Raw genomic sequence first — 111,307 nt, 5'->3', positions numbered from 1 at the left:
GGAATCTAACCCTGTGGCCCACGTAGGTATAGGGAGAAACTCCGCCAACCGGTTCTATCCTCAGGAAACCTTTATCGTCGATGTTTGTGACTACAAGTCCGATTTCGTCTATATGGGCATCGAGCAGCACCTTTTTGTCACTTTTGCCTTTTTTCCAAACCAGCAAATTGCCCAAGGGGTCAAATCTATGGCCATCTATGTGGCCTTCAAGGTGTTTTAAAACAACTTTTTGAACTTCCTCTTCCCTGCCGCTTGGACCGTAACTTTCGGTTAGCTCCTTTGATTAAATCTATCATCTTGCAAAACCCTCTCCTTCTTCTAAGATTTTGCTCACCAGCAAGACTGTATTTTCAAAATCACCCATGTCGATTACAGATAGGGGACTGTGAATGTAGCGAGCCGGAACGGAAATCACGCCGGCAGGCACTCCCCCGCCAGTTTTGGCGAGGCGCGCAGCGTCGGTACCCCCTGCGGTCCTTCTTTTCGGCTGGTGTTTGATGTCGTATTTTTGAGCAACACTGCAGGATGGATTCGTAAATTTTTTTATTTACCACGTATCCCCTGTGCATGAAGGTGATGGCCGGACCGTCTCCCAGGTGAGTCGCCCACTGATGTTCGGGAAGCCCGGGATCGTCTCCAGCGGTCGTTCCCTCGATCACCAAGGCCAGATCGGGTTGAAGTTGTTCAAATAACACCGCACTTCCCCTAAGGCCTGTTTCTTCCTGAACCAAAAAGGCGAATATAAAGGTCGTCCTCGAAGCGCTCATTTCTTATCTATTATCTCCATAAGCACTGCGCATCCTGCCCTATCGTCGAAGGCCTTGCTGGTTGCGCCTGGAGTTTTCACACCTGAAGTCCGTCGCAAAGGAGACGTAATCGCCGATCTCTACCTTTTGGGTGGCTTCGTCCTTTGAACTTGCGCCGATATATATGCGGAGATTTTCGTATTTGGGTGACGCCAGCCTCTCGTCTTCTCTTTTGAAGGTGTATGGCCTTGTAGCCGATGACGCCAGGCATCTCTCCCTTGATCCTGACGTGTTTTCCCACCACTGACGCTGCGGATCGACGCCTCCCTACGGGAGCAAAGGACAAAGTCCCGTCGTCTTCGACGTTTGTCACCATGAAGCCCACCTCGTCCATGTGTGCGGCCAAAAGGAATTTCCTCTTTGATTTCGTTCCCTTTTTGAAAGGCAATCAAGTTGCCCAGTACATCCACCTTTACGCTGTCGACCTTGCCTTCTATTTTTTCTTTTATGAAATCCCTGACGCGCCCCTCGTCTCCCGAGACGCCGTCAAGCTCGGTCAATTCCTTCAGGTACATCGCCTTCACCTCTTTCCTCGCACGCCTCATATGGTGCTTGCCAAGGCAAGAAGTCTTGCCGTTTCTTCTATGTCACGGGGGTCTGCTACTTCAACGGGCGTGTGCATGTACATTAGCGGTATGGAAACAAGAGCCGTTTTGATGCCAGACCTCGGTAATTTGTACTTCGTCCGTGTCCGTGCCGGACCTTCCCGGCGTGGGTTCAAGCTGTATTTTCACGCCGTTACGCTTCGCCACATCGGAAAGGGCCTTGTAAAACTCCCTGTTTATTACGGGCCCAACGGCTAAGGCGGGACCCTCAGAAATCTTTATTTGGGGAAGTTGAGGGCATCCTTTCGTTTCCGTGGGTCACGTCTACCACTATGGCTTCATCCAGTCCCAAGTTCGTAAGCCACGGAAACCGCCCCGGGACCTGCGATCTCCTCCTGGCTTGAAAATATGAAGTAAACGTCCGCCCTGTTTTTGATAGCCTGAAGCTCCTGAGCGGCCAAGATCAAGGCGGCACAGCTTGCCCTGTTGTCCAGGGCTTTGCCGGAGACTTTGCTTCCAAGCTCAGTACATTCTCCTTCGATTACGCAAATATCTCCCACGCTCACATGTTCTCCCAAGGATGAACATGAAACATCTACGAAAATATCATCGAAGCTGGGGACTTTCCCTCTTTGGTCCTCCTTTTGAAGGTGCGGGGGAAGAAAGCCAACGACGCCTGAAACAACGCCTTGCTTCGTAAATATCTTTATCCGCTGGGACAAAACGACTTTGGGATCGACACCGCCGATGGGCTCAAGCCTTATAAAACCTCTTTCTTCTACTTTGGCGACGACAAAACCTAACTCATCGACGTGTGCGAATATCCCGAGTTTTTTTGTGCCCTCGCCGCGTTTTAGAGCTATTAAGGTATTAAGCCTGCTTGTTTTTAAAACGTCCGCGTAAGGTTTTATTTTTTCTTCGATGAGCTTTAGCGCCTCATCTTCGTACCCTGAGGGCCCGTCCACGCCTGAAAGATCATTTAAGCAAAGAAACCGTCTCCAATGACATCACCCCTTTAAATGAGCTTAACAGATTCTGCTTTATTTTTGAACAGGCTCATATCAAGTATAATCAGTATCAGCTACAAAAGGGGGATGTGAGAGCAGATGATAAAAATTGCTGCCTCCTGTGGGATAAAAATCTATGCTCCGCGTCAAAGCAGGGTGTCTTTTTTCAACAGTCCTTACTTGGCGCATTTCGAGCATCGAGCTGTTGATATTTACCCTCTTTCTTCAAAAGCGCCTTCTCCAGTAGAGGGTAGGGTTAGATATATTTATGAATTTTCCGCTCCGAAGACGAAGCAATTTCAGATGCCTACGAAAGAATATCTGATCGCCATCGAAACACCGATCAGTTCCGAGTATCTCGTTCGCATACTTCACGTTAAACCCAGCGTTATGGTAGGCGATTACGTAAATGTGGGTGAGCCGCTAGGTGAAATGATAAGAAATGGCCACTTTGATACCTGGACGGATCGTCATTTGCACGTGGAAATAAGGCCGTGCGATAATCTGCTCAGGGCAAGAGGAGGCCTTCCAATTCACGTTGATATTTGAAGGAAAATCAAACGACACGGATTCAACGTCAAAAAAGACGCGGTGTAGCATGCTTACCCGCAACGAACGCACTAAAACTATCTGCATTTATGGGAAAGGTTGTGGCCTTAAAACCACGATCCGTCTTAGCGGAAGGCCCAAACACATGCATTGGTCCTTTTGTCGGAATGCCGGTCTTCGTCGGTAATGGAATGGGAATTTTAGACGGAGGCGTACCGCATTACGGCTTTGGCGGGGTATTATCGCTTGATGAAGTGAAAATCGGCGACCCCGTGTTTCTTGGCGACGTAAAGATAGGACGCGTAGTCGAAAGGTTCGCCGACGGCTTTTCAAGGTTTGAAGCCCTGTCATTTTCGGTCAGATTGGAAGAACTTTCCATGAAGGGCATTTCAAGCTATATAAGTTTGGACGGCGCCTACAGATGGAAGTTCATCCCCCAAGCCGGCAAGGAATATAAACCTTAGAAGGCGAAATAGTCAATTAATATCTGACCCGCAAGGCCGAGTTCACTCTTTGATCGATTTCGATCTCGTCCTTCCGTGGGCTTTCTCGGGATAGTTGTAGATGGGACCGCAGGGGCGATTCGTTATAAAAGGGCCTGTTACACCCGGGACATCCCGAAGTCATGAAGGGCGCGCCGCTGTTTACCACAAGTTCTAACGTATTTTCGTCCACGCCAAAGCTGATTGCCCTGCCATTTTCAAACTTCATCTTTTCTGCCCTGCCAAAGCCGTTTGCGATCAAGTAATGGGCAAGCTGAACCCGCCTGTAAGCGGATACATCGGGGCTAGAGTTTTTGGCCAAAGGCGTCCCCTTTATTGGCGTAAAGGCGAAAAGCCCCACAGTTATACCTTGGTCGTGCAGGAACTTGGATAGTCCTTATCATCTCCTCTTCGCTTTCGCCCAGGCCGGCTACCAGGTGGGTGGTTGCCTTGCCAACTATCTTTTTTACCTCCTGGAGGGCGCGCAAATGAGTCCGCCAGGAATAAAACGAATTCGCACCCTTGCCCTTTATGGCTTCAAAAAGTTCTGGCGTGCGCCGCGTCAAGGGCAACCCCGATGCGTTCTGCCCCGGCGTCTGCCAAGCGCTTTATATCTTGACTCGGAAGAGGATGACATGCAACGGATATGGGAAGGTCGCACGCTCCCTTTTATCCTTGAAACTATTTCTAGTGAGATCTTCTACGACCCCTGCGTAATTAACTGACTGAACGCATATCCTTTTAAAGCCGTGATCGCTCGTTCTTAGCGATTCGATGACGCCCTCAAGCTCGAGCTTTGGCCACTCCACCCTCGAGAGCATCTTTTGGTCCGAAAAACTTTCCCTCGCCTGGGGGCAAAACTTGCAATTGGCCAAACACTTTCCCTCAAAATAAGTGAGAAGATGAGCCGTAGTCGGAGCAACTTCAAGTTTGGCCTTGCAAAAACCCAAAAGGACACCCGTTCCGAGAGCTACTCTTATATACTTAACCATTTTTATCCTCCAAACCTGAGCGGAACCGCACAACATCCTTCAACGCTTTGCACGATCAGACCAAGGCTCTTTGCGCCTTTGAGCGTTTCCTGCCTTGGCATCACGATCCCGTCAACGCCGGCATTAAGGGCTGAAATTTCATACTCGAGGAGCCGCGGTCGCATGCAGCCAAGCATTATGGGAATATCGGGCCTTTTAAGCCGGGCGGCAGAAATGAGCTTTCCGGCTTCTTCTGCCACAGGAGGGCGGGCCTTTTCAAAGGCGGTACCGGCCGTCGGCACGAGCACTAAAAACACTAGTGCGCTTATCGTTCTTGAGCTTGCGATTTCAAGCGCCCTTTCTTCGCCCAATAATTTGCCCCCGTGCAAGCCTATCGTGATGTGGGGCACAACGGATGAAACAGATGTCGACCAAGGCATCCAGCGAGCGCTCATAATCCTCGACCCTTTTTTCGATTCCTATTACCTCTTTTATGGACTCGTCAGCTCCTATGAGATCAAAGGATATTACGTCTATGCCCGCCTTGCCGAGATCGCAGGCAAGCTCGTCCGGCACGAGGCCGCAATGGACGTTTATCGCTAAGGTTTGTTTCACGCTTGATGCGCGCCAAAGACATCGACGAAGCTTTCCAAAGGCACCCACCCGTTACTGTTATAACCACCGCTTACAAGGACGCCTTTAAAGCCTTTTTTGTCAAAGACCAAGACATTTTCGGTAAAGCTCCTCTGGGCTGGGACAGGAAACCATGTGTTTTAAATATTGCCGCCCGCAGTGCTTGCAGTTCATCGCGCAAGCTTTCCCGGTTATGGAAACCGAAGGAAACTTGGGGTAAGGATAGTAAGCGTAGAACTTTTTGCTGCGGTTGAATTTTTTTAAAAACGCGTCTTTCGTCTGCATGGTATCATTCATCGCTTCATTAACCACTCAGTAAGAGGCGTATTTTTCTATCAGCTCTTTGGCCAAACTAATTTCTTCGGAAGACAGCTCTCCTTCCTCGAAACTAACGCCAAAGGACTCCTCAAAGCCGAGCCTCATCGCTTCTTTTACCTCTTCAAAACTCGGTTTTTCGCCAAGTTCCCGTTTTATTGACGTCACCCGCTCGTAAGCGGAAGAGATGAACTTGTCCGTGATTTTTTCAGGGCTTACCCTTAAAAGCTCAAACATGAGCCTTATATCAGGATCTATGAGTATGGTGCCGTGTTGCAATACGCATCTCCATTTCCTGGTCTGCGCGCTTCCTGAGATCTTTTTGCTTCCTACCGAGATGTCGTTTAGGGGGCTAAAGCATGCGTCAAGGCCGAGACGTTTGAAGCCTCTTATGAGCCCTTCGCAAATTGCCTCAAAAGACTTTTCGATGTCCCTTGGGACGTCATTTTGCCCACAAACGACGCTATAGGTAAGCTCGCCGTCTTGGTCGTGAAACACGGCTCCTCCGCCAGTGATGCGCCTTACAACTGCCACCCCGCGTTTTTTAGCTACTTCAAGGTCAACTTCGCGATTAACGCTCTGAAAATACCCCAAGCGATACAGTTCGATGGTTGCCACCTCCAAAATCTCAAGGTATTAGGCGACTTCCCGCCGGCCTTTAACCTTAAAATCGCCTCGTCTATGGCCATGCTGTAAAAAGGTTCGTCCACTCTTAATGGCAGCAATCTCCAGCTTTTCATATCTTATCCCCTCAAAGATCTCATTATCGCTTCAACGAAGTGTTTTGGTTCGATCATGGGCGTTTCAACCTTCGTCTCAGAGTAAAATTTCTCCAACGCTTCCAGCAAGCTTTCCCTATCGGCACTTACGCCGACGAGTCTTCCTTCAAGCTCGTCAAGCGCCTCTTCAGGATACATAAAAAAATCCCCGCTTATCCGAATTTCCGATATGCTGTCTCCGTCTAACTTTAAAGAAACCTTTATGATCCCTTTTGGGGCTTTGAATTCGCCGTAATACATCTTTTTCTCCCGTTAGAGAAAGATCTGCCCTGTGAAATCTCTCAAGGCAGCAAATATTCTTTTCCTAAAGCTGTGCCCGCCCGTTATTTGCAAACAAAATTATTATAGCAGCTGTGCTATAAAGTGGAATGACCAAAAGAGACACATCAAAAGGTAATGGTTCTTTCTTTTGTTATATGGTCGTAGTAGCGACGACGTTGAGAATTGTGTTTGGTATGAAAATATGATATTTTACAACTGACAATATTTGACCTTTACGGGAGGCGTTACATTGAAAATACGGGAATCAGCGGAAAACTATCTGGAAACCATTTTGATCTTAACTAAACGGCAGGGTTCCGTCCGTTCTATAGACATTGCAAAGGAGCTTGGTTTCAGCAAGGCCAGCGTGAGCGTTGCCATGAAAAAGTTGCGCGAAAACGGATGCATAAAAATGGACAGCGATGGTTACATCACGCTAACTGATAAGGGGCGCTCAATTGCAGAAGCCATTTATGAACGACACACCTTACTCTCGAACTGGCTCATGCAATTAGGCGTTGACAGGGAAAGGGCTGTAGAAGATGCCTGCCAAATCGAGCATGTCATCAGTGATGAAAGTTTTGATGCGCTCAAAGGGCATGTTGCTAAGTGTAAAGATTCTAAGTGCAAATCATAAAAAGCTGAGTGCCTTGTTGTAAGAATTAATGCCCTTCAGAGTAAGATTTGCGTTTCTTTTCTTCATTGCAAAAGCCACTGCAAAAGGCACATCCTTCGCGATTGACACAATTTTCGCACTCATGCAACTTCTTGAACTTACGTACAAACAGGCATAATGCCAGCAAGCCACTGACCGCAGCAATTACGGTTCCCCACATATGTTTCGGACTCCTCTATTAGGCTAACGAACCGGTAAATAATTTACTGACTTCCTCGTCTCCTGCAATCAGGCGGACGGCAAGCCACCGTAAGTCATAAGCCGATGCTCTTTCGTCGTCGGCCAAAGCTTCTTGCAGTACGTTGAGTGAACGATTGAGTTGAGGCCCGTAGTCAAGTCGAAAGTCATTGATATCTCCCGCCAACTGATAGGTATCGAGCAAAGCATCGCAAAGTTCTGCCTTGCCCACGCCCCTTTTTGCCATGGTCGGAACGACCTTTACCCCTAACTCTTCGCTCAGGCCATTGACATCTATCTTTATCCTTGCGCTTTCTGCCGCATCCATCATGTTGAGCACCACTACCATCGGTATCTTCATCTCTAGAAGCTGAAAGGTGAGCACGAGATTGCGCTCAAGATTTGACGCATCCACGACATCCAAGACAATATCAGGCCTTTCTTTGAGCAAAAAGTTTCTCGCAATCCTTTCTTCCAGGCTGTAAGAAGTCATGCTGTAAGTACCGGGAAGATCCACCAGCATAAATTTATATCCTTTGTAGTTCATCCGTCCTACCCGTTTTTCTACAGTCACCCCCGGGTAATTTGCCACAAATTGACGCATGCCTGTCAACATGTTGAAAAGCGTTGACTTGCCCGAGTTTGGCTGACCTGCCACTGCTACGACTATTTCTGTCATAAGAGAATCACCCCAATTTCTCTTGCCTCTGAATGGCGGATGCTAATGTGGTTATCCCTGACAAGCAATTGAACAGGGTCGACTAAAGGTGCATTTCGCACAACTTCTATTACAACTCCAGGGATAAGGCCCAAATCCATCAATCGTTGCCCGGTGATGCCTGTAGCCTTGATTTCCATGATGAGGCACTTGTCGCCGGGCTTCAGAGTATTCAATCGTACTGTATCAGTCATGTGATATCAATCCTCTCTGGCTACAAGTATTTTGTTCGCAATGCCCCTGCCCAGGGCAATAGTGCAGTCTTTTACCTGCAGTAGCACGGGGCCTGCCCGTGATGAATTTAACACTTTGACTTCTATGCCATCGTAAAGCCCCATGTTTGACACGCGCATTGCAAGGCCTTTGCCGTAGCTTCCGATATTGACTACACGTCCCTTGACGCCAGGTGGAAGCATTGTAAGCGGCACAACGGTTCTATCCTTGTTTTCCACGTAAAATTCCTCCTTGCAAAACTCTCTAATCATCCAAGTAGCTTCCAGGTCCTCTAATCATCGCGAGAACAAACATTAAAATGACAAAAATTGCATAAAAGCCGCCCATGGCTTGCACTCCCGTCAGACCTAGCGCATTTCCGCCCGTGAATATGGTGGTGGCCAACAAAAGGCCCAGCAAAACAGGATATAAGGCCGATACCAACATCCACAGCGTGCTTCCTGTCTCCATCTTTACAGCCAACAATGTTGGAATACAGGGCGGAAAAACTACCATGAAGACCATTAATGCTAGGGCATGCAAATCAGTCCAGCCAAGGGCGCCTTTGCCTACGCTTTCTTCCAATCTGTCACCAGTACCGAGACCAAAAATGCCTCCTAAAGTCGCAACGCTGCTTTCTTTGGCTGCGAAAGAACTGATGAGCGCTATATTAACTCTCCAATCAAACCCTGCATATTTGGTGACGGGCTCGACGACCTTCCCAACCATGCCCAATGCGCTGTGAACTATGACATCATCCCGCAATTGCGACCTTAGGATTTTTCTTTCCCTTTCAAAGGAACGGTATGCCTTGGAAACTCTCGCGGCTTCTTTGTCAATTTCCATCGCTCCTTTTGACTTAAATCGCCCTCTGTTAACCAGCTTGTAAAATTCAGAATTCTTGGCCTCAAAATTCCGGTGAACTCTTTCCAGTCCGGCTTCACTCCTTGCAGCTTTCTTCGCGGAATCGAACTTATTGCTGAAATTGATCAGCTCCACCAAACCTTCACCTGCCAGGATATGGGCGTAAGGTGAGTCCTCACCCACTGATGCGAGCAAATTTTCAACCATTTGGGCTGATTCCCGGGAATACGCATCTCTCTTGGCGGCATTCAGGCCTGGCAAATTGGTAAGAGCAAATACTATGATCATAACTAAAAGGACGACAGAAACGATCTTTCGAAAGAATAACCACAATCGTTCCCAACAGCGCTGAACTACTCCCGAAACAGTAGGAATCCGGTAGGGAGGCATTTCCATTACAAATGGAGCCACTTCCTTGGTTTTTAGCACTGTGAGGGACAGCACCTTGCTCACTGTTAAAGCTATTACTAAACTAATAGTAGATATAAAAGTGATCGCAAATCTTTTGTGCGCGCTATAAAACACCTCTATCAGGAGTATATGAAGAGGTGTCTTCGCCAGGCAATTCAGAAGTGGAATTATCAGAATTGTGGCATGTCGCGCTCGCTGATCCTTAATCCCTCGTGTGGCCATGATACCAGGAACAGCGCATCCACCAACTACGACTCCGCCCAATACCATGGGAAATACGGACTGCCCGTGCAGACCAAATTGGCGGAGCACCCTGTCCATGATGAAGGCCATTCTTGGCACGTATCCAATATCCTCTAGTATTGCAACGATACTGAAGAGCATTGCAAATATCGGGACATAGTTTATGACGGCTAAAAGCCCGTCAAGAACGCTTAAAATAATGGTTCTCAGCGTCGGGTCAAAAAGAATTCCCTCACCCGGCAATAGTTGAGCCACAAAATTCCGAAAAGCGGCAAGCAAAGGCCATGTGTAGTTAGTCAGCTGATAGCCTTTACCGATGCTCAAATAGTATAAAAGGTACAACACGCCGGCCAGGACGAGTGGTCCGAGAAAACGGTTGAGCACCACGCGATCTATTTTGACACTTAAACTTTCTTTCCAGCGACTTTCTCTAACTGCGCACTTATCGAACACCTCTACAGCCTTGCGATAGTAGGCTATAGTCACCAACTTGGCCGGTTCCGTTTGCGTCTCCTCTAAAAGTCTCTCCCGTTCATTATCGACAAGTCGCATTATATCCATATTGAGCCTCCTTCATATATGACCACCTCTAAATGGCAGGGGGCATCCTACAAAGAGAAGGATGCCCCGGCAAAAAAGGCTTTAGCAATTACTCCATGTCATAAGCCCTTACCCAAATGACGGCACCAACCTCATGGTCTTTGCCATCTATCTTTTCGCCCTCCATGAGAGCGGCAAATCCCCACCATCCGGCCTTTGGAATCCCGTAAGTAAAAATTCCATTTTCATCTGCTTTAATAACTTGAGTCACATGCGCGGATGACGGATATCTTTGACCTGGGCATACAAGGTCACTGAAGGCTCCTGCGTTAAGTCTTTCCACTTCAATTTCAGCAAAGGGAACAGCTTTGCCTTTGTGCTTTACCATGCCCTGAAAGGCGTTGCCCGTCCAAAGGCCGTAGGGCTTGCAAAGCGGTACAATTTCAGCATCCAGGCCAAGCTCTGCGTCCCAGTCAGTGGGAAATCCTGCGTTATTCACAACAAGCTTGGTGTATTGGGTTATGTAAGTCTGTTCCATGTCTTCGTAATAGGGGCGCGGCACAAGATAAAACACGAAGTCGCCCCCACCCTTTGCCACAAATTTACTCTTCCAAGACTTTGCTCCATGAAACTCGAAATCCTTAAGCCCATCGGTGAGATCTTGTGTTTTCTTCTTGTGAAAAACCCCAAATTTAAGCGGTTTTTCCATGTTCATAGTGTAATGAGCCTCTGCAGGGTGAGTGAATATTATCTGGAGATCGATTTCGTTGCTTTCGCCCTCTTCTATGATGTCATCCGAAGGCAAGATCATTTGAAAATGTGCCATGGAAGAGGCGGAATACGCCAAAACAATCGCAAGACTCAACGATACAGCAAACAGAACTTTTTCAAAAAACCTGCATATTTTAGCCATTCACGTTCGTCTCCTTTGCCGCTTTATTTAAGATACTCTTTTTTTCCGCGCCTGTAAGCTCGGGGCCTTGTTTGACGACCACATGACCCGGGCCCGCATCGAAAACTACCAGATACTTGCCCTCGGGTTTGCTCAGAACCAGTTCGCCGTGTTCATCGAGCTGAGATTGGAATATAATGAGTTTTTTCTCAAATAATTCAGGTTTCAAATCTGAATAGCTGAAATCCTTGCCGTGGCCATCAATTTTGCATCCAAGTTTTTCTAAGTAAGCTGCCCTTTCCGAAAGCTCACTCGCAAACAGGGCCTCCAAATACTCATCTCGAACTGAGGTGTTTCCCTCAAAGACAAAATCCTCCACCAGATAGATCCTTATGCCAGCAGCAGAGGATCCATCGGAAAACCCTCCTTCCACATAGATTGTTCCATCTTTCAGGTCTTCTACGTATAGTATCGGGGTATGTGCATACGCTGTTGCTGCAGAAAATAGAAAGACCGCCAAAATTGCCAATATCGCCTTCAATCGAATTTTCATCCACTTCCATCCTCCTTTACTACTATTTTTTCATCGACTCTTCTTCATGCTCGCCCAGAGGCTGTACAGGTACATTGTGAGTTAGCCATGACTAACCTCAAGGTTAGTCATTTCCTTTCCCGTAGGTGCTGAGTGTGTAGTTTAATCAAGGAAAGGGACCACATAGAATTTATAGTTAGTGATGACTAACTCTTTGTGGTTGAATCTTATACAATTTTACTTTGGATGTCAAGGACTATTTCAACAAAAAGATTACCAATACCTATGCCGAAGGATGGAGCACGAATGCTAAAATGCTAAAACGAATCTCCTTTGGCTTAAAAAACACGGAGGTCTATGTCAGAAAGATGATGTGTGAGTTCTCACCGCTTGAAGCTTTCCACACTATTTGAAATAAAGGTGCTTTCTAGTTGACAATGGAAACTATTGTTGGTAAAATTTTCTAAATAATGTAAACAATATTGCCGTGCAGGAGGAAAAATGTGAATAGAATAATGTTTGATATTTATAATTTAATCCAGGAGTTATCGTGGTGTTTCGGAAGTCAAGGCCTTGGCGGTAAATATTGCGGAGATTTATCATTTATTGAATTTATAGCATTGAAAAAATTATGTGAATACGATGATATCACAGTACTAGAAATGGCGAAAAAATTGAACATCACGAAAAGTGGAACAAGTAAAATCATAGATCGGTTGGAAAACAAAAGCTATGTTTTTAGAGAACCTTCACCGGTAGACGGTCGGGTTTGCTACATAAGAATTACCGATAAAGGTGTAAATGAGGTTTCAAAAATCATCAAACGTTACACCGATTATGTTAGTGAAATGCTCAAAGACTTAGACCCTATTGTCCTAGATCACATCAAGAAAGTTTTGGAACTTTTAGTAATCCTAGAAGCTAGGAGGGTCAGATCTTGAATCTTGAATTTCGGGGGATCAGATACTATATTGCCTAAAATGATCTATGAGCTTGCGCGATATGCTGATGCCTGATGGGATATCGGGCAATTCATCAGGGGCGAACCACCGGGCATCCAGGATCTCCCTACCGTCCGGCTTTATTTCTCCCGAAGCCCACTGAGCAGTAAAACCAACCATGATCGTGTGAGGAAATGGCCACGGTTGGCTTCCAAAATAACGGATGTTTTTTACTTCTACGGAAACTTCTTCTTTTACTTCTCGCCTGACCGCATCCTCAAAGCTTTCCCCAGGCTCGACAAACCCCGCGATTACGCTATATCGGCCGGGGGGAAAGTTGGCGTTTCTTGCAAGAAGTATTTTTCCTTCCCTTTCAACTGCCACTATAATGGCAGGCGTCACGGGAGGATAAAAGATTGCCCCACAGGAGGGACAAATTTTTCCGTTGTCAAATGGCGAAGGCTTTAGCCTACCGCCACAGGACATGCAAAATAAATGATGCCCGTACCACTTCATCAACTGAAATGCCCTTGCAGCTTTATAAAAGACTTCTTCGCCCAAAAGCCGATCCCACTTCGCGCAATCCCATGGTAATCATGTTTCCCGGGACTGCAGCGTTATGGGCCATTTCTCCCCAAAATTCGTTGATGACCTTGCCTTTATCACGATCGCCTATTACGACAGTTCCTTTATTTATCAACAACCCAGAAAGTGCCCCAACATCGCAAGAGGTCAAAAGCCTTGGTTCGAAAGAACGACACAAAAGGAATTTATTGTCCTTAAAAACATACCAAATTTCTTGCACTACATTTCCTCCTCGCAGGAACTACCTCCCTTAATCATTACATTATATTCTATAACAAAATTTTGGAAATTCTGATTAAACTCTTTTAGGATGCCTAAAATTAGCTTGGTTGTTATGATATGGTCAGTGAGGCTGCCTATGTCTAAGTAATTTTCGCTATTGCATGATAAAAGGGATAAAGTGAGGCCGATGGTCAATGAAGCAAAAATTTATATATTGGCAAGATGGCAGTATGTGTGTCGGTTATTTCGAAGAGTTCCCCGATTACTGGGCTCAAGGAGAAGCGCTGGAAGAACTTAAAGAAAATTTGAAGGACCTTTGGGGGGATTTGATAAGCGGAAATATCCCCAACGTTCAATGCTCAAAAATTAGCCCATCTGCTCTCTAAGAAATCAACTATGTGCAACCAAATGGCCTCATGAAAGTTTACCAGAACTCCTCCACTGGTTAGCCTTGAGACGCCTTGAAACAAAGCAACCTCGCTATTAGCGGAAACAAAGCAACTATCTTCATCTCGTTCTATTACCAATCTACCATTACAGCGAAACTATAACTTCTCGTAATGCTAGTTTCTTATGCTCGCTTAGGAAATCCCGAATCGTTAATAATGTAATTTGCTATACATTCCGCTCCAAAACAATAACACTCGAAGGCCTATATAGCAAAGAAGCCCGATGTTAAGCCGCTTATTCTAAGTAGCCTACAGGCTTTCCAGCACTTTCTCGTGAACCTTGAGGTCAAAGTCACTGTGAAGCACAAATCGAATGAGCTTTACATGTTTGAGTGTTGGTGATTACCTCTTTGACCGTTTTTAGGGCAACTTCTGCCGCCTCTTCGACCGGATAGCCAAATATGCCCGTGGAAATGGCCGGGAAGGCGATGGAATCTATTTCGATGTTCATCTGCCAATTTTAATGCATTTCTGTAGCAATCTGCCAAAAGCTTGTCTTCAGGTTTGTCTATCCCGTAACGTGGGCCGAGACAGTGAATGACGTATTTATTTGGAAGGTTGTGTCCTCCCGTAATTACCGCCTGTCCGGGTTTTATGGGCGCAAGTGGGCGGCATTCTTCTTCAAGACCGGGCCCGGCAGCCCTGTGAATGGCGCCTGCAACTCCTCCACCCATCCTTAACCAGGCATTGGCAGCATTGACGATAGCGGTTACGTCGGGTTGTTTCACTATATCTCCTTTTACGCATTCGATCGTCACGCCGGATATTTCCTTTTTCATGAATATAACCTCCTTTGCAATGTGCATTTGACAACTACCAAGATCAATTATAAAGTTAGCCGACATGAAGGACAACCTCCAAGCCGGCTACAGGTGAAACGTTACTTTCTTAAAACAATCTTAAATCCGCCCTCGGGCAATTCCTCATAATTGACCGTCCAACCTTGGTTTTTGGCAAACCTGCTGACGTTCATTACCGAGGTCATCGTGTCAACCAACACGTGAATTTCACCGCTGCTCATCTTTTCGATGGCTTTTTTCGTCTCGATGACAGGCTGCGGGCAGGAAAGACCTCTGGCATCGAGCTCTATTGTTTCAGCCATTTCATTCACCTCTTCTGCGTTTTAAATTTTCTCTTTCATCGAAAAGCCCACAAAAAGGCAAAACACGATGCCGACGATCGTTGCTGCCGGTCCGTAAGCACCGGGGCCCGCGGGCGAGCTGGCCAAGCTAAAGTTATGGGCCGTGGCGGCACCAAAAAGCATCCCAAGGATGAACACAGCCGCATCACCGTCGCCCTCACCGCTCATGATGAACTGCCTTCCGGGGCAGCCCCCTGCAAGGGTGAATGCAAGGCCCGAAAGCACCATCCCCATGGCGTTCCACAAAGTGTTCGTGTGGGATACGGGCTGTCCTTCAAAGCTGAGCTTGAACTGGCCAAGAAGCACGTTAGTAATGAAAGCAGCGACGATAAAGGATAAAATCCCATTGAAGAGGTGAAAATCCTTAAACATGATGAGGTCGCGCAAGGCCCCGACGGTACAGAATCGGCTCCGCTGGGCCAAAAACCCGACAAGAAGGCCTACAAAAAGCGAGAGTGCAACAGGTGCTGCCATAGAACCGGGGCCTTCCCTCGAAAAGAAGATGGCGGACGTCTCTTTGGGGCCAAAGTTTGGCCGAAGCAGCACAAAGACGATAAGCGTCACAGCAACGGCCGGCATTATGTAGCCTAATGCCCTTTTAGCCGGGTAATTGCGACCTAAGCTAAAACCGTGCCACAGAAACGCTATGCCAATGATGATCCCTATGGACAGCCCCACGATGCCCGGTATGGCATTTAAGTCTCCAGCGCTCAAGCGAATGTATGCCCTCCAGGGACATCCCAAGAACACCAATGCCCCAATCATGGCAAAAAATCCCAAGAAGAAGCGAACTATCGGGGAAGACCCTGTCCTTGGCTTATATTCTCCGTATATCAAGGAAGAAACGAAGGAGCCCAATACGAACCCGGCAAGTTCGGGTCGTATGTACTGCACCGTTGCTGCCCGATGAAGTCCTAGGGCCCCTGCAATATCGCGGGCAAAGCAGGCGACGCAGATTCCCATATTCCAGGATTGCCCAGAAGGTCAAAAGCGGCGCAAGTATGCCAACTGCAATGCCCGTCAAGATCGGACCGGTACGCGAAGTCAGCGCTCGACTCAAAGTTTTAAGCACTTCAATCCCACCTTTCTAAAAGTTTAAAAGGAAACAAAATTCCAAGCATCGACGCACCCGCTTAGATGGAGCGTTTAAGCATCTCGTCGCTTCAGAAATAGAGTGGGATTTTATAGGTGAACGGCTAAACACGCAGGAGGTAAGTAGGAGGTCCCACTCCGTCCCTATGACCCGAAGGACGAGCGCATGCATCATACATAGGTACACGAATGCGTGACCCGCATTCCCATCGGCCTCATCGGCGACCAGATGCAGCTGTCATGAGCGAGACCTCCCTTCTTGCATGAGTTGTCAGGAGAATAATACCACGAAATCTTGAGGTTTCGTTGATATAAGTTGGGGTTAATATGACCTTTGTCTTCATAAATTAATCTTCAATAAATAGTTAAGGAGGGTTTATCTTGAAAAGAAGTTTTATTGTGTCACTTGCTTGGTATGACTGGATACTTGCCGTAGCTTCTACGGCACCTGGAATATACATCATAATGAACTACGACCAAATAATGATGCGTATCCAGGGCGTAATCGATAATTAGTTTTTAAACACCAACGCGTCACCTGCTTCAGGTAAAAAGCAACTTCAATCCGAATCAAATATCGTCTGTTCGAATATCTCGGTCTGTAAGGCCTTCAAGGCCCTAAGCACCAGCTTTCTCCTGACCTTTTTGTCTTCCTCAGGACCTGCCTCGGGGTCACCCACAGGGGTGAGGTATTGCAACGCCCGGGATGATCCTATTTGCCCCCACGGTGAGCATGATAGGCACGATCGTCGCGATCTGCGCCACCGGAATTTGTGCCACCCTTTCGATTTCCCTAGTCATCGATGCGCCGCATCGGGTGCAGGTTCCTCAGGTGGAGGTTAAAATTACGCCATCCACGCCTGCCTCTTTTAATTCGTGACCTATCTCTCGACCGAAGCGCTCGGCGTTTACGACGGACGTTCCCGTTCCCGTGGTCGTATATAAATAAGGATGAAGTTTGTTAAATGCCCCTTCTCTTTCAAGCTCCCGCATAACGTCTAGGGGTACGAACAACGTCGGGGTCAACGTTTGCCCACATTCGATCGTATCCCCCGTGGATGGACTCGAAGTTTTCTGGGGTCAAGTCGTCGAGGCCTGAGATATCGTATTTGGCGTAGCTTTCTGCCGAAGAAACGCGAAGCCTGTCGGGGTTGCCCCTGGGAACGATCCCGCCCGATGTGACCAAAGCGATGGTGGCGTGCTTTAGATCTTTTATTGGAGGCGCCGGAGGGATCTTTTTAAATACGGGCATCTCGTATTCCGTGCGAAACTCTTGTCCTGCTATCTTTTGTAGCAACATATCAATGGCCCGAAGCGACCTTCTTTTTTCCTTGAAGAAGTTTTTGCGTATGCCGCGGTGGATATAGCCTTCCTCGAAGGCCGAACCAAGCGGCTCACGCTTCAATAGTTTAAGGCCGAGGCGCGCCATGTTTGTCAACGCTTCTCTCATGCCCCTGGCGCTGTCTGCGGTTTTAACGATGAAGATTTGCTTTGAGTAAAGCTCTACGCCTGGGTTTTCGGGAAACATCCCCGTCACGGAAGGTATGCCTAAACGTTCTACTACGGCCGCGCAGATGTAGCCGCAAGCCACTCCGTATCGGCCGGCGTTAAAAGCTGGACCTGCTATGAAAAGGTCTGGTTTTAGCTCTTCAACGATCTTTAAACACTCGGCACGGGCTTTTTCGATGTGTTCGGCATAGTAGCCGTCGCCGCAGATGATGGTGCCTATGGCCCTTGCTTCGTCGCCGAACAACTTTTGAAGCTCCAAGAACCCCGGCCCGACGGGACCTTGCTCGAGAGGGCTTGAAATCGGCAACTTCTTCTCCTCCCTTTCCTCCGTAAAATTGGTTTATATAGTGAACCACACGGTAAGCCATAGACCCCCTTATACCCATTCGCAGCCTACGTTGCCGTAGCCTATTTCTACGGTCGAACCGATGACAGATTGAAGCTCAACGTACATGGAGCCGTCTTCACGCAAGCTTTCGGCGGAACCGCCCGACCAGCAATGCTATGGCCTCGGCTTCGCCGATTATCTTTTTCCATCGGTGGGACGACACGATCATCTCATTGACGTTTCCCGTAGACACGAATGCATTCATCTCGGGCGTGGCGTCGGCCAAGCTTTGGCTTTTGCCGTCCCCGTGCCCGCAGCTTTCGTCGGAAATTACGGACCGCCTTGATGCCGGCTTCCTCGAAATATTTGGCCGTCAGACAAAGGTCCGTGTCGGGGTTGCCGTAGCCTTCTTCGGTTATGACCACTCCGTCGGCACCAAGCTCAACTCCTATGGCGGCACTCATAAGTGCGTTTCTCACCTTCCCCCGCTAAAACGGTGCTTTCGGGCGATATGACAGACGCCAAGAAAGTTCAAGTCTTTGCCGTGACGTTCGTAGAGGTCACAGACGACAGGGTTATTTACGTGATGGTAGGTCGTGTTTTTGTCGCAGGCGAAACGCAGTTTCCCGATACGACAGGCACCGTCGAGCACCTCGTTTGGGTGAAGTAAAAAAGGAAAGCTCAATTTGATGTCTTCGCCGTAAACGTATGTGTCGTGAAGCAACCCCTGGGCTATGGACATGCATACGTACAGTATCTTTGGAAGGTCGGGGTATTTCGCGCTTTCTTCTGCGGTGGAACCTTTTTCGAAAGTTGCCACTTCATCGGCCTTTGAATCCTTGCAGGCTCGAGCTAAATAAGTTGCAAGTTTTAACCCTGCGATGCGCAGGGCGGCTTCAGTACTTTATGTTTATCAAGGCCTTCGACGGGCTCTACGACGAGCACTACGTTGTTGGTCTTAGAAAAGTGAGTGTAGCGCGCTCCCTCCCGCTCATGTCGATGAACCCTTCCTGGAAGGCCACAATGGACCCGCGCGTCACAACCGCCGCTCCGTCAAGCACGAGCGTCGCACCACTGCCCGCCCTTTGCATGGGCGAACAAAAGCCGGGGAAGTATTCCTTTCCATTTCCACCAGATAGCTTTACCCTTGGTTCGATGCAGTCCTTCACGGGGATGATTCTAGTGCTTTCGCCGGGCCTTGCCAGTTGCAAGATCGAGCCTTGGCGAAAGCGTCGTCTTTTACCTCCTCTAAGGCGGATGTCTTGTCCACGTACAAGACTCCTCCTTCAACCTTGGTGGCGTCGCCCCACCGGACGTCGCGCACCTTCACTTTATGCAACTCCAGCCGCATGAGAAGCCCCTCCTTTTTGGGGTAAAGGATATTTTGCCCCTCACAAAGATGTATCGCATGAAATGGACTCAAGAATAAAGAACTTTCTTAGAGCTTTAAAGAAGGAACATGATCCACTCCGCAAGGCTCTGAGGATAGTTGCCGTGCTAACGGAAGCTCTTGAACCCAAATGTGTACGGCCGATTCTAGCAACCTAACGAGCTATTGATGACACTTGCCTGTGGCGTAGCTTTGTTTATAATTCCCTTTGCCTTGACCTTGCATCCAATTGCCTCAAGATGACGGGAAAGTAGGTCCAAAGCTTTTTCTACGTCCCGTGCGTCGGATTCCTGGGCTGCATCGACGAAAAAGTACGCCTCTTTTGTATCGGTCGTAACGGCGCACAACCTGCTGTCGCGGTGATTCCACAGCCAACAGCAAATCTTTTCTTCATCGGCATAGACAATGTGGCTTTCTTTGACGGGAATTTCCTCGCCAGATCCGAGGGGAAGGAATACTTCTCCTTCTCTTCCGTACCTCAGGGTGAGGTCTCCTTTAAGTTTATAGGCATCATAAGCTCCCATGGGAAGCAGCGTCATGACAGAAACACAGTTATAGCAATCGACCACGCTTGAAACGTTCCAAATGTTTTCACCCTTAATCACGCGCCTTAAAAGCGCCTCCAAAGAGCAACGGTAGCTGCTGGGCTTGACGCCCATGGCGCTGTAGATTTTCCGCCAATTGGCGATCCTCGGATGTTTTGACAGCTCCTCTGTTTTAGACAGCCCATATTCATGAAGGATCCGCGGCAGCTCTGATTTTAAGGCTTCAACGTAGTCATTTTTTGCCTCTACGATCACATGAGCATAAAGCCAGCCTATGTGAGTGCCGGGATAATTTTCCAAGATCTCCGGTGCGATCGTGATCTTCATGATTTCCTCCTATTAGGAGTCCGCAGATAAAAGCGGGATCCCGCTTTTAATGGATCCGTGATTCTATATGTCAAGGTATCCTAAATAATCCACTCCACTTACGAGAGATAATGACCTGACCAAGTTATAACTATCATAAACAATACATTAGCAAATCATAAATATACTCAATTTAACAAATACCTATGTTTTAGAGTATTTTTTAAGCCTCTTTATTACACCATACTTCTATCGGATTATACAGTATAAAGGATTCTATCAATAATCCTAACCCGACTTACAACTACTTTACAAGACCAACAACAGTCGGTATGTACATGGACAACACTGGAACGAAAGTTATTAAAAGAAGTATTGCAATTTCTACTATAAAATACGGTAGGAGATGTTTAAACACGTTTTCTATTTTCAGGTCGGCTATTTTACAACCCGTAAAAAGTATCGGTCCAACTGGAGGTGTAATAGTGCCAACACAGAGATTAAAAACCATTATTACACCAAAGTGAATAGGATTAATACCAAGTTTTACTGCGATTGGCAAAAATATAGGAGTGAAAATTAATACTGCTGGCGTAGGATCCATTATACAACCCATAATAAGGAGAACTATATTCATCATAAGAAGGATAAGGACTCCACTGTCTGTAAGACTCAAAAAACCTTCTGCAATAAATGTCGGTATTCCCGTGAAAGACATTATCCAGCTAAGAATAGATGAAACACCGATCATAAAAATTATCATCCCACTAGTTTTAACCGAGCTCAAAAATGCATCATATAAAATTCTCCAAGTCAATTGCTTGTAACAGAGAGAAAGAAGTAAAGAATATACGACAGCAATACAACTTGCTTCAGTTGCTGTAAATACTCCACCAAGAATACCGCCTACTATAATTACTATTAAAAATAAAGACGGAATAGCATCTACAAATGTTTTAAGTTTCGCACGAGCTCCCAAAATAGGACTCGGTTTATAACCGCGCTTCTTTGCATAATAATAAGCAACGATCATGCAACCAACACCCCACAATATTCCTGGAATATATCCAGCCATAAATAAAGCAGCTATAGAAGCACCACTCGACGCTAGAGAATAAACAATGAAAATATTACTCGGTGGTATAAGCATTCCGCAAGGTGCAGAAGCTATGTTAACTGCCGCAGAATAACGTTTGTCATATCCTTCCTTACTCTCTACGGGATCAAGGATGCCTCCGATTGCTGCTGCTGCTGCAACCCCAGAGCCACTAACCGATCCAAAAAACATATTTGCAACAATATTCGCTTGCGCTAACGCTCCAGGAATAGAACCTATAAGGGATTTTGCAAAGTTAACTAATCGTTGCGCTATGCCACCGTTGTTCATTATATTGCCTGCTAAGACAAAAAATGGAATTGCGAGGAGAGAAAAGGAGTTTATACCAGAGTATATACGCTGAGCCGCTGTCACTGCAACCTTTGGGCTTGGAAAAACGACAAAGCATGCTGCTACTGCTCCAATTCCCATACTTATGCTTATAGGAGTCCCTATCAAAAGTAGGACAGAAATTAATATAACAAGAATTATCCCGACTTCAAAAGCATATTCTATCATATGAATTTCTCCTTCCTCAATGATTATGACTATTAATAAAACATGCAAATATATCTTTTAATATGAAAAAAACACTAAAATATGCTGTAACATATCCACAAATTGGTAATGCGATATATATTTGGCCTATTGTTATAGACGGAATGGCTGAATTTACTTGCTTCATACAGTTAATAACGGCCACACTACCGCCTCTAATAAGCACAAAAACAGCAAACCAAAGTATTGCAATTTGACTTAAGATATCAAGCACCAACTTCTTTTTTCCCTTCGCTTTATCCGAAATAACTCCCATATTCATATGTCCACCTATTTCTCCGAAAAGGTATGCTGCCGAGAGAAGTACCATCCACACAAACAATATGGTCGACAACTCTTCAGTAATACTGCTTGGATTGCTTAAGACATATCTTGAAAAAACCTGCCATGTAACAGCACAAACTAGCGCAACCATTACCACCACGCAAACTCCTGCTAGAATTTTTCTTAACAAAACATGTATTTGTTGCATCATATTAAGAATTCGCAACATGGAACCAACTCCCTTTTCAAGGACAACTCAAACTCCAAAAACAATTAAATAGCCATGGAGTTTGAGTTGTCAGTTAAAAATTAATCACGATTACATTTTTTACACAATATCGCTAGTGAGTTTCTTAATTGCGAGAACTTCTATATTCCAAAATTTGCTTATATATTTGCTTCGCAGCTGGAGTGGTAAGTTTGGACTCTGTTAGAGGTGCCACAGCTTCCTGAAAAGGTGTTATGTCTGGATAAGTAATAACTAAATTTTCGCATTTCGATTTAACATTCGCAAGCGCAGTTTTCACAGCGTCATCAAAAGAACTGTACTCAAGATCAATAGCTTTTGGTATTTCTGCCTCAAAAATTGCCTTCACATTATCTGGAAGCAAATTCCAAACCTCAGTGCTAATCGTAAGTACGTCTGGCTGCATTAAATGCTTGGTGTAACTATAACAAGGCGCTACCTCGTAATGCAAAAGAGAGTTGTATATCAGTTCATTGTTTTCAGCCCCATCGATTACTCCCGTCTGAATTGCTGTATAAACATCACCTTGCCCCATTGAGATACCTGTACCACCCATCATATTCATCATAGAAATCATTGTATCCGATTGCATTACTCGAATCTTCAGTCCATTAAGGTCACTAGGTGAATTTATTGGCTTTTTACAATAAACATTCCGTACACCACCATGAAACGCAGCTAAGACTTTAATTCCATGTGGCTCTAGAGAACGATACAAATCCCCAACAATCTCAGGATTGTTTACAATCGCTTTTTGCTCATCAACGCTTTCAAACATATATGGAAGATTAAAAACGGCAAAATCGGAATTCCAGTTTTCAAGTAGTGCATTAGCTACAATAGCCATAGCGATTGTCCCAGATTGAACCATTTCAAGTGTTTCTTTTTGCGCTCCAAGAAGCTCATTTGGAAATATCTGAACCTCGTACTCTCCTTTCGTCTTATCCTTCAAAATTTTTCCGAACTGCTCCATTGCAATATACTGAGGGTGACTTTTATCTTGGTTAAATGCAATTTTAAGAGTAGTTGCCGCTGAGGCCGTATTAATGAACACTATCGAAATAACTAACCCAATAATTACGCCCACCAAACGCCTTTTCATAAAAAACCCTCCTTAAAATGTTAAAATGATCTTTGAAACCAAACATATCGTATTTATCACTGTTAATTAATCACCTCTATCTCCTTTTGCTTTCAATGATACAGAAGCTATCTTATAACATCCATTGGAATATTATCCATATCATCATAATCTTTATTTTCACCACACATAGACCATATGAATTTATAATTCTTAGTGCCAACGCCTGCGTGTATGGACCAGCATGGAGAAATGACAACTTCTTCGTTTTTTACCACAATATGCCTGGTTTCGTGAGGCAACCCCATAAAATGAAAAACCCTTGCATCTTCTTCCATATCGAAATACATATAGACTTCCATTCGCATCTCATGGATGTGACATGGCATGGTATTCCATGCACTTCCTTCTTCAATTGCTGTCATTCCCATTGCAAGTTGACAAGTATCGAGAATATCATCGTGAATATATTTATTTATCTGTCTCTTATTTACATCAGCTGCGCTTCCAGCTTTTGTATGAATTGCTTCATCATAAGAAATTTTTCTGGTTGGACAAGATCTGTGTGCGGGACAGCTTGCAATATAGAATTTTGCAGGATCCTCTAATGATTCGGAGGAAAAGCTTAACTTTTTTGACCCTTTACCAACATATATAGCTTCATATTTATCGATGAGATATTCCGTATTATCAACGGTAACTACTCCTTTGCCGCCAATATTTATAGCTCCTAGTTCTCTTCTTTCTAAAAAATATTCTGCACGAAGTTCTTCCGCAGCTTCAAGATTAAGCACTTTATGCGACAGGCATGATTCCTCCAAATATGATCCTATCTTGATGGCTATAGTAGAGATTGATAAATCCGGACTAAAAATTCTTCCTACGTGAAACTTTTCTCGCAATTCCTCAGTGTCGTATTTCTTAACATCATCCGGGTGATTAGAATAAAACACTTTCATAAATAGGACACCTCCCAATTATAGTAAAAACAGGTTATTATTTTAATTCTTGCTAGTAAGAAATTTTCTTACTAATATCCCATTTGCTCCATAACAAATGTATTTATCTGGGTGCTCTGGGAGCATTCACGGGATCACGTAACTTTTCTCCTTTGCTGAAAGCGTACGGCTTCTTCGGCCACCTTCCTTTTTAGCTCCCTATAGGCTTCCTCGGAGTACCAAGACATATGAGGCGTAGGTAAAAAATTATCATGCTTGTATAGAGGATGACCACCTATTACTGGTTCATTTTCCATGCAGTCCAAAGCTGCTCCTCCTATTTCCCCTATAGCAAGAGCTTCATCCAGGTCTTTTTCATTAACAATACCTCCACGTGCAGTATTTATTAAATATGCACTTTTTTTCATTTTTCTAAAAGCGTTCATATCAAACATGCCCTTTGTATCTTCATTTAATGGAGTATGAATAGAGATGATATCCGACTCCCTCAACAATGTGTCGAAATCCACGCTTTTAACAAACTCCAAGCCATTTGCCTCGCATGGATGAACAAAAGGATCATAACAAATAATATTAGAAGTCAAAGGGCGCACCTTATGGGCAAAGTTACGCCCTATCCTACCCATTCCGCATATACCTATAGTGAGACAATTAAAACGATGAATTGGAACTGCTTTTGTGTAATCCCAATTGCCAGCTTTTGTATCGTTTACCATAATCACAGTTTTACGAACTAAAGCAAACATAAGGGCCATGGCTTGTTCAGCGACTTCGTTCATGCCATAATCGGGGACATTACATACTATAACTCCATACTTAGTTGCGGCATCCAAATCAACATTGTCGACACCTACGCCATAGCGAATAACTATTTTTAAATTTGGGAGTTCTCTAATCACTCTTTCCGTAATAGGTGCATATTGATTAATAAATATCTCCGCTTCTCCGCATTTTTGAATAACGTCATCTTCAGTTCGACATTGTAAAAGCTTAAATTCTAGACCTGCTGCATTTAATATATCCTCTTCGATTTTGATGCTATCATGATCACAATCCGTTATTATAACCTTCACTTAAAATCAACCTCCTAACATGCGAGGTATCCGCCGTCTACAGGAATTATGGCCCCATTGAGGTAGTCCGATGCCGATGATGCTAAAAAAATCACGGGCCCTTTCATATCCTCAGGTGTACCCCATCTATGAGCGGGAATTCTATCTGTTATTGTTTTGTATCTTGGATTTGATGGATCCATAAGTGCTGTATTCATTTCAGTGGCCATATACCCGGGAGCTAGCGCATTGACGTTGATGCCAGAGCCGGCCCATTCATTACAAAGTGCTTTTGTAAGCTGAGCTACACCGCCTTTGCTGGCAGCATAAGCTGGAACAGTTAAACCGCCAAAAAAGGAAAGCATAGATGCAACATTGATTATTTTTCCCTTTCCCTGTTTAAGCATTACCTTGCCAGCCATTTGACACATGCGAAAAACTGCTGTGAGATTCACTTCAATAACATAGTTCCAATCATCCAAGGGAAACTCCTCTGATTTGTGGCGTCTTTGTACGCCAGCGCAATTAACTAAAATATCTAGTCGATTATCAAGCAAATTCAGACCTTTTTCAAAGGCAATCTTTCTTTCCTCTTCCAAGCTCAAGTCTACTACCAAGCCATAACATGTATAACCTTTTTTGGTATATTCATCTGCTATTGTCAGTATTTTATTTGAAGTAGCAAAAAGGACAGCCTTTACTCCAGACTCCATAAGAGCTTCAGCCATTGCAGCACCCAATCCACGGCTGGCTCCTGTTACCATTGCTGTTTTACCCCTAAGATCAAACATATTTGGCATTTGTTTCTCTCCTTAATTATTCTATGTGCTTTTTTTCTATTTACTGCAGTCTATAAGGACTTTGACAGTGTTATTTTTAGGATCAGCTATCATGTCAAAAACACTCTCGCTTTCCGAGAGTGGTATGACGTGAGAAACTATCTTCTCGAGATCTTGATTAACCTTCTCGGTGTATTCCACGGCTTGTTTAAACTCTTCTTTCGTATATACGCGAGTCCCGACTAGATTTTGCTCTTTAAAATTGAGTTGCTGCAAGTTAACTGGATGGGGTTGCTTATGCACGGATGTCATGCATATTGATCCACTGACCCTTGTAATCGCGGTCATTTGAAGTGCTGCTGCCGCAGAACCGCTGCATTCAAAAAGTACATCACAACCTTCATTATCCGTGCCCTTTTTTACAATTCTTTCTAAGTCGTCTCTCTGTGGATTAATGGGGACCATTTCAAAGGATTCTGCAAGATTAAGGCGTGTATCAATTAAATCCGAGATATATACTTTGGATGCACCAAACTTCTTAAGCATTATACCAGTAAGCATCCCTATTGGACCTGCACCAATAACAACAGCCGTATCAAGGGCTTGAAAGCCACTCTGATGAATTGATCTTACAATAACTGCCAAAGGCTCAGTAACCGCGGCTGCCTTGTCAGACGTTCTGTCTGGAACTTTAAATAGCATATCTTCATCAACGTAAATGTACTCGCAAATACCGCCATCAGTGTCAATACCAATAAGTCCTAAATGGTTGCAAACGTGAGCATTGCCAGTACGACATGCACGACATTGGCCACAAGAAATAAGAGGGTATGCTACAACCCTGTCACCTTTTTTGAATTTTTTCCCATCTTCTTCGACGATACCAACAAACTCATGCCCCAATACCAGAGGTGGTTTCGCCCTCGGGTGGGTTCCAAGAAAAATGCCTATGTCAGAGCCGCAGATTCCACAAAATTTAATTCTAAGCTTTACTGCACCGGGCTTTTGTAGAGAGTCATGTATATTTCTTACTTCTACCTTCTTGGGAGCTGCATATATAAGCGCTTTCATTATATTGCCTCCTTACACAATTACATTCCAACACATGCCACTGGCAAGGATAACTTTAGACTGTTAGTATTTCACTATGCAAATTAACTGCGCACAATCCCTCCCTTTTTAATAAACTGCATTTCTCCATCCTATTTTTTGCTAAGATGTAAAGAAAAGCCCATAACCTCCTTATCGAGATAAGCGAGAGTAATCTTGCCTTTTTCCTGCTTTATGGTTTCCTTTATCGGGTGGATGCCGAATGTTGAAAGCCACGCGAGTGCCCTCTCCACCGAAAGAGTGGATAAAGCGATATGACCATTAGTGCCACGCCCTTTTGATTTTATGATCTCAAATATCGTGCCGACGAAAATGGAGCTGTCGCCTTCCTTAGCGGGCATGCCAAACATTTCGGAGAGAAGTTTTGCATTGGCTAAGCTTTCTTCGGCATTGCTCCCGTTGATGCCGACGTGAAGAAGATCGAACCCCAAAGAAAGCAACCTGGCCTCATGGCAAAGCCTTTCAACCGTTTTAAAATCACATGCTTCGACTGCTTCGCTTGGGACCATCCAACTTCCTCCGACCGCAAAGACATTTGAACATGCAAGATATTCCGCCAGGTTTTTTGTATTCACACCACCTGTTGGGATAAAAGATGCTTTACCTTCGTAAGGACCGTCAAGGGCTTTGAGCGTCTTAACTCCACCTGATGCTTCTGCGGGAAGAACTTAAGGACTTCAAGGCCCATCTCCAATGCCTCTTCGACAAGGCTTGGCGTATTGACACCAGGAATTATCGGTATGCCTACTTCTTGGCAAAAAGCTACAACCTTAGGGTTTAGACCAGGCGTAACAATAAAACTAGCACCAGCAGCCTTTGCCTTTTTTACTTGTTCTGTAGTTGTGACAGTACCAGCGCCAACCAAAAGATCGGAAAATTCCTTTGACAAAATCCTTATAGATTCTTCAGCTGCGTCGGTGCGAAAGGTGATCTCAGCAACAGGAATGCTTCCCTTTAATAGCGCCTTGCCAAGATCATAAGCCAGCTCTGCCGAACTAAGTTTTACAACCGGAATAATACCTATTGATCCAATTTTACAAAAAATATCATTCATATTTATCAGCATATTTGTCAGATCCTCCTCAATGATACAATAATTTAAATTACTGCAACATATGTTTTAACACTTTATTGAAAATAAATATTTTGACGCTAACAACCTTACCGTACTGTGTTTCATAATTTCACATTTCGTATTATCGTTTCCCTAGGTGGTTTTTTTATGATAAACCTTTAAATATATTTGTCAAGGTCATATAATGATCGAGTAAATATTCTTTCTTGGTACGGGTCAAATAATTTAACAAATGGAGATAAGTACCAGCAAGTCTAGCCAATATCGAAGTAGCTTAAGTCCCTGCTTTGAAACTCCTCGAAATCCTTGTGTAAAGCACCGCTATAGTTGCTTACTGCAGATTTGCTTAAAATCGCATCTCGTATGACTTCAATGAGGGTGTCTTTTATATCCCTTGTAGAAAGGACACTTGCGTAAGCTGTTAGCCAGCCTTTCGAGTGTTTGGGTATTTCTCTTGAAAAATGTCCCGAGTTTTGAACTGAAGGGCTTTTCGCGCCCTCTAACTTTAAGCTTTAATACGCAGATGTTTCCTTCAGTGGCCTTTAGGACGTAACCCCGATGACTCACTCTTTTACTAAATACATCTACTAGCCCTTGCCTTAAAGATAAAGCATGACCTGCACCATCTCTTAAAAAAGGACACTTCCCTCCTTCTATTTCCGCTCCCTCGCAATTGTGACATAAGTTTAACTAATTTTAAATAAATCGGTAACCTTTCCCAGATAGAATTAATGTCAGTGGAAATTTTGTTTGGAAAGGAGGGAGTTGTATATTTTCGCTGAAGATAAAGCCACAAGTACGGTAATTATGCATTACCACCCGCAAAGGCAAGAAAAATCTTTAAAAGGAGGAGGCTATTAATAATGAAGATGCGTATTTTTTCAATATGGGCAACTGTCTTCCTGCTTCTTGTTACCATACTTGCCGGAGGAGCTGTAGCCCAAGAGGCAATGCCGAAAAATATAATACTGATGATTGGCGACGGAATGGGCTTCCCGCAACTTACATTGGGAAGACTGGCCAAAGGAAGTCTCGGTATAAGAAGAGTGCCCTGTTGGAGGTGCAATGACAACGCATCCTTTGCCGTCAAGCGGTGTTATCACAGACTCAGCTGCAGCAGGTACAGCTTTGGCTACTGGATACAAAACCGATAACGGGATTATATCTCAAACACCGGAGGGCAAAGCTCTCTACACCGTTTTAGAAAATGCCCGCGACAAAGGAAAAGCGACTGGGCTTGTAACCACAACTCGAATAACCCATGCAACGCCTGCGGTATTCGCCGCCCACATAGACGACAGGGATAACGAAAACGCCATAGCAGAACAGTTGGTTAACGCCGACGTAAACGTTTTTTTAGAAGGAAGCCATATGAGCTACGAGCTCGACAGAGACGTAAAAAAAGAGCCAAGCATCGCGGAAATGACAAAAGCCGCACTGGAGATATTGAGCAAAGATCAAGAAGGGTTCTTCCTCATGGTTGAGGGAGGAAGGATCGATCACGCATCTCATGCTAATGACACTCCAACGACAATGACTGATATGATGGCATTTGACGAGGCCGTCAAAGCGGCGCTTGATTTCGCTAAAATGGATGGCAACACACTCGTCATCGTTACTGCAGACCATGCCACCGGAGGGTTATCTATAGGCATGGGCGAGGAGCAGTGGGCAAAGCCTGAAGTTCTTTTTGACGTAAAGGGTTCTGTTGAAGAAAAAATCGCACCTATGTTAAAGGAAGATTCATCTGCCGAGGCAATCAAAAAGATCGCAGCCGAGTATATGGGCATAACAGACCTCACGGATGAGGAAATAGCTGCCATTCAAGTCAATGCCACTGCAGGAGTCATGGTTCGTATAGGTGCTAACATAAAAGAAGGTGACCACCTGGCCGCCCTCCTCGTATCCTCAGATGTTGTGTTGGTATAGGTGCTAACATAAAAGAAGATTACCCAGTAGGGATGAAGCCAAGTTCGCGAGAAATAGTTCACTCACCCGTCTCTGGTGTTGTAGAGTTTATCACCTTCGATTCCGATACTCACACGCTCATCATAACTATATCGTAACTATGTATGAAGGAAAATTAAAAAGAGACGGCGACATAGCAGAAAAGTCCGTTCGCCATGTCGCCGCTTCCAATTCCACTTCAGCCCTTTGATAAATATAGAAGCCCTTGAAATTTGGGCATTGGCTTTAAGGTTTGTTTAACTTCTTTCTTCATAATATTATAATATTGAAACTCTAATATTTAGAATATTTCAACTTCGCTTTGAGTTATAATACAGGCAAAGAGTTATAATGCAGGCAAAATGTGATATACTCCAGCTTTTATGGTATTTAACTCACGACCAAAAGTAGGTGTCTTGCTTACTAGCGTATTGACGCTATATATTTACAAATTGCATTAATAAATAGGAAGCCTACAGCTTCAGGAAGGCGTTAAAAATAAGAAAAATAAATTACGACGAACATGTGGAGAAAATTCAAGGAAAGATCTATGCGCCTGCGCATTGCAAGGGCTGCGCAGGCCGAGAGACCGTCGCTCAGGCGCCTCTTGACGGCCACTCAATATTTGATAACAGCCTGCAGGTCAAAACTTCGTGCTCTAGACTTTGAAAAATACCCAAGCGAAACGGTCGAAGGCTGCCATTTCCAAAACCTCAAGGTATTTGGTGATTTCCCCTGCGTATTCAACCTTAATGCGGCCTCGTCTATGGCCATGCTGTAGAAGAGATCGTCTGTCCTTAAAGAATAGCCCTCCAGCAATTCGCGATTTACCCCATAACGACCTTCATTATGTACTCGACGAAATTACTATAGAGCCGCGAAGTTATTGACTGGGAAAGGCCAATGTGTCATTATTAATATCGATTAAAAATGATTAAAAAATCAGAATTATCATTAACGTTTCAATCTAGAAAATCGAAGCGACATTGGTTTAACTTTAAGTTATATCAGGTTAGGGGGCAATTGAATGAAATCCATACGGACTAAGATATTGGTAAGCGTTCTTGCAATTGTAATAGCGTCTTTTGTCGTTATAGCTGTAACGTCCTACTTTCAAGTGTCAAAGCATGTAAATCACGTAACTGTTGATCTGTCGAAACAGATTACAAAGACTGTAGCAGGTCAAATTGACGAAACTATTCACGGGCTAATGAACAGAACGGAATCAGTAGCTTCTACCATTCGAGTGAGAAGCATGGATTGGGAACAGGCACGACAAGCGCTGATCGATCTTTCTAAGGCAGAGCCAGCCTTTGAATCGGGAATTTTAGCTTGGACCGACGGAAGGGCAGAGACCACTGACGGTCTATCTTTAGACATTTCCGATAGAAGCTATTTTAAGGCTATTTTTGAACAAAATACCAGATATGCAGTAAGCGAGGCTTTGATCTCGCAAGCCACACAAAGACCTGCTTTCGTTATAGCTTTCCCCGTCATAGATCAGGGGCAGAAGGTTGGCTTAGCCGGCTTTACCGTTTCCCTTGATAAATTGATCGAAATTACAAAAGACTTCACTCCCCTTGGCTTAGGTTACGTCGTCTTAACAGACAGTACTGGAACTATAGTCACTCACCCAAATGCCGATTACATCATGAAGCTTAAATTATCCGAGGCCGATTCCCAGGGCTTTAAAGGGTTATCTGCACTGGAAGCAAACATTCTCTCCGGAAAAGAGGGCATGGGCGACATATCCGATCCAAATGGCAAGCAGCTGAAGGTATTTTACAGTCCGCTAAATTACGCCAGCGGCTGGAGTGCTATGGTTATAATACCTTCGAGTGTCATCTCAAGTATTGCTTCCGAAAGCGTAATTCCCGTTATCATAACCATAATTGCAGCTTTAGTGCTTGTCAGTTTAATTATGTTTTTTGTCACCTCAAAGATAACAAAACCCTTGGCTGCAATAACGGGTTCCGTCGAAAAATTTGGTCAGGGATATCTGGACGTTAATTTCGAAGTAAAATCGCAAGACGAAATCGGCAGGATAGCATCAGCATGCAAAGATACAGTCGAAAAACTGAGACAAGTCGTTGCAGATGCCCTCAGCATAAGCAAAAAGCACAAAGATGCCTCTGCTGCCATGGCTTCAGCAACGCAGGAAATCACGGCGTCGCTTGATAGTATCAACAACTCTATGGAGGAGATCTACTCGCTGGCCGAAAGCAACTCCGCTGCAACCGAGGAGACGAGCGCAGGCATTGAAGAAGTGGCAAGCGGAGCACAACATGCGGCAAAAGGTGCAGTAGAAGCATCTGAGGCTGTAAGCAATGCCCAAAAAGCCGTAGAAGTAGCAAACAGGCAGATGATCGGCTGCACTAGGTCTTTAGAAATTGTTAGAAATATGGCGAGCGACAGCGTCGAAAAGACGAACCACCTCGTTTCCTCCCTACATTCAATTACTGAATTTGTCAACGTGATAACTGGCATCGCTGACCAGACCAACCTGCTTGCCTTGAATGCAGCCATAGAGGCTGCACGTGCAGGAGAACACGGCAGGGGTTTTGCCGTCGTCGCCGAGGAGGTTCGAAAATTGGCAGAAGAATCTTCAAAAGCTGCACAGGAGATCAACGATCTCATATCCGATCTAGATACTAATACAGATGCAACTGCCTCCACAATTAAAGAAACTATCGATATGACTATGAAGGTCATCAGAGCAGTCGGAAAAACGCAAAAGACATTGGAAAATGCTACAACGGAAGTCGCCAAGATTAGCGAATCAATACAGTCCCTGGCTTCCATAGCCGAGGAACAGTCCGCCTCCACGCAAGAGATGGCATCCGCAACAAACCAAATCACTAAGGACGCAATCAGGATGGTCGAACTGGTGGATAATATGAGAACGGCCTTGGAAGAGATCGGCAAGACTGCTGAAACGATCGCAGGTGACGCAGCAGGACTGGACGAAGGAGCGAGGAAACTTGAAGAAGTATTGTCCTACTTCAAGGCTGCCAGTGCGAAGGGTGCGCAGAGAGCAGCCCTGAAGCCTCTGGAGTAAATCAGGTTAGTTGCAGCGGAGAGGATGCATCTATTCGGCATGGATCCTGAAAAAGAGGCGGGGCCTTGTATGCCCGGGCCTGCTGCGGAACTGGCCAGGCTGAAGTTATGCGCAACGGCAGCACCAAACAACATCCTTAGGACAAATACAGCAGCATCGCCGTCTCCTCCCCCTCTCGTCCGCAAAAATTACACACAGAGAGCCTGCTCCTACGCCGATTGTAGGTATAGAGAGTTTTTCATCAATAAGAGTACCTAGAGCGGAAGGGAGACATTCTAAGACAATCGCAAACACTCCAGCCTCCTCAAAAGCAATCGCATTCTCAATCATCTTTTTTGCCGACTCAATACTCTTCCCCTGCACTTTAAATCCTCCAAAAGATGCAGCGGTCTGTGGAGTAAGACCAATATGTCCCATGACGGGAATTCCCGCTTTAACGACAGCTGCTGCCTTTTCTGCTGCATATAAATCTCCTTCCATTTTTACGCAGTCTGCGCCGTTCTTCATAAGGATACCCGCATTGTGAATGGCTTCTGTTTCGCAAGCCTGAAAGGTCTTTGTATTCGAGTTCTTTGTACACAAACTTACTTACAACAAAGGCATAAACACATGCCACAGCTGCCGCTTCTGTGGGAGTAAAGATTCCCCGGTATATCCCGCCAAGAATTATTAAAGGCATTATAAGCGCCCATAATGGCTTCCACAAAGGCAGACAATACGCTTTTCCACGTAATCTCAGGCCCCGAGGGCCCCGAGGGTCAGATCTTTACTTTTGAATATTTACCTAGCATGTTGCCTTAAAATGTTAATTTAAAGATCAAAGACATACTTTTCAATGCTACTTCTAACGTTAGGTATCATAGCAATAAATCGAAATGATTTAATTCTTACATTTAAAGCAGGAAGGATATATTTTATAGCGGGATTGAAGTTAAATGGACCTTACATCCTATTGCTTCAAGATGTCCTGCAAACAGGTCCAAAGCTTTTTCCACGTCGGGCGCGCCAGATTCATCGGCTGCATCGACGAAAAATAACGCGTCTTTCGTTTCTTGGGTAACGGCGCACAATTTGCTGTCTTGGTGATTTCAGAGCCAACAGCAAATCTTTTCTTCATCGGCATAGACGATGTGGCTTTCTTTGACGGGAATCTTCTCGCCTGAACCGAGGAGAACAAATACCTCTGGCCATGTGAGCATAAAGCCAGCCAACTAGTGTCCAAGTTGTGTTTTTAGATCTCCAGTGTGATCTCAATTTTCATAATATTCATTTGTTTTATTGCACAAACCCCCAATAGTGTAAAAGTGCCAAGTAAAACTCCTCAATGTCTTTCAAGTTATTTGCGAGTATGGACTTTAAAATGCCTAGGTCGAGGATCTGGTAATTGTGAACAGCTATATTTCTAAAGCCTGTCATTTTTACCATTTTTGAGGCAAGTTCTACGTCTATTATCCCTTTTTCTTTCAAAATAATGAAGTTATCTCTTATCCTTTCTGGAAGGCCTAAATTTTCGCAAGATATCGCATGGGCGGCAAGGTCTATGCAAGCCTGAATAGCACGCTGTAGGTTAAGTACAAAGATATCCTGCTTATCTATATCTTCTAGGCTTTCAGGGTAAAGACCCGTAACGTCACGAATTCTATCGAGACATTTTTGTATCTTTGCTACCTTCGCTAAAACTATGTCTTTGTCAGGCATAAAGACGCCTCCTCAAGATGTTTTCTTCAATTTCCCTGCGGCAATACTTCAAGTCGTCATACTCGTTTATCGTTGACACAAAAAACTGCTCGTAAGCTCCCCTTTCTGCATAAAGCAGGATACCTGTCTTTAACGCCTGCATTTTCATCACCGGACCGGCACTATCGAGGACTACCAGATCTACATCTTTTCCAAGCAGTTGAGTAAGCCGTTCTTTCAATTCTAAAACCTGCTTTATATCGAAAGATCTGCCAAAAAGCACGGCGACATCCACGTCGCTCTCTGGCCTTGCCGCCCTTTTGGCGTAAGAGCCGATTAGAAAGGCTAGTTTTGTTTTGTCTTCTCTGGCAAAAAAGTTGCGTAGCTTTGTTTCAATTTCTTTTTCGTTATTCAGATTCACAATACAGCATGACCGCCTTCTTTTGCTGACTTTAAAGCATTTTTTCAAGTTAACATCTTGCCCCCTGTTCCAATGGCCCAAATATAATTATAGCAGTTCAAGAACAGCTATAGCCGAACCGAAAGTTGAGGATTGGTCATGCAAAGTTGGGGCATTAGATGCTTAGCGTTTGGTATGCTGTCCATGTCAGGTTTTATATTGTTTGGGTAACCTAACAAGGATGTGTTGTAAGTGAAAGTTGTTGCCATTAACGGAAGTCCGAGAAAGAAGTGGAATACTGCTACTCTATTCAAGCATGCCCTAAAAGGGGCTGAGTTGGCGGGAGCCGAGACCAAGTTGATAGATCTTTATGACCTCGACTACAAAGGCTGCATGAGCTGCTTTGCCTGCAAATTAAAGGGCGGCGAAAGCTGTGGGAGGTGTGCCGTAAATGACGATTTGGATCCCCTTCTAGAGGAGACACGAACCGTTGATGCCCTGATCTTGGGATCTCCCATTTACTATGGAGACGTCACGGGAGAGATGAGGTCCTTCATGGAAAGGCTCTTTTTCCAATTTCCCATCTACGAGCCCGATGCCGCTGTCCGGCAGCCTAAAAAGGCCCGTACTGCATGGATCTACACGATGAACGTAACGGAAGAGCTCGCAAGACAGATGGGCTACGATCGGATATTTCGTGGCAACGTAGCGCTTCTTGAAAGGTTTTTCGGCCCCTGCGAGTCGCTTATGTGTTACGACACGCTGCAGTTCGACGATTACTCCAAGTACGCTGCCAGGCGCTTTGATCCCGTTGCCAAAAAGAGGCGCCACTAAGAGGTATTCCCCAAAGACTGCGAGCGTGCTTACAAGCTGGGTGTGAGGAACAAAATGTCCTTTATCTCTTGACAGGCAATACAGTATCTCACCCCAAAGCTTGACTGCAGCTTATCTGTTATTCATTAATATGAACTATCATATAAATGACTCTCTGTATTGACAATATGATTTCACAACATTATAATTTGTGACACGCATAATATTTTCAGAAGTCGCCGCCCCCAAATACTAAAGAGGGGGTAAATTAAAATGAAAAAAATACTGTTAATACTTTTCGCTTTATGCATAACAGGCGTTCCGTTCATCGCTTTTGCCGCATTGACACAGAAGGATTTTATTGGTTGTTCCTCATACGGTTGCACCTATAATATAGTTTGGGATGGATGGAAGGGATATCTGACGTTAGGGCCTGACGGAAAGACAGGGGAGCTAACTCAATCGTTGCCAAGCGGTGGACCTAAGTACTTTGCCGTCCGTTATAAGATAACCCTTAACCCACAGGATTCCGTCGAAGGCATGCAAGGCCCCGGCAATCAAAAACCAAGCTCGCTTGGGCACAGGATAGTATTTTGGGTTGACTTCAATAATACTCCCAAGAACCCAAAGGATGACCAGCGATTTGATGGGTATATGATGACACAGACAAAGGATGCCATCGCTGGGGTAACCTGGTGGAATGGCATTCCCTTTGGATTCTACGCCTATAATAAAACTGCTCCTTTAATATAAAAACAACCAATATGCAAGCTGCTCCAAAGTGTGATAAGTAATAAATAATGGGGGCGGCTATATTTTTTTACTTAGAATATTATGGGAATTTGAAAAATGATTTAGTAAAAGCTTTGGGGTCAGGTATTGTATTGACTGTCAAGGGCTAAAGGAAAAGGATATATAACCCTTTACAGCTTTGTTTGTTGAAGCCCATCTCGAGCGTGAACTGTTCACGCTCGATGTGTTTTTACCTACCTCAACATGTTCGCTTGTCCCTGTCGCTTCTTTCTGGCACGTCAAGTCACTACGTCTTTCCTCGGTTTCACCCTTTCTGACACGTCCCTCTGTTGCGGGGTAATCTGCAACAAAGGGCTTACCCGACTTATAGATGGCAAAAGCTATGAGCAGCAGTTTCCTGGCTGCAGCTATACGGGCCACTTTGTCCGGTTTTCCTGCAGCTTTGAGGCGCACATAAAGGGCCTTTACTTTAGGGTTGTATCTTGCAGCGGATAAGGTAGCTTGAAAGAGCGTCTTTCTTAGGCGTTTATTGCCTCGCTTGCTGATATGTGGCTTTGAGTACACCGATGTACCTGACTTTTTATCTATCGCATCCATCCCGACTAAAGCCACTATCTCTTTTCTGTTGGCGTTCGGAAAGGTGACGAAGAAGGCATAAAGGTGCAATGCCAGGACAACTCCTATTCCGGGGACACTCCTCAACAGTTCAAGCGTCTCTTTTTGTCCTCCTTCGACGATTATCTCCTCTGCCCGTTTTAAGATCTCCTTCTCCAGGGATAAAAGATGGCCTATCTCGTCTTCCAATAACTTCAAGAAATCTTCGGGCAGCAAGGGCTCATGCCTCAAGGCATCTAAGGCCCCCTGAAGGGCTATCCTGTTGCGCTGGACGATCCCGTAAAGCGCGAGGGCGCAGGAGACCTTTCTCGCTAATGCATCCTTGGGAGCGCTTTTTCCCGCATGATCCATCTTTCCGTAAATGTACAGAAGCTGTGAATCGCTTTTGTCGCTTTTGGACCTGATCTGCTCTAGGTTACGAAGGTGATGTATGGCCCGAGGGTTGACGGCCACGAAGGGTATGCCCAAATCTATGCATAGCTCCTCTAGGTTCCTTGAGTATGTGCTGGTAGGTTCGAAGACCACCTTAAAAGACGACTCCCTGGAGATCAAGAATTGACGCAAAGCTTGTAACCCTTCCTCGTTTGAGAAGGTATAATGCCTGTTTCCGTCAAATGCGACCAGCTCTTGCTTTCCTTCGTCGATTCCTATACACTCATTCATAGGTGAGCCTCCTTCGCTTTTCAAGTGATGGGGGTATAGGGGCTGCCCTCCGCTCCCTGTCTCGTGAATACGGACTGTGGGCATACCACGTCCCAGATACTGTCCGGGCTGTCGGGGGGCGGTCCGTCTGACCCTCGGTCTGACAAGATTGTCGACCTCGTCTTGATCGACCTGCCCATATTTCCTCCATCCCGAAGTAAGTATATAAGAGTAAGCATAGAAGCCCAAAGTCTATGTAGGATATGCTTATTGCCAAAAACCTTCGATGTTTCTATCGCTTACCACTTGCATATAAGCAGACACGAGACGCTCACTACTCCGCATTCACTCTCTCTTATTTGCAGGTCTGTCAGTTTTAATATACGAGGTCTTTAGTTTTGAATTTCAATATAGCAGTTTAATTAAATAGAACGATCACCTTACATTCTATGTGCGTTATTCTATTTAAATACCAAAACGAAATGCGCATAGAAAGTTTATTGAACGCGTACTGAGGGCATAGGCCACAAGGTCATTAAACCCCACTAATTTAGTTCTCTTGGAAAACGCATTTTAAGATATATAGCATATTTAGTTTTGCAAAAGAACGAATATATGATAAAATCGTTCTACGACAGAACGAAAAAAGGAGAATATCATGACCTTGCAAGAGTTGCTATCAAAGCTGCAAGAAATACAGGCCCGCCTCATTTTAAACTTGCCGAAGCGTTTGCGACCGTATTTCGACGCCCTTGACCTGTCGGCCAGGGGGTTGCTTGTGCTGGGCCCCAGGGGCGTGGGAAAGACGACGTTAACGCTGTCAAGGTCGAAGGAAATGCTTTACATCCCCGCAGACAATCCCTTGGTGGCGCCCTTTAAGCTGTGGGATATATGCGAGGCGGCCTTCAGAGCCGGCTACGACGGCGTTATCATAGACGAGTTGCATTACGCCCGCGAATGGGCCGTACACCTAAAGGCGCTTTACGACGCCTTCCCAGGTAAAAGGATCTGGGCCACCGACAGCAGCAGTGCATTGCTTGAAAGTGGCGTTTCCGACCTATCGCGCAGGTTCGTTCAAATCAAGGTTCCCCTTCTTTCGTTCAGGGAATTCATCGCCATAAAACACGATCACCTCTTTCCCGTGATTGACCCCTTCAACCCGGACATGCCCTCGGTCCAGGGCGTAATAAATGCCATAAACCCGCTGGCGGCCTTTGGGGAATATTTGCGCCAAGGGCTTCGACCATTTTTCCTCGAGGGACATTACGCGGAGAGGTTGAAAAACGTGCTGGACAAAATGTTGTTCTCGGATGTGCCCTTTTGGACGCCACAAATCGCAGAAAACCACCTTCGGCTCATGCAGGCAATAGTTGGCCATCTTGCCATGTCGCCAATTCCTGTAATTAGCGTGGAGTCGCTAACGCGCGAGTGGGGTGTCGGTAAGGTAAAGCTATACGATCTCATTGAAGTAATGACGCGTATATGCCTTATTCGCGTCATCAAAAGAAAAGGCGCGGCTTCCAAGCGTCACCTACGAGGAGCGAAGCTCTTTTTCTACGACCCGTCGACCTACTATGTCTTAAACGGAAACCCGGCAAACGTGCGAGAGGCATTCGTCGTCTGCTCCTTTGAAGAAGCAGGAAGGAAAGTTTTTGCAGCAGATGATGAAAGGATCTGCGACTTTGTCGTCGACGACGCAACCCTGGAAGTCGGCGGCAAGAGCAAATCGGGCAAAGCCGCAGACTTCGTAGTAAGAGACGGCCTTGACGTCCCCCTGCCTGCCGTGATTCCCATGTGGCTGCTTGGGATGATGTATTAAGCGAAACTCTGAAGACAGGGCCTTAAGCTTGCAAACCAAAACAGGATTTTGTTTAAAACTTACTGCCTAAGCACCCTCAAGACTTCGCCCTTTGAAACAAGATTAACCTGTTATAGATTAAAATTCAAGATTAAAGACCTGACCCTAATACTTGTGTGCGCATTGCGTTAAGGATGGCGATTAACGTGACGCCAACGTCGGCAAAGACTGCTGCCCACATGGTGGCCATCCCCAGGGCACCTAAGGCTAAGACGGCGCCTTTGACGCCCAACGCGATGGCGATGTTCTGCTTGGCGATTGCTAAGGGTTCGCTTGGCAATTTTAATGGCTGCCGGGACTTTCGAGGGCTCGTCAGTCATTATGACCACGTCGGCTGCCTCGATGGCGGCGTCCGACCCAAGCCCTCCCATGGCGATGCCCACGTCTGCCCGCGCAAGCACAGGGGCGTCGTTTATGCCGTCTCCGACGAAGATGAGCTTTCCCTTCGCGGATTTGCCCGCCATGAGTTCCTCCACCTTTTGCACCTTATCCGCGGGAAGCAGCCCGCCGTAGGCCTCGTCGATGCCAAGGCTCATAGCCACGCTTTCTGCTACGGACTCTGCGTCGCCCGTAAGCATTACGACTTTTTTTACCTTTTGAGCCTTCATCTCGCTTATGGCTTTGGCTGCGTCTTCCTTGATAACGTCTGCTATTACGATATAGCCTTTGTATTCGCTGTCGACTGCGACGTGAACGACCGTTGCAGCTTCACCAGGGTCTTCGACAGTTATGCCAAGCATATCCATGAGCCTGGCGTTTCCCGCTGCGACGAAGCGGCCGTTGACGGTGGCGGTGATGCCCTGCCCAGGTATTTCTTTGACGTTTGAAATGAGTGCGGCGTCGATTTCTTTGCCATATGCACGCCTGATCGAAAGGGAGACAGGATGATTTGAAAAGCTTTCGGCACAAGCGGCAAATTTTAAAATTTCTTCATTATTATATATGCCTTTTGAGACGACTTCTTGTACCTCGAAAGTGCCCTTGGTGAGCGTGCCAGTCTTGTCAAAGACGGCAACTTCCGCGTCGGCCAGCGCTTCCAGGTAGTTGCTACCCTTCACGAGGATGCCCTTCCTTGCAGCGGCGCCAAGCCCGCCAAAGAAGCTCAAGGGTATGGAGATCACCAGCGCGCAGGGACATGAAATTACGAGAAAGACGAGCGCCCTGTAGACCCAATCGCCAAGGGCCGCGCCCTCAAGAGCCAGAGGCGGGACGACGGCTATGAACGCCGCTCCGCCCACCACGGCAGGCGTATAAAAGCGGGCAAACTTGGTGATGAAGTTCTCGGACCTCGACTTTTTGGCGGCGGCGTTTTCAACTAAGTCCAGGATTTTGGATGCCGTCGATTCGCTGGCATTTTTTGTTACACGAGCGACGAGCAGGCCATTTAAATTGATGGCCCCGCTTAGCAGTTCGTCTCCTTCGCGGACAGCTTTGGGCATCGATTCGCCCGTCAACGGCGAACTATCAAGGGTTGAGCTGCCCTCCATGACCACGCAGTCTAAGGGGACCTTCTCGCCCGGTTTTATGACGATGACGTCGCCAATGTTTACTTCGTCGGGATCGACGCGATCTATAGCGTCGCCTCGTTTAAGGTTTGCGTAATCGGGGCGTATGTTCATCAGCTCGGCGATGGACTTTCTGGACTTCTCCACTGCCCTGTCCTGAAATAGCATGCCGATCTTGTAAAAAAGCATCACGGCGACGGCCTCGCTGTACTGTCCGATGCAGAAGGCCCCTCCGGTTGCAACGCTCATCAGGAAGTTTTCGTCGAATATCTGCCTGCGCGAGACGTTTCTTATTGCCCTCAAAATCACGTCGCCGCCGGTTACCGCGTAGGCAGCCAAAAAAAGCAACAGCCGGACTGCGTTTTCGGCCTCTAATAATATGGCAAAAAGAAAAAGCCCCGAACCTATGGCTATCTCGGCGATCCTTTTTTGATGCGGCTCAATAGACATCGCTAAGCCTTCTTTACCACCACGTCCGGCTCGTATCTTGTAACGATCCTTTGCGCTGCCTTGACGATGTCGTCAAATCTGGCATCGTCGCCTTCGATGACCATCTTGGAGGTCATGAAATTAACGGATGCGAAGTTGACGCCCTCCAAGGCCTTGATCTCCCTTTCTATCTTCTCCGCGCAGTTTGCGCAGTTTAGTCCCTCCAACTTAAATGCCCTTTTCATACCAGCGCCTCCTTTGTGCTTGGCTTTACGATTGAGCGTACCTTCAACTGTCAAGACAATTATAGTTGAGTATATGTTCAACTGTCAAGATCGCCTGAACCTTTAAAATATATGCACCAATGCGCAAGAACGACGCAACCTCGCGAAATAATACGCTTTTTCAGTGCCCTTGTTAATGATAGAATACAATTGGTGGATACTTATAGGGGCATTACATTTTTGGTGGCGTTATCGCGCCAACTTCTGTTGAAATGGAGGCCATAGCATGAAAAAGGACGAAATGGTCTGCGACTGCGACGTAATTCACGAAGATGTTGTCGACGCAGTCAGAAAAATACTGCCCGACGAAAGGGAGCTTTACGATTTGTCGGATTTCTTCAAGGTCCTGGGCGACAGCACGAGGGTAAAGATTATGTGGGCCCTCGATGAAAGCGAGATGTGCGTCTGCGACCTGGCAGTGCTTTTGGGCATGACGAAGTCCGCCGTCTCCCATCAGCTCCGCTCGCTTCGGGAGGCAAACCTCGTAAAAAACAGGCGCGAGGGAAAAAACGTGTTCTACTCCCTCGCCGACGACCACGTCAAACAAATATTCGAGAAGGGCCTCGAACACATCCGCGAGAAGAAAGACTAAATTTCCAGTTCCCGGGCATTCCCGGTCAGATCTTTAATCTTGAATTTTTTCAGGGGGGGCGTTCCCGAGGTCGAATATGACCCCGGTGCTTATACGTCCAGTGCCTGTGGCGTAGCTTTGTTTATAATTCCCTTTGCCTTGACCTTGCATCCAATTGCCTCAAGATGACGGGAAAGTAGGTCCAAAGCTTTTTCTACGTCCCGTGCGTCGGATTCCTGGGCTGCATCGACGAAAAAGTACGCCTCTTTTGTATCGGTCGTAACGGCGCACAACCTGCTGTCGCGGTGATTCCACAGCCAACAGCAAATCTTTTCTTCATCGGCATAGACAATGTGGCTTTCTTTGACGGGAATTTCCTCGCCAGATCCGAGGGGAAGGAACACCTCACCTTCTCTTCCGTACCTCAGGGTGAGGTCTCCTTTAAGTTTGTAGGCATCATAAGCTCCCATGGGAAGCAGCGTCATGACAGAAACACAGTTATAGCAATCGACCACGCTTGAGACATTCCAAATGTTCTCACCCTTAATCACGCGCCTTAAAAGCGCCTCCAAAGAGCAACGGTAGCTGCTGGGCTTGACGCCCATGGCGCTGTAGATTTTCCGCCAATTGGCGATCCTCGGATGTTTTGACAGCTCCTCTGTTTTAGACAGCCCATATTCTTGAAGGATCCGCGGCAGCTCTGATTTTAAGGCTTCAACGTAGTCATTTTTTGCCTCTACGATCACATGAGCATAAAGCCAGCCTATGTGAGTACCAGGGTATGCTTTTAAGATTTCAGGTGCGATCGTGATCTTCATGATATTCGCTTGTTTTATCTAACAAACCCCCAATGGCGTAAAAGTGCCGAATAAAAATCCTCGATGTCTTTTAAGTTGTTTACGAGTATGGATTTTAATATATTTAAATCAAGCGCTTGGTAATTATGAACCGCTATATTACGAAACCCTGTCATTTTGAGCATTCTTGAGGCAAGCTCTGGGCCTATTACTCCTTTTTCCTTTAAGATGACGAAGTTATCTCTGACGCTTTCGGGAAGGCCTAAATGCTCTGATGCCACAGCGTGGGCGGCAAGGTCTATGCAAGCCTGAATAGCACGCTGTAGGTTAAATACAAAGATATCCTGTTTGTCTATATCTTCAAGGCTTTTGGGATCAAGACCCGTAACGTCACGAATTCTATCGAGACATTTTTGTATCATTGCTACCTTCGCTAAAACTATGTCTTTGTCAGGCATAAAGACGCCTCCTCAAGATGTTTTCTTCAATTTCCCTGCGGCAATGCTTCAAGTCGTCATACTCGTTTATCGTTGCTACAAAAAACTGCTCGTAAGCTCCCCTTTCTGCATAAAGCAGGATGCCTGTCTTTAACGCCTGCATTTTCATCACCGGACCGGCACTATCGAGGACTACCAGATCTACATCTTTTCCAAGCAGTTGAGTAAGCCGTTCTTTCAATTCAAAAACCTGCTTTATGTCGAAAGATCTGCCAAAAAGCACGGCGACATCCACGTCGCTATCTGGCCTTGCCGCCCTTTTGGCGTAAGAGCCGATTAGAAAGACCAGTTTTGTTTTGTCTTCTCTGGCAAAAAAGTTGCGTAGCTTTGTTTCAATTTCTTTTTCGTTATTCAGATTCACAATACAGCATTACCGCCTTCTTTTGCTGACTTTAAAGCATTTTTTCAAGTTAACATCTTGTCCCTTGTTCCAATGGCCCAAATATAATTATAGCAGTTCAAGAACAGCTATAGCCGAACCGAAAGTTGAGGATTCGTCATGCAAAGTTGGGGCTTTAAATGCTTAGCGTTTGGTATGCTGTCCATGTCAGGTTTTATATTGTTTGGGTAACCTAACAAGGATGTGTTGTAAGTGAAAGTTGTTGCTATTAACGGAAGTCCGAGAAAGAAGTGGAATACTGCTACTCTATTCAAGTATGCCCTAAAAGGGGCTGAGTTGGTTGGAGTCGAGACCAAGTTGATACATCTTTATGACCTCGACTACAAAGGCTGCATGAGCTGCTTTGCCTGCAAATTAAAGGGCGGCGAAAGCTGTGGGAGGTGTGCCGTAAATGACGATTTGGCTCCCCTTCTAGAGGAGACACGAACCGTTGATGCCCTGATCTTGGGATCTCCCATTTACTATGGAGACGTCACGGGAGAGATGAGGTCATTCTTGAAAAGGCTCCTTTTCCCTAACCCAATTTACGTCAATGATTTAAAAGAAATTCCCACTTTTTAAATCATGGTTTGGTATTTTATGATCAATAATGTGAGCCAAATTATATAACAGGCTTTTAAAATCAATCATTATTATTCATCAACTAAAGAATTTAATAAATCTGAAAATGTTAATGCCAAGAATGTGATTCTTTGCACCTCATGATCATAGAATACAACAGTTGGATTTTTATCTTTCTTATTCTTGTACATGAAACAAAAATAATTGCCACACCCGTCACTGCCAAATGGGAATAGAAGACCGTTGCTTTCTTTTTCAAATAATCGATAATAAATTAAAACGAAATCTTCATCCTCTTTATTTAGACTATGTAAATGATCAATTTCAGTTTCGATATCAGGCAGTCCAGAGGGGATAGGTGTTCCTCCATTATGTTGTAATACACAGACAACATAGTCTTCTGGCAACATCAAACCAGTTTCTTTCTCTACAAATAGCACATCATCCTTCGTTATTGGACTACTAAAATTTATCCACTTCAACTGTAAGCACCATCCCTTTCTTAGTTAATCACTGTTAATTCCATTAAATATTGGCTATTTCTTTCTACCTCTTGTTGCAGTTTAGACCACCTTGCTTTATCCTCTGCAAGCATACACGCCGCCTCTACTTTCAGCAGTTGCTCCTTTTGATAATCATCCAAAATTTTGTAGACGAGAGTACGGGTAATAACATATGTAATAGTTGCAATCGTAGTCGCAGGTTCAAACATAAGGATAGGCAGAGATGTTGACGCTACTCTTGTCGGCAGATAATCCAGTAAAAACTCAGTAACATTTGCTGCTCCCCAAGCGCTAAATACACTTCCAGAAATCTTTTTAACCTCTGTCATATTAGCCTGATTAGTTGCAAAAGAATATCCAACTGAAAAAACAAAATCTGCAAGTGCGATCTTTATCCACCTGTTCATAGTGGCTTTCATAATATTGCTCGCGCTTAAGTTTCTTGTCCTCTCAAACCCGCCTACATGATGAACCTCCCTGTGAGTTGATTCGCTTACCACTTGTATTACTCCTGGTCGTTCAGAATGATGCACTACGAACCCTAAACCTTTTGGATTTTTCCCAGTTCTTGCCGCTTCTTCAATAGCCTCTATTTGTTTTTTGGTGAAATTATATTTTTCCGGATTATTTTTAAGATCCTCGTAAAACTTCTGCCAAACATATCTTTTATGAACTGATCTCGAAGCAGTAATCATATTTCCCGGCATTCTTACTGAAAAAACAGGTTTAAATTGTGGCCAACCAGATCTAGTAAATCGAACCGCCTCATTTGCAGTAACTATTAACCTGCCTGCTCTTCTATTTAGAAAATCGTGGATTGCAGGAGAAAGAAAATCACTTGGGAATAAAAACGGTCTGGATCCACCTATTATTAAAGGAGGAAACATGATATCGTACTTAGATCCGTAGTCATCATAATTATAATTGGCGATGTGAGAAAAGGCCAATCCTTCGTCTCCTGTTAATATAACAAAAATAATGACTATACATAAAGCAAAGTATCTTTTTTTAGAAATCATTTAACCCCTTCCTTTCATCAAGGAGAAAAATTGACTCGTAACGTACTCTTGCTTTTTGCTGTTCTGTTTTTATCTGATCATAGAGGATATACATCCTCTCTGTTATTGCTCTAGCTAACGAAGGCTCAAATATTAAATTTAAATCAATCAACCCTAGTTTTTTATATAAGTATGATGCTTCATCCGCATCATACTTTTTATTAATATCAACAGATCTTACGATTTTCTCAGCCCAAAGATTATACTTTAAACTTTGCCTATTTTTAATGATTTGTATGGTCTTCTGTGCTTTAATAATTGCATCATCTAAATCCACTAAATCTATCGACTTATTTAAAGCATCATTCAAATTATCATGCAATTTTTGACATTTAACTAAGATCCCATACAAAAAACCGTTTGGTTCAATACTATTAATATCTTGAAGTGATTCGCTCAAAGCTTTCTTAACTAACGCATCCAATTCTAACTCTGCTTCTTGTATAATATCACTGTCATGGTGAGCATTATCTTTACTTTCTTCCTCAGACACTAATCCCAAATTTCTGGAAATATTTGACATTTCAAGGCGAGCTTCCAAATACCAATCCAGGAATTCTTCCCTGGTTTCTTCTGGAAGACATTCAACCATCACTCGAGAAGCAATCGAAAGTGAATCATATATACCTACATATTTGGCAAATGATGTTTTATCTACAGCATTTTCATATCTTTCTTTTGCTAGGGCAACCAAGTCTATTGATGCGAGACATTTTTTTAAAAAATATATCTCATCATCGACCTCGATCTTCTTCAAGTAATCTACACCTTTCCTTGACATCTGTTCTTTTGTTTTTTCTAGCTTTTCAATCTCTTGTTCGATTAGTACCTTAGAGGATGGGATTTCCCCGGCCCAAACGTTTACATCTTCCATCAAAAAACTAACCAATGAAATTAAGATTATGAAGATAAGCTTTCGGATAATTATAAAAACTTGTCGTCCCATTATTTATAGTTCCCCCGTTTCTCTTTCCTAGTCGATCAGTTAATCGGTCCATAAGTTTCACAAACGACTTTACTTGACCGATCCTGGGGGTCAGACGAATAACTCGCCCCTTGGAAAACCCAGTTTTTCCCATCCAACTTGGCCACTTTAGATGAAAAAATTAAAGCATCTTTCAGAAGCCTCACTTTGCTGTAAATTGAAATTTCAGTTTCTTCGCCCGTATTAACGAACACGACCAAAACCTCTGGACTAATTGGCATATTAGGATCATATGAAAAGTATTCCTTTTCATTGACTGGCCATCGAACTAAAGTATTCCCAATTCTTAAAATCATATAGTAACGATTTTCCTCAACAACCTTCCCGCCCTTTTGGCATGCATATTCAGACAAATAAATATCCTTTACCCGAACGAGGTATTTCTTTTGTAATTCAAGTTGGTTTGCCCCCAATGGCTCATTCTTTTGTTGTGTGACAAAAGAAATTCTATTTTCTACTAACTCACCGAGAGGACTTGTTTTTGATACCACGATATTTTCAGAAATAGGAAATTCTTCAACTCCATCAAAATGCTTTTCAAATGCTAATGTGTCTTTAGCAGCAATAGCTCCCACCGTTACCCCTCCTGTGCCGCCAATTGCCCCACCAATTGCGGCACCTATAATTGCACCTGCAGGAGCTCCTAGACCTCCCGATAAAAGGCCTGCTAAAGTACCACCGATTAATGCCCCAGCCCCGGCACCTCCAGCAACTCCGACAGCACCAGCCGAAAGGGCTGCTTCGATAGGATCATCGCTTAAAAAAACTTTTATTGTAATAGTACTATCAGGAGACCAAAACATGCTACAATACGCAGAAGGATCATTTGGCCAATCAAAGTGAGTTTCACCTGAAATAATTTTTCTCTTTGTAGAATACCAAATGGGCTTTCCATCTTTCAGAAGTGTGACGTATACGTATGTATTTGAACCTTTTGCCGGAAGCGATTTTTCTATGTTCTGGATGATTGATCTATCAAGATCAAGTGATTTAAGACGAATAGTGTATATGCCCGAATTCGTTTCCTCGCCAAAACAATGTGAACTATTAAATGAAACTAATAATAAGATGATAATTAATATTAGAACAACTTTCGGCCTTTTGAAGCTTTCTTTTTGCACCTTTCTCCCTCCCTTTTTAAATACAATGAATATTAGCAATATTATAACTAAAAATATTGCGTCGAGCAGCTATAAAACTGTTGACCGCGTCAAGTTTTTGTAGGATTTTTGGGAACCACTCCCCGATGTATCCTAAAGGGCAACGTATTTAGTTTAGCTAAAATCAAACCCACTATGACATATGCCCTTTAAGGTCGTGTATAAAGGTTTATTGCTATTTGTAGTAAGATATCCTTGTTCAAGTTGGGACCCTCCTTTATGAATTTTTGGTCACATAAAGATTCTACCAAAAGGAGCGGTCCCTTTCTTTTTTCCCTTAAAAAACTCCTACAAATATTTTACGCGATTTATACTCTCTCAAACCAAGCTTTGTGTATGTATATAAACAAAAGATTAGGTGGGTCCCCGAATTTTCCTCATTCTCAGCCTTTGAATGCAACAAATTCGAATAATGCAGTTTATTATACGATCCCTCGGGTTCGTTATAGTTGCGGTCAGCACATTCCTTGGAACTATAAGCAAATCTTATAAAAACATAAGATTAATAAATTTGACAAATGCATATTTACAAAAATATAATTTTAATGCGGATACTTTCATTATTTTATCATATTGAAAGGAGGTTCTAGAAAAATGCAGAAGGATAAGACGAAGGGAAAAGAAGGCAATTTGACCAAAATAATCGGAGTGACCGCCGCTATTGTACTCTTTGCGCTCGTTTATGCCCTCGTGCCTGTTTCGGAAAGTGGCCTGAAACCCGAAGGCAAAGCTGCTTTAGCTGTATTTCTTGGCGCTTTCGCATTATGGATTTCTGAACCATTTCCCACGTATGTAGTTGCTTTTGTTACTATGATTGCCTTGATATTAACTAATGCATGGGATCAAAAAAGCGTTCTTGGCGTTTTTGGATACGATGTAATTTGGTTAATGGTGTGTGCTTTCATATTAAATTCCGCAATGCAAGTTACAAAACTAGGTAAGAGAATAGCTTTGGCTATTGTCACGAGGTTTGGACAAACTGCGAAAAGCGCTATTCTGGCAATGATCGTAGTGAACTTCGCCATTTCATTTTTAATCCCCTCAACGACAGCCAGGGCAGCTTTAATGCTTCCCATTGCCATCACGCTTGCTAACATTTATAACGCCATACCCGGAGAGAGCAACTTCGGAAAATTGCTGATGCTGGTTAATATGCAAAGCAATGAAATTTCAACGAGTGGTATACTTACCGCAACATCGGCAAACGTCATGGCAGTTAACTTCATCAAAGAAGCAACAGGCGCACAAATATACTACTCAACCTGGCTCATCGCTGCAATGCCAATAGCCATTGTGACTACCATAATTGGTTATTTCGTTGGGCTAAAACTATTTCCACCAGAAATTGAAAAAGTAAGCAGCGAAGCTCTCGCTAACATGGAAAAGGAAATGAAAGACTTAGGTCCAATGGATGCCAATGAGAAAAAAGCTCTCATCATATTTCTCATCACTTTGTTTTTGTGGTGCACTGACAGGTGGCATATGGCAATGTTCCATAGACAGATTGATCCCACTCTAGCTGCAATGATAGGTGCGACTTTATGTTTGCTTCCTGGGATCGGCGTTATAAAGAAATGGGGCGACGTAAAAATACCGTGGGACCTTATGCTTTTCAGTTGCGGAGCTTACGCCGTGGGCATGGCATTGGATAAGACTGGGGCTGCATCTTTTATTATCAATAGTATTTTATCGAGAATTAATTTAGTCAATGTTACCTTCTTTAAGATTTACGCAGTTGTAATGTTTATTGCTCTCTTTTCACACATAATATTCACGAGCAAAATTGTTAGAATTACCATACTTGCTCCCACGGTTATAGCCTTTGCTAAAGAATTAGCACCAGTGCTAAATGCCGATCCTACCAAATTAGTCATCGCCCTTACGCTCCCTGTCGCTTTTACTATCTGTTGGTGCATTACGCTTCCTCCACAGAGTAAACCTAACCTCATATACTACTCCAGCGGATTCTATAAGGTAAGGGATCAACTTTTGCATGGCCTGATCATCGACGGGATAGGTTACTTGATGTTCCTTGTGGCCGGGTTAACCTGGTTCAAAATAGTTGGCATTGGAATATAATCACGCCCAAGGGGTGACACCATGGGAAAGTTCATAGAAACCTCCGAAATTTTGGCTAAGGCTATTGAAGAAGCTTATATGCGGGGTGAAAGCGACTATTACATGAAGCCTCTTGTTTTAAAGAATGCAGATGGCAAATCAATTGGGTTAATAAATGATGGTGACTCGGTTGTTTTTTGCTGTAAAAGAGGCGAACGGGAAATTCAGCTTACAGATTGCTTTGTTGAGCCCGAGTTCACCTATTTTGAGAGGAAAAATTTCTCGAACCTTTTTTTCGTTCTCTTTACCCTGTATCACTCTAAATACGTATCTTTAAATCTTCCAATTGCATTCAAATTCGAAACTGTTTCAAACACCCTCGGGGAGGTTATTTCAAGATCCAAACTAAAACAATTAAGAATAGCCGAGTCTGAAAAATTTGCCCATGTAACCTTCTTTTTCAACGGCGGGGAAAACATAGTTTTTCCCTTGGAGGATGACGTAAAAATACCATCCCACAGGGGCATCCCTTACGAGAAAATACCATTACTAAAACTTTCCGAAGTATCTACAAGACTTATTGAGGAAATAAATAAAGACAAATACAATTTCATACTAGCAAATTTTGCCAACGGGGACATCATAGGTCATACTGCTGATTTCGATGCCAAAGTAACATGTGTTAAGGGAATAGACAAAACGCTTGAAGATGTAGTAACAGCCGCGATTAAACAAAAGTATACAGTAATGATCACAGCAGACCACGGTGTTCTTGAAGTCGGTTACAAAGACGATGGGAGACCTAACGTCAGCCATACTACAAACCCTGTTCCCTTCTTGCTTGTTGGCCCTTCGGTTCAAGAGATTTCCCTCAAGGAGGGAAGACTTGCTAACGTAGCTTCAACCGTCCTTGTCTCTATGGGTATAGAGCCACCTGAAATTTTTGAAAAGAGCCTTTTTCGAGCGCGTACAGCAATTAACCAGCGCAAGGTACTTTTAATAGTGTTAGATGGTTGGGGCATTGGTAAGGAAGACTCAAAAAACCCAATATACGTCGCCGGTGCCCCTTTTTACAACAGACTTTTGCGAGAATATCCGCATACAATCCTCAAGGCCTCGGGCGAGGACGTTGGGTTGAAAAAAGATCAACCCGGCAATTCCGAGGCAGGTCATATAAATCTAGGCGCAGGCCGTGTCGTGCTACAAGATGATGTGATAATCGAAAAAAGCATCGCTGATGGTAGCTTTTTCAAAAATCCTGTTTTACTGGAAGCTGTAAATAGACTCCATGATTCCAAAGGGTGTCTTCATCTCATAGGCTTACTTTCTCACAAAAGTTCTCACGGCGTCATAGACTATGTGTCGAATGTTCTCATGTTGGCAAGATCTCAGAATCTTGAAAACGCCTATCTTCATATCATTCTCGACGGAAGAAGCACTGAACCGGGAAGCGCGCCTCATCTTTTAAGGCAATTCGGAGTTACACTCCGTGAAATAGGAATTGGGACAATAGTTACAGTTTTTGGAAGAGGGATCGCCCTTGATCGCAGTGGTGATTACCTGGGTAAAACCAAGCTTGCCTATGATGCCATGGTTTTCGGCAAGGGAGAACCAGTCTATTGGCGCAATTGCGAGCATGAGGAAAAGGAGGTAAGAAAGTGAGACTGAAATGTCTTGGCGGATTTGGCGAGCAGGGTCGCAGTGCTCTGCTGGTTGAGGGTAAATCATGTTTTCTAGTAGATTATGGCGTTAAAAAGACAGTTGGAGAAGGCATCCTTGGCGAGTTGCCTTTGGAGGACTTCCCTGAGCTTGACTTTATCGTGGTAACGCATGCTCACCAGGATCATACCGCAATGCTTCCTTTATTGGTCGAGAAAGGTATAAATGTGCCCATTTATGCCACTCTACCTACAAAGGAATTTACTATTACTTATTGCGAGAGTTGGCATAAGAGCTATGAAAGTCATGGGCTTGTCCCCCCTTACGACAAACAAAGCATCTATGAATTGGAGAAATTATTTGTCACAAAACCATACTTTCAGGAATTTGAGGCAGGGAAAGGTACGTTGATAACATTCTTTCCCAGCGGTCACCTTGTAGGATCTGCCATTGTACATATAAAGGACGAAAAGACAATCGCACATTTCGGCGACATAAATTTCAATGATGCAATCAATCCGGAACCCTACCTTGATTTTGATGCTGAAATAGGCATAATCAATGGATCTTACGGAGATAAAATAATGCCTAAGGAATTACTAGAAAAAAAATTTATTGAAAATGTCACTTCTGGCAGATTCAACGTCCTCATACCTTCGGCAGCGTTAGGAAGAGGGCAAGTGGTTTGTTTGCTTTTGTTGGAAAATTTATCAAAAATAGATAAAGAAATATACATTTCAAAATCAATCATAGAAAATACAAAACGAGTTCTAAAATATCCGCATTATATCAAACCCGAGGCCATTGGAATGCTCAACAAGCTAGTCGATTCTCCCTATTTTAAAATTATCGATGAATCCAAATTATACGACCTTGTTGAAAAGGGAGCTATCTTTATAGCGCCGGATGCTATGCTGTCTTCCGGTCCAGCACTTAAAATTTTCAATCTCCTCAAAGATAAACCACAAAACAAGATTATTCTTTCGGGGTTTCTTGCACCAGGCACCCTTGGCAGAAAACTTGCTGAAGGGGAAGTATCCATTAACGCAGTGTTATCGCTATCAGAGCTAAAAGTGCATACTGACCTAGCAGACAATAAATTCATAATAAACAAGACGCTTTCTAACGCAAAGTTAATCCTAATCCATCACGGAGAAGAACCCAAATCGACAAACCTTGCCAACAAATTGCGTGAAAAGTTTAATCTCGACATAAGATCTCCTCATTTTGGTGATGCGATCATTATTTAATGTGACGCTTTTTTATAGATATTCGTGACATGATAAATGAACCCTTGTAGGAACACGCTCCCTCAAGGGTTCATTTATCAGAAATCTGCAAATCACTGTCTCTCCGACTTTTATTTTATACAATCACAAAGATGTCTTCTCAATATGATAAAAATTACTCATAACCAAAAGTTTCCGTAATTGATCCCGTCTCCGACTTTAAAAAGCTTAAAAAAAGATTTGTGGCAGGCAAGAATTTTTTCCCCTTCCTCTTAACTAGAAAAACCCTTCTAACGAGGTTCATTTCTTCTATTTTTGATGCATGGAGATTACCCTCTGCTACTTCCCTTTTTACTGAAATCCACGATAGAATACTAGAGCCAAAATCTTCAGCAACCAATTTTTTTACTACCTCTATGTTTCCCAGTTCAAGATAAGGTTCGATACATACTCCATATCTATTAAACTCAGAATCAATGTAATTACGTGTAGCAGAATATTTTTCTGTTAATATAAGATCTTGATTTAACACCTCGTAAGCGGAAACTGTCTTTTTGCTAGCAAGTTTATGCATCGGAGAAGTGACGAAAACTAACTCATCTTCCAACAAAGAGGTAAAAGAAAGACCTTGTTTTCTTTGGCTTTTATCGCCTTCTCCCATAATAGCGAAATCGATTTTATTGTCTTCTATGCTCTCAATGAGGTCTCTCGCAAACCTTATTTTTACGGAGAACGTGACATGTGGATGTTCCCTTTTAAATTTACCAAGAATTGGAGGAATGACGTAAATTCCAGAAAGTATGCTTGCTCCAAATTTTATTTCCCCACTTAACGGATCCTGAGCTTCTTTAAGCGCTCTTTTAGCCTCTTCCATTGTATGTAAGATTTTCTCCACGTATAACAGCAATGTTTTGCCTGCATCCGTTAGTAGAATGTTCTTACCAACCCTTTCAAATAGCTCCATTCCACATTCATCTTCAAGTGATTTAATTTGGAGGCTGACTGCTGGTTGGGTTAACCCGAGAGATTCTGCTGCCCTTGTAAAACTCTTACATTTTGCAACCATGTGAAATGTTATAATTTTGTTCATAGATTTTTCCCTCGCGCGACAACTTATTTAACACTTCTTTAACTTTATTGTAGCTTAAAACACTCAAAAAAATAATCTATAGATTTGTCTTTTAGCTTGAGAAATGCTTCGCTCTACACCCATGTCCGTGTAATGCTTCTATGGTCTCTTACATACAAGATGCGAGGCCAATTTAAAGGTCTCTTAAAGACCTCAGGGGAGGTAGCGTCAACTTCCATGAGCTTGTTTTGAAGCTTGAGCCAGTAAATCACTGCTTCCACTCAAGCCTGAGCCAACCGCCGTGAGAGTCGGTATTGTCTCCAAATCTTCCGTTGTAGCTTAAGGAGACGTTGAAGTTATCTGCGGAATAAAGGGTCATGCCAAGGTCTGCGACGAAGTAGTCGTCATCGAGCTCTTCGGTGAACCATCTTTTTGTTCCATAACGTGTCTCGTCTATGGTAACGTCGTCTCCCGAAAGGACGTTTACATAGGAAAGCCTCAAGTAAGGAGAAAACCTCGAGCCGTCCTTGGAGATAAACTCTCCCTTAAACCTCACGCCTATTACACCTTCTGTAACGGTCGTATCGTAGTCGCCGTAGGTGTAGCCGTTGGTCTCGGTATAACCGCCTCGGCATTTGTACCCGTTACGGTTATGATGCCGCTGTTAGTGACTTTAGCTCCATTTCCGTACATTCCAAGGGCATTAACTCCGTACGTGATTATTTCGCCCTTATTATCGATATTAGCGGCATAACTGGCATACATTCCGTGGGCACCTTCGCCATAGTTAGAGTCGCCTTTCATACCCGTGGATATACTACCGCTGTTCGTGGCAATTGCTCGGTTACGGACGTACATGCCCAGGGCAGAAAATCCTTGCGTAATTACAGTGCCGAAGTTTGATGCGTAATTGCCTTCATCTTTTGCATGCATGCCATATCCGTAATTCGTCCACGTATAGATCGTACCGTCGTTAACACAATTTGGATCTCCTTTAAGAGTAGTGTTTCTGGTTGTATCCTTTGGATTTTCTACTGCAAAAACTACCTCTGAAGGAAACAAGGTGACCATAATAACAATAAGACATGACAAATAAGCGAAAACCATTCGGACATTAAACATCTTCGGCATTGCTCCAAGCATTTTCATCGGGTTTAAAGGATAAAGAAGATAAAGATAATATCTCGATAAATATTAGCAATTTTCGATCACCTATATTCTTTTTTTAGTTTTAACGATAAGATAACATTTTCTACAACTGAACTAAACGTTATTTAGATGAATCAAAAAGCTCCAATGCACTGGCGGCATATACAGACAATAAACGTATCTTTTGATTAAGGGTAAGAACAGTGTATCCAAAAAAGTATTTTCTTTTCCTCCTGAGGCAAAATCATTATAGCAGTTTTGCCCAAAATGTCCTTTATCCCTTGACAGGCAATACAGTATCTAACCACAATGTCCGCCGGCTTGAGAGCGCCATCAAGCCGGCGATTAAAAGCAATGTTACTTTCTTAGTATGATTGTAAAGCTGCCTTCCGGCAGTTCCTCGTATTCGGCCATCCAACCGTTGCTTTTGGCGAACCTGCTCACGTTCATCACCGACGTCATCGTATCCACCAGCACGTGTATTTCACCGTAAGGCGTTTTTTTAATGGCTTTTTTCGTCTCGACGACCGGCTGCGGACATGAAAGCCCTCTGGCATCAACAATTACCGCTTCCGCCATTTTTGTTCACCTCTTCCTCCGCACTCTAGATTTTCTCCCTCATAAGGAAACCCACGAAAAGACAAAACACGATGCCAACCACTGTCGCCGCGGGGCCATATGTGCCCGGGCCTGCCGGCGAGCTGGCCAGGTTGAAGTTGTGCGCAATGGCAGCGCCAAACAACATCCCGAGAACAAACACGGCGGCATCGCCGTCCCCTTCTCCGCTCATTATGAACTGCCTTCCCGGACATCCACCAGCAAGGGTGAAGGCAAGGCCTGACAACACCATTCCCATGGCATTCCACAAGGCCTTTGTGTGGGCGATCGGTTGTCCTTCAAATCCGAGCTTAAACTGTCCGAGAAACAGGTTCGTGATGAAAGCCGCAACTATGAAGGCCAAAATCCCGTTAAAGAGGTGAAAGTCCTTGAACATTATCAGATCGCGCAATGCTCCAACAGTGCAAAAGCGGCTCCGCTGGGCTAACCACCCGACAAGCAAACCTACCGCAAGCGACAACGCCACGGGCGCTGCCATGGAACCAGGGCCTTCCTTGGAAAAAAAGATTGCCGACGATCCCTCGGGGCCAAAGCTCGGACGCAGCAACACGAAAACGATGAGCATCACAGCAATGGCGGGCATCACGTAGCCCAACGCCCTTTTAGCGGGAAAGTTGCGCCCCAAGTTGAACCCACGCCAGAGGAACCCTATACCGATGACGATGCCAATGGCCAGCCCTTCAATGCCTGGTATGGCGTTTAAGTCCCCGGCGCTCAAGCGGATGTACGCCCTCCATGGGCATCCCAAAAACACCAAAGCCCCAATCATGGCAAAAAAACCAAGGAAAAAACGGATAATCGGAGAAGACCCCGTCCTTGGCTTGTATTCCCCATACATTAAGGAAGAAACAAAAGAACCCAACATGAATCCGGCAAGTTCGGGCCGAACGTACTGCACCGTAGCTGCCCTGTGAAGCCCTAAGGCTCCAGCAATATCTCTGGTAAAGCAAGCTACGCAAATTCCCATGTTGCCCGGATTGCCCCAGAAGGTCAAAAGCGGTGCAAGTATGCCGACGGCAACACCCGTCAGGATCGGGCCTGTACGCGACATGAGTAAGCGATTTAAAGCACGAAACATCTTCAAATCCCACCTTTCTCGAAGTTAAAAGCAAAGGACATCTCCACCATCGATGCACCCGTTTTGGAGAAAGAATGGGACTTTAGGAATCAGATGACCGGCGAGCAGATAATTACAGAAAATAAGGAGTTCTCGCCATGCATATTTGATCGGCCAGGCAAGTTATCACCAAAACGCCGGGTGCACGAATGCGGAACCCGCATTCCAGTCGAAACTCACCGTCGGCCAAATGCGAACATCATGAGCGAGACCTCCTTTCTTGCATGAAGTGCCAGAAACATACTAACACAAATTCGAGGTGTTGCGTCAATTTCAGGAATTGTCTGACAAATGCAGGAGGGCTGTAAGAGTTATATTCTTTCATGCGAGGATGCGATCAAACCGTTTAGTTTCCATTCCTTATGAGAAATATAAAAAGGGCTGTCAACCATCTCTTAATTCGTGGGCTAATTTGAGGCGTTCCCTTGGCAGGGGAATTTCCCCTCTCGTACACAAAAATTACACACAGATGGCCTGCCCCTACGCAAACCCGAAGGCAGGCCTCTTCTTTACCCTCTATATTTATTGCAGCATGAAGCCTAAATAAGCGATTCGTACCTTACAACGAATCTCTTAGGCTGTTTACCTCATCCTCGCTGACGTTGAAGCCATGCTCTCGTGCAGGATATGCTCGCGACTCTATTTCACCGCGCCATGCGTTAAATCCCTCTAAAATTTCCTTTCCCAGAAGCTTATATTGTTTTACAAACTTAGGCACAAACTTATCAAATATGCCCAAAATATCATAAGCGTTCAGGTTATATCCTGTACAATTAGGGCCTGCTCCTACGCCAATTGTAGGTATAGAGAGCTTTTCATCAATAAGAGTACCTAGAGCGGAAGGGAGACATTCTAAGACAATCGCAAACACTCCAGCCTCCTCAAAAGCAATCGCATTCTCAATCATCTTTTTTGCCGACTCAATACTCTTCCCCTGCACTTTAAATCCTCCAAAAGATGCAGCGGTCTGTGGAGTAAGACCAATATGTCCCATGACGGGAATTCCCGCTTTAACGACAGCTGCTGCCTTTTCTGCTGCATATAAATCTCCTTCCATTTTTACGCAGTCTGCGCCGTTCTTCATAAGGATACCCGCATTGTGAATGGCTTCTGTTTCGCAAGCCTGATAGGACATAAACGGCATGTCGCCAACTATAAACGTGTTTGGCGCACCGCGACGAACCAGCTTTAAATGATAGAGCATATCCTCCAAGGTTACATGGACCGTACCATCGCAGCCATGTATTACCATGCCTAATGAATCTCCTACTAAAATCAACTCGATATCGGATTGGTCTACCAAAGCTGCCATGGGATAGTCATATACAGTTATCATGGCAAATTTGTCTTTGGTGCGTTTCCTTTCCATAATCTCAGGAATGGTTACTTTCTTTTTTTCCACTGTGTTTCCTCTCCTTATCTTTGTGTATTTTGTATTTTTTTGTAAAGATCAGCATCTTGGAAAAACAGCACCTGACATTGCAGATGATACAAGCCTGGCGTATCTGCTCAGGTAGCTTCGTTTATCAATTTTGCTCTCAGGTCTGACCCAGCGTTTTTTTCTTTCAGCAATCTCCTCGTCGCTTACCTCAAGGGTTATAATTCCTTCGGGTATATTGATGGAAATTATATCCCCCTCCTCAATAAGCGCTATGGGGCCACCCTCAGCCGCTTCAGGGGAAATATGTCCAACAGCAGCTCCGGCGGTTGCTCCGGAAAATCTACCATCGGTGATAAGCGCAACGTCCAAGGACAATCCCATCCCAACAATTGCCGAAGTAGCCGTAAGCATTTCGCGCATGCCGGGGCCGCCCTTGGGACCTTCATAGCGTATAACCACAACGTCCCCAGGTTTGATATTTCCTCCGTATATTGCTTCTACGGCGTCTTCTTCTTTGTTGAAAACACGACACGGCCCTCGATGCTCATACATTTTGGGGTTGACGGCTGCAATCTTACATACAGAGCCTTCAGGTGCAACGTTACCAAAAAGAAGTTGAAGGCCTCCCTTGCTGGAATAAGGGTTATCGATTGGACGAATCACGGAAGGATCGATAACCACAGCAGCTCCGGCGACATTTACAGATACCGACCTCCCTGTAACGGTAAGCGCTTCTCCGTGAATTAATCCGGCTTCATTGAGCTCGGCCATAAGCGCTGTGATGCCTCCTGCGTAGTATAAATCTTCAGGATAGTGGCCTTTTTCTGCAGGGCTAAGTTTTACCAGGTGTGGGACTTTTTTCGACATCTCGGTAAAAAGCCTGACGTCAAAATCGATTTCGGCTTCATGTGCCAGTGCCGTAAGATGAAGTATGGTGTTCGTGGATCCACCTATAGCAAGATCCACAGTTATGGCGTTTTCCAGTGCCTCCATGTTAATTATTTGTGACGGCGTAATGCCCTTTTCGAGAAGCTCCATTATTTTTAGGCCCGTCTTTTTGGCAAGAGCGATTCGTCGCGCCGACACGGCTGGGATTGAGCTCCCCGGAAGACACATTCCGAGAGCCTCCGTAAGGTAATTCATGGAGTTGGCGGTCCCCAGCAAATTACAGGCACCGCAACCCGGCAGCGCATCGAGCTCCATTTCTGACAGATCTTCATCAGTGATAACCTTTTTGGCAACGAGCCCCTGAGAGGACATGAGATCGGCGTACCCCATTTTTTTGCCCTTGTAACAACCTGTCAGCATCGGACCGCCGCTCACGATAATAGCCGGCACATCGAGGCGTACACATGCCATGAGCATGCCAGGTGTAATTTTATCGCAATTAGTAATCAATACCATGGCATCGTAAGCATGTGCATTCATCATGACCTCGATACTATCTGCTATTAGCTCTCTGCTGGCCAATGGATAGTGCATGCCGCCATGTCCCTGAGCAATTCCGTCACAAATACCGATGGTGGGAAATTCGACAGGCATACCGCCTGCTTCGATGATTCCCTCGCGTACCGCCTTGGCTATAAGGTCAAGGTGAAAGTGACCGGGCATGCACTCGTTTTGAGAGTTCACGATGCCGATAACGGGTTTCCTTAAATCTTCGGGAAGATGGCCCATCGAGTAATATAACGCCCTGTGGGTCGCTCTTGTGATTCCTTTTTTTGTAATGTCACTTTTCAAAAAATGTCGCCTCCTTATTTTTCATTTAGCAGATTTAACAATTTCCAGCAATCTTAATGCATAATAGATTTACTGCAACATATTAGGAAGAAACATTAGTATCCCCGGGCAATAGGTGAAAAGGAAAAGCATAAAGGTCAATACCAAAAACAGAGGGACTATATTTCTCGAAATTGATTCGATCGAAACTCCTGATATACTGCTTGCCACGTACAAATTTACAGCCATCGGAGGCGTTATCATTCCAATGGATGTATTTATGATCATTATTAGCCCTAGAGCAATAGGATCCATTCCCAAATGCACGCAAATGGGAAGGACGATAGGCGTCATCAGCAGAATAATTGACTGAGTTTCCAGGAAGCAACCCAGAAATAAGAGACTGGCATTTACCATGAGGAAAATTACATATTTGCTGGAAAAAGACCCCAGCAAAAATTTGGTAATTTGAGCAGGCACCCCGGAGCTGGTCATCAGCCAGGAAAAAGAAGATGAAACGGCAACAATAAACAAAACCAGGGCGGTGCTTGTTGCCGATTTTGCAAAGATCGCGGGAAGGTCCTTGTATTCGAGTTCTTTGTACACAAACTTACTTACAACAAAGGCATAAACACATGCGACAGCTGCCGCTTCTGTGGGAGTAAAGACTCCCCCGTATATCCCGCCAAGAATTATTAAAGGCATTATAAGCGCCCATGTGGCTTCGATAAAGGCAGACAATACGCTTTTCCACGTAATTTCATAATTTTGATCAAACTCATATTTTCTGCAGGATATTCCAACAAGGATCGACATTGCAATCATGAGCAGTATTCCAGGCACAATCCCTCCTACAAACATGGTTCCCACAGATACGGAAGCCACAAGAGCGTAAGTAATCATTGAAATGCTTGGAGGAATAATAACCCCAAGAGTCCCTCCCGCAGCAGCTATAGCGGAAGCTTTTGCCGCCGGATATCCTGCCTTTTGCATCTCGGGTATCATAATGCCACCAATCGCTGCTACAGTGGCAGGGTTTGACCCTGATATTGCTCCAAAAAAGCCGGATGCCACAACAGTGATAACTCCAAGGTGAGCTGGGATCCAGAAACAAACCTGACGAATGAATTGAATTAACTTTTCTGAAACACCGCCACGTTGCATAAGATCTCCGGCCAAAATAAAAAACGGGACAGCCATGAAAGGAAAACTATCTATTGCCGTAAACATTCGCTGGGCAACTACCATTGCCGGAATGCGTACCCCACCTAAGAAAAGAGCTGTTAATACACTCATCCCCATCGATATTCCTATAGGAACACCAAGAAACAATAAAATAAATAGCACGCCAAACAAAAGAAACGCCATCATATAACATCCCCTTCAGCGCTTTGCTTTAAGGAAGCGATATAATATTGAAGACTTCTCACAGCCATGAGGCAACAACCTATGGGAATGGCTGAATAAACGCTCCACATTGGAAGACCAAGAGAAGGCGATACTTGTTGCATTCCATACAATCCCTTAACTAAGCGAAGCGAAAGAATCATAACCGTAACATTAAAAAAGAGCACAATAGAAAGGACTATGAAATGAATATATTTGTGCAATTTTGCCGGCATGATCATGTAAATAAGTTCCACGACAAAATGGGCATTTTTCTTGGCACCTGCCCCTATACCTATAAAGACCATCCAGATCATAATATAGCGAGCAGCTTCTTCATACCATGCCATGGAAAAAAGACCCGAATACCTTCCAAAGGTCCCTAAAAATACTATAATTACCATGATAGGCAATAGCACTGCTAAAATGTATTCCTCTAATGTGTTGAACTTTTTCAAAATGATCTCCCCCAGTATTACACAACTTATCAAGCCACTAAAATTAATCAGTGGAGTGTTCTTTAAACGTGACAAGAACACTCCACTGAACAAAAGAATTTATTTGCCTAGCAAAGCTTCTAAGTATTTAGGGTTTATTTGAGACTTAAATTGGTCATAAACAGGAGCGCAGGCATTTTTCCATTCATCTTTATCTACATCGGCAAAAGCAACTCCTTCATTTTTTAGAGATTCAACGAGTTGCTCGTCAAGCTGGGCACTAAATTGTCTCTCATAATCACGAGCTTCTTTTTCAGCTTTTACGATAGCATCCTGAATTTCTACTGGAAGGCCATCAAAGACTTGTTTGCTTATCATGCATACAGCTGGAGAATAAAAGTGGCCTGTTAGGGAAATATGTTTCTGTATTTCATATAATTTTGTAGTGTATACTATAACTAAAGGATTTTCCTGTCCATCGATGACCCCTTGTTGAAGGGCGACAAAGACTTCGCCCCATGCCATAGGTGTTGGTGTTGCGCCAAGAGTTTTGAAGGTAGCCTGGTGTATGGGGTTTTCCATGGTCCTGATTTTCATGCCTTTAACATCACCAGGGTGAATAATGCTTTTTTTATTGTTGGAGATGTGCCGAAAACCATTCTCCCAAAAACCAAGAGCTTTTATTCCCTTGGGCTCTAAACTTTTTAATATATCGGCTCCTATTTCGCCATCCATGGCTTTAAACGCTTCATCCCTGTTTTTAAAAATATATGGCAAATCAAAAATCATGAAGTCGGGAGAAAAGTTTGGCAGTGGCCCGGTGGAAACAATACACATCTCTATAAACCCCATCCCCACGCCCTCGACCAAATCTCTCTCGTTTCCTAGTTGACTGCTCGGAAATATATCAACACGAACCTTTCCATTTGTGTACCCTTCGACCTTTTCTTTAAAACGAACGGCTCCGCTGTGATAATGCCCTCCAATTTCAGTCGTCATACCTATTTTTAATACGATAGGATCTTCCGCAAAAGAAGCTGATGCCACAAAAACCAGTAAAACGGCCATCATAATAACTTGCAAAGTCTTTTTCATAGAGCACAATCCTCCCAACATTGAGATATTTTTAAATCTTAACAGCTACTGGTACTATGCTATTTGCCATAGCGCACCCCCCTCTTTTATAGCAGTTAAGCACTTACCTGGATTCTTCGAACATCACATTGCCTTGCCAGCCTAACGAACAGGAAAAACGTCTGGCTGTATCGCGCACGAGAGAATAGAGTTCTTCTCTTTTTGGATTTTCATCGAATCTAAACTTGGGAAGTGCTATGCTCAGAGCAGCAATTACGCTACCGCTCGCATCAAATACCGGGGCACCTATGCAATAAATATTTTTGATATGTTCCTCGTCATCTATGCTATATCCTCGTTTCCTAACCACTTCCAGATCCTTTAGAAGGGCCTCCATATCTGTCATAGTGTTTGGGGTATACTGAACAAATGTTTCATTGCTTAAAAGTTCACGAATACTATTTTCCGGGAGAAAGGCAATAAGAGATTTACCGAGGGCCGTGCAGTAAAGGGGAATAGTCTGTCCCAAATTCATGCAAACCTTAATGGTATCTGTAGATTCGATTTTACTGATGTACAATGCCTTTGAGCCATCACGGACAGCCAAATTTACAGCCTCTCCGGTAATTCTCGACATATCAAGCATAAATGGGTAGGCCATTTTAGGGAGCCCTGTCTTTCTTGCAACATTACTTCCAATTTCAAAGAGTTTGTAGCTGTTCGAATATTTAGAATTTGATGGATTTTGAACTACATATCCTAGTGATTTTAAAGTAGAAATGGTGCGAAATACTGTGCTTTTTTCTAAAGAAAGCTTTTCGCTAATTTCAGTAATCCCCAGTTCGCCACACTCATCAAGGAGTTCCAAGATAGAAAATGCCCGCACTACGGACTGAAGGATTTTCTTATCAGACATGCAGTAACCTCCAATTCGCCAGCATATTGTCAATAAAAACACGCTTTTTTAAGACATCAAATTTCTTACTTTTATTCACGTCTTGTGCCGCTATGCGATACATTGTTTTTCTAAGCAGCACAATCCAAAGATACCAAGTAAGTTTTATTTTGTCAATAGCAAAATGCAACAATGCGTCTTTATAATGAAGAAAATCCTGGGGACCCATTGGAATGCCCCAGGATTGACATATACTAAAATTCTTGAGAGAAGAAAGCCTCAAAAAATAAAGAATTATGTTTAAATGTTAACTTCATCGTAGGTTTTTTCTCTAACTCTTACTAAGTTATAGAGTACTTTATTTACAGGTGTACTTATTCCAAGTTGAACTCCTTCTTTTACAATTGCTCCGTTGATAACTTCAATTTCTGTTTTGCGTTTCTTCGTTACGTCCTGGAGCATGGAGGAACGATTTTTTCCGGTCATTCTAGCCACATCCCGCACATGCTCAACAGGATCTGCCAGCTCGAGATCGATTCCCTTAGCATTCGCTATAGAAACAGCCTCACGAACTGCCATCTTGAGCAATTCGTCTGTTTCTTCAAGTTCGATCAGTCTTCCGTTTCTAAGCCCGGTTATTGCCGTAAGGGCATTTATACCAACATTTACAAGTAATTTACGCCACAAAGCACCCATTACATTATTTGAATAACATACCCTTAGACCAGCTTTTTCAAACACAGAACCTATTTTCCTAAGACTGTTGCTCAGTTTCCCATCAAGTTCTCCTATGATTGTATCCCCTGTCCCGGCATGTTGAACTCGGCCAGGGGCAAGCATATTTGCCCCATGTTCGGTAACACCAGCCAATACTTTTTCCTTTCCAACTACCTTAATGAGTTTTTCGATATTGCCCAGCCCATTCTGAAGGGTGAGGACTCTGGTGTTTTCTCCGATAAGGCTTTTTGCCCCTTCCATTGCCTGTTCCGTAACTGTAGCCTTGACAAGTACAATTACCAAATCTACTTCGCCCACTTCTCGTGGATCGGTTACGGCCTTAATATTCTTAATAATTATGTCGCTTCCATTTTCATTTATTATCAGGCCATTTTCCTGTATAGCCTTAACATGTTCTGCCCAAACATCAATTAAAGTTACATCATAGCATAGCCAGCCTTTGCGAGGATACCACCATATACACATCCCATAGATCTGGCTCCTAAAACTGCGATTTTCAATCAAGCTTCTCCTCTCTTGTAATTAATAAAATGTAAGTTTCATTTACATATATTCCTCTAACATACGCTTGTATTCCTCTGCCCTGTCGGCAAGAATATGGTAGCAATGGTCATCGGTAGGAAATTTGCCGGTCTTTACATCGTTGACATACTCTTTAAAGGCATTAATCTCCACTTCTGCAACGTTGGCATATTTTTTTACAAATTTGGGAGTAAAAGCCTGAAACAGTCCAAGCATGTCTCCACATATGAGAAGCTGACCGTCGCATGGACCCCCTGCGCCTATCGAATATACGGGTATCTCTAACTTTTTAGTTAAAAATTGAGAGAGTTCCGGCGGAACCGCCTCAAGGAGAAGCGCCCAAGCCCCGGCGTCCTGAATTGCGATGGCATCCTCTATGAGATCTCTGGCGCTTTCAGGATCCCTTCCTTGAGCCTTGAAGCCACCCAACACGCCTGAGCTTTGTGGAGTAAGGCCTATATGACCCATTACGAGTATCCCGGCATCGGCTATGGCCTTTATCCTCGTTAGGACCCTTCTTCCTCCTTCGAGCTTGACGGCATCCATATCGGCTTCCTTCAGGAATCTTCCGGCGTTATATACGGCGTCTTCGTCAGATATCTGATAAGACATGAAGGGCATATCTCCTATGCAGAACGTGTTGGGGGCGCCGCGGCGCACAGCCTGGCAGTGTCTTATGCAATCATCCATGGTGACCGGAATCGTGCCGTGATAACCTAAAACCACCATGCCAAGCGAATCTCCGACCAACAGCATATCCATTCCGGCCTGCTCAGCAAAGGAAGCGGTCGGAAAGTCGTAAGCTGTCACCCAGGCAACCTGCTCTCCTTCTTTTTTCATCCTTATGAAATCGAGCCTGCTCTTTTTCTTAGCCATCAAAACATCTCTCCTTATGTTATATATTATGTGCCGCATAGAAGAACATTGTTTATCATAGCAGAATACGACAGATTTTCATACATCATAGTATTTTGATTTAAAGATGTCAAGCTAAATAAATTAGACACGAACTATAGCCTCTTGCCACTAGCCGCCCTACGACAGCCTGGACATTATCTGACCCCCAGGCCCTGATACCATACCCGGTAAGGTTGACAAATATACCTCCCATGCTATATAATTCATGGTAGATTGTGCATATTTTAACATAGTGTACTTTAAAAAGTGTACTTTAAAAAGATAGAGATAATGAACTCGTTCTTTTACTAACGGCACAACATGACCTTTAAGGACATATAAAAGAAGGCCGTTCATAAACGCGCATGGAGGGAAGCTTTGCATGAAAAAGGTTGAGTATGCCGCCGGTTTTCTTGTAATCTTATGTGTAGTGATCGGAGGCAAGATATTTTTAGGCAGTAGTGACCTTTATTTCAGATTGCTAATAGGTGCAGGGTTAGGGTATACATTATCGAGGGCTTATACAGGCTTTGCCGGTAGCGTCTACAGGGCGTATAAAACCGGATCCACCAGGCTTATGAGAACAATGACGCTTATGTTTTTAATTACCGCTTTTTTGACGGCAGCCTTTTTGTTCGGATCAGATCCTGCCTCCTATAATCTTTGGATCAATCCTATAAATCTGGGATTAATCATTGGCGCCTTTCTTTTCGGCTTTGGAATGTCCCTTTCTGAATGCTGTGCAACCGGAGTACTTACAATATTTCCCTCTGCCCTTCCAAAAGCATTCATCACGCTCTTTTTCTTTGGCCTCGGAGTTTTCCTCGGTTTTCCCATACAAAGAACGGCAAGTTGGGTCAACGACTCCTGGTTTTCGACGGAGGTTGGCCTCAAGCTCGCCGGAGGAGTATTTCTCCCCGATCTTTTCAAGGGCGACGGCTTTGGAGGATATTTAGGAGCTATTTTGATCACAACCTTGTTTAGCGGGATAGTTGTATATGCGTGTTATTTATACGAAAAACACAGGATTAAAACCAATACATACACAGGCCATCCCCTTGAAATCATGCAGGAACAACTTAAACCGATGAACGCAAAAACATTCAAGCTTTTTAGCGCCCAGACATACGAGCACGTCTTTGTAAAACCATGGACACTAAGGGAGGGTGCTGTTGGGCTTGCTTTGCTTTTCATGTTCCTGATGGGTGTCACTAAAGCCGGTTGGGGGGCATCCACTCCTTTCGGAATATGGGTAGGTAAACTGTTTATGCTATTTGGTATGTCGCCCGAATCTATCGCCAATTTTACACATATGTCCGCCGATACATTCACACTACCCTTCTTTCGGCATGGCGCTTCGGTACAAAACTTCGGCATTCTCGTGGGCGCTTTCATATATTTGCTAACAGCCGGGCAATTCATACAAGCGTTTAAGTCAGGGCTGCGCATGAGAAAGAAAGAGGCGGCAGTATTCGCATTAGGCGGCATTTGCATGGGATTGGGCACTCGTCTTGCAAATGGATGCAATGTCGGGGCATTATATAGCCCTATAGCTAATCTTTCGCTATCGGGGTGGATATTTTTAGTTTTTATGGTTGCAGGTGGCATCCTTAGCTGCAAAATCAGGGGCAAAATCACCGAGTAAGTAATGCCAACAAAGTGCAAACTATTAATAAATCTGCACAGGCAAATTTGTTAATATTTTAAATTACCAGGAGGTAAGTATCGATGGGAAAAAAGATTTTAATAATAGGCGGAGTGGCTGGAGGAGCTTCCGCGGCGGCAAGAATCAGAAGATTAGATGAGACTGCCAAGATCATTATTTTTGAGAAAGGCCCACATGTTTCTTTCTCAAATTGTAGTCTACCCTACCGTCTTAGCGATACCGTCAATAAAACAGAAGATCTCATTTTAATGTCACCGGAAAAGTTTTTAAAACAATATAACATTGAAGCCAGAGTTAACAGCGAAGTGGTAAAAATCCAAAGAAACGAGAAAAAAATATTGGTAAGAGATCACGCAAGCGGCAGAGAATATGAAGAAAGCTACGATAAATTGATCTTGTCTCCCGGAGCACGCCCCATTTTGCCAAGAAGCATCGAAGGAATTGATAAAGAACATGTATTCACAGCAAGAAGCGTGACAGATATTGACAGGCTATACACATATCTTAAAAAGAACAACATTGAAGACGTCGCGGTAGTCGGCGGCGGTTATATAGGGCTGGAAATAGCGGACAACTTACATTTGGCGGGTAAAAAGGTTTCCATAATAGAAGCCTCGGAACAAGTAATGGCACCTTTTGATAACGATATGGCCCAAATACTTCATAAAGAGATATACGACAAAGGCGTCAACCTCATCTTAAACGATGCCGTAGTGAAGATTGACAGCGACCACTTGGTCCTGGAATCCGGAAGAAAGGTCAACGCTAAGGCCGTAGTCGTGGCTGTCGGCGTTGCACCGGATACGGCTCTAGCCAAAGACGCAGGGCTTGAAATCGGGGCTACAGGTGCAATCAAGGTCGACCATAACTACTTGACAAGCGATAAAGACATATATGCTATAGGCGACGCTATCGAAGTATACTCCCGCTTAGAACACAGGTACTTCACATGCGGTCTGGCCGGGCCGGCGCAAAGGCAGGCAAGAGCCGCAGCCGATCATATTTACGGCATCCCCTACAGAAATAACGGACATATATGTACTTCTATAGTCAAGCTTTTCGATCTGAACGCCGCATCGACCGGATTGAACGAAAAGCGGGCAAAGGCCACCGGGATTCCCTACGATTTCGTTTACATAATACCCCATGATAAGGTCAGCCTGATGCCAGACAGCAATATAATGCATTTTAAATTAATATACGAGTATCCAACAGGAAGAATACTGGGTGCCCAGGCTATAGGAAAGGGAAACGTCGACAAAAGGATTGATGTCATAGCTACGCTAATATTGATGGGCGGCACTTTAGAAGACGCAAAAGAGCTTGAGTTGTGTTATGCTCCTCCCTTTAGCACGCCTAAAGACGTGATCAACCACGCCGCGCTAGTTGGTTTAAACCTCTTGGACGGCAGATACGAACAAGTTCCCGTCACGAAGGTGAGGGAATTGGTGGAAAATAATGCCTTCATCGTCGATGTTCGCGAGAAAGATGAATACGATAAGGGACACCTCATAAATGCCATCAACATTCCTTTAAGCGAGCTCAGATCCAGGGCAAATGAAATACCCAAGGATAGACCCGTTTATTTGCACTGTCGTACAGGCCAAAGAAGCTATTACGCCGTGATGGCCCTACAGGGTATGGGATATAGAAATGTCTACAACGTCTCCGGTTCGTTCCTCGGTATTTGTTACTACGAGTATTACCAAGACCAAATCACAGGAAGAAAGAAAATCGTTACAGAATATATTTTCGAGTAGATAACGAAAAGGTAATTGATAAAAATCTAGTCAGCTTTTGCAGGGCTGGACCAGGAAATACGAGAAAGCCGGGAGCTTTAACTTGCTCCCGGCCTTTTTCAGTTACCTGATGCTTTTTGCCTTATATATTATGATATACCCCTAGTTGGCCTACTGTCCTTATGCTGTCCTTGAAATAGCACCTTCAATCAAATCACCTGTAAGATCAAGGCAATTTTATTGTATTCGCTTGCTGAAATAAAATTCAAGATTCAAGATCCGACCCCATTTCATAAAAGGAAGTGATATCATGTTCACGAATGAAAATAATATTGAAGATAGTTTCAAATTTGACTGGGAAGGCGGATTATCTGATGCAAACATAAAAATAAGTTCTGTTGACCTTCAGCATAAAGCTTTAGATTGGAGATAGGATCGATGTTTTTAATAGATACTAATATATTTTTGGAAATTCTTTTAGCTCAAGACAAAAATGAATTGTGCAAAAGCTTCTTAACGGACAACATTAGAGATTAAACCTCTAATCTAACAGGGTCAAAAGCTTCGACATTACTTCGCTGATAAGATCTTCATCGGCCTGTTCAATGAATCTGGCATTTCGAGCCCGCCAATCTATGTTTCGAATGGCATCTGCAAGAACAACTCCGCTTGTTTTCATGGAGTATTTCTCACAGTCTACCTCAAAAGGATAACCCTTTTTTTGACTTGTGAATGGGACAACGAGGCACAGCCCTGAACGAATATTATATTCGTAAGGAGAAAGAACAAGGACAGGATGAGGGTTTCCTCCCTGCTCGTGACCCCTTACAGGCTTTAAATCTATGATTACAATATCGCCCCGGTCCGGAAAACGGCTCTTACCACCACTCTTTTCCCTCATCGTTGCCCCAATCCGTTTCTCCGTGCCTGTTCTCCTCGGTTATTTTGGATACCAAATCGTTTAAGCAATATTTATGAGCGGGATAAAGCACGATGCGATCGTTCTCAAGCGAAACATCGACGGTAAGCCCAGGTTTCAGCCCCAATGCATCTACCACATATTTTGGCAGTCGTACTCCAACGCTGTTGCCCCACTTTGAGAGTCGAACTGAAGAAGTCATCTTAAACACCTCTTATATATGATACACATAGTATATCACATATATGTTGGATTTATATGCAAGCTAAGTTAAAGTCCTGAACATTCTACACCAAAAATTCAAGATTAAAGATCCGACCCCCATTCACTAGCCTACCAACCTGCCAGATTAAAATTCAAGATTAAAGATGCGACCCTTGTGCTTTTATTCTACCTTTTTTCCCTTTTTGGCTTGGGAAGGTTAGAAATACCGGCTTTGTTTAGATTTTCATGAATCCGGCGCTTTAACATCAATGAATAACCTCTGGAATGATATATCTTATCATAAATTTCTCGAAGCTTTTGATCAGATATTTTACCTTTAATTTGGATTTTTTGAGACTCCAGGTTCTCTAAAAAGATATCTTGAGGAATTACTAAGCCTCTATGAGCTAAATCTAAGATACATTCTTCGGTAAAACCAAATCCCTCATTTGGGCTAAACCGAACGAAGGGAATTCCCGCTCGCATTTCGCCAGGCTCATAATATTGCGTCTGAGTAGTTGTGGTTGGAGCAATTATCATAATAGAAGAGGTATTATCAAATGGATCCGGGGTATCTTTATACTCCCCTAAATAGACAAACCACCGTCGCTTCGTCTCTTCATTTGAATAAGGATACTGATCCCACGTAAAGACATCGCCCACATCCATGACAAATCACTGGCAGGAAACTAAGAAATAGTTTTTGCTTCTTCCCTGTCTTTCATGCCCTTGTAAACCAAAAAATGCTCTTCTTCAGGCGTTAATTCATTCTCGCTCTTTTTAGAAAGATCATCAAATTCGTCTTCATATCTCATTGGCATTCTACCCCTTCCATACTTTACGGCAATATCCCAGGCCTTATTCCAAGCTTTGATCTCCTTGTGAGCATTTGCTATTAAATCATAAAGATTTGCGTCATCCCTTGTATACTCGTCCAAAATCTCTTCCATTAAATCTATTTCATCGTCAGCAAAATAATCAAGGTTTGGCTTACCTACCGGTTCAACTCTATATCCCCCGTCAGCCGTTTCGATAAATTTAAACTTTTCAAATCTTAAACCAGAGCGAATATCGTATAAAGGGTATGGAACGGGCCCAAATTTCATAGCATCATATTCCAATCCAATACATGGAACACCTGTCTTTTTAAGCGAACGAAAATCGAGAAGTGCAAGAAACTTATATATCCAAGTTTGGCGTGGATAATATCCTTTTCTCCTATTAAATTCGAAAGCAAAATAAGCTACAGCATTCTGAAACTTCTGCTTCCTAAAAGGGATCATTTTGTTATATCCCCCTTTCCTACATATATACAATTATGATTATATTTAAGAGGCAAGTCAATAAAAAGCCGAATAGCCAGCGCTAACTTTAATTCATCATCATTATCGAGGTTTATCTCCGGAAGCTTTAGCACTCTCATAGTATCTCCTCCAGCGACATATATAACCCAAATAAAAATCGACTAAACCAGCCCTCGCTGGTTAACCTTGCTGCGATCTATGCCAAGTTCATTTCGTCTATTTACAGCCCAAGCACCTTCAACACTTCGTCCTTCGATTTGGCGTCAAGGACGGCTTCGGCCGCGGCGTCAAGTTTAGATTCATCGGTGACGGAGCGGATTATCTTTTCCTCAGATGATGACAAGCCGAATTTGCGGCGCAGTTGTTTTATAAGCACATCTTGTTTGCCTTTGATTTCGCCTTCTTGTTTGCCTTGTTGTTTACCTTGTTTTATCAGCTTTTCTGCCAAAGACGGCATAAGCTCTTCACCTCCAAGTTCTTTTACTATCCGTTGCATGGTGTCTTGGTCTACATCCACAGTGTAAAGCAGGTATAAAAACAGTATCAGTTTTTCTTCTTCAGGCAAGTTAATTATAACAGTTATCTTCGCGATATCCTCTATGTCACGTAAGGCTACAAGCTTCATGATCATTAAGCTTGCCATCAAAAAGGGTGTATCTTTGCCCTTTGTTCTATCTCTTTGTTAGAAATTTGGGTTAGGTCCACTAACACGTAGTTGAACTCAGGAACGTAAGGTTTTATGGATTCGTTTAAGCTGTTGAACTGCCCTTGAAAATGAGTCGTTACGTTCCAGCTTGAAAAGCCGTGATAGATGACTACGGGAATTATAGGTATCAGTGGTATATTTTTCTTTTTCTGCTCGTCCCACGTTACGGTCATATAGCTTAGTATTTGAAGTAAAACTCCGGGGTCAGGGTATGATTTATGCTCGAATACAAAGTAAAGCTGTCCTTTAGTATTTGATATATAGCATTCCACGGCTATGTCCATGTAGTACTTGTTGTAGCCTTTGATCTTTTCGGTGGGAATGAGCTTCATTTCCTTTAAATCTATCTGGTTTGAAATGTCTTTTGGTAGAAATTCCTTTATAAATTTTCTTACGTTTGCTTCGTCTGACATTACCCTTTTAAAAAGCCTGTCGTGGGGGTCTTTGGGTGTAAGGTCGTCTTTTGGCACAGGTGAGGCCTCCTTTGCGTTGAAAGTAAATGACGTAGTTTATTGTACATGAAAAAGCATAACCTTAGAACTGTTGGCAGGCCTTTAAAATACCCGGCAGGCTTTAAGGCTATAGGACGAGCATTCTATGTATCTGTCAGGCATAAGGATGCTTGTCGACTAATATAATTGGGGTCACATCTTTAGTTTTGAATTTTGGCATTCTCGGACACCTCCGTTAACCTTTAAAGGTATTCAGCCGGAAAATTCAAGATTAAAGATCCGACCCCTATTCCTCTTACCCTGCTCCAAAAATTCAAGATTAAAGACTTGACCCCAGGGTTATACCAACAATTCAATATTAAAGACCCGACCCCAGTGCCGACCGAACATTCTACACCAAAAATTCAAGATTAAAGACCTGACCCCGGGGTTACTGGCCCATGCCGAAGTACTTGAAGCCGCGGGATTCCATGTCCTTTTTCTTGTAGATGTTGCGCAGGTCGAAAAAGTAGGGCTGGCGCAGCAGTTCCTTTACCTTGTTTAAATCAAGGCTTCTGAACTGGTTCCATTCCGTGATGATTACCAGGGCGTCGCTGCCTTCCATGGTCTCGTATTCGTTTTGACAGTAAATGATCCTGTCTTCGATGTTTTTCAGCCTCCATTTGGCTTCCCTATGGGCTGCGGGGTCGTAGACCTTAAAGGTGGCGCCTTTTTGGGCGAGCTCGTTTAGTATGGTTATGGAGGGTGCCTCGCGCATGTCGTCGGTGTTCGGCTTAAAGGCAAGCCCAAGCACTGCCAATTGCTTTCCAGATAAGTCGCCTAAGACGCGCTCTATCTTCTGTGCGGCCAAAAGCTTTTGGCGTTCGTTTGCCTCGACGGTCTGTTCAACCAAGCTTAAAGTCACGCCGAATTTGCGCGCCATCTCGGCAAAGGCCCTGGTGTCTTTGGGAAAGCAGCTTCCGCCGTAGCCCGGCCCGGGGTGCAGGAACTTGGGCCCGATGCGGCCGTCCATGCCCATAGCCTTAGCGACGTCCTGCACGTTTGCCCCCACGTGCTCGCAAAGGTTTGCCACCTCGTTTATGAAGGTCACCTTCATCGCCAAAAAGGCGTTTGAGGCGTACTTTATCATCTCGGCCGTCTCTATGTTCGTCTCGACGAAGGGCGTCTCGTTTAAGTACAAGACCCTGTAAACCTGCTTCATCACCTCAAGGGCACGCTTTGAATCCGTACCGATGACCACCCTGTCGGGGTGGGTGAAGTCGTGCACGGCCGAGCCTTCCCGCAGGAATTCAGGGTTTGAGACGACGTCAAACTCAAAGCTTGCCCCTCTTTTTGCCATCTCCTCGTTTATCCATTCTTTGACCTTCTTGCCCGTCCCGATGGGCACGGTGCTTTTGTTCACGATGACCTTGTAGCCGTTCATGTAGCGGGCGATGTCGCGGGCGACCTGCTCGACATACGTAAGGTCTGCGCTTCCGTCGTCTGCGGGAGGCGTTCCTACGGCGATAAATATCACGTCGCAGCTTTCGACGGCCTGCCTTAAGTCGGTGGTAAATTCAAGCCTCTTATAGTAGACGTTTCTTTCGACTATCGGCTGTAAACCCGGCTCAAAGATGGGGATCACGCCGCGCTTCAGGCTTTCGATCTTTTCTTCGTCTTTGTCCACGCATATCACGTTTAATCCGAAATCGGACAAACAGCTTCCCGAAACAAGCCCAACGTAACCCGTCCCAACGACGGCTATCCTGTTCATGAACGTCCACTCCTTGCCTTTAAACTTTATAATATTTCCTGTACCACTCCACGAACTTTGCCAAGCCCTCCTCTATTGGCGTCTCGGGCTTGAAACCGATGGCTTTTTCAAGGTCCGCCACGTCGGCGTAAGTCATTATAACGTCGCCAGGCTGCATGTCCAAGTATACTTTTTGGGCCTTTTTGCCAAGACAATTTTCGAGTACGGCAATGAACCTCGAAAGCTCAACGGGGCTGTTGTTTCCCAGGTTATAGATCTTGTAGGGCGCAAAGCTTTCGCTTATCGGGCCTGCCTTTTCGTTCCAGTCGGGGTTTGGTTTTGGCGTGAGGTCAATAAGGCGGTAAAGGGCTTTTACCACGTCGTCTATGTAGGTAAAGTCGCGGCTCATCCTGCCGTGGTTGAAGACCTTTATAGGCACCCCTGCCAAGATGTCGCGCGTGAAGGAAAAGTAAGCCATATCTGGCCTTCCCCAGGGGCCGTAGACGGTAAAAAGGCGCACCCCCGTCGAGGGGATGCCGTAAAGGTGGGCGTAGGTGTGAGCCATCAATTCGTTTGCCTTTTTCGTGGCGGCATACAAGCTCACGGGGTGGTCCGTGTTGTGCTCCGTCGAAAAGGGGACGGTCTTATTGCCGCCGTAAACGGAGCTTGACGAGGCAAAAAGCAGGTGTTTAACGGGATAACTTCGGCAAGCCTCAAGGATGTTTACGAACCCCACCAGGTTTGAATCCACGTAGGCGTAGGGGTTTTCTAGGGAATAGCGCACCCCCGCCTGGGCTGCCAGGTTCACCACGTATTCGGGTTTGCAAGCGGCAAAAACTTCGTCCACGACAGGTTTTTTCTTTAAATCCGCGCGGTAAAAGACGAAATTGTCATAGGCGCGCAGTATATCCAGGCGGTCTTCCTTGAGCTTGGGGTCGTAGTAGCTGTTTAGGTTGTCTAACCCAACGACGAAATACCTTCGCTCAAGCATGAACTTGGCGAGGTGAAAGCCGATAAACCCGGCAGCGCCGGTAATCAAGATTTTTGACTGTGTAGGTAAGGTATCGGTCATTTGGTGGTCTCCCTTGGTTAAATCTAAATTAGGCCTTTGTTGGGCACAAAGATTGCAAAATGGGTATTGCTATAATGCTTAAGGCAAAGTGCAGCCGCAAAGAAAAATTAGGCATCTTTGCAGGCTCCATTAGCCTGCTAAATTAAAATTCAAGATTCAAGATGCGACCCCGTATAGCAACCCTCTTTAATTGCTTCAAGAAAAAGTTGACGATTTGCTTCCACTGCATTGTTAGATTCTACGACGTTTAGCGCATACTTATATGCACCGGTGTTGTAAGGTGAGTAATCTTCCGTTGTTAAGGAGCAACATAAATCAATTGTTTTTGTAAACTGTTCTTTTTGATCTAGTGGAAAATCCCAACCTGCTTGATATGCCTCAAGATTTCTCCAAGGTGTTTGATCGCTAATAAGTACTGGAGTACCGACAGAAAGGGCTTCGAAAATTACATGGCCAAAATTTTCGCCGTGGGTAGGCAAAAAAAACAAATCATGATCGGCCATTGTGTTTGGAACTTTTTCAGGCGGGATGCTACCCATGTAAGAAACTTTTACATTACTAGGCATTTGTTTAATTATATCTTGGCATTTTGCCCAATAGGCTTGATCTGTAATTGGCCCGTAGATGTTAAACTCAATACAACTTTTTGTGTTTTTAAGAATGTATAAGGCACCATCAAGGTTCTTCTTAGGGGATATTCTGGAAAGGAAAATGATCTTCAAGAAATCTTTTTCTTTCTTTCTGTGTTTATTTACCAACTGATAGTTCATGCTTTTAGAGTTCATATCGGTAAGATCAGGCGCAATATAGACTCGTGTGTTCTTTCTAAACCATTTTCTGATATCTTTCTCTTCGACTTTGCTTGAGGCTTGCCATATAACTCCTTCATATAATTTCAGTGCTTTTGCAAATGTTATAAATGCTCGTTTCTTGCATCTCTTGAGTCTTAATGCCCCTTCTGAAAACTCACCTCTTGGAGCAACGATAACGGGCTTATCAGGCAATTTGCCAAAGCGCCTTAAAATAAGCGGCCTTATCGTAAAGTTAGGATTAAAGAAGCTGTTGAGATAAAGTACATGGTAGGGAATGCTTCTAATGAGGTCGCATAATTTTCGATAAGACAACATATCATTAGTGGCATAATAAACCATAGCTTTTCCTACCTTATTAAATGAGTTAAGTTGGACTCCAGGATAAGGTTCTGATTCGCCAAGATCTTTATCTGTAGTAATGATTCTAAACTCAAACTCTTCACCTAACGTTTCTACCATATTCACGATTGTACGTATTGGTCCTCCGTATTTAAAACCCGGAAGATAACCACTGACAAGAGTTAAGATTATGGGCTTCATATGAACACCTCATTGATAAAGTTTATTAATAAATATTCTTTATTTTAAGATTTTAAAAATCAATCACTATTTTCCCGGTGCTTCCATATCCGCATACAGAGTTTATCTGCAGGACCTTCAATTATATACCCCCCAAACTACCCTTTTTACGTAATCGGTATATGAAATTATTATTCTCAACACTTTATCCGACACATTCGGTACATCGTAGTCTCTGACCAATCTTAGGCTATCCTTTTTTTGGGTCTCAAGCACTTTGAGGCCCTGTATAATTCTTTCTTTTTTCAATCCTACCATCATGACAACCGCTTCTTCCATCGCCTCAGGCCTTTCGTGAGCCTCCCTGATGTTCAAAGCTCTTAAACCAAGTATAGAGGCTTCTTCACTGATGGTTCCGCTGTCGCTTAAAACCGCCTTGGCATGGATTTCTAGTTTAACGTAGTCAATAAAACCAAGAGGTTTTAAAGTTTGTACCAAGGGATTAAGTTTTACGCCCTTTTCTTTGATCATATTTCTCGTCCTTGGATGTGTGCTCATGATGATAGGCAAATGATATACCTCAGCAATTGCATTAATGCTGTCAATAAGGTCCAAAAAGTGTTCCTCGTTATTTATATTTTCCTCTCTGTGAGAAGATACTACAAAGTATTCCTGTTTATTCAGGCCCAGTCTCTGGAGGATGTCTGAATTTTCAATGTCCGGCATTTTCCCGTGAATGACCTCATACATGGGACTGCCTGTCTTAATCACCCTATCTGAAGGGAATCCTTCTCTTATCAGATGCTCCCTTGCCAAGTCGCTGTATACTAGATTTATATCGGCTATTTGGTCGACGATCCTTCTATTTACTTCTTCTGGAACTCTTTGGTCAAAACAGCGATTTCCTGCTTCCATGTGAAATACAGGTATATGCCTTCTTTTTGCAGCGTAGGCGGACAGGCAGCTGTTGGTATCGCCTAACACAAGGAAGGCATCTGGTTTTTCCCTTTCCAAGATAGGGTCTATCCTTATTAAGGTATTTCCTATGGTTTCCATAGAAGTTTCCCCAGCGGCACCTAAAAAATAATCTGGTTTTTTTAATTCGAGATCTTTAAAAAATACCTCATTTAACTCATAGTCATAGTTCTGTCCTGTGTGCACTAAGATGTTATCTACAGCTTCTGAAGCCTCAAACTTTTTTATCACCGCAGATAGCCTTATTATTTCAGGCCTAGTACCAACGACTGTCATGACCTTTAATCTTCCCATACCTAAACCTCCAGGTGATATGTATCGGGCCTTTCGGGATCAAAGGGTTCGTTGGCCCACATTATCGTAACCATATCTGTATCGCCAACATTTTCGATATTGTGAGTATAGCCAGGAGGTATATCAACAACCTCAAGCTTATCCCCGTTAACATGATATTCAACGATTTCATTGGAATTAACATTTCGAAACCGAATTATACCTCTTCCGCTCACTACTAAGAATTTTTCATTTTTCGTGTGGTGCCAATGATTGCCCTTAACTATTCCTGGCTTAGATATATTCACCGACACCTGACCCCTCTCCTGGGTCTTTATAAATTCTGTAAATGAGCCTCTGTTGTCTTTGTGCATTACCAATTCATAGGAAAATTTATCTTCAGGCAAATAACTCAAATATGTGCTGTAAAGTTTTCTTGTAAATGGGTCTGCCATATTGGGGATAAATAAGTCATGTCGGCTTTCCCTGAATTCATAAATCAGTCTCGCTATTTCGCCAAGTTTTATCTTATGCGTTACGGGAATTATGCAAAATTTGCCATCTTGTAAAGGATTCCCCTCTATGGCATTAGTGAACTCGTCTATGACGTCATCTATATAACACAAGCTTAATTCCTTTTCCGGTTCATCGATTTGTATTTCTAATCCATGTGCAACATTATGACAAAATGTTGCTACTACAGAATTATAATTTGGTTTAGACCACTTACCAAAGACGTTTGGTAATCTATAAACGTATACTCTGGCACCCGTTTGTTTGCCGTATGCAAACAACAAATCTTCAGCTGCCTTTTTGCTTTTACCGTAATAATTATCTCTTTCTGCCTGAATGGACGATGTAAATAATACTGGTGCTTTATTATTATGTTCTTTAAGAAGATTCAACAATTCTGACGTAAATCCGAAGTTGCCCTCCATAAACTCTTCGATGTTTTTGGGGCGGTTCACTCCAGCTAAATGATATACAAATTCACACTGCCTTACATATTCATCCAATAGCTTCTTTTCCGAATCTTTGTTGCATTCATAAATTTCCCCATAACCTCTGTTTTTAAGCTCAGCGATTAAGTTTTTGCCGATAAATCCCCTTGCTCCGGTAACAAGAATTTTCATCGCTTCCATGTCCTTTCATCGGTAATGGTTATTTAGCTCTTCCTGAATATAGTCAATTTGTAGCAATTTTTCCTTAATCTGCTCAACGTTAAGTATAGTAGTGTTGCTCGAATTATATTCTTGTTGTGCTTCCAATTCCATTCTTCCCTCGATGAAATACTTATCGTAGTTTAAATCTCTTTTATCTGCCGGCACCCTAAAAAATCCCCCCATATCCTCGGCCACTAAATACTCCTCTTTTGTGAGCAAGGTTTCATGTTGTTTTTCTCCGTGGCGGGTGCCTATTATTTTAATTTCATTGTCCGCGTTGAATATTTCTTTAATCGCTAGCGCTAAATCGCCTATCGTTGACGACGGTGCTTTTTTGACCATTATGTCGCCTGCCTGGGCATGTTGAAAAGCATAGATAACCAGCTCGATAGCTTCGTCCATGCTCATCAGAAAACGAGTCATCTTAGGATTAGTTACGGTCAAAGGTAGGCCATTTTTAATTTGCTCCACAAAAAGTGGAATGACAGAACCCCTGGATGCCATTACGTTTCCGTAGCGTGTTCCGCAAATTATCGTTTTCTCAGGAGAGACCGTCCTCGATTTCGCTATGAAGACCTTTTCCATCATGGCTTTAGAGATTCCCATAGCGTTAATCGGATAAGCCGCCTTATCTGTCGAAAGACAAATCACTTTTTTGACTCCGTATTCTATGGCTGCTGTGAGCACGTTATCCGTGCCTATTACATTGGTCTTTACTGCTTCGAGTGGAAAGAACTCGCATGACGGCACCTGCTTTAAGGCTGCTGCGTGAAAAATCAGATCTACGCCGTGCATGGCATTTCTGACGCTGTTTATATCTCTTACGTCTCCCAAGTAGTACTTTATTTTATCATTCTTGTAAATCCGTCTCATATCATCTTGCTTTTTTTCATCCCGCGAAAATATGCGAATTTCTTTTATATCTGTATCTAGAAATTTTTTTAGTACTGCATTGCCGAAGCTTCCCGTACCACCTGTAATTAAAAGTGTCTTATCTTCGAACATTGCTTTCATCTCCATATAAGTGCTTTAATAATATATCAATGGTTTTCGTAATATCGTAATTTTCTTCTAGATAGATTCTTCCGTTTAGCCCCATTTCACTTCTTAACCCTTCATTTTTCGCTAACTCTTGAGCGTAATTTATGAATGAATTTATGTCGCCACTCTCGCACCAAAATCCACATTTAGATTCGGCAATCACATCTTTTAGATCGGTGTTCCTATCGGTCGCAGCGAGGATTGGCAATGAACTTTCCATGTATGACGTTAGCCTTGACGGAAAATTTGGTATAGTAAATCTTTTATCTAAAAATATCAAACCTACATCTGCATGAATTACTAATTTATCATATTCTTCTTTCGGAAGCTTAGAAAGTAAGCTTACATTTTTTGGCTTGCCCTTTTTAATATGTTCTTCGATCCTGTCGTATTCTGTCCCGCTTCCCACGATTAATAGGTGACCACCTTCAACCTTGTAAAAATTGTCAATTACCTCGAGTAAAAAATCTACACCCTGGGGCTTACCTAGATTTCCACCATACACGAACAATGTATGATCAATTGGGATATCATATTTTTTAAGCACCTCGATGTTTTTCTCTTTTTTCTCGACGCGGCTCATTGGTTTGATTGCATTTGGGAAAATTTCTACTTTGCTTTTTTCTATAAAATCATTATGCTTTAGTAAATATTCTACATTACCCCTTGATGTACAGCCTATTACATCAGACACCTTGTATAGCTCTATTTCCTTTTTTCTAAAATACCTCCAAAGCAAGCTACCTTTCTTTAAAATTCCGATATCAACGGCATTTTGCGGGAATATATCTTTTAACATCAAATACGTTCTACTGTTCTGTTTAGTCTTAAAATAACTTGCTATCTTATTAAAGGTAATTGGTGGCGTTGAATAAAGGACCATGTCGAAATGTATGTCCTTAAAATATTTTTTTATTGCTTTCATATATTGATGTTGAATCATTATAGTTGATATCCCTTTTTCGATAAAGGACTTTGTACTTGTTATGTTGCCCGTTTTAACTTTAAGTAAATATATATTATCTTGCCTAGTTAGTTCGGTCGGCAAGTGTTCGCGCTTTTGTCTGGGCGTCACGACGTATACATTAACTCCTCTTGCACTGAGCTCTCTAACGAGATCGGTATATATCCCTCTTTCGTTTATATTTTCAATTTTTGATACAGTCAGGAATAATACGTACACGTTGTCACCTGCTTTCTTATCATTAAGGGAAGCTTTTATGAATCGCCCAGATCTCCATATGAGGCATGTTTATTTTACTCTTAATCATAAGGCTGTGTGCTCCTCGAGCACCGACGAGTACATCGAGTACATACAGAGGGTTATGCTATTGCATCATGTTCCTTTCTATGTAGTGTATGAAAATTACCCCAGACAACGAAGACTTGAGCATCTTATTTGTTTTTTTAGACTTCTTTCTAATCCACTCTTCCGCCAATTCAAGGACAGGTCATAATGGATATTGTTGATAATTATTGATATTAATTGGTTCTTTTCTTTTAAAAACTAGAAAAACATTTTTGTACCTTTGATATCCACTATATATAAACGAAAAATAGAAGACAATATTAACGGCCGTAAAAGTTTGGCTTCCAATAAGGAGTAAAAAGTATATTAAACAGAAACATCTCTGAAAGTTTCTCGTGTGAATGAAAGCATTAAGAAGAAAAAGCATTACTATAAATAGTCCTATCACGCCTATTGTATATAATATGTATGAGATTCCATTGAAGTAAACCCCCGGGGGGACATTGCCAAATCCTACCCCAATTAATTTATAAAGAAGTGGTAGTTCGTTAAAATAAGAATATGTAAAGATTCTACCAGATAAAGCAGGGCCAGGTTCATCTTTCTCGAAATCCCATACTCTGTAAATAGATTCCTGCATGATGTATAAATTAAATATTTGAGGTATAATATAAACTACAAAAACAATAACAAGAAATAATAACAATAATTTCTTAATTATATCTATCTTAGATGTTAACATAATATTTAAGAACCATATAAACCACAATAGTGCACACAATAATATTCCTTGACCTGATGTAGATAACAATAAGCCAACTGTTATAAATATTGCCAATTTTAAATTCGACTTTCGATTCTGATGATCCCCAAATAAGCTATAGCATAAACATAGTATATTATATTGAGAATAATGGGCAGGTTCAAGAAATAAGGAAGTAGGTCTATAAAGTTGCATTGAGGGATATATAATACTATTTATATATGCTTCATTCGTAATATAATTATATGCTACCAAGGAAATATATTTATTACATATATAGAATGCTATATTCTGAATAATAATTATAAGTGTAGTTATAAATGCCATTATTCTCAAATATTTTTTTGCTAAGTTGTAGTCAAATGCATGATAATTTGCTATTAAGAAAACAATAGATAAAATAATTACAAATTTTCCTAATCTAAGTATTTGCATAATAATGTCAGTTGGTGACGATAACGTATATGCCAATATAGAGTCTATAAATGTATACAATATCAATGCTAACATAAAATGATTAATCTTTATTTTTAAATGTTTTGTAAAACGTGCAAATATTAGAGGAGACGTGACCAAAATAGCAAACGTGCCAAAGTCTACCCCTTTAATAGGGCTTCTATATATTGATAATATAGGATACATAACAATAATAAAAGAAATCATAGCGCGCATGTTCCTCATCCTCTTTTAAAATTTACCATCTAAAAAACAGTCCAGTTCAGAGCGCCAATAGTCAGATCATCATCTTCTTTCATTTGAGTGAGCATAACGGATTGTAACTTTAACAGGCCAACCTATAATCGTGAGTAAGAAACCAACCAGACTGGATAAATACAAAGGTGGCATAACTATAATCTTTGGCCAACTATTGTATTTCATGTTGTAATAGATTCTCGATTGAACTAATCTAGAATAAGTCAATAAAGTTTGTCGCAAACCTGGTATCTTATTATAAGAATGATTGTGAAGATAAAAGTTTGTCATAACCAAACCTGTCTTTAAACCTCTCTTTTTTATTATGCGACCCAGAATTCTCTCTTCGCAGTAAAGAAAAGTACCATCATCAAATATATTTGGAGATTTGAAATGTTTTAATCGTACGACAAAGAAGGAACCAGGGATAACATCGACAAAAGCCAATCCATTATCTTGAACACTATATTCGGTGTAGCGTATCGGACTAAGGCGAGATCCAAGAAAAGGAATATTTAAAATTACATCATCCAACTTATCGGGAACCTTCCAAGCGATCTTAGTATAATCCAGCTTGCGTTTGTTATTTAGCATTACACCTGAGCATAGGGCTAAATCTGGATGATTCTCAAAGGCTTTTAGAATTTTTGGGACAAGTTCATCATCAATCAATTCCACATCTGGATTCATGATAGCCACATATTCAGGGTTGAAAGCCTCTTTTGCTTTCTGGACGCCAAGATTGTTACCCTTAGCATAGCCAGTATTTTCTTCATTACCGTAAATCTTGACATTTGTATTTTCCATAAACTCATGTGTAATGTTTTCAAGAGAACCATCCGAAGAATTGTTATCAATGATAACAATTGAAGACCGTGGATAAATTTTTAAAATCCTTTTAACATTACTAATAACATACTCTGATTGTTTATAATTTAAAATCACAAAACAAAGTTTATCTGCCACAATAACAAAACACCTCTTGCACAAACCCAAAAAAATAAATAGCAAATCGCAACCTAAACGACGGGATGCGAGGTACCTCCCTATAATATTTCGCAAATATTATGCACACCATTCTTCAGTAACGAAAATTAATTACCAGCAACGAATTGCCGCTCAAAAAGCACGTCTTACATCATCTATATCTAATGTTGTAAAGTGGTTAATAATAACCTATAACTCCAATATTGAAAAACTATGATGGCTCTCCCTTTCCTCTTCAGGTGGTAGCTTCATATAGTCGCCATATACTTTTACAAGATAATCGTGTGGTTTTTCTACCCCCCAAAAAACATGACCTTCGAACATGATCGGCGCCCCTATGCCAATATACTCTTTTGGAACAAATTCTCTTTGCCCCCATCCCCCTAAATAGTTACATACGATAAGAGATGAATCATAATCGTATTTCTTTAGCAACTTATCCATTTTTTTATGCAAATACGTTATTTTTAAAAATCCTAATTTTTCTAGTATCTTTACTATACGCATGATGCTTAATTTAATCATTCTTTTTAATCCATTATCTTTTATTATGCTTTCATTACAGCAACAATAGGCTATAAGAAGTCGGTATATCTTTACATGCAAGTAGTGTAATTTTCTTAAAATTCTATTATTAGGAGATCCATCAATAGGGAATACATCAATAAAAACCCCAGAAACACGTTCGCTGTATGCTTCTTCTGTTAGGCAAGTCCGCTTGTCAATAACCTTAATAAAATTAATTGGATAATAGTTATGAGAATTATATGCTTGAATATCCATATATTCAGGAAGCTTTTGCCTAGCTATCTGGGCAAATTTATCATAGTCTGGTCTTGGCATTCCAATATCAATGTCGTCATCCCAAGGAATAAATCCACCATGCCTAACTGCACCTAGCAATGTTCCCGCAATCAGAAAATATTTTATTCTGTGGGCTTCACATATTGCATGGATTTCTTTTAACATGTTTAATTCGACTTTTTGAAGTTTTTTTAATTCTGTTTCCACAGTTGCCTTTGCCCCCATAGGGTAAATATTTAATTGTTCTATTTTAACATTACTTTTCTTTGAGCTCTGGTCCTACCTATGTGGTTCACTAAGTAGCATCGGTTAATTATTTTATTTAAGTAATACATCTATAGATCGCACCTATAGAAGCTTCATCTAATCTAATCGGGTTATTTTTCAACCTTTCCAAATTTACTGAGCTTGCAAGCTCTTGTATATCTATCTTCAAACTTGTGATTTCAGACAACCTGGTTTCCAGGTTTAGCGAAGTCATGATATCTGTCAGTTTCACCTTGGCCTCCTTTGGAGATCGAACGCCCAACAATTCGTTTAATTCCCGAATTACTTTTTCAACATATTCTTTTCCCCTAGGATCGCATATCTCTCCTTTGATCTGGGCGTTAAATTCATACACATGGGGCAAGAGGATCATGACCGCCTGTCCGTGGGGTATGCCGTATTTGCCGGTTAAAACGTACGACATGGCATGTGCGGCAGTAGTCTTTGCTATATTTATGGCCTTTCCGGAAAAGTTGGACGCTTTTGCTAATTTGGATAAAGAATCTATATCCCTTTCCCTAAAGGCCTTTAAATAGTTTTCCATGACTAACGAAATGCACTTCATTGAGTAAACCCTAGATTCATCCGTCGAATTTATGCTCCAGTAAGCCTCTATGCCCTGGGCCAAGGAATCAACTATCGAAGACGCCAGCGCCCTATCCGGAAGTGTGACCAATACCCTTGGATCTATCACAACGTATTCGGGAAGGATGTCACGACTTTCTATCGAATGTTTTTCACCGTTGCAGTACATCACCGCAAAATGCGTGGCCTCAGCCCCAGTTCCGCACGTAGTGGGTATGGCCACGTGAGGCACCTCCTGCACGGGGAAAAGCTCAGCGTGCACATCATCCTTTATGCAGGAAAAGTATTTAATGAGCTTTGCGACATCTATGGTGCTTCCGCCTCCATAGGATATAATGGCATCCCAATTTCCTTCCTTAAAAAGCTTTACCCCCTCGATGATGTCCTCATATTTAGGGTTATTTTCGAAATCGGAGAATACGTATATATCCTTTATTTTCCCGTTCATCTTTAAATCGACCAGTATCTCCTTAAATTTGGATCCCTTAAAAGCGCTCTTGCTGGCCACCAAAAAGATCCGCTGCACCTTCATTTCATCGACTAAATCCCATAAGCAGTCAAGGGAATTTAAACCTATATACTCAACTTGTTTCATTTTCATCATACCTTCTTATCTCTTCGTCGACTTCCAACAAATCCTGAGGGGTATCTATTTCCTTGCAATAATGACAAGAGTAATCTAAATATCCTAGATGTACGTCCTGCAGTATTAAGTTTAACGCCTCTTCAGCATAGACGCTTACGTTGCCTTGCTTGACAAAGATGTCGATCTCCTTGAGCCACAGGGCAAATTTATCTCTTTCAAGCTTATATAGTGGCATAAAGGCAAAAACGCGGTCACCCGTCAAGTTGACCGAAATCCTCGCTATCCTATCGTCAACAACCAATGCCTTGAAATCCTTTTCGGGCAGAGGCAAGGTTTTGTTTATCAATCCCACGTTTTTTACTTCAGATGACGATATTTTCTCAATCAACGCCTCGTCGAACACCAAGTCGCCGTGCAGCAGCAATATATCGTCGTTAAGGTGTGGACCTGCCAGGTGCATCGAATATATGTAGTTCGTCTCTTTGTATCTTTCGTTTTTTACATACGTTATATCCAGATCATCGAAATTATTTTTCAGCGTCTCCCTGATCTTTTCCTCAAAAGGCCCCGTGGTGATTATGAATTTCTTAAATCCATGTTTAGACAGTAGCCTAATCTGCCTTCCCAGTATCGTTTCTCCGTTGTATAGTTTAACTAGGCATTTAGGTTTATCATTAGTAATTTCTTTTAGCCTGCTTCCGGCTCCCGAGTTAAGTATCAAAACTTTCATTTACGTTACCCCTTAACAGCTCTGCCTGATGTAGGACATAAACAACCTTTTGTTTTCCTCAGGCGTGCTCTTGGGCCTTCCCAAATCTGCCCTCGAACCCGGCCTCACCCTTATCTCCAAAAAGGCGTTGTCGTTTGATCCAATAAAATCCACGAAGTGTCTTTCAAGCTCCACCATGTCCTTTGCACGGTAACATTTTCTAAAACCGGCCGCACTTGCAATACCTGGCATGTCGATATCAAAGCCAACCGTCGGCTGCCCGCCGACTGATTCGTGGCTGCCATTGTTTATCACGATGTATTTGAAATTACCCTCTGAATGCGAAGCTATTACAGCTACCGCTCCCATGTGCATAAGAAATGCGCCGTCGCCGTCAATACAGACAATTTTCCTGCCCCTTAAAGCCAAGTTCATGCCCAACGCTATGCTGGAAGCATGGCCCATCGAGCCTACAGCCAGGAAGTCTTTTTCGTGACCCTCGCCGTTTCTTTCCCTTATTTCGTATATCTCCCTGGATGTCTTGCCGGTCGTTGAGACGACAATTTCACCTGAGTTTAAGTTTTTTAAGATATACTCCAAGACTTCCTCCCTTATTAACGTGCAGCTGCATGTGACCTTTTTCTTCATCTCGTATTTTTCAAAAGAATCGGTCCTTGCTATTAAGGCAAAGGGCGCGTTGTCTTTTTCTGCTTTCACCCTCGCTTTATTAATTTGAAATCGGGCATGGTCTATCTCCTTACTTAGTATTTCGTAATTTATGCCTAGCGTCTCCAACATTTGAGTCGTTATCATGCCCTGCTTTATATGTTGGGGTTCGTCTTTTATTCCAGGCTCACCTCTCCAGCCTATTAGCAATATCATGGGAATGGAGTAAACATGTTTATCCGCCAGGGATACTAAGGGATTTACGGCGTTTCCTATGCCTGAATTTTGCATGTACACCAAGCCCGTCTTACCTGTTGCCAAATGATAACCTGCAGCTATGGCCACAGCATTTCCCTCGTTGGCTGCTATTATGTTTTTATCATCGCTCGTGTTGTCTGCTACATATGCACAAAAGCTTTTAAGCGATGAATCCGGAACTCCCACAAAGAATTCTATGCCTTCGGCCCTTAAAAGCTCGTACACCTCTTTCGGATTTAACATTTATATTCCCTCGCTTGGTATCAGCGTGAGGATCTCTTTAATGCTGGCGCAGTACCCATCGGCCTCTAAGCTTCTGCCGTTTTCAAGTATTGTCTCCGCAGTCTTTTTCATAGCAGGGTATGCACTCCTAAGTAAGTGATTCGCATATATTATAATCTTTGCTCCATGTTTCGATAGTTCTTCTTCCGTTATGCTGTTATAGGTAGTCGGAACTACAACCAGGGGAACTCTAAAATCCAACTTTTTATATTCTTCACAAAATTCGATTACTTCTTTCGGGCTTTCTTCTTTACTGTGAATCATTATTCCATCTGCCCCTGCCTCAATGTATGTTATGGCCCTTCTTAGAGCATCTTCAATGCCGGCCTTCAATATCAAGCTTTCAATCCTAGCTATTATCATGAAATCCTTAGTGAGCAATGCCTTTTTTCCAGCGTTTATCTTTTCCGCAAAATTTTGCGGGTCATCCTGGACTTGCACTACCTCCGTCCCAAAGAGGGAATTTCTCTTCAAGCCCATCTTATCCTCGATGATGACCGCAGACACTCCAAGTCGCTCTAACGTCCTTACGTTATATACGAAGTGTTCTTTAAGACCGCCCGTATCTCCGTCTAAGATTATCGGCTTTGTCGTCACTTCCATGATTTCGTTTATGGTGTTTATCCTTGATGTTAAATCCACCAGCTCTATGTCCGGCTTTCCCTTCATAGTCGAGTCACACAGACTGCTGACCCACATGGCATCGAACTCTCTGACTTGTCCGTCCTTTACCACTTTGGTGTTTTCTGCAATCAGGCCGGTTAGGCCGTTGCTTGCCTCGATCGCCCTCACGAAGGGCTTGAGCTCAATTAATTTTCTAAGCTTCTTTAATCTCATCTCCGGGGTAGTGCCTATCTTTTTTATCTTTTCGTCAAGCAAGCTTCCCGATACATCCTTTGTATACTCTACTTCTACCAGCTTTCCTTCCCATTTTTTTAGCGTCTCTATCACTTTTTCCCTTATGTTCTTTTGTACGCCTTCTCTCCAATCATCGCCGTGGATTACGTAATCCGGCTTAATTTTCTCCAGGTTTTCCGTGTAGTCCAACGTCCTTTGAGGTATTACCTGGCTTACCCCTTTTATGTTTTCCACTATCCTTTTCCTTTGTTCGAAGTTTAGTAAGGGAATCCTCTTATAGCTTGCAATCGCCTCGTCTGTCAGCAAACCAACTATGACTTCTCCGTACTTTCTTGCCTCTGTAATTATGTTTATATGTCCATGGTGCAGTATATCTCCCGTCATGCACAAATACACTTTTTTCATTCTTTGGTTCCCTCCTGAAAACATCACGACATAAAATAATTTACAGACTTGAAAACGAATTTTCAAAAAGTCCCATATGCTTCTTCGTAAATTGCAATTGCTAATTATACAATATTAAACCACTTTTTATAGCAGGGCCGAAATGCATTATTCCATCCCAAACCCACTATCCTCTTTCTCCTCATGCCTTATTTCATCCACCTCTTCGTTCCTGTTCCAGCCCATAAAGAGTTTGTCGGGGTAGTTTAAGACCATGCCTCTGGTGGTCTTTGATACGTTTTTGTAGCCGTGAACGACTCCGGGCGGGACGATGACGGTCAGGGGGTTGTCTTCTCCTGCGAAAAACTTCATGCAGTTGCCATAAGTTTTGCTGTCGCGCCTGTTGTCCCAAAGCTTTACCATGAAGTTACCGGGGCCTATGAATGAAAATATGTCAGTTTGAGCCTTGTGTTCGTGTGGCCCGCGGGTTATGCCCGGTTCCGTGTAGGATACGTAGCTCATGAGGGGACGCAACCCTTCGGGCAGTTCATCTATCCTAAAGGTCTCCACCAAAAACCCACGTTCGTCCACATGTTTTACGAGTTTTTTTATCACTACGCCTTCTATTTGTCCCTTTGTCCATTCCATGAATCTCGCATCCTTTTATAGTAAAGTCAACAGGTAATCTCTGTAAGCGCCCTTCGGTAAGCTTTCGGCTAACTTCATTAAGTCGTCTTTGGTTATAAAGCCCATGTTGTAGGCTACCTCTTCTATGCAGGCAATTTTTAAGCCCTGCCTTTTTTCTATGGTGGCTATGAAGTTTGACGCTTCAAGCATGCTGTCGGGCGTTCCCGTATCTAGCCAGGCAACGCCTCTTCCTATAAGCTCCACGTGAAGGCGACCTTTTCTTAAATATATCATGTTAAGGTCAGTTATTTCGAGTTCTCCTCGGTGTGAAGGCTTTAAGCTTTTTGCAATTTCAGGTGCACGTCCGTCGTAGAAGTATATGCCGGGCACTGCGTAGGCTGACTTAGGACGTGCGGGCTTTTCTTCTATGCTTAAAGCTTTGCCCTGTTCGTCAAACTCTATGACGCCGTACCTTTGAGGGTCCTTTACCCTGTAGCCGAATATCACGGCCCCTTTATCGAAGCGTGACGCCTTCCTTAAGGTCTCGGGAAAGCTGTGGCCGTAAAAGACGTTGTCTCCAAGGATGAGGCATACCTTGTCGCCGTCTATGAAGTCTTCGCCTATAATAAGGCTTTGGGCGATGCCTTCAGGCCTTTCCTGGACGGCGTAAGATATATTTAATCCAAGCCTACTTCCATCCCTAAGTATTTCTTTAAACCTTGGGGTGTCCTGTGGTGTTGAGATGACAAGTATGTCTTTTATGCCTGCAAGCATCAGGGTGGACAAGGGATAGTAGATCATGGGCTTGTCGTAAACGGGAAGAAGCTGTTTGCTCGTCACAAGCGTTGTAGGATAAAGCCTCGTTCCTGAACCTCCTGCTAGTATTATGCCCTTCATGATAACAACCCTTTCTAAAGATAGTCTTGTGCTTTTACCGCAAAGCTTACAGCCTGCCTGCGTAATTACGCTCTATCCATCTTTTGTATTCGCCCGTCTTTACGGCGTTTACCCATTCGATGTTGCTTAAATACCACTTCACGGTCTTTCTTAAGCCAGTATTAAAGGTTTCTTTTGGCTTCCAGCCAAGCTCGCATCTTATTTTAGACGAGTCTAAGGCATATCTTAAGTCGTGTCCGGGCCTGTCTGCAACAAAGGTGATTAAACTTTTAAACCTCTCTGCCGACCTGTCAAGTTCTTCAGCCAGGATTTGGCAGATCTCGTTTACCACGTCAATGTTTCTTTTTTCCTCGTTTCCGCTTATGTTGTAGGTCTCACCAATGCGTCCCTTTTGCATCACGGCCCAGATGGCCTCGCAGTGGTCTTTCACGTAAAGCCAGTCTCGGACGTTTTGGCCCTTTCCGTAGATGGGGATGGGCTTTCCTTCTAAGGCGTTAAGTACCGTTAAAGGTATGAGCTTTTCGGGGAACTGGTAGGGGCCGTAGTTGTTTGTGCAGTTTGTGACCTTAACGGGAAGTCCGTAAGTACGGTGATAGGCCCTCACCAAATGGTCGCTTGATGCCTTGGATGCCGAGTAAGGGCTTGAAGGGTCATACCTGCTTTCTTCGGTGAAATATCCTGTATTGCCAAGTGAACCGTAGACCTCGTCGGTGCTTACGTGGTGAAATAATTTATCTTCTTTGTCCTTCCAATAAAATCGGCATGCCTCAAGGAGGTTAAAGGTGCCTACGATGTTAGTCTTTATAAACTCGGCAGGCCCAAGGATGCTTCTATCCACGTGGCTTTCTGCCGCAAAGTGCACCACGATGTCAGGCTTAAAGCGGTCAAAGACGGCTTTTACGCTTTCAAAATCTGCGATGTCGGCTTGAACGAAGAAGTAGTTTTTAGCATCACTTATATCTTTTAAGTTATAAAGGTTAGCGGCATAGGTGAGCTTGTCTAAGTTTATAAATGCGTGATTTGGATATTTAGGGACATACGTCCTCAAGAAGTTCGAGCCTATGAATCCCGCTCCGCCTGTCACAAGAATTTTCAATCGAGACACTCCTTTGTTAAGGCTTCGGATAAAAACCTGCTCAGTGCGTCCTGCCAGGAAGGAGGCAGGATGCCAACGGTTTCTTTTAATGGGAAAGGATCAAGGGCAGAATTTTTAGGCCGCTTGGCAGGTCTGACGTATTCGTCGCTTGAAACGACAACGACGGGTACGTCTATGCCTGCCTGACGTAAAATCTCTTTGGCAAATTCATACCAGCTTGTGATGCCCTGGTTTGTTATGTGATACACCCCGTAAGCGCCTGTTTTGACGAGCTTAAGCAAAAAGCAAGCTAAATCTAAAGCGTAAGTAGGACAACCAAACTGGTCGTTTACGACTCGAAGCTCGCCTTTTTTTAAGGTGGCACGCAAGATGGTGCTTACGAAGTTAGGCCCGCCTAAGCCAAAAAGCCAGGAGGTGCGCACCAGAAAGTATTTAGGGTTTATGGTCTCTAGATACCTTTCGCCCAGGTATTTGCTGTAACCATAGGCGTTTATTGGGTCACGTGCGTCAAATATGCGCCAGGGGGTATCTGTGTTTCCGTTAAAGACGTAGTCAGTGCTTATGTGGACCAATGAAATATCGAGCTTCCTGCACGCCAAGGCAAGATTTCGCACGCCAAGGCCGTTAACCAAGTTTGCCTTTTCCGGCTCCTCTTCTGCCTTGTCTACGGCGGTGTAGGCGGCGCAGTTTACAAGAACCGTAGGCATGTAATTGGACAGCACCTCACGAACCTGATTTAAATCCGTGATATCTAGGATGTCATGAGGCAACTCGACAACGTCGCATTCTTTTTTAAAGACCTTAACAACTTCGCGGCCTAAGAGGCCGTTGGGTCCGGTAATTAAAATTCTCAATCCCTTATGCAACCTCCTTCTTAAGTTAAAAACCTAATTGGCAACCGGAATAAGCTGTTTAGTTGTATTGTAAGTTAAAGGCCGAAGGCGAGTTCCCTTTCCGCCCGAAAGTACCAAAGCTTTCATAAACTATGCCCTCCTAAAATTTTCGCCCCTTATTTTTATCTGCGCCGCAAGAATACGATGGGAGGTATTCTCCCCCGCTTTTCCTCATTATGGCGTTTCTTTTTCAGTGTTATTAGTCATAACACTTCTCACAGCACATCGAGGTTGAGTACGCACAGATTCATTCTCTATATAAAATTTTTTTCGGCTTTTCATTATCAAAATTACCTCTTATGCCATCAACATAAGAAAGGAATACAAAAGTTATTCGCTTAGTTTTATTATCATCATACGCTAAAACAGCTAATAGTGATTTTATGAGATTACTAATCAATCCTAAATAATAATTGAACTTACTCGTAGAATATTGCTTGCCTAGCCAGACTAAATTTCTCATACCATAATAACTTAACCAAAATTTGTCATATGGAACTCGTAAGGATTTTCTCCCCATAAAACTTTTTATTATCCCCCTCTTTGCAGCCTCTTTATGAACTATTACGCTATCAGGAACCAAAAGGATTTTTCCAGCTTGCCGTAGTCTAATGCAATACTCTACATCATCATGATGAATAAAGAACTCTTTTTTTGGATAGCCAATTTTCTCTACAGCTTTTCTGCTTACCAAGATTCCAACGAAAGAAGCCATGTCAATTTCTATATAATTATTTCTATAAGATTCTGACTTCAAAGGTTTTTGGAATAAAGGAAACACGCGATTCAAATCGATACTCCCCCTATGGCTATAGCTTATGACATCATTTGTTAATACTACGCTACTTGCCAGAGCCGACAAGTTATCTTCATTAAAATACTTGCCTAATTCCTCTATCGCATCCTCTTTAGGCTCTGCATCATCATCCATAAGCCACAGCCAGTCGTAACCCCTTTCATATCCTCGTTTTACGCCTTCATGAAACCCACCTGCTCCGCCTGTGTTCTCGTTCATTCTTACATAATGAATCCTTATAGGTTTTCCATCAGTCAAATTTTTAACTTCAAATTCTCTTTCCCACGGCTCACTTATATCGTCAGGCGGCAAATTTATAATATATCCATTTTCCTTTAATGCTTCGGGCGTGCCGTCGCTGGAAAAGTTATCTATGATATAAATTGCCTCTAAAGGCCTTGTTTGTTTACGCAATGCCTCAAGGCATTCTAACAGCAGGTTTTTTCTATTGTATGTTACTACTACGGCACATACTGTTTCTTTTGTTTTGTTCCTACTGCTTGTATCCATGCTCATTTTATCCTCTCCTCAAAAACTTCCAGCGCCCTTTTTACTACGTCATCCATGTCGTAGTATCTGTACTCCGCAAGCCTTCCAACCAATATGAGGTTTTTAAATCTTTCTGCCAGTCCTTTGTATTTATTGTAAAGCTCGATATTTTCTTCTTTAAATACCGGGTAGTAAGGAACATCACTCCCTACTTGGTAAGCTTTCGGGTATTCTTTTAATATAACCGTCTTTTTGCTTTCGACGGGGTGCATGTGCTTAAACTCCGTTATCCTCGTAAAATCGTAATCGTTAGGATAATTTACAACCGCAGTTTCCTGAAAATAATCCCTTTCGATAGCCTTAAACTCCAAGCCAAGCGAGCGATAGGGTAGCTCTCCAAACTTATATTCAAAAAGATCGTCGATCATGCCCGTAAATATTACATTCCCGTTAAACTCCTGACCCAAAAAATAAACTTTGCCTCTTTCCGAATCCAGCTTTATAACCTCTTTGAAATCCGTATTGAGCATCAACTTTATATTGGGATGATCCAGCATCCTCTCGAATATCTTAGCATATCCTTCAATTGGCACAGCCTGGTATTTGTCCGTAAAATACCTATCGTCCCTGCTTATGTAAACGGGCACCCTGGCCGTTACCTTTGGGTCTATACCTTCGGGTTTTAAGCCCCACTGCTTCATTGTGTAGTGTAAAAATACCTTTTCGTATACATAATTTGAAAGAAACTGTAAATCATCGTCCTCTTCCCTCTTAAGTTCCAGTATGGGCACTTTGGTATTGTAAGGAAACTTGTTCAACAGCTTTTCTTCTATCCTTTGGGCAAGTGTTTTGGGAAATAGCATATAAAGGGCATTGAGGTTAAAGGGAAGGGGTACTTTTTTGCCGTCGATAAACGCTAAGACCCTGTGATGATAAACATGCCAGTCCGTATAATTTGAAAGGTAATCAAAAACATCTTTATAGTCCGTATGAAAAATATGAGGCCCGTATTTGTGCACTATAATTCCGTTTTCATCTTTGCAATCATAGCAGTTCCCGCCGATATGATTCCTTTTTTCTATGATTAGGACTTTTTCGTTTAAGACGTTAGCGATTCTTTCCGCCATTACGGCACCCGCAAAGCCAGAGCCGATGATTATGTAGTCAAAGGGTTTACTCATATCGTCATTGTCCAGCTAATTTTCGATAAATTTCATCAATTTCATAAAAATGCTGGTCCATTGTCTTTAAAATGCTTCTTCTGTTGTTAACTATTTTCTTGTTTAAGTAGCTTATCTGTGAAGGATTATTTATTATATTGGTCATTATATTTGCTAATCCCTCCGCATCTGAATTTTGATTTATCCATCCCGTAAATCCGTCTATTGTATAATCCACTATTCCTCCTTTTTTATTACCTATTATAGGAATTCCTTTCGCCAAAAATTCTATTCCAACATAGCCGTATACCTCTTCCCATACAGAAGGAATAATTCCTACTTCCATTTCATCTAATATCATATTTAGTTCATTTACATTATACAAACCACGATAAACAACGTTATTAAACCTTAAAACCTCATACTCAACTTCTGGTGACAATCCACCAAATATGTGTAGTTTAAAAAAATCATTCAACCCTCTTTCAGCCAATAATTTCATAGCCCTTAAAACTAACTTACTACCCTTGGCTACTGAAGCACAGCCGTTGAGCACTGCAAAGTTGATAGGGAAATCCATACTGCTTATAACTTTTGGCTGAATATGATTTATGTGTTTTACAGTTGAATGTAATGTAATAATTCCTTTTTCTCTATTTAACATTCTTCTATAAATCTTTTCAACTTTATGTGATTGGGCAATAAGTAAATCGATTTTATTAAGCCTTTTAATGTTTATATCCCTTCTTTCTTGGAATTTTTTTACCAAATCTTGGTCCATTTCCTCCATACCTTCTTTTGAAGAAACATGGAAAATTTTATTTCTTGTTTTAAATACTTTAATAAACTCATATAAATTTTTTGAGATACCATAAAGATGCCATTTCTTCAAATTATATGCTATACTTTGTTTTATAAAGATATTTTTGTTAGGTGCATTTTGGCAACAAATAATACATTTTTTATCAATATCTTTGTCCATGCAGATATTTTCAGTAGAATCAAAAAGCTTTAAAGTTGGGCATAATGAAAAATAGTCATGTAAAGTCATAATTAATGGAATATTTTTTTCTTTTGTAATATCTATAAGTGACGATGGTAAACCTGCTAACTCTTGAATGTGAACAATATCTGGTTGTATTTGATTAAATGCCTTTTTTAAAAAAAATTCGCTCCACTTTTCGCTAACATCTAACTCTGGTCTTAGGGTGCCTCTATCCCCTCCATGAATTATAGGAGAATTAATAATTTCATACATATGGATCCCTTTTCTTTCCCATCTTAGAAGCCGAGGCTTGCTCAAAAGTGGGTAGTGTCTGCCTGCAAAAAAATAATAAACCTCGTATCCATTTTTAGCTTGGGTTTCCATCAAATCTTCTGTATATTCAATTAAACCGCCACCCCGCCAAGGCCTAAATCCCCATCCAATATGTAAGATTTTCATCTTTTTATTCTCATTAATCCTCTCTTAATATAACCTTTTATAAACTCTCTTAAAATAATCTTTCGAAAAATAAGATTATATTTATCTTTTAGGTTTATCTTTTCCTTTTTTGCAAACTCCATCGGACGGAGCAACAAGAAAGAATCGTTAGAATAATAAGTTAAAAGTAAGTTATGTCTTAAAAATAAAAATGGAGTTTTGCCTGCATATTTAAAGTTTGACTTTAAATGGGTAGGTAAATTTGGATTTATCGCTGAGAAGGATTCAGTAATAAGAGCGATCCCTTCAATTTTTAACCATTTTGAAATGTCTCTTATAGATTCTTCGGGATTTGGTAAATGTTCCAGGACTTCTAAAGAGATAATTACATCGAAATAATTTCTAGGTATATCTTTATATACGGTTATTAGCTTAGTATCTACCTGATATTTTTTAAATCTTTTTGCTGCAAAATCAAAAGTTTTGCTTCCTGGAACGTCAAAATAGAAAAAATTAGCATATTCTTTATAAAAACTATAAAGATAAATCGTATCACTTCCTACTCCGTCTCCTAATATCAAAATATTTATTTTTTCATTATTATTTATTTTTAAATATTCATCTATTCTTTTTCTTATTCTTCCCAAAACTTCTTGTTTTCCTGCTCTACAAAATTCTACTAAAGTTTCAAAAATAAAACCTGAAGTTTCCCTATAAAAACTTTCCATTTTCTGATCATAAACATGGAACTCTATTCCAAAATTGATAGCATCTTTCTTTATATTATATCCTGGATTTAATGCTTCTAACCAAACCTTTTTTTGAACAATTTGTTTGTTTTCTTCTAATATATCACTTATTTCTTCTACTAACTCATTGAAAGAATAAGGACAAGAGAGACAAGAGCTTTCCATACTATTTTTTCACCCCCACAACAAAATATCTTAATGTTAAAATTAATACGATAAAGCTTATTGCAATTAAACTAATAACTGTACCAATAAATGAAAAGAAATAAGTCATTAAAAATGTAAGAATAAAACCTCCTATTCCCATTAGGACATGGATTCTTGAATAAAGGCTGTCTTCTCCCGATACTAACAAAAAATGAACTCTAAATGCGTTCGCATTAATAAAAAATATAGCAAATAAAAGTAGCCTAAAAGCTAAAATAACTTCAGGATAGGGCTCGCCAGCGATAAGTTTGATAATCAACGGAGCTAAAAAATAAATGATAGGAAGTCCGATTAAATATATTATAGTAGTGAAATTCTGAAATCTGTTCATTAAACTTCTAGCACGTTCTTTGCTTTCTGGGTAAATATTACTTAATCTAGGATACAGAGATTGAACTAAAGAAGCTAATGGGAATGTTTGGACTACATTCATAAGCTTTTCGGCAATTGCATAATAACCGGTAATTGTATTATCTGTAAATAACCCTACTGCAAACAAGCGAGAAGAAGTATACCCTGATATTGCCACTTGAGAGATAAATATATACCACCCTTCTTTCAGCTGATACTTTATGTCTGCCATAGACGGCAGTTTAAAATTAACATTAAAATCTTTAAAAACTATCGACAATGCCAAAACTCCCGCAACCAAAGAGCCTATAAAATTGAAGAATGGAACATAAATATAGTCAGAAGCTTGACGAATAAAAACAAATATTGCTACAGTAAAAATAAGTCTGGCAGTTATATTTAAATACGTAATATATTTCATTCTCTCCATACCTTGGAAAAACCACACAGGAAACAAAACCTGCCCTACAACCATCCCAAAAGTTAAATAATAAATAAGCCAATCCTGCCTGAACTTCCAAAATGAAAACACAAGAATGCTCATGATAACAAATGACAAAACAAGAAGGCCCAATTTTATGATCATTACGGAGCTAAATATCTCAGAAACCTTTTGTGCGTTGTTCCTGTGTATCGAGATTTCTCTGGTAGCTGAAAGGTTAAAACCGTAGTCAGTAAGAATGTTAAAATACTGAATAAAAGCTTGGGCAAAAGCGATCAAGCCGTATCTTTCAGGTCCAAGGACCCTAACCAAATAGGGCAAGGTAATTAATGGCAATACGTAATTTGCACCCTGCAAGACCGACAGGGACATGAAATTTGACAGCAAACGTCTTTTGTCTTCTGTGTTGGTTAATCTTTTTATCTTATCCAGCATATTTATGTTTTCCAACGTCCAGCTCCCCTTGAATTTCCACCCTACACCCTCACTCACCCTTACTGCTCCACAGCTCTATCGCCTCTTCAAGCTTAAGCGTAGCCTTAAACCTTTCAAGCTCGTCTTCGCTTAAAGACAGGTAGCGTATTTTTCGGTGAAGCATGGGCTCGACCTTGTCTATTAAATTTTGCAGGTAAGCTTTGTCAACTTTGCCTACTAAGACTAGGTCAATTATACCCGAATCCATCCCCCTTGCGTAGTCGCCCACGATGTAGGCCGAATGTATGTCGCCAAGCTTTGACAATACTTGGGGGATCAGCTGGTCAATCCCTGTGAATTTACGTACCATGCTGTGTATCTCAGGAAAGAGGGGGTGGTTGGTGTTTGCCCGATAAACTTTTGTCCTGCCCTCGTCGAAGGAATTTAAAAGCCCTGCCTCAGTGAGCCTGTTTAGCTCTACCCGCACGGAATTGGTCGATTCGCCGAATTCGTCGGCAAGCTCCCTGAGATACGACCTGCTTTCGGGGTTTAAGAAAAACTTTAGTAAAAGCTTAATCCTCGTTTGGGAAGTGATCAGAGAGTCTAGCATTATTTTCAAAAAACCACCTGCTTTAAAAATTTGTTCCCGCTAAATGCCGGCCAAACAGCCGGGAAAATAAAAAACTTACCGCTAACATATGTCATTCATGAGTAAAAATACTACTCAAAAAGCGTTTCGTCAAGTACAAATTTGACTCAAAGTATGACCAAGAAAATATTTTAATGACGTGACGTCAAATTTACCAACAAAAAAACTGGCACGAAAAGGCTTTTTAAGTTTAAATGCCTTAGCGGGCTTGTTTTAAAGGACAAATAAAAAGTTTAAGTAGCGATTCAAATGCCTGACTTTTATTTGTCTTTATGCCTATGTATTAACACGATCTTTTATCTCTCTAATGCTATGTTATTCCTGGAAGGAATTATATATCGAATATTTTAATTTGGGGTTGCTTTATTTTTCAACCTGTGGTAGTCTTCTTTTTGTGCGAATGAAAGTGTTTTAACAACGCTTTAATATATAAAAGGAAGGGGGTGTTTGCCATGCACTACGAGTTTTTGAGTAAAGTTGTAGGCTATCTGTTAAGGCAAAAGCGAATGGAGCTCAACTACACTCAAAACGACGTCTGCAAAGCCGCATCCATTTCACAGGGGCAGCTGTCACGAATCGAAAACGGCGCAAGAATTCCCTCGCTTTTGCTATTTATTAGACTGTGCAAAATTCTTGGCTGTGATTTGAGCATCAAAGAAATCGAAAAGCATTTATTGGATTTGAGGCTCTTGGAGAAAGAGGAAAAAGAAGACAAAAAGAAAGACACTTAAAAACCTGCCGGGGAGGCCCGGCAAATTAAGGCATAGTAGCGTGAGACCGCCTCACGCTACTTTTTTTGCCGACACGTCACAAATTAAAAACTACATTTTGGAGGCGAGATTCGATGAAAACTTATTCCTTCGTAAAGGTTCATACATGCGTAATAACGGACGAAAAGCTCGACGTGTACGAAAAGATGACTTACGTTGCTTTGTGCAAATTCGCGGACGGCGATGGAAAGTGCTTTCCCCGTTTAAAACTACTTTCTGCCATCGTCGGGTGTTCTCGCACAAGGCTGCGCCAATCCCTTAAAAAACTTGCGGAATTAAAATACATCACAATTACTGCCAGAAAACATAACGACAAGCAAAGAAGCAATATTTACACCTTGTGTCCACGTGAAGACCTCACCGGGGTCACCACACGACCCGATGCGGGTCACCAGATGACCCAACCCGGGTCATCAGACGGCCCCATAACTATATCCAATATAACTAGATCCAAAGAAGAAGAACCAGGGGAACTTAAGGGGTGTGCGAAAAACACTCCGGCTCTTGAAGGTCAGTTTTCCTACATACCGGACTTGATACCGGAAGTAAAAAAACAACCCCCCTCCTCTTTTTCTTTTAAAACTTATAAAAAACCCGAAAAAACAAAAACGCCCGAGGCCGCAAAGGCCAACACAAAGACTTTTGAAGGCACACGGTATGGCGTCTTTAAAGACCCTCCCTACGACGAAATACTTGCCTCTTTTAAGCGGTATTTCCCAAACTTGAAGGAGCCTTCTCTGGATGACAGCATTCGCACGTGGATGAGGTTTTTATGTTTGGCTCGCAATGAGCTTTATTTGCTCGAAGGATGGGAAAGGTATTTTAAGGCCATCAAGGATTCGCCCTTTTTGATGGGCGATAACGCTGCGGGCTGGGTTTTTGACTTTAGGTGGCTGCTTAATCCGCATAACATGGACCAGGTCAAAGATGGGTTCTTTAAAAAGGGAGGGCTTGTATACGATATCTTCAACTCAAAGGTTAAAGCCGATGACCTGCCCGAAGAGACGCGCAGTTACGTGCTGGGCCTGCTTGGTGCCATGAAGAAGCGAAAGGAGGCGGCATAAAGATGGGACCTGAAGATTTTGGAAAGTTTGCGGAAACGTTGTCGCATGTGGCTAAGCTTTACGGTGTTAGATTAACTGACGAAAAGGTGTCGCTTTTTTTCGATGCCTGCAGGTCTTTGTCGCCTGAACAATTTGCCGTGGGCATAAAGCGGCACGTGAAGAGGGGCAAATTTTTCCCAAGCCCTTCGGAGTTGTTTGAGGCACTTTTCGGCACAGAAGAAGACCAGGCAATGCTTGCTTGGTGTGACGTTTTAAGGGCCGTGAGAGCTTGTGGTTCGGGAGGGCCTGTTCGATTTTGTGACCTGCGCATACACTTCGTCATCGAAAGCATGGGAGGCTGGGTCCACGTCGCTTCGGCAATAGAAAAGGGCGAAAAGTGGGTCATGAAGGACTTCAAGGATTGGTACGTCTTTGCGCTGAAAAAAGGCGTTGACGAAGATGGCGTAAAGCCATACCTGCTGGGAGACAGGGGGCTTCCCTACGGGGCAAGACAAGAGGATTTATCGAGGCTGATTTAGGAAATCCCTGCCTGTGACGGAGAAGGGCTTTATAGATTATGTGTTGTCGAGAGGTCTTCTGGCACAGCGTCGCCCGTGTAGTTTTCGTGTTTTGACTTTATCGTTAATATTCCTTTAGCTATGCGTATTGCGAAAAGGGCAGCTCTGTTTTATAGTGGATCCATCACGAAAAGAAAGGAGGAAAAAGAATGGCAGCTTATCAACCAATAGCAAGTCGCGTCACCCTGAGGCTTCAGGTCGGGGCGGACGAATGGGGCAAGCCAAAGCTAAAGAGCAAGTCTATCGCAGGCGTGGATTACTCAGCCGATGCAGCCGACGTCATGGCAGTAGCACAGGCGATAGCTAGCCTGCTTCCCTACGCACTGGTGGAAGCACAAAAGATCAACACTGACCGGGTTGCATAAAGTTTAGCAACCACGAGGAAAAAGACTATTTTGCGTAAAGACCGCTTCAATGCGGCGCTAATTTAAAAAAGGAGGTGAATTGTATGGAGCCAAAAGCCACAAGAAGGTTGAAGATGACCTTTGAGACCGAGGACGGACCCTGGACGTTATCGATATCTGACGTCAAGGAAGGTTTGCTTCCCGATGAAGTCGAGTCGGTCATGCAGACTATCTTGGATAACAACATATTCGGCATCCCACCAATTGCGATCGTAAAGGCCGAATTGGTAGAAACCGATACCACGCAGTTGGTGTAGATATAGATTAAGCGAGGGCCGCGCGTCGGCCTTCGCACTTTGAAGACGAGATTTAGTAAGCCGCAGACCGGCCCTGGACGATTCGATCGATCATGCGGCGACTGTGTTCGCGGCGGACCACGAGCGATTAAAAGGAGGTGAAACCTTGGAGGAATTTATAACGTCAACGCTTCAAACCGGGTTTTCCATTGCGGTCGCGGCTTATCTTTTGATCCGTATGGAAAAACGGTTGGACGAGCTGTCCCTGGCGATAAACAACCTCGAAAAGGGAGTGGCAAAGTACTTCGGAGACGCGTAATTGTAAATTTTCATATAAGCACCCAAGGCGGTGCATGTATATAAATAAATCTTCGGACAAGCGAGAAAGGAGAATCGATGAGAGAAAGCGTGGCAAATTATATCTTAGAAGTTGAAGGAGGTTTTGCAGACAACCCGAAAGACCCCGGAGGCAGGACGAATTACGGAATCACGGCAAATACACTTGCAGGCGTGCGAGGCCGGCTCAAAGGCCTCGCCCTGCCCGAAGACGTAAAAGACCTGACGAAAGAACAGGCATTGGCGATTTACGAGCATTTTTACTGGAAGCCCGCGGGGTGCGACGACATCCCAAGGCCGATTGATTTGGTGGTATTTGACGGATGCGTCAACTGCGGAGTCAGGCAGGGCGTAAAATTTTTGCAGCAGGCGCTGAACCTGCTTGGCGAAAAATTGGCAGTTGACGGGATATTCGGCCCAAAGACGAAGGCAGCGGTTTGGAACCACGCCTTCCCGAAAAGCAAAGTGCCAAGCACCATTCTTTGGTGCCGCGCCATGTTTTACAACGACATCGTAAAAAGAAAACCGGACCAGCGGGTATTTTTGCATGGCTGGTTAAACCGCCTTGCCCGACTTTGGACCTGCGTTATGACATAACATATATATAATGAAGAAATTTTGGGGTCAGATCTTGGATCTTGAATTTTAACTTAATATGTTAATATATAAACCCTCTTTAAGGTTTCAAAAAAGCCACCGGAGTCGGCGCCTGTTACGGGCGGGCTCGGTGGCTTTAAGAGATCTTGAACAGCAGGATATTTTACAGCGTTATCGAAAGCATGTTTTATTCGGTTTGACTACTTTCAGAGAACTTAGCGGCCACATCTACCGGGTTGGTACAAGCAAGCCCACAAGCTCATTTTGTTTCCGCTATTTCGCTGCCTGTTTGCAAGTGATAAACTATTTGCAGTTATTTATCCTTCTCGCAAAGCTGATTTAACAAGCGAATGTTAAAACACATCTATAAATTCATATTGCAGCGTAAAATTCAAAACTCAAGACCTCGTATATTAAAACTGACCCCAATATTTTGCTTATCTCTTATTATTCATATACAATTGTCATTAGAAATTTCAGCCCCTTAACCTCTAGCCGGTACGTCGAGATGAATGGTTGTTATACCCTCCTGCGGGGTGCCCGTTAAAACTTGTCTTGCTCATAAAGGCTTGGTCTTGCTACTTTAACGAATATTAGAGCAATTGTTCCGAAATCGATTTAAATTCTCGTTCAAGATTTTCATTGTCAAAAACTATAATTTCAGGAACCTGAAGGTTTATGAGAATTTCAAGGTCTTTCTTACTGTCTTTTATCATGCCTAGCAAATCAGAAGCAACGCTTATTGTTCTATATGTATTGAAAGCAACATCATAGGCTGACTCAAACTTCATTTGAAGTTCTTTAACCTGTTTACATTGTTTTTTGAGATATTCACGATATTGTTGTATTACTTTTAGATGTGTATTAAGCGATTGGATGTTACTTTCTAAAGATTTCTTTTGATTAGCAGATAGATTTTTAGATGAATTGAGTTGCTCTTGAGCATTGGAAAGAAGTTCCTTAGATTGATTATATATATCTTCCAATTTAGGGAAATAAGTAGAATTTACTTTATCGATAAAACCTGCTTCCATAAAAACACATGTTTTTAGTAATAGTGCATAGATACCATAGTATTTCTTTTGAGCTTCGATATCATTCTGGTTTTCTTCCATAAGTTTAACTAATTTATCTGTAATAATCTTAATATTGTTAAAAGATCCATACATGACAGCTAAATCGTACCCAGTAACGGTATTTAATAAACCTTGTATCTCATTATAAGATACGTTTATACCGTAACTGTCTAATACTTCTATTAAATTATCAGTTTGTACCTCAATATTGTGTTTGATTTCCTCAATTTCATTATTTAGCTTTTGAATCTTTTCGTCATATTCTTGTCTTGTTGTAACAAACAACCCGCCCTCATCTGGAGCAACAACTCTTTTTTGTTGATATTCTCTTATCTCTTTTTCTTTATCTTCTTTCTTTGCTCGAAGTTTAATTATATTATCTCTAATTTCTTTGGCCTCTGAAGAAGATATTATTTCCAATACGTCTGAGATAATATTATTAAACTTTTTAATATTATCTTCTTTATCTTTAGCAAGAACTTTTTTATCGGGCAAATCTTTCATCTCATCTAATAACATTAATGCCCTTTCAAGCTTATCCATAGCTTTATTCCATATATTAGCGATTGTCTTATCGCTATCAAATGAAAAAACACAGGTAGGCAAGGACAGTGCTATGGCTAACATCAATGATACGTATAAGGCACGTCCTGATCTTCTCATTATATTACCCCCCTCAATACAAAATAACGAGCGTCCCATCGCAGTACATCAAATTGAATGATAATAAGGCTATATTTTATTCAATCATATTATACTGATATCAAGTGGCCAAGTATAGTAAGGGAAGCGCAAACTGCCTTTGTGCGCGAAACGCACCGGATCAAAAGATAAATACCATCTCATCGCAGTTATAAAAGAGATTAACTGCATCATCGGGTTATCCAAACATACTGGCACTAACAAATGGATTTTTGGGGTTGGATCTTGAATCTTGAAATATAATTTAGTAATCTAACACACGATATCTCAGGATGCGTTGATCTCAAGGATAAGATAAATTTTTGGCTAGCTGATACCGATGGATTTATATAAAAAGACGGAGGCGGCATTTTGAGGTCGGATCAATTCCTGTTACAGAACAACCGACCATGAGCCACACCTCCGTCTGCTATTATTTTAACCTAATTATCCGGAACTGTCACCCTATCATTAAATGTTAATATTTTATTTAATCAAATGACTTTTGTTGCCAAAATCAGCGCCTATTGCGGGCAGCTTCAGTGGGGGCGCTTCTAGAAATTTAAAGGCAACGGCACGGTTACACATCAGTAGACCTTAATATTTTAAATACCTCGTCTTTGGACGTAGCGTCAAACACGGCTTCGGCTGTGGCATCAAGCTTGGATTCGTCGGTGACGGAGCGGATCATCTTTTCGTCAGAAGATGACAGGCCAAATTTTCGGCGCAACAGTCTTATAAGCACATCTTGTTTGCCTTGTTGTTTACCTTGTTTTATCAGCTTCTCTGCCAGAGATGGCATAATTTCTTCACCTCCAAGTTCTTTTACTATCCGTTGCATGGTGTTTTGGTCTACGTCGAGAGTGTAAGACCGGCAGTAGATTCGACAGAGCCCTATTGTGTTCGCACCTTCAATATTGAATATTGGTACTCTAAAGAACCAATTTTTTGTATTTTAAAACATTAGCTTAAAATTCAAGATTCAAGATCCGACCCTCGAGGTTCTCGGATCTTGGGTATGAAGCTAATTGTGGGGAGAATGCACGTTCCCCATGGGCCGCGGCTAGAAACATAGGCAAGCATTTCTCTTGCGCTGGAATAGAGGATGCTTGCTCCGGTTACAGCCAAAGATTTCAATAAAATTTCTTTATCCTCCGGCATTTCTGCTGTCCATTTAAATGAACCAAATACCACTATTTCGTATTCATAGAGAAGCTTCGTTTCTTCTGACGATCTCTCGGATTTGATTTCAAGCGAAACAGAACATTCTCTAAAATCATCACCGCATTGAGGAATCGCCTTTACGGTCTTCAGCTTCGGAACTCTGGCATCTTTTGGATTTTCATGAGGAATTGCTTCATAGTGGATAATGGGGAAAAACAGGCTCTTTAGCTTTAGCGGTGCATTATAAGCCTTAAGGTTGATAAAGCAAATCAGACCCCTTCGCTTTTTTGTAGGCTGGATGTTGCTGCGCCTCTTCAAAAATCTTTTTGAACCTGCTTCCTACTCTTGCCATATCTATCACCCTTCAATCTTTAAAACTGATAGTGTTTTCTTTCTTGGCCCTGATATAATTATCCCGGTGCTTTTTTGCTTTCCCGATTTCTTTGCGTGGCGTCTTGTCCTTTTCCTTTATGAAATAGTGAGTGCAAATTATTCGGCGACCAGCATCGAAAAAATACAATAACCTGTATTTTCCAGATGATATTTGCCAGATGCCTTCATCGATCGGGGGGAAATCGTGGAAGAGAAAACAAAAGAATTGCGACAAGAAGAAAAGAACACATTGTTAACCTTCTTAAAGCTAACCAAGGAAGGGAAATACGCAGAAATAGATGAGAGCTCGTTCCCCTATCGTAGGATTGAGATCCGAAGAGAAGAATTTTATGATGAGGATGTATATTACTATAGCACTAGATAGGCAATGAATAATAAGACTAGATTGAGTGTTTGAACCCCTTATGTTGTAGATATTCTCTGTTGTTTTTTTCGATGCGAGTCAGTAATCATAAAGGCCTAGGACATTAAAGATACATCCTGGGCCTTATTTTTGTGCCATCTCGTCTCGACTAATCATTTCCTTTAAAAATACTTGGCAGAAGTAATCACACGGTTATTCCACAATTTTCTTTGCAAAAGCCATCGATATTTTTGCTCAGTTTGCATATACTTTCAATGTTTCAATGTAAGGAAAGCAAGGAATGCATTGACCGAGAAAGGAGTAATAACAAATGGAACTTGCAAAGGTAACCTCGAAGGGGCAAATTACTCTTCCAGTTAATATCCGTCGCAAATTGGGCGTCAAGGAGGGTGACAAGATTTTATTTATCGAGGAAGCAGGAAAGGTATACATCCTCAACGCTTCAATGGAGGCTTTAAAGAAAGCACAAGCCGCCTTTGCCGAAGAAGCGGAACGTGTTGGACTGAAGGACGAGGATGACATAGTCGCCATGATAAAGCAACTTCAACAAGAAAGAACGGCAAAGTAATATGTATTTCAAAGATGCTCGACCATTTATCTAAAATATATCGTTGTCATGCTCTGCTTTTAAAATGTGCTCTAGCTGTACCTTTAAGTCAGGGAGTTCCTGTCTTACAATACCCCAGATAATTTCTAGATCAATATTGAAATATCCGTGTACGATCCTGTTTCTGAGACCGATTATTCCCCGCCAAGGAACTTGTTTGTGGCGAGCTTTTATGTCATCGGGGATATGTTGTGCGGCTTCGCCTATCGTCTCAAGGTTTTTTATGACTGCGTCAATCGTCTTTTCGTCCTCTTTAAAAAGCGCAAAATCCATGCCCTCGACGTGTTAATATCTTCGATCAAAAGCTTCCGGTCTTTCCTGTCTTTCTTAGATATAGCAAATATCTTCCATAACGTACTTTTTCCTGTTTGGCTTTATGCCGTCAGGGGTTGTAAGGTCAACGCGCACGCCAAGGATGTCTTCCAAGAAATCGGCAAGGCCGAAAAATGCAAGACCGACGGGCTCGCTGAATTCTACCATGATATCGATGTCGCTTTCTTCAGTTTGCTGTTCGCGGGCATAGGAACCGAAAATTGCAATTCTTTTTACCTTGTACTTTTCTTCAAGTACCTTTCTGTGGCTATTGATTATGCTTTTTATCTCTTCAAGGGTTTTTATTTTTGTTCTTTCCTCTTTGGCGTTGGGTACTTTAAGATCAAAGGGAAAACGCCCCTCTTCGGCCACTCGGACCAAAAGCATACGTACGGCATCGGAGACAGTAAGTCCCATCTTATCCAAGACATGCGCGGCCTTTTCCTTTGTCTTGCTGTCAATGCGCACCCTGACCATTGAATCGCACGTTCGTGCCATTGTCTTCACCTACTTCGTAAACACATTATAGCTACGAATAGATGTATTGTCATGAGGCAAATTGGAGCCACATCTTTAAATTAAATTTTAAATTTTAGAGTACAGAGTCGATACTTTTGAAGCGTGCAACTAAAAATTCAAGATTCAAGATCAGACCCTCGAAACCGTCGGAATAGGCCCTCGGAACTACATTTGCCTGAGCCAGCGCTTGAAGAAAACGTCAGTAAATTGATAGCCTCCGTCCGTCTTTTCCAAAACCTCTTCCTCCAAAAGGCGGGTAATTGCCCTCTGGACGCTTGAGGCCGAACCGAGGTTGTGTTTTCGCAAGAAGGCACTAGAAAAGGGTCGCACCTGAGGACTATCTTCTTTGGCCAGGGCCACGAGGAGTTGGCGAGATTTAAGCGGCAGCATATCCCATATGTCGTGGAAGGCATGGGCCTCCCTCATGAAGACCTCCTGAACCGCCAGGTAAATATCTTCCTTTGCGATGGCCTTTTCTTGGCGTTTGCGGTCCCAAAGGATGTGACATAAAAGCTGTGTGTAATAAGGATGATCATCGGCTACATGCAAAATCTCTCTTATAGCATCCGGATCTGTCTGATAGCCCGTCTCCTCGAAGTGCCTTTGTATGAACTCCGCAAATTCGTCTTTGGGGATCTTTCCCAGCGGGAAGTGCCTCCCGAATCTATAAAAGGGGCGATTTTTATTCCGGAAGAGCTCTTGCATAAGATGACGCTTGCTTCCCATGAAGATATAAGAAACGCTTTCATGCATTTGAAAGTGAGTCCTCATCTGACGCTCTATCTGGCCCTTTACATCCCAGCCCGTGATCTCCTGAAACTCATCGAAAACCACCACGGCCTTTTTGCCCGTTTGCAGGCTCATGGTCGCTACAGCCTCAAACAAGTCATCAAATAAAGGCCCCTTATCTGCGCGAGGATCAAATTCAAACTCAACCTCGAGGTCGACCTTTTCTCCCTTCATCACCACTTTTGGCACCAATCTTGGAAGCAGGTCCCTGATTTTTTTGAGCATGGTTTGAATTCTGCCGCCCTGAAGGCGCGCTACCTCCCTGGCGTAAGCGGCTATAAACGTTTCCTGTGATGTTACTTTAAATAAATCTATATAACAGGTAAGCAAGCCATCGACTTTGACGCGGTCTAAGACCTCGAGGATCAAAGAAGTCTTCCCGTAGCGTCTCGGAGAAAAGACGATCACGTTCTGGCTTGACGCTATATCATTTTTGAGTTCGGCAATCTCCGCCTCTCTGTCGGCAAAATACTTGCCGCGAACCACTTTTCCGTACACGAAGGGATTTTCCATGATTTACTTTCCACCCTTCATCGCTTTTTACGCATTCGTCGTTACGCTATGTGCGTTACGCCGTATGCGTAATTATTATATGCCAATGAAGATCGCGTAACAAGTGAGAAAATTTAGGGAATGTAAAATATGAGGAATATATCCGGCTAAAATTCTTAAGATCGATTAAATATCGATTTGTTAAGTCATTGACAAAATACAAACATCGGTACTATATCTTGGGTTTCAGTATATATTCAAGAACCCCTTTGTTGCTTTTG

Annotated in this window: 134 protein-coding genes and 7 pseudogenes (1 of these 141 cut by a window edge); 31 read left to right on the top strand and 110 right to left on the bottom strand. The window is 42.9% G+C overall.

The window, feature by feature from the left end; all coding sequences use genetic code 11:
- From AC5SXE_RS05365 to AC5SXE_RS05345, 5 genes and pseudogenes are all read right to left on the bottom strand, one after another.
- Positions 1 to 175 carry the 5' portion of a hypothetical protein gene (locus tag AC5SXE_RS05365; protein ID WP_493916865.1) on the bottom strand. Its footprint begins 161 nt before the window's first position, so the window shows 175 of its 336 coding nt (coding positions 1-175); it begins with the start codon at positions 173 to 175; its stop codon lies off the left edge, out of view.
- 117 nt (positions 176 to 292) lie between these two features.
- Positions 293 to 499, bottom strand: a complete 207-nt coding sequence (locus AC5SXE_RS05360) for a hypothetical protein (RefSeq protein WP_493917283.1) — start codon at positions 497 to 499, stop codon at positions 293 to 295.
- 85 nt (positions 500 to 584) lie between these two features.
- Positions 585 to 1,140 (bottom strand): annotated as a pseudogene (locus tag AC5SXE_RS05355) (M42 family metallopeptidase); the annotation flags it as partial.
- 271 nt (positions 1,141 to 1,411) lie between these two features.
- Positions 1,412 to 1,591 (bottom strand): hypothetical protein, encoded by a 180-nt coding sequence (locus AC5SXE_RS05350; RefSeq protein ID WP_493917282.1) that lies wholly within the window; start codon positions 1,589 to 1,591, stop codon positions 1,412 to 1,414.
- Between the two features lie 98 nt (positions 1,592 to 1,689).
- The gene (locus tag AC5SXE_RS05345) at positions 1,690 to 2,316 is read right to left on the bottom strand and encodes a hypothetical protein (protein ID WP_493916864.1); all 627 of its coding nucleotides are present in this window, start codon (positions 2,314 to 2,316) and stop codon (positions 1,690 to 1,692) included.
- A gap of 141 nt (positions 2,317 to 2,457) precedes the next feature.
- Here AC5SXE_RS05345 and AC5SXE_RS05340 point away from each other — a divergent pair, with 141 nt between their 5' ends.
- Positions 2,458 to 2,907, top strand: coding sequence for a DUF8155 domain-containing protein (locus tag AC5SXE_RS05340; RefSeq protein ID WP_493916863.1), 450 nt, complete (start codon positions 2,458 to 2,460; stop codon positions 2,905 to 2,907).
- A gap of 101 nt (positions 2,908 to 3,008) precedes the next feature.
- Positions 3,009 to 3,371, top strand: coding sequence for a hypothetical protein (locus AC5SXE_RS05335; RefSeq protein ID WP_493916862.1), 363 nt, complete (start codon positions 3,009 to 3,011; stop codon positions 3,369 to 3,371).
- Between the two features lie 16 nt (positions 3,372 to 3,387).
- Here the strand turns inward: AC5SXE_RS05335 and AC5SXE_RS05330 are convergent, their stop codons facing one another.
- From AC5SXE_RS05330 to lplB, 7 genes are all read right to left on the bottom strand, one after another.
- On the bottom strand, positions 3,388 to 3,711 hold the full coding sequence (locus AC5SXE_RS05330; RefSeq protein ID WP_493916861.1) for a hypothetical protein: 324 nt from the start codon (positions 3,709 to 3,711) through the stop codon (positions 3,388 to 3,390).
- Complete coding sequence (locus AC5SXE_RS05325; RefSeq protein WP_493916860.1) at positions 3,695 to 3,955, bottom strand: hypothetical protein; 261 nt, start codon at positions 3,953 to 3,955, stop codon at positions 3,695 to 3,697. The genes AC5SXE_RS05330 and AC5SXE_RS05325 overlap by 17 nt, the downstream gene beginning before the upstream one ends.
- Before the next feature lie 42 nt (positions 3,956 to 3,997).
- Positions 3,998 to 4,381, bottom strand: coding sequence for a hypothetical protein (locus AC5SXE_RS05320; protein ID WP_493916859.1), 384 nt, complete (start codon positions 4,379 to 4,381; stop codon positions 3,998 to 4,000).
- 2 nt (positions 4,382 to 4,383) lie between these two features.
- Complete coding sequence (locus tag AC5SXE_RS05315) at positions 4,384 to 4,731, bottom strand: hypothetical protein (protein WP_493916858.1); 348 nt, start codon at positions 4,729 to 4,731, stop codon at positions 4,384 to 4,386.
- Positions 4,709 to 4,975 carry a hypothetical protein gene (locus tag AC5SXE_RS05310; RefSeq protein WP_493916857.1) on the bottom strand — a complete coding sequence of 89 codons (267 nt, stop codon included), beginning with the start codon at positions 4,973 to 4,975 and terminating at the stop codon, positions 4,709 to 4,711. Before AC5SXE_RS05310 ends, AC5SXE_RS05315 begins: the two co-directional genes overlap by 23 nt.
- A 330-nt stretch (positions 4,976 to 5,305) precedes the next feature.
- Positions 5,306 to 5,926, bottom strand: coding sequence for a lipoate--protein ligase family protein (locus tag AC5SXE_RS05305; RefSeq protein WP_493916856.1), 621 nt, complete (start codon positions 5,924 to 5,926; stop codon positions 5,306 to 5,308).
- Between the two features lie 125 nt (positions 5,927 to 6,051).
- Positions 6,052 to 6,327, bottom strand: coding sequence for a lipoate-protein ligase small subunit (gene lplB / locus AC5SXE_RS05300; protein WP_303881492.1), 276 nt, complete (start codon positions 6,325 to 6,327; stop codon positions 6,052 to 6,054).
- A 271-nt stretch (positions 6,328 to 6,598) separates the two neighbouring features.
- Here lplB and AC5SXE_RS05295 point away from each other — a divergent pair, with 271 nt between their 5' ends.
- Entirely contained in the window at positions 6,599 to 6,985 is a 387-nt protein-coding gene (locus tag AC5SXE_RS05295) for a metal-dependent transcriptional regulator (RefSeq protein ID WP_493916855.1), read from the top strand.
- A 25-nt stretch (positions 6,986 to 7,010) separates the two neighbouring features.
- Here the strand turns inward: AC5SXE_RS05295 and AC5SXE_RS05290 are convergent, their stop codons facing one another.
- The 7 genes from AC5SXE_RS05290 to AC5SXE_RS05260 all read right to left on the bottom strand — a co-directional run bounded on the left by AC5SXE_RS05290 (position 7,011) and on the right by AC5SXE_RS05260 (position 11,635).
- Positions 7,011 to 7,184, bottom strand: coding sequence for a hypothetical protein (locus AC5SXE_RS05290; RefSeq protein WP_303881488.1), 174 nt, complete (start codon positions 7,182 to 7,184; stop codon positions 7,011 to 7,013).
- 18 nt (positions 7,185 to 7,202) lie between these two features.
- Positions 7,203 to 7,880: a FeoB small GTPase domain-containing protein gene (locus tag AC5SXE_RS05285; protein WP_303881485.1), complete on the bottom strand. Its 678-nt coding sequence runs from the start codon at positions 7,878 to 7,880 to the stop codon at positions 7,203 to 7,205.
- A complete protein-coding gene (locus AC5SXE_RS05280) occupies positions 7,877 to 8,113 on the bottom strand; it encodes a FeoA family protein (protein WP_433912610.1) in 237 nt (78 codons plus the stop codon). Before AC5SXE_RS05280 ends, AC5SXE_RS05285 begins: the two co-directional genes overlap by 4 nt.
- 6 nt (positions 8,114 to 8,119) lie before the next feature.
- Positions 8,120 to 8,371, bottom strand: a complete 252-nt coding sequence (locus AC5SXE_RS05275) for a FeoA family protein (RefSeq protein WP_303881479.1) — start codon at positions 8,369 to 8,371, stop codon at positions 8,120 to 8,122.
- A gap of 25 nt (positions 8,372 to 8,396) precedes the next feature.
- A complete protein-coding gene (locus tag AC5SXE_RS05270; protein ID WP_433912611.1) occupies positions 8,397 to 10,211 on the bottom strand; it encodes a nucleoside recognition domain-containing protein in 1,815 nt (604 codons plus the stop codon).
- Between the two features lie 88 nt (positions 10,212 to 10,299).
- A complete protein-coding gene (locus AC5SXE_RS05265) occupies positions 10,300 to 11,103 on the bottom strand; it encodes a DUF4198 domain-containing protein (protein WP_433912612.1) in 804 nt (267 codons plus the stop codon).
- On the bottom strand, positions 11,096 to 11,635 hold the full coding sequence (locus AC5SXE_RS05260) for a hypothetical protein (RefSeq protein WP_433912613.1): 540 nt from the start codon (positions 11,633 to 11,635) through the stop codon (positions 11,096 to 11,098). The genes AC5SXE_RS05265 and AC5SXE_RS05260 overlap by 8 nt, the downstream gene beginning before the upstream one ends.
- Positions 11,636 to 11,856: 221 nt before the next feature.
- On the opposite strand from AC5SXE_RS05260, the gene AC5SXE_RS05255 reads away from it, so the two are divergent.
- A complete protein-coding gene (locus AC5SXE_RS05255; RefSeq protein WP_433912614.1) occupies positions 11,857 to 12,027 on the top strand; it encodes a transposase in 171 nt (56 codons plus the stop codon).
- A 90-nt stretch (positions 12,028 to 12,117) separates the two neighbouring features.
- On the top strand, positions 12,118 to 12,555 hold the full coding sequence (locus AC5SXE_RS05250) for a MarR family winged helix-turn-helix transcriptional regulator (RefSeq protein WP_303881470.1): 438 nt from the start codon (positions 12,118 to 12,120) through the stop codon (positions 12,553 to 12,555).
- A gap of 18 nt (positions 12,556 to 12,573) precedes the next feature.
- On the opposite strand, the gene nudC is transcribed toward AC5SXE_RS05250, so the two are convergent.
- Both nudC and AC5SXE_RS05240 read right to left on the bottom strand, forming a co-directional pair.
- The gene (gene nudC / locus AC5SXE_RS05245; RefSeq protein ID WP_493916854.1) at positions 12,574 to 13,116 is read right to left on the bottom strand and encodes an NAD(+) diphosphatase; all 543 of its coding nucleotides are present in this window, start codon (positions 13,114 to 13,116) and stop codon (positions 12,574 to 12,576) included.
- Positions 13,094 to 13,360: a hypothetical protein gene (locus AC5SXE_RS05240; RefSeq protein WP_493916853.1), complete on the bottom strand. Its 267-nt coding sequence runs from the start codon at positions 13,358 to 13,360 to the stop codon at positions 13,094 to 13,096. Before AC5SXE_RS05240 ends, nudC begins: the two co-directional genes overlap by 23 nt.
- A 196-nt stretch (positions 13,361 to 13,556) precedes the next feature.
- Here AC5SXE_RS05240 and AC5SXE_RS05235 point away from each other — a divergent pair, with 196 nt between their 5' ends.
- The gene (locus AC5SXE_RS05235; protein ID WP_493916852.1) at positions 13,557 to 13,748 is read left to right on the top strand and encodes a type II toxin-antitoxin system HicB family antitoxin; all 192 of its coding nucleotides are present in this window, start codon (positions 13,557 to 13,559) and stop codon (positions 13,746 to 13,748) included.
- Between the two features lie 355 nt (positions 13,749 to 14,103).
- On the opposite strand, the gene AC5SXE_RS05230 is transcribed toward AC5SXE_RS05235, so the two are convergent.
- From AC5SXE_RS05230 to yedE (AC5SXE_RS05215), 4 genes and pseudogenes are all read right to left on the bottom strand, one after another.
- Positions 14,104 to 14,262 (bottom strand): macro domain-containing protein, encoded by a 159-nt coding sequence (locus AC5SXE_RS05230; protein WP_493916851.1) that lies wholly within the window; start codon positions 14,260 to 14,262, stop codon positions 14,104 to 14,106.
- A gap of 52 nt (positions 14,263 to 14,314) precedes the next feature.
- Positions 14,315 to 14,485, bottom strand: a pseudogene (locus AC5SXE_RS05225) (macro domain-containing protein); the annotation flags it as partial.
- Between the two features lie 206 nt (positions 14,486 to 14,691).
- Positions 14,692 to 14,913 carry a sulfurtransferase TusA family protein gene (locus AC5SXE_RS05220; protein ID WP_493916850.1) on the bottom strand — a complete coding sequence of 74 codons (222 nt, stop codon included), beginning with the start codon at positions 14,911 to 14,913 and terminating at the stop codon, positions 14,692 to 14,694.
- Positions 14,914 to 14,934: 21 nt separating this feature from the next.
- Positions 14,935 to 16,024: pseudogene (yedE, locus tag AC5SXE_RS05215) on the bottom strand (YedE family putative selenium transporter).
- A 401-nt stretch (positions 16,025 to 16,425) separates the two neighbouring features.
- On the opposite strand from yedE (AC5SXE_RS05215), the gene AC5SXE_RS05210 reads away from it, so the two are divergent.
- On the top strand, positions 16,426 to 16,560 hold the full coding sequence (locus tag AC5SXE_RS05210) for a hypothetical protein (protein ID WP_493916849.1): 135 nt from the start codon (positions 16,426 to 16,428) through the stop codon (positions 16,558 to 16,560).
- 44 nt (positions 16,561 to 16,604) lie between these two features.
- Here the strand turns inward: AC5SXE_RS05210 and AC5SXE_RS05205 are convergent, their stop codons facing one another.
- The 19 genes and pseudogenes from AC5SXE_RS05205 to AC5SXE_RS05115 all read right to left on the bottom strand — a co-directional run bounded on the left by AC5SXE_RS05205 (position 16,605) and on the right by AC5SXE_RS05115 (position 28,792).
- A complete protein-coding gene (locus AC5SXE_RS05205) occupies positions 16,605 to 16,742 on the bottom strand; it encodes a hypothetical protein (RefSeq protein ID WP_493917305.1) in 138 nt (45 codons plus the stop codon).
- A complete protein-coding gene (locus AC5SXE_RS05200) occupies positions 16,717 to 17,037 on the bottom strand; it encodes a glycine/betaine/sarcosine/D-proline family reductase selenoprotein B (protein WP_493917281.1) in 321 nt (106 codons plus the stop codon). Before AC5SXE_RS05200 ends, AC5SXE_RS05205 begins: the two co-directional genes overlap by 26 nt.
- Positions 17,024 to 17,860 carry a glycine/betaine/sarcosine/D-proline family reductase selenoprotein B gene (locus AC5SXE_RS05195; protein WP_493916848.1) on the bottom strand — a complete coding sequence of 279 codons (837 nt, stop codon included), beginning with the start codon at positions 17,858 to 17,860 and terminating at the stop codon, positions 17,024 to 17,026. The genes AC5SXE_RS05200 and AC5SXE_RS05195 overlap by 14 nt, the downstream gene beginning before the upstream one ends.
- A gap of 69 nt (positions 17,861 to 17,929) precedes the next feature.
- Positions 17,930 to 18,025: a hypothetical protein gene (locus AC5SXE_RS05190; protein WP_493916847.1), complete on the bottom strand. Its 96-nt coding sequence runs from the start codon at positions 18,023 to 18,025 to the stop codon at positions 17,930 to 17,932.
- A complete protein-coding gene (locus tag AC5SXE_RS05185) occupies positions 18,018 to 18,167 on the bottom strand; it encodes a glycine/sarcosine/betaine reductase component B subunit (RefSeq protein WP_493916846.1) in 150 nt (49 codons plus the stop codon). The genes AC5SXE_RS05190 and AC5SXE_RS05185 overlap by 8 nt, the downstream gene beginning before the upstream one ends.
- Entirely contained in the window at positions 18,112 to 18,360 is a 249-nt protein-coding gene (locus AC5SXE_RS05180; RefSeq protein ID WP_493916845.1) for a glycine/sarcosine/betaine reductase component B subunit, read from the bottom strand. The genes AC5SXE_RS05185 and AC5SXE_RS05180 overlap by 56 nt, the downstream gene beginning before the upstream one ends.
- On the bottom strand, positions 18,357 to 18,764 hold the full coding sequence (locus AC5SXE_RS05175; protein ID WP_493917280.1) for a glycine/sarcosine/betaine reductase component B subunit: 408 nt from the start codon (positions 18,762 to 18,764) through the stop codon (positions 18,357 to 18,359). Before AC5SXE_RS05175 ends, AC5SXE_RS05180 begins: the two co-directional genes overlap by 4 nt.
- Positions 18,752 to 19,050, bottom strand: a pseudogene (locus tag AC5SXE_RS05170) (glycine/sarcosine/betaine reductase component B subunit). The gene AC5SXE_RS05175 and the pseudogene AC5SXE_RS05170 overlap by 13 nt, the downstream one beginning before the upstream one ends.
- Positions 19,047 to 19,232, bottom strand: a complete 186-nt coding sequence (locus AC5SXE_RS05165; RefSeq protein WP_493916844.1) for a glycine/sarcosine/betaine reductase component B subunit — start codon at positions 19,230 to 19,232, stop codon at positions 19,047 to 19,049. Before AC5SXE_RS05165 ends, AC5SXE_RS05170 begins: the two are co-directional and overlap by 4 nt.
- Positions 19,233 to 19,417: 185 nt before the next feature.
- Complete coding sequence (locus AC5SXE_RS05160; RefSeq protein WP_493916843.1) at positions 19,418 to 20,143, bottom strand: B3/B4 domain-containing protein; 726 nt, start codon at positions 20,141 to 20,143, stop codon at positions 19,418 to 19,420.
- Between the two features lie 283 nt (positions 20,144 to 20,426).
- Positions 20,427 to 21,737 (bottom strand): TRAP transporter large permease, encoded by a 1,311-nt coding sequence (locus AC5SXE_RS05155; protein WP_493916842.1) that lies wholly within the window; start codon positions 21,735 to 21,737, stop codon positions 20,427 to 20,429.
- 16 nt (positions 21,738 to 21,753) lie between these two features.
- Entirely contained in the window at positions 21,754 to 22,269 is a 516-nt protein-coding gene (locus AC5SXE_RS05150; protein WP_303881453.1) for a TRAP transporter small permease, read from the bottom strand.
- A 124-nt stretch (positions 22,270 to 22,393) separates the two neighbouring features.
- Complete coding sequence (locus AC5SXE_RS05145; protein WP_303881450.1) at positions 22,394 to 23,389, bottom strand: TRAP transporter substrate-binding protein; 996 nt, start codon at positions 23,387 to 23,389, stop codon at positions 22,394 to 22,396.
- Between the two features lie 107 nt (positions 23,390 to 23,496).
- Positions 23,497 to 24,327, bottom strand: a complete 831-nt coding sequence (kduI, locus tag AC5SXE_RS05140) for a 5-dehydro-4-deoxy-D-glucuronate isomerase (protein ID WP_493916841.1) — start codon at positions 24,325 to 24,327, stop codon at positions 23,497 to 23,499.
- Between the two features lie 134 nt (positions 24,328 to 24,461).
- Positions 24,462 to 25,400, bottom strand: coding sequence for a C-terminal binding protein (locus tag AC5SXE_RS05135; protein ID WP_493916840.1), 939 nt, complete (start codon positions 25,398 to 25,400; stop codon positions 24,462 to 24,464).
- A 14-nt stretch (positions 25,401 to 25,414) separates the two neighbouring features.
- A complete protein-coding gene (locus AC5SXE_RS05130; protein WP_303881443.1) occupies positions 25,415 to 26,179 on the bottom strand; it encodes an SDR family NAD(P)-dependent oxidoreductase in 765 nt (254 codons plus the stop codon).
- Between the two features lie 36 nt (positions 26,180 to 26,215).
- Complete coding sequence (locus AC5SXE_RS05125; RefSeq protein ID WP_303881441.1) at positions 26,216 to 27,229, bottom strand: zinc-dependent alcohol dehydrogenase; 1,014 nt, start codon at positions 27,227 to 27,229, stop codon at positions 26,216 to 26,218.
- Between the two features lie 131 nt (positions 27,230 to 27,360).
- A pseudogene (gene eda, locus AC5SXE_RS05120) lies at positions 27,361 to 28,322 on the bottom strand (bifunctional 4-hydroxy-2-oxoglutarate aldolase/2-dehydro-3-deoxy-phosphogluconate aldolase).
- Between the two features lie 275 nt (positions 28,323 to 28,597).
- Positions 28,598 to 28,792, bottom strand: coding sequence for a transposase (locus tag AC5SXE_RS05115; RefSeq protein ID WP_369693122.1), 195 nt, complete (start codon positions 28,790 to 28,792; stop codon positions 28,598 to 28,600).
- A 414-nt stretch (positions 28,793 to 29,206) separates the two neighbouring features.
- On the opposite strand from AC5SXE_RS05115, the gene AC5SXE_RS05110 reads away from it, so the two are divergent.
- The 4 genes from AC5SXE_RS05110 (at position 29,207) to AC5SXE_RS05095 (ending at position 33,348) form a co-directional block, all read left to right on the top strand.
- Entirely contained in the window at positions 29,207 to 29,497 is a 291-nt protein-coding gene (locus tag AC5SXE_RS05110; RefSeq protein WP_493916839.1) for a hypothetical protein, read from the top strand.
- Entirely contained in the window at positions 29,409 to 30,272 is an 864-nt protein-coding gene (locus tag AC5SXE_RS05105; protein ID WP_493916838.1) for an alkaline phosphatase, read from the top strand. Before AC5SXE_RS05110 ends, AC5SXE_RS05105 begins: the two co-directional genes overlap by 89 nt.
- A 568-nt stretch (positions 30,273 to 30,840) precedes the next feature.
- The gene (locus AC5SXE_RS05100; protein ID WP_493916837.1) at positions 30,841 to 31,071 is read left to right on the top strand and encodes a hypothetical protein; all 231 of its coding nucleotides are present in this window, start codon (positions 30,841 to 30,843) and stop codon (positions 31,069 to 31,071) included.
- A gap of 246 nt (positions 31,072 to 31,317) precedes the next feature.
- The gene (locus AC5SXE_RS05095) at positions 31,318 to 33,348 is read left to right on the top strand and encodes a methyl-accepting chemotaxis protein (RefSeq protein ID WP_303881430.1); all 2,031 of its coding nucleotides are present in this window, start codon (positions 31,318 to 31,320) and stop codon (positions 33,346 to 33,348) included.
- Here the strand turns inward: AC5SXE_RS05095 and AC5SXE_RS05090 are convergent.
- The 5 genes and pseudogenes from AC5SXE_RS05090 to mntA (AC5SXE_RS05070) form a co-directional block, all read right to left on the bottom strand.
- Positions 33,288 to 33,521 (bottom strand): annotated as a pseudogene (locus AC5SXE_RS05090) (hypothetical protein); the annotation flags it as partial. The gene AC5SXE_RS05095 and the pseudogene AC5SXE_RS05090 sit on opposite strands and share 61 nt — an antisense overlap.
- A complete protein-coding gene (locus AC5SXE_RS05085) occupies positions 33,454 to 33,855 on the bottom strand; it encodes a 3-methyl-2-oxobutanoate hydroxymethyltransferase (RefSeq protein ID WP_493916836.1) in 402 nt (133 codons plus the stop codon). The pseudogene AC5SXE_RS05090 and the gene AC5SXE_RS05085, both read right to left, overlap by 68 nt.
- A complete protein-coding gene (locus tag AC5SXE_RS05080; protein WP_369693120.1) occupies positions 33,782 to 34,027 on the bottom strand; it encodes a TRAP transporter large permease subunit in 246 nt (81 codons plus the stop codon). Before AC5SXE_RS05080 ends, AC5SXE_RS05085 begins: the two co-directional genes overlap by 74 nt.
- Before the next feature lie 596 nt (positions 34,028 to 34,623).
- On the bottom strand, positions 34,624 to 35,046 hold the full coding sequence (gene hepT / locus AC5SXE_RS05075; RefSeq protein WP_493916835.1) for a type VII toxin-antitoxin system HepT family RNase toxin: 423 nt from the start codon (positions 35,044 to 35,046) through the stop codon (positions 34,624 to 34,626).
- Complete coding sequence (gene mntA / locus AC5SXE_RS05070) at positions 35,039 to 35,446, bottom strand: type VII toxin-antitoxin system MntA family adenylyltransferase antitoxin (RefSeq protein ID WP_493916834.1); 408 nt, start codon at positions 35,444 to 35,446, stop codon at positions 35,039 to 35,041. The genes hepT (AC5SXE_RS05075) and mntA (AC5SXE_RS05070) overlap by 8 nt, the downstream gene beginning before the upstream one ends.
- A 231-nt stretch (positions 35,447 to 35,677) precedes the next feature.
- Between mntA (AC5SXE_RS05070) and AC5SXE_RS05065 the strand changes: the two genes are divergently transcribed.
- Both AC5SXE_RS05065 and AC5SXE_RS05060 read left to right on the top strand, forming a co-directional pair.
- Positions 35,678 to 36,259, top strand: a complete 582-nt coding sequence (locus tag AC5SXE_RS05065; protein ID WP_493916833.1) for a flavodoxin family protein — start codon at positions 35,678 to 35,680, stop codon at positions 36,257 to 36,259.
- Positions 36,260 to 36,511: 252 nt separating this feature from the next.
- Positions 36,512 to 36,991 carry a hypothetical protein gene (locus AC5SXE_RS05060; RefSeq protein ID WP_310847331.1) on the top strand — a complete coding sequence of 160 codons (480 nt, stop codon included), beginning with the start codon at positions 36,512 to 36,514 and terminating at the stop codon, positions 36,989 to 36,991.
- Positions 36,992 to 37,129: 138 nt separating this feature from the next.
- On the opposite strand, the gene AC5SXE_RS05055 is transcribed toward AC5SXE_RS05060, so the two are convergent.
- Positions 37,130 to 38,269, bottom strand: coding sequence for an IS110 family transposase (locus tag AC5SXE_RS05055; RefSeq protein ID WP_493916832.1), 1,140 nt, complete (start codon positions 38,267 to 38,269; stop codon positions 37,130 to 37,132).
- 637 nt (positions 38,270 to 38,906) lie between these two features.
- Here AC5SXE_RS05055 and AC5SXE_RS05050 point away from each other — a divergent pair.
- Positions 38,907 to 40,067 carry an ATP-binding protein gene (locus tag AC5SXE_RS05050; protein ID WP_493916831.1) on the top strand — a complete coding sequence of 387 codons (1,161 nt, stop codon included), beginning with the start codon at positions 38,907 to 38,909 and terminating at the stop codon, positions 40,065 to 40,067.
- 167 nt (positions 40,068 to 40,234) lie between these two features.
- Here AC5SXE_RS05050 and AC5SXE_RS05045 read toward each other — a convergent pair whose 3' ends face one another.
- Together AC5SXE_RS05045 and AC5SXE_RS05040 are read right to left on the bottom strand one after the other, a co-directional pair.
- The gene (locus tag AC5SXE_RS05045) at positions 40,235 to 42,061 is read right to left on the bottom strand and encodes a heavy metal translocating P-type ATPase (RefSeq protein WP_493916830.1); all 1,827 of its coding nucleotides are present in this window, start codon (positions 42,059 to 42,061) and stop codon (positions 40,235 to 40,237) included.
- Between the two features lie 2 nt (positions 42,062 to 42,063).
- Positions 42,064 to 42,285: a cation transporter gene (locus tag AC5SXE_RS05040; RefSeq protein ID WP_493916829.1), complete on the bottom strand. Its 222-nt coding sequence runs from the start codon at positions 42,283 to 42,285 to the stop codon at positions 42,064 to 42,066.
- A 265-nt stretch (positions 42,286 to 42,550) separates the two neighbouring features.
- Between AC5SXE_RS05040 and AC5SXE_RS05035 the strand changes: the two genes are divergently transcribed.
- Positions 42,551 to 42,916: an ArsR/SmtB family transcription factor gene (locus AC5SXE_RS05035; RefSeq protein WP_493916828.1), complete on the top strand. Its 366-nt coding sequence runs from the start codon at positions 42,551 to 42,553 to the stop codon at positions 42,914 to 42,916.
- Between the two features lie 89 nt (positions 42,917 to 43,005).
- Here the strand turns inward: AC5SXE_RS05035 and AC5SXE_RS05030 are convergent, their stop codons facing one another.
- Genes AC5SXE_RS05030 through mntA (AC5SXE_RS05020) form a run of 3 tightly spaced genes read right to left on the bottom strand, consistent with a single transcriptional unit; the run spans position 43,006 to position 44,550 of the window.
- On the bottom strand, positions 43,006 to 43,713 hold the full coding sequence (locus AC5SXE_RS05030; RefSeq protein WP_493916827.1) for a B3/B4 domain-containing protein: 708 nt from the start codon (positions 43,711 to 43,713) through the stop codon (positions 43,006 to 43,008).
- A 14-nt stretch (positions 43,714 to 43,727) separates the two neighbouring features.
- Positions 43,728 to 44,150 (bottom strand): type VII toxin-antitoxin system HepT family RNase toxin, encoded by a 423-nt coding sequence (gene hepT, locus AC5SXE_RS05025; RefSeq protein ID WP_493916826.1) that lies wholly within the window; start codon positions 44,148 to 44,150, stop codon positions 43,728 to 43,730.
- On the bottom strand, positions 44,143 to 44,550 hold the full coding sequence (gene mntA, locus AC5SXE_RS05020; protein ID WP_493916825.1) for a type VII toxin-antitoxin system MntA family adenylyltransferase antitoxin: 408 nt from the start codon (positions 44,548 to 44,550) through the stop codon (positions 44,143 to 44,145). Before mntA (AC5SXE_RS05020) ends, hepT (AC5SXE_RS05025) begins: the two co-directional genes overlap by 8 nt.
- 231 nt (positions 44,551 to 44,781) lie before the next feature.
- Between mntA (AC5SXE_RS05020) and AC5SXE_RS05015 the strand changes: the two genes are divergently transcribed.
- A complete protein-coding gene (locus AC5SXE_RS05015) occupies positions 44,782 to 45,150 on the top strand; it encodes a flavodoxin family protein (protein WP_493916824.1) in 369 nt (122 codons plus the stop codon).
- Positions 45,151 to 45,221: 71 nt separating this feature from the next.
- Here the strand turns inward: AC5SXE_RS05015 and AC5SXE_RS05010 are convergent, their stop codons facing one another.
- The 4 genes from AC5SXE_RS05010 to AC5SXE_RS04995 are packed head-to-tail and all read right to left on the bottom strand — an operon-like array spanning position 45,222 to position 48,817.
- Positions 45,222 to 45,632: an SMI1/KNR4 family protein gene (locus AC5SXE_RS05010; RefSeq protein WP_332635839.1), complete on the bottom strand. Its 411-nt coding sequence runs from the start codon at positions 45,630 to 45,632 to the stop codon at positions 45,222 to 45,224.
- A gap of 20 nt (positions 45,633 to 45,652) precedes the next feature.
- A complete protein-coding gene (locus AC5SXE_RS05005; protein WP_493916823.1) occupies positions 45,653 to 46,672 on the bottom strand; it encodes an HNH endonuclease in 1,020 nt (339 codons plus the stop codon).
- Positions 46,662 to 47,657 (bottom strand): hypothetical protein, encoded by a 996-nt coding sequence (locus AC5SXE_RS05000; RefSeq protein WP_493916822.1) that lies wholly within the window; start codon positions 47,655 to 47,657, stop codon positions 46,662 to 46,664. The genes AC5SXE_RS05005 and AC5SXE_RS05000 overlap by 11 nt, the downstream gene beginning before the upstream one ends.
- Positions 47,658 to 47,692: 35 nt before the next feature.
- Entirely contained in the window at positions 47,693 to 48,817 is a 1,125-nt protein-coding gene (locus AC5SXE_RS04995) for a hypothetical protein (protein ID WP_050767851.1), read from the bottom strand.
- Between the two features lie 633 nt (positions 48,818 to 49,450).
- Here AC5SXE_RS04995 and AC5SXE_RS04990 point away from each other — a divergent pair.
- Genes AC5SXE_RS04990 through AC5SXE_RS04980 form a run of 3 tightly spaced genes read left to right on the top strand, consistent with a single transcriptional unit; the run spans position 49,451 to position 53,823 of the window.
- Positions 49,451 to 50,935, top strand: a complete 1,485-nt coding sequence (locus AC5SXE_RS04990) for an SLC13 family permease (RefSeq protein ID WP_303882604.1) — start codon at positions 49,451 to 49,453, stop codon at positions 50,933 to 50,935.
- 21 nt (positions 50,936 to 50,956) lie between these two features.
- Complete coding sequence (locus AC5SXE_RS04985) at positions 50,957 to 52,576, top strand: alkaline phosphatase family protein (protein ID WP_493916821.1); 1,620 nt, start codon at positions 50,957 to 50,959, stop codon at positions 52,574 to 52,576.
- Positions 52,573 to 53,823 (top strand): MBL fold metallo-hydrolase, encoded by a 1,251-nt coding sequence (locus AC5SXE_RS04980; RefSeq protein ID WP_493916820.1) that lies wholly within the window; start codon positions 52,573 to 52,575, stop codon positions 53,821 to 53,823. Before AC5SXE_RS04985 ends, AC5SXE_RS04980 begins: the two co-directional genes overlap by 4 nt.
- 154 nt (positions 53,824 to 53,977) lie before the next feature.
- On the opposite strand, the gene AC5SXE_RS04975 is transcribed toward AC5SXE_RS04980, so the two are convergent.
- The 13 genes and pseudogenes from AC5SXE_RS04975 to panB (AC5SXE_RS04915) all read right to left on the bottom strand — a co-directional run bounded on the left by AC5SXE_RS04975 (position 53,978) and on the right by panB (AC5SXE_RS04915) (position 66,783).
- Positions 53,978 to 54,892: a LysR family transcriptional regulator gene (locus AC5SXE_RS04975; protein ID WP_303882609.1), complete on the bottom strand. Its 915-nt coding sequence runs from the start codon at positions 54,890 to 54,892 to the stop codon at positions 53,978 to 53,980.
- Positions 54,893 to 55,139: 247 nt separating this feature from the next.
- Positions 55,140 to 55,439, bottom strand: a pseudogene (locus AC5SXE_RS04970) (autotransporter domain-containing protein); the annotation flags it as partial.
- Positions 55,433 to 55,804, bottom strand: coding sequence for a pectate lyase-fold domain-containing protein (locus AC5SXE_RS04965; protein WP_493917279.1), 372 nt, complete (start codon positions 55,802 to 55,804; stop codon positions 55,433 to 55,435). The pseudogene AC5SXE_RS04970 and the gene AC5SXE_RS04965, both read right to left, overlap by 7 nt.
- A 573-nt stretch (positions 55,805 to 56,377) precedes the next feature.
- The gene (locus AC5SXE_RS04960; RefSeq protein ID WP_332635825.1) at positions 56,378 to 56,599 is read right to left on the bottom strand and encodes a sulfurtransferase TusA family protein; all 222 of its coding nucleotides are present in this window, start codon (positions 56,597 to 56,599) and stop codon (positions 56,378 to 56,380) included.
- Positions 56,600 to 56,624: 25 nt separating this feature from the next.
- Positions 56,625 to 57,716, bottom strand: a complete 1,092-nt coding sequence (gene yedE, locus AC5SXE_RS04955; protein ID WP_493916819.1) for a YedE family putative selenium transporter — start codon at positions 57,714 to 57,716, stop codon at positions 56,625 to 56,627.
- A gap of 598 nt (positions 57,717 to 58,314) precedes the next feature.
- Positions 58,315 to 59,157: a 3-methyl-2-oxobutanoate hydroxymethyltransferase gene (gene panB, locus AC5SXE_RS04950; RefSeq protein ID WP_493916818.1), complete on the bottom strand. Its 843-nt coding sequence runs from the start codon at positions 59,155 to 59,157 to the stop codon at positions 58,315 to 58,317.
- Positions 59,158 to 59,205: 48 nt separating this feature from the next.
- On the bottom strand, positions 59,206 to 60,876 hold the full coding sequence (ilvD, locus tag AC5SXE_RS04945) for a dihydroxy-acid dehydratase (protein ID WP_493916817.1): 1,671 nt from the start codon (positions 60,874 to 60,876) through the stop codon (positions 59,206 to 59,208).
- A gap of 69 nt (positions 60,877 to 60,945) precedes the next feature.
- Complete coding sequence (locus tag AC5SXE_RS04940; protein ID WP_493916816.1) at positions 60,946 to 62,223, bottom strand: TRAP transporter large permease; 1,278 nt, start codon at positions 62,221 to 62,223, stop codon at positions 60,946 to 60,948.
- Entirely contained in the window at positions 62,223 to 62,699 is a 477-nt protein-coding gene (locus AC5SXE_RS04935; RefSeq protein WP_433912637.1) for a TRAP transporter small permease, read from the bottom strand. Before AC5SXE_RS04935 ends, AC5SXE_RS04940 begins: the two co-directional genes overlap by 1 nt.
- 99 nt (positions 62,700 to 62,798) lie before the next feature.
- Positions 62,799 to 63,773, bottom strand: coding sequence for a TRAP transporter substrate-binding protein (locus AC5SXE_RS04930; protein WP_433912638.1), 975 nt, complete (start codon positions 63,771 to 63,773; stop codon positions 62,799 to 62,801).
- A gap of 103 nt (positions 63,774 to 63,876) precedes the next feature.
- Positions 63,877 to 64,668 (bottom strand): IclR family transcriptional regulator, encoded by a 792-nt coding sequence (locus AC5SXE_RS04925; protein WP_332635819.1) that lies wholly within the window; start codon positions 64,666 to 64,668, stop codon positions 63,877 to 63,879.
- 279 nt (positions 64,669 to 64,947) lie between these two features.
- A complete protein-coding gene (locus tag AC5SXE_RS04920; protein WP_493916815.1) occupies positions 64,948 to 65,889 on the bottom strand; it encodes a ketopantoate reductase family protein in 942 nt (313 codons plus the stop codon).
- A 39-nt stretch (positions 65,890 to 65,928) separates the two neighbouring features.
- Entirely contained in the window at positions 65,929 to 66,783 is an 855-nt protein-coding gene (panB, locus tag AC5SXE_RS04915) for a 3-methyl-2-oxobutanoate hydroxymethyltransferase (RefSeq protein WP_493916814.1), read from the bottom strand.
- 403 nt (positions 66,784 to 67,186) lie between these two features.
- Here panB (AC5SXE_RS04915) and AC5SXE_RS04910 point away from each other — a divergent pair, with 403 nt between their 5' ends.
- The 3 genes from AC5SXE_RS04910 (at position 67,187) to AC5SXE_RS04900 (ending at position 70,642) form a co-directional block, all read left to right on the top strand.
- Positions 67,187 to 68,449, top strand: coding sequence for a YeeE/YedE family protein (locus AC5SXE_RS04910; protein WP_493916813.1), 1,263 nt, complete (start codon positions 67,187 to 67,189; stop codon positions 68,447 to 68,449).
- An 83-nt stretch (positions 68,450 to 68,532) separates the two neighbouring features.
- Positions 68,533 to 70,230, top strand: coding sequence for an FAD-dependent oxidoreductase (locus AC5SXE_RS04905; protein ID WP_493916812.1), 1,698 nt, complete (start codon positions 68,533 to 68,535; stop codon positions 70,228 to 70,230).
- Positions 70,231 to 70,519: 289 nt separating this feature from the next.
- The gene (locus tag AC5SXE_RS04900; protein ID WP_303883970.1) at positions 70,520 to 70,642 is read left to right on the top strand and encodes a hypothetical protein; all 123 of its coding nucleotides are present in this window, start codon (positions 70,520 to 70,522) and stop codon (positions 70,640 to 70,642) included.
- A gap of 108 nt (positions 70,643 to 70,750) precedes the next feature.
- On the opposite strand, the gene AC5SXE_RS04895 is transcribed toward AC5SXE_RS04900, so the two are convergent.
- The 31 genes from AC5SXE_RS04895 to AC5SXE_RS04745 form a co-directional block, all read right to left on the bottom strand.
- Positions 70,751 to 71,110 carry a type II toxin-antitoxin system PemK/MazF family toxin gene (locus AC5SXE_RS04895; RefSeq protein ID WP_493916811.1) on the bottom strand — a complete coding sequence of 120 codons (360 nt, stop codon included), beginning with the start codon at positions 71,108 to 71,110 and terminating at the stop codon, positions 70,751 to 70,753.
- Positions 71,088 to 71,330, bottom strand: a complete 243-nt coding sequence (locus AC5SXE_RS04890) for an AbrB/MazE/SpoVT family DNA-binding domain-containing protein (protein WP_303883974.1) — start codon at positions 71,328 to 71,330, stop codon at positions 71,088 to 71,090. The genes AC5SXE_RS04895 and AC5SXE_RS04890 overlap by 23 nt, the downstream gene beginning before the upstream one ends.
- A 188-nt stretch (positions 71,331 to 71,518) precedes the next feature.
- Complete coding sequence (locus AC5SXE_RS04885; protein WP_493916810.1) at positions 71,519 to 72,001, bottom strand: hypothetical protein; 483 nt, start codon at positions 71,999 to 72,001, stop codon at positions 71,519 to 71,521.
- Positions 72,002 to 72,021: 20 nt separating this feature from the next.
- A complete protein-coding gene (locus tag AC5SXE_RS04880; RefSeq protein WP_493916809.1) occupies positions 72,022 to 72,615 on the bottom strand; it encodes a type II toxin-antitoxin system antitoxin SocA domain-containing protein in 594 nt (197 codons plus the stop codon).
- A complete protein-coding gene (locus tag AC5SXE_RS04875) occupies positions 72,612 to 72,755 on the bottom strand; it encodes a hypothetical protein (RefSeq protein ID WP_310847383.1) in 144 nt (47 codons plus the stop codon). Before AC5SXE_RS04875 ends, AC5SXE_RS04880 begins: the two co-directional genes overlap by 4 nt.
- A gap of 101 nt (positions 72,756 to 72,856) precedes the next feature.
- Entirely contained in the window at positions 72,857 to 73,267 is a 411-nt protein-coding gene (locus AC5SXE_RS04870; RefSeq protein ID WP_493916808.1) for a DUF4351 domain-containing protein, read from the bottom strand.
- An 11-nt stretch (positions 73,268 to 73,278) separates the two neighbouring features.
- Positions 73,279 to 73,812 (bottom strand): Rpn family recombination-promoting nuclease/putative transposase, encoded by a 534-nt coding sequence (locus tag AC5SXE_RS04865; RefSeq protein WP_493916807.1) that lies wholly within the window; start codon positions 73,810 to 73,812, stop codon positions 73,279 to 73,281.
- A gap of 412 nt (positions 73,813 to 74,224) precedes the next feature.
- Positions 74,225 to 75,547: a UDP-glucose dehydrogenase family protein gene (locus tag AC5SXE_RS04860; RefSeq protein ID WP_493916806.1), complete on the bottom strand. Its 1,323-nt coding sequence runs from the start codon at positions 75,545 to 75,547 to the stop codon at positions 74,225 to 74,227.
- Between the two features lie 19 nt (positions 75,548 to 75,566).
- Positions 75,567 to 76,598 (bottom strand): NAD-dependent epimerase, encoded by a 1,032-nt coding sequence (locus tag AC5SXE_RS04855; protein ID WP_493916805.1) that lies wholly within the window; start codon positions 76,596 to 76,598, stop codon positions 75,567 to 75,569.
- 149 nt (positions 76,599 to 76,747) lie between these two features.
- Complete coding sequence (locus tag AC5SXE_RS04850; RefSeq protein ID WP_493916804.1) at positions 76,748 to 77,950, bottom strand: glycosyltransferase; 1,203 nt, start codon at positions 77,948 to 77,950, stop codon at positions 76,748 to 76,750.
- A 117-nt stretch (positions 77,951 to 78,067) separates the two neighbouring features.
- Positions 78,068 to 79,198, bottom strand: coding sequence for a non-hydrolyzing UDP-N-acetylglucosamine 2-epimerase (gene wecB, locus AC5SXE_RS04845; protein ID WP_493916803.1), 1,131 nt, complete (start codon positions 79,196 to 79,198; stop codon positions 78,068 to 78,070).
- A gap of 2 nt (positions 79,199 to 79,200) precedes the next feature.
- Complete coding sequence (locus tag AC5SXE_RS04840; RefSeq protein ID WP_493916802.1) at positions 79,201 to 80,310, bottom strand: capsular polysaccharide biosynthesis protein CapF; 1,110 nt, start codon at positions 80,308 to 80,310, stop codon at positions 79,201 to 79,203.
- Positions 80,311 to 80,325: 15 nt separating this feature from the next.
- Positions 80,326 to 81,345 carry a polysaccharide biosynthesis protein gene (locus tag AC5SXE_RS04835; RefSeq protein WP_493916801.1) on the bottom strand — a complete coding sequence of 340 codons (1,020 nt, stop codon included), beginning with the start codon at positions 81,343 to 81,345 and terminating at the stop codon, positions 80,326 to 80,328.
- A complete protein-coding gene (locus AC5SXE_RS04830) occupies positions 81,332 to 82,564 on the bottom strand; it encodes a glycosyltransferase family 4 protein (RefSeq protein WP_493916800.1) in 1,233 nt (410 codons plus the stop codon). Before AC5SXE_RS04830 ends, AC5SXE_RS04835 begins: the two co-directional genes overlap by 14 nt.
- A gap of 1,570 nt (positions 82,565 to 84,134) precedes the next feature.
- Positions 84,135 to 85,052: a glycosyltransferase gene (locus AC5SXE_RS04825; protein ID WP_493916799.1), complete on the bottom strand. Its 918-nt coding sequence runs from the start codon at positions 85,050 to 85,052 to the stop codon at positions 84,135 to 84,137.
- Between the two features lie 210 nt (positions 85,053 to 85,262).
- Positions 85,263 to 86,084, bottom strand: coding sequence for a LicD family protein (locus AC5SXE_RS04820; RefSeq protein ID WP_493916798.1), 822 nt, complete (start codon positions 86,082 to 86,084; stop codon positions 85,263 to 85,265).
- Positions 86,085 to 86,199: 115 nt separating this feature from the next.
- On the bottom strand, positions 86,200 to 87,324 hold the full coding sequence (locus AC5SXE_RS04815) for a phosphonoacetaldehyde reductase (protein ID WP_493916797.1): 1,125 nt from the start codon (positions 87,322 to 87,324) through the stop codon (positions 86,200 to 86,202).
- Positions 87,311 to 88,045 carry a phosphocholine cytidylyltransferase family protein gene (locus AC5SXE_RS04810; RefSeq protein ID WP_493916796.1) on the bottom strand — a complete coding sequence of 245 codons (735 nt, stop codon included), beginning with the start codon at positions 88,043 to 88,045 and terminating at the stop codon, positions 87,311 to 87,313. Before AC5SXE_RS04810 ends, AC5SXE_RS04815 begins: the two co-directional genes overlap by 14 nt.
- A gap of 12 nt (positions 88,046 to 88,057) precedes the next feature.
- Positions 88,058 to 89,191 (bottom strand): phosphonopyruvate decarboxylase, encoded by a 1,134-nt coding sequence (gene aepY, locus AC5SXE_RS04805; protein ID WP_493916795.1) that lies wholly within the window; start codon positions 89,189 to 89,191, stop codon positions 88,058 to 88,060.
- Positions 89,192 to 90,493, bottom strand: a complete 1,302-nt coding sequence (aepX, locus tag AC5SXE_RS04800; RefSeq protein WP_493916794.1) for a phosphoenolpyruvate mutase — start codon at positions 90,491 to 90,493, stop codon at positions 89,192 to 89,194.
- Between the two features lie 147 nt (positions 90,494 to 90,640).
- The gene (locus AC5SXE_RS04795; protein WP_493916793.1) at positions 90,641 to 91,120 is read right to left on the bottom strand and encodes a dTDP-4-dehydrorhamnose 3,5-epimerase family protein; all 480 of its coding nucleotides are present in this window, start codon (positions 91,118 to 91,120) and stop codon (positions 90,641 to 90,643) included.
- 15 nt (positions 91,121 to 91,135) lie between these two features.
- Positions 91,136 to 91,996: a glucose-1-phosphate thymidylyltransferase RfbA gene (gene rfbA / locus AC5SXE_RS04790; RefSeq protein ID WP_493916792.1), complete on the bottom strand. Its 861-nt coding sequence runs from the start codon at positions 91,994 to 91,996 to the stop codon at positions 91,136 to 91,138.
- A 46-nt stretch (positions 91,997 to 92,042) separates the two neighbouring features.
- A complete protein-coding gene (gene rfbB, locus AC5SXE_RS04785) occupies positions 92,043 to 93,092 on the bottom strand; it encodes a dTDP-glucose 4,6-dehydratase (protein ID WP_493916791.1) in 1,050 nt (349 codons plus the stop codon).
- On the bottom strand, positions 93,089 to 93,946 hold the full coding sequence (gene rfbD / locus AC5SXE_RS04780; RefSeq protein WP_493916790.1) for a dTDP-4-dehydrorhamnose reductase: 858 nt from the start codon (positions 93,944 to 93,946) through the stop codon (positions 93,089 to 93,091). Before rfbD ends, rfbB begins: the two co-directional genes overlap by 4 nt.
- Before the next feature lie 33 nt (positions 93,947 to 93,979).
- A complete protein-coding gene (locus AC5SXE_RS04775; RefSeq protein ID WP_493916789.1) occupies positions 93,980 to 94,072 on the bottom strand; it encodes a sugar phosphate nucleotidyltransferase in 93 nt (30 codons plus the stop codon).
- Between the two features lie 160 nt (positions 94,073 to 94,232).
- Positions 94,233 to 95,297, bottom strand: a complete 1,065-nt coding sequence (locus tag AC5SXE_RS04770; RefSeq protein WP_493916788.1) for a glycosyltransferase family 2 protein — start codon at positions 95,295 to 95,297, stop codon at positions 94,233 to 94,235.
- Positions 95,294 to 96,451: a UDP-galactopyranose mutase gene (gene glf, locus AC5SXE_RS04765; protein WP_493916787.1), complete on the bottom strand. Its 1,158-nt coding sequence runs from the start codon at positions 96,449 to 96,451 to the stop codon at positions 95,294 to 95,296. Before glf ends, AC5SXE_RS04770 begins: the two co-directional genes overlap by 4 nt.
- A 4-nt stretch (positions 96,452 to 96,455) precedes the next feature.
- A complete protein-coding gene (locus AC5SXE_RS04760) occupies positions 96,456 to 97,874 on the bottom strand; it encodes a glycosyltransferase (protein ID WP_493916786.1) in 1,419 nt (472 codons plus the stop codon).
- Entirely contained in the window at positions 97,871 to 98,767 is an 897-nt protein-coding gene (locus tag AC5SXE_RS04755; protein WP_493916785.1) for a class I SAM-dependent methyltransferase, read from the bottom strand. The genes AC5SXE_RS04760 and AC5SXE_RS04755 overlap by 4 nt, the downstream gene beginning before the upstream one ends.
- Position 98,768: 1 nt before the next feature.
- Positions 98,769 to 100,052 (bottom strand): flippase, encoded by a 1,284-nt coding sequence (locus AC5SXE_RS04750; protein WP_493916784.1) that lies wholly within the window; start codon positions 100,050 to 100,052, stop codon positions 98,769 to 98,771.
- A 34-nt stretch (positions 100,053 to 100,086) separates the two neighbouring features.
- A complete protein-coding gene (locus AC5SXE_RS04745; protein ID WP_493916783.1) occupies positions 100,087 to 100,626 on the bottom strand; it encodes a winged helix-turn-helix domain-containing protein in 540 nt (179 codons plus the stop codon).
- Positions 100,627 to 101,117: 491 nt separating this feature from the next.
- On the opposite strand from AC5SXE_RS04745, the gene AC5SXE_RS04740 reads away from it, so the two are divergent.
- The 7 genes from AC5SXE_RS04740 (at position 101,118) to AC5SXE_RS04710 (ending at position 104,629) form a co-directional block, all read left to right on the top strand.
- The gene (locus AC5SXE_RS04740) at positions 101,118 to 101,396 is read left to right on the top strand and encodes a helix-turn-helix domain-containing protein (protein ID WP_332635791.1); all 279 of its coding nucleotides are present in this window, start codon (positions 101,118 to 101,120) and stop codon (positions 101,394 to 101,396) included.
- 113 nt (positions 101,397 to 101,509) lie between these two features.
- The gene (locus AC5SXE_RS04735; RefSeq protein ID WP_332635790.1) at positions 101,510 to 102,499 is read left to right on the top strand and encodes a helix-turn-helix domain-containing protein; all 990 of its coding nucleotides are present in this window, start codon (positions 101,510 to 101,512) and stop codon (positions 102,497 to 102,499) included.
- Between the two features lie 2 nt (positions 102,500 to 102,501).
- Complete coding sequence (locus AC5SXE_RS04730; protein ID WP_493916782.1) at positions 102,502 to 103,017, top strand: DUF6475 domain-containing protein; 516 nt, start codon at positions 102,502 to 102,504, stop codon at positions 103,015 to 103,017.
- A 188-nt stretch (positions 103,018 to 103,205) separates the two neighbouring features.
- Positions 103,206 to 103,421: a DUF1659 domain-containing protein gene (locus tag AC5SXE_RS04725; protein ID WP_303884104.1), complete on the top strand. Its 216-nt coding sequence runs from the start codon at positions 103,206 to 103,208 to the stop codon at positions 103,419 to 103,421.
- 83 nt (positions 103,422 to 103,504) lie between these two features.
- The gene (locus AC5SXE_RS04720) at positions 103,505 to 103,717 is read left to right on the top strand and encodes a DUF2922 domain-containing protein (RefSeq protein WP_303884105.1); all 213 of its coding nucleotides are present in this window, start codon (positions 103,505 to 103,507) and stop codon (positions 103,715 to 103,717) included.
- A 145-nt stretch (positions 103,718 to 103,862) separates the two neighbouring features.
- A complete protein-coding gene (locus tag AC5SXE_RS04715) occupies positions 103,863 to 104,015 on the top strand; it encodes a YvrJ family protein (protein WP_332635788.1) in 153 nt (50 codons plus the stop codon).
- Positions 104,016 to 104,092: 77 nt separating this feature from the next.
- Positions 104,093 to 104,629: a glycoside hydrolase family 108 protein gene (locus AC5SXE_RS04710; protein ID WP_493916781.1), complete on the top strand. Its 537-nt coding sequence runs from the start codon at positions 104,093 to 104,095 to the stop codon at positions 104,627 to 104,629.
- Between the two features lie 593 nt (positions 104,630 to 105,222).
- Here AC5SXE_RS04710 and AC5SXE_RS04705 read toward each other — a convergent pair.
- The 4 genes from AC5SXE_RS04705 to AC5SXE_RS04690 all read right to left on the bottom strand — a co-directional run bounded on the left by AC5SXE_RS04705 (position 105,223) and on the right by AC5SXE_RS04690 (position 108,157).
- On the bottom strand, positions 105,223 to 106,368 hold the full coding sequence (locus tag AC5SXE_RS04705) for a hypothetical protein (protein WP_493916780.1): 1,146 nt from the start codon (positions 106,366 to 106,368) through the stop codon (positions 105,223 to 105,225).
- 598 nt (positions 106,369 to 106,966) lie between these two features.
- On the bottom strand, positions 106,967 to 107,188 hold the full coding sequence (locus AC5SXE_RS04700) for a DUF4351 domain-containing protein (protein WP_493916779.1): 222 nt from the start codon (positions 107,186 to 107,188) through the stop codon (positions 106,967 to 106,969).
- Positions 107,189 to 107,361: 173 nt separating this feature from the next.
- A complete protein-coding gene (locus AC5SXE_RS04695) occupies positions 107,362 to 107,868 on the bottom strand; it encodes a hypothetical protein (protein ID WP_493916778.1) in 507 nt (168 codons plus the stop codon).
- A gap of 46 nt (positions 107,869 to 107,914) precedes the next feature.
- Positions 107,915 to 108,157 carry a type II toxin-antitoxin system RelE/ParE family toxin gene (locus AC5SXE_RS04690; RefSeq protein ID WP_493916777.1) on the bottom strand — a complete coding sequence of 81 codons (243 nt, stop codon included), beginning with the start codon at positions 108,155 to 108,157 and terminating at the stop codon, positions 107,915 to 107,917.
- On the opposite strand from AC5SXE_RS04690, the gene AC5SXE_RS04685 reads away from it, so the two are divergent.
- Positions 108,128 to 108,307, top strand: a complete 180-nt coding sequence (locus AC5SXE_RS04685; protein ID WP_493917304.1) for a hypothetical protein — start codon at positions 108,128 to 108,130, stop codon at positions 108,305 to 108,307. The two genes, AC5SXE_RS04690 and AC5SXE_RS04685, sit on opposite strands and share 30 nt — an antisense overlap.
- Positions 108,308 to 108,617: 310 nt before the next feature.
- Positions 108,618 to 108,875 (top strand): AbrB/MazE/SpoVT family DNA-binding domain-containing protein, encoded by a 258-nt coding sequence (locus tag AC5SXE_RS04680; RefSeq protein WP_493916776.1) that lies wholly within the window; start codon positions 108,618 to 108,620, stop codon positions 108,873 to 108,875.
- A 30-nt stretch (positions 108,876 to 108,905) separates the two neighbouring features.
- Here the strand turns inward: AC5SXE_RS04680 and AC5SXE_RS04675 are convergent, their stop codons facing one another.
- From AC5SXE_RS04675 to AC5SXE_RS04665, 3 genes are all read right to left on the bottom strand, one after another.
- Positions 108,906 to 109,187: a HepT-like ribonuclease domain-containing protein gene (locus AC5SXE_RS04675; RefSeq protein WP_493916775.1), complete on the bottom strand. Its 282-nt coding sequence runs from the start codon at positions 109,185 to 109,187 to the stop codon at positions 108,906 to 108,908.
- A 54-nt stretch (positions 109,188 to 109,241) separates the two neighbouring features.
- Complete coding sequence (locus tag AC5SXE_RS04670) at positions 109,242 to 109,724, bottom strand: type II toxin-antitoxin system RelB/DinJ family antitoxin (RefSeq protein WP_493916774.1); 483 nt, start codon at positions 109,722 to 109,724, stop codon at positions 109,242 to 109,244.
- 186 nt (positions 109,725 to 109,910) lie between these two features.
- The gene (locus tag AC5SXE_RS04665) at positions 109,911 to 111,047 is read right to left on the bottom strand and encodes an AAA family ATPase (protein WP_493916773.1); all 1,137 of its coding nucleotides are present in this window, start codon (positions 111,045 to 111,047) and stop codon (positions 109,911 to 109,913) included.
- Positions 111,048 to 111,307: the final 260 nt, after the last annotated feature.

It is taken from the genome of Acetomicrobium sp., assembly GCF_059026225.1.
This window is presented reverse-complemented; position numbering and strand designations above follow the sequence as displayed.

What these genes read in the sequence shown, in the direction of transcription:
- AC5SXE_RS05080 (WP_369693120.1), bottom strand. Translation starts at nt 34,027, where the DNA reads ATGCCTTTAATAATTCTTGGCGGGATATACCGGGGAATCTTTACTCCC.
- AC5SXE_RS04895 (WP_493916811.1), bottom strand. Translation starts at nt 71,110, where the DNA reads ATGAGGGAAAAGAGTGGTGGTAAGAGCCGTTTTCCGGACCGGGGCGAT.
- AC5SXE_RS05280 (WP_433912610.1), bottom strand. Translation starts at nt 8,113, where the DNA reads ATGACTGATACAGTACGATTGAATACTCTGAAGCCCGGCGACAAGTGC.
- AC5SXE_RS04855 (WP_493916805.1), bottom strand. Translation starts at nt 76,598, where the DNA reads ATGACCGATACCTTACCTACACAGTCAAAAATCTTGATTACCGGCGCT.
- AC5SXE_RS04905 (WP_493916812.1), top strand. Translation starts at nt 68,533, where the DNA reads ATGGGAAAAAAGATTTTAATAATAGGCGGAGTGGCTGGAGGAGCTTCC.
- wecB (WP_493916803.1), bottom strand. Translation starts at nt 79,198, where the DNA reads ATGGGAAGATTAAAGGTCATGACAGTCGTTGGTACTAGGCCTGAAATA.
- yedE (WP_493916819.1), bottom strand. Translation starts at nt 57,716, where the DNA reads ATGTTTCGTGCTTTAAATCGCTTACTCATGTCGCGTACAGGCCCGATC.
- AC5SXE_RS05005 (WP_493916823.1), bottom strand. Translation starts at nt 46,672, where the DNA reads ATGATTTCTAAAAAAAGATACTTTGCTTTATGTATAGTCATTATTTTT.
- AC5SXE_RS05030 (WP_493916827.1), bottom strand. Translation starts at nt 43,713, where the DNA reads ATGAAGATCACGATCGCACCTGAAATCTTAAAAGCATACCCTGGTACT.
- kduI (WP_493916841.1), bottom strand. Translation starts at nt 24,327, where the DNA reads ATGAAAGTGTTTTATTCTAATCACCCGGATGATGTTAAGAAATACGAC.
- AC5SXE_RS05045 (WP_493916830.1), bottom strand. Translation starts at nt 42,061, where the DNA reads ATGTCTATTGAGCCGCATCAAAAAAGGATCGCCGAGATAGCCATAGGT.
- AC5SXE_RS04815 (WP_493916797.1), bottom strand. Translation starts at nt 87,324, where the DNA reads ATGAAACAAGTTGAGTATATAGGTTTAAATTCCCTTGACTGCTTATGG.
- AC5SXE_RS04975 (WP_303882609.1), bottom strand. Translation starts at nt 54,892, where the DNA reads ATGAACAAAATTATAACATTTCACATGGTTGCAAAATGTAAGAGTTTT.
- AC5SXE_RS04875 (WP_310847383.1), bottom strand. Translation starts at nt 72,755, where the DNA reads ATGAGAGTGCTAAAGCTTCCGGAGATAAACCTCGATAATGATGATGAA.
- AC5SXE_RS04885 (WP_493916810.1), bottom strand. Translation starts at nt 72,001, where the DNA reads ATGGATGTGGGCGATGTCTTTACGTGGGATCAGTATCCTTATTCAAAT.
- AC5SXE_RS04990 (WP_303882604.1), top strand. Translation starts at nt 49,451, where the DNA reads ATGCAGAAGGATAAGACGAAGGGAAAAGAAGGCAATTTGACCAAAATA.
- AC5SXE_RS05125 (WP_303881441.1), bottom strand. Translation starts at nt 27,229, where the DNA reads ATGAAAGCGCTTATATATGCAGCTCCCAAGAAGGTAGAAGTAAGAAAT.
- AC5SXE_RS05060 (WP_310847331.1), top strand. Translation starts at nt 36,512, where the DNA reads ATGAAAAAAATACTGTTAATACTTTTCGCTTTATGCATAACAGGCGTT.
- AC5SXE_RS04965 (WP_493917279.1), bottom strand. Translation starts at nt 55,804, where the DNA reads ATGCATGCAAAAGATGAAGGCAATTACGCATCAAACTTCGGCACTGTA.
- AC5SXE_RS05110 (WP_493916839.1), top strand. Translation starts at nt 29,207, where the DNA reads ATGAAGATGCGTATTTTTTCAATATGGGCAACTGTCTTCCTGCTTCTT.
- AC5SXE_RS05035 (WP_493916828.1), top strand. Translation starts at nt 42,551, where the DNA reads ATGAAAAAGGACGAAATGGTCTGCGACTGCGACGTAATTCACGAAGAT.
- AC5SXE_RS05260 (WP_433912613.1), bottom strand. Translation starts at nt 11,635, where the DNA reads ATGAAAATTCGATTGAAGGCGATATTGGCAATTTTGGCGGTCTTTCTA.
- AC5SXE_RS05320 (WP_493916859.1), bottom strand. Translation starts at nt 4,381, where the DNA reads ATGGTTAAGTATATAAGAGTAGCTCTCGGAACGGGTGTCCTTTTGGGT.
- AC5SXE_RS04770 (WP_493916788.1), bottom strand. Translation starts at nt 95,297, where the DNA reads ATGAGCATGGATACAAGCAGTAGGAACAAAACAAAAGAAACAGTATGT.
- AC5SXE_RS05220 (WP_493916850.1), bottom strand. Translation starts at nt 14,913, where the DNA reads ATGGCTGAAACAATAGAGCTCGATGCCAGAGGTCTTTCCTGCCCGCAG.
- AC5SXE_RS04940 (WP_493916816.1), bottom strand. Translation starts at nt 62,223, where the DNA reads ATGGCGTTTCTTTTGTTTGGCGTGCTATTTATTTTATTGTTTCTTGGT.
- AC5SXE_RS05160 (WP_493916843.1), bottom strand. Translation starts at nt 20,143, where the DNA reads ATGAAGATCACGATCGCACCGGAGATCTTGGAAAATTATCCCGGCACT.
- AC5SXE_RS04840 (WP_493916802.1), bottom strand. Translation starts at nt 80,310, where the DNA reads ATGAAAATTCTTGTTACCGGAGCAAGGGGATTTATCGGCAAAAACTTA.
- panB (WP_493916814.1), bottom strand. Translation starts at nt 66,783, where the DNA reads ATGGCTAAGAAAAAGAGCAGGCTCGATTTCATAAGGATGAAAAAAGAA.
- AC5SXE_RS04960 (WP_332635825.1), bottom strand. Translation starts at nt 56,599, where the DNA reads ATGGCGGAAGCGGTAATTGTTGATGCCAGAGGGCTTTCATGTCCGCAG.
- hepT (WP_493916826.1), bottom strand. Translation starts at nt 44,150, where the DNA reads ATGCCTGACAAAGACATAGTTTTAGCGAAGGTAGCAATGATACAAAAA.
- AC5SXE_RS05230 (WP_493916851.1), bottom strand. Translation starts at nt 14,262, where the DNA reads ATGAACATCGAAATAGATTCCATCGCCTTCCCGGCCATTTCCACGGGC.
- AC5SXE_RS04880 (WP_493916809.1), bottom strand. Translation starts at nt 72,615, where the DNA reads ATGATCCCTTTTAGGAAGCAGAAGTTTCAGAATGCTGTAGCTTATTTT.
- AC5SXE_RS05155 (WP_493916842.1), bottom strand. Translation starts at nt 21,737, where the DNA reads ATGATAGAATATGCTTTTGAAGTCGGGATAATTCTTGTTATATTAATT.
- aepY (WP_493916795.1), bottom strand. Translation starts at nt 89,191, where the DNA reads ATGTTAAATCCGAAAGAGGTGTACGAGCTTTTAAGGGCCGAAGGCATA.
- AC5SXE_RS04810 (WP_493916796.1), bottom strand. Translation starts at nt 88,045, where the DNA reads ATGAAAGTTTTGATACTTAACTCGGGAGCCGGAAGCAGGCTAAAAGAA.
- AC5SXE_RS04725 (WP_303884104.1), top strand. Translation starts at nt 103,206, where the DNA reads ATGGCAGCTTATCAACCAATAGCAAGTCGCGTCACCCTGAGGCTTCAG.
- AC5SXE_RS04665 (WP_493916773.1), bottom strand. Translation starts at nt 111,047, where the DNA reads ATGGAAAATCCCTTCGTGTACGGAAAAGTGGTTCGCGGCAAGTATTTT.
- AC5SXE_RS04760 (WP_493916786.1), bottom strand. Translation starts at nt 97,874, where the DNA reads ATGAAAATCTTACATATTGGATGGGGATTTAGGCCTTGGCGGGGTGGC.
- AC5SXE_RS05235 (WP_493916852.1), top strand. Translation starts at nt 13,557, where the DNA reads ATGAAGCAAAAATTTATATATTGGCAAGATGGCAGTATGTGTGTCGGT.
- lplB (WP_303881492.1), bottom strand. Translation starts at nt 6,327, where the DNA reads ATGTATTACGGCGAATTCAAAGCCCCAAAAGGGATCATAAAGGTTTCT.
- AC5SXE_RS04675 (WP_493916775.1), bottom strand. Translation starts at nt 109,187, where the DNA reads ATGGATTTTGCGCTTTTTAAAGAGGACGAAAAGACGATTGACGCAGTC.
- hepT (WP_493916835.1), bottom strand. Translation starts at nt 35,046, where the DNA reads ATGCCTGACAAAGACATAGTTTTAGCGAAGGTAGCAAAGATACAAAAA.
- AC5SXE_RS04670 (WP_493916774.1), bottom strand. Translation starts at nt 109,724, where the DNA reads ATGGCACGAACGTGCGATTCAATGGTCAGGGTGCGCATTGACAGCAAG.
- AC5SXE_RS05100 (WP_493916837.1), top strand. Translation starts at nt 30,841, where the DNA reads ATGCGCCTGCGCATTGCAAGGGCTGCGCAGGCCGAGAGACCGTCGCTC.
- AC5SXE_RS05265 (WP_433912612.1), bottom strand. Translation starts at nt 11,103, where the DNA reads ATGGCTAAAATATGCAGGTTTTTTGAAAAAGTTCTGTTTGCTGTATCG.
- AC5SXE_RS04925 (WP_332635819.1), bottom strand. Translation starts at nt 64,668, where the DNA reads ATGTCTGATAAGAAAATCCTTCAGTCCGTAGTGCGGGCATTTTCTATC.
- AC5SXE_RS04710 (WP_493916781.1), top strand. Translation starts at nt 104,093, where the DNA reads ATGAGAGAAAGCGTGGCAAATTATATCTTAGAAGTTGAAGGAGGTTTT.
- AC5SXE_RS05085 (WP_493916836.1), bottom strand. Translation starts at nt 33,855, where the DNA reads ATGAAGAACGGCGCAGACTGCGTAAAAATGGAAGGAGATTTATATGCA.
- AC5SXE_RS04730 (WP_493916782.1), top strand. Translation starts at nt 102,502, where the DNA reads ATGGGACCTGAAGATTTTGGAAAGTTTGCGGAAACGTTGTCGCATGTG.
- AC5SXE_RS05145 (WP_303881450.1), bottom strand. Translation starts at nt 23,389, where the DNA reads ATGAAAAGGCGTTTGGTGGGCGTAATTATTGGGTTAGTTATTTCGATA.
- AC5SXE_RS05270 (WP_433912611.1), bottom strand. Translation starts at nt 10,211, where the DNA reads ATGGATATAATGCGACTTGTCGATAATGAACGGGAGAGACTTTTAGAG.
- AC5SXE_RS05055 (WP_493916832.1), bottom strand. Translation starts at nt 38,269, where the DNA reads ATGAATGAGTGTATAGGAATCGACGAAGGAAAGCAAGAGCTGGTCGCA.
- AC5SXE_RS04870 (WP_493916808.1), bottom strand. Translation starts at nt 73,267, where the DNA reads ATGATCATGAAGCTTGTAGCCTTACGTGACATAGAGGATATCGCGAAG.
- AC5SXE_RS05105 (WP_493916838.1), top strand. Translation starts at nt 29,409, where the DNA reads ATGACAACGCATCCTTTGCCGTCAAGCGGTGTTATCACAGACTCAGCT.
- AC5SXE_RS04745 (WP_493916783.1), bottom strand. Translation starts at nt 100,626, where the DNA reads ATGCTAGACTCTCTGATCACTTCCCAAACGAGGATTAAGCTTTTACTA.
- AC5SXE_RS05165 (WP_493916844.1), bottom strand. Translation starts at nt 19,232, where the DNA reads ATGCGGCTGGAGTTGCATAAAGTGAAGGTGCGCGACGTCCGGTGGGGC.
- AC5SXE_RS05285 (WP_303881485.1), bottom strand. Translation starts at nt 7,880, where the DNA reads ATGACAGAAATAGTCGTAGCAGTGGCAGGTCAGCCAAACTCGGGCAAG.
- AC5SXE_RS04890 (WP_303883974.1), bottom strand. Translation starts at nt 71,330, where the DNA reads ATGACTTCTTCAGTTCGACTCTCAAAGTGGGGCAACAGCGTTGGAGTA.
- AC5SXE_RS05000 (WP_493916822.1), bottom strand. Translation starts at nt 47,657, where the DNA reads ATGGGACGACAAGTTTTTATAATTATCCGAAAGCTTATCTTCATAATC.
- AC5SXE_RS04740 (WP_332635791.1), top strand. Translation starts at nt 101,118, where the DNA reads ATGCACTACGAGTTTTTGAGTAAAGTTGTAGGCTATCTGTTAAGGCAA.
- AC5SXE_RS04680 (WP_493916776.1), top strand. Translation starts at nt 108,618, where the DNA reads ATGGAACTTGCAAAGGTAACCTCGAAGGGGCAAATTACTCTTCCAGTT.
- AC5SXE_RS04860 (WP_493916806.1), bottom strand. Translation starts at nt 75,547, where the DNA reads ATGAACAGGATAGCCGTCGTTGGGACGGGTTACGTTGGGCTTGTTTCG.
- AC5SXE_RS04795 (WP_493916793.1), bottom strand. Translation starts at nt 91,120, where the DNA reads ATGGAATGGACAAAGGGACAAATAGAAGGCGTAGTGATAAAAAAACTC.
- AC5SXE_RS05340 (WP_493916863.1), top strand. Translation starts at nt 2,458, where the DNA reads ATGATAAAAATTGCTGCCTCCTGTGGGATAAAAATCTATGCTCCGCGT.
- AC5SXE_RS04700 (WP_493916779.1), bottom strand. Translation starts at nt 107,188, where the DNA reads ATGCCATCTCTGGCAGAGAAGCTGATAAAACAAGGTAAACAACAAGGC.
- rfbA (WP_493916792.1), bottom strand. Translation starts at nt 91,996, where the DNA reads ATGAAGGGCATAATACTAGCAGGAGGTTCAGGAACGAGGCTTTATCCT.
- AC5SXE_RS04835 (WP_493916801.1), bottom strand. Translation starts at nt 81,345, where the DNA reads ATGTTCGAAGATAAGACACTTTTAATTACAGGTGGTACGGGAAGCTTC.
- glf (WP_493916787.1), bottom strand. Translation starts at nt 96,451, where the DNA reads ATGAGTAAACCCTTTGACTACATAATCATCGGCTCTGGCTTTGCGGGT.
- AC5SXE_RS04720 (WP_303884105.1), top strand. Translation starts at nt 103,505, where the DNA reads ATGGAGCCAAAAGCCACAAGAAGGTTGAAGATGACCTTTGAGACCGAG.
- AC5SXE_RS04900 (WP_303883970.1), top strand. Translation starts at nt 70,520, where the DNA reads ATGTTCACGAATGAAAATAATATTGAAGATAGTTTCAAATTTGACTGG.
- AC5SXE_RS05150 (WP_303881453.1), bottom strand. Translation starts at nt 22,269, where the DNA reads ATGTTGCGAATTCTTAATATGATGCAACAAATACATGTTTTGTTAAGA.
- AC5SXE_RS05130 (WP_303881443.1), bottom strand. Translation starts at nt 26,179, where the DNA reads ATGCCAAATATGTTTGATCTTAGGGGTAAAACAGCAATGGTAACAGGA.
- aepX (WP_493916794.1), bottom strand. Translation starts at nt 90,493, where the DNA reads ATGAAAAAAGTGTATTTGTGCATGACGGGAGATATACTGCACCATGGA.
- AC5SXE_RS04755 (WP_493916785.1), bottom strand. Translation starts at nt 98,767, where the DNA reads ATGGAAAGCTCTTGTCTCTCTTGTCCTTATTCTTTCAATGAGTTAGTA.
- AC5SXE_RS04985 (WP_493916821.1), top strand. Translation starts at nt 50,957, where the DNA reads ATGGGAAAGTTCATAGAAACCTCCGAAATTTTGGCTAAGGCTATTGAA.
- AC5SXE_RS05290 (WP_303881488.1), bottom strand. Translation starts at nt 7,184, where the DNA reads ATGTGGGGAACCGTAATTGCTGCGGTCAGTGGCTTGCTGGCATTATGC.
- AC5SXE_RS04735 (WP_332635790.1), top strand. Translation starts at nt 101,510, where the DNA reads ATGAAAACTTATTCCTTCGTAAAGGTTCATACATGCGTAATAACGGAC.
- AC5SXE_RS05040 (WP_493916829.1), bottom strand. Translation starts at nt 42,285, where the DNA reads ATGAAAAGGGCATTTAAGTTGGAGGGACTAAACTGCGCAAACTGCGCG.
- AC5SXE_RS04910 (WP_493916813.1), top strand. Translation starts at nt 67,187, where the DNA reads ATGAAAAAGGTTGAGTATGCCGCCGGTTTTCTTGTAATCTTATGTGTA.
- AC5SXE_RS04705 (WP_493916780.1), bottom strand. Translation starts at nt 106,368, where the DNA reads ATGAGAAGATCAGGACGTGCCTTATACGTATCATTGATGTTAGCCATA.
- AC5SXE_RS04850 (WP_493916804.1), bottom strand. Translation starts at nt 77,950, where the DNA reads ATGAAGCCCATAATCTTAACTCTTGTCAGTGGTTATCTTCCGGGTTTT.
- AC5SXE_RS04930 (WP_433912638.1), bottom strand. Translation starts at nt 63,773, where the DNA reads ATGAAAAAGACTTTGCAAGTTATTATGATGGCCGTTTTACTGGTTTTT.
- AC5SXE_RS05050 (WP_493916831.1), top strand. Translation starts at nt 38,907, where the DNA reads ATGACCTTGCAAGAGTTGCTATCAAAGCTGCAAGAAATACAGGCCCGC.
- AC5SXE_RS04775 (WP_493916789.1), bottom strand. Translation starts at nt 94,072, where the DNA reads ATGAAAGCTTTGGTACTTTCGGGCGGAAAGGGAACTCGCCTTCGGCCT.
- AC5SXE_RS05095 (WP_303881430.1), top strand. Translation starts at nt 31,318, where the DNA reads ATGAAATCCATACGGACTAAGATATTGGTAAGCGTTCTTGCAATTGTA.